The following is an 89,022-nucleotide window of genomic DNA, read 5'->3' as shown; positions in this document are numbered from 1 at the left end:
GTGAGACTGGTCGTGACTTCGGGAGCGAAGCGTGCAAGATCCGTCCACTCTTCACTCGACAGCAAAGGGTGAGGACTGGGACTGCTGGCATCAGAGACTGGGTTGTCAGCTGAAGCACCGAGAGTCGGAGCCGGACTGGCCGCAGCGAAGCCATCGCCAGTCAACGGCTCGGTAACGTCGCTGACTCCCTCGGTCTCGTTGTCATCAGCGGCTACCGAAATATCGGTGCCCACCTCACCCTGATCATCGGCAGCACCCTGACCACTCGACTCACCCTCCTGACCCTGATCAATCGGGTCATCATGGTCGCCCATAGGTACGGCTGCGAGGGATTCGAACTTCTTCGCCAGGGGGTGGCCGGTGAGGTCGAGGTCGGAGTCTTTGAGCTGGTCGAACAATGACGGCGACCCGTCTGCTGAAGACGAAGCCTCAGCCGCGCCAGATGCCGCATCGTCCCCCGCTACGGCATCACCGGTACCGGGGCGTGGGTCACGCTCTTCCGGGTTTCGTGGTGTGCGGTCGGGGGTGAGAGTCATGGTACTGAAGTCCATTCGCCAACATCGTCGTTGCTCTTCCTCTAACTATACACCCAGTTCGCCCGTTTTGACCCTTGAGTTTCGATTTTATTTCGTTTATTCTTTTATTTTCATACCTATTGATGAGCAAAAAAACACGAAAGCATCACAACACCCCAGGTCAACGATCCGAACACTAATCGCAGCATCGCTGCCTTGTGGTCACCACGCATTCTGATCTCACGTACCTGCAATAGACCATCGCCTCGAGTGCATACGTAAGACAGGAAGCAGGTGTGGCATGCGGTCCACTTGTTGTGAGGTGGCCCTATCTTTCTTGGTGTTTTGGAGAGAAGATGGAATCAAGCATTCGAGTCGGGTGTGAGGGGGCCGTCATGGATCTGCTTATTCTGTTTGTCATCGGTGTGTGTTTCACAACAATCGTGTTCTTCGTCGGACGATTTGCCTGCCCGAGACATGACCGCGTGCCCCTTATGGAAGTTGACCATGTCCTCCTGTGGACCACATTGCGTCGCGGTTGGCATGCGATGGGATCGCTCGGTCCAAGAACAGGGATCGCCGACGATCCTCCCGGGAGCCATCGGGCCTGAACCTGCACCGCCTGTAGTCCTATGACTGAATGGACGGATAGAGTGACAGGGTGCCTTCCTCGACAAACCCGAACCTAAACCAGCGCCCGTCCCGTCGACCAGGAGTCGCAGCATTGCTCTTTGCAGTGCTGTCGATTCTGGTGTTCGTCGGCTTTGCAGTGTGGCTCTGGTTCAATGCACCCGACCAGGCTCCAAGCCATTCGGGCGCGAATGGTCAACCCGATGATTGGTCGCAAAAGGGCGAAGTCATGGCGTGGCTCGTCCCACTGGGAGTGGGCATCCCAGCGCTCCTCTCGATCCGCCAAATCTACGAGAAACTGCCGATCGGTCTCGTCAACGTCCCTCACAAGGACTACTGGCTGAAACGCGGTGAGCGTGACTACCTTTTCGACTGTCTGATGGAGTTCATGCGAATCACCGCTGGTGCCTGTGCCCTGCTGTTTACTTTGTCTCTGGCACAGACGCTCAAGGTCGGAATCAGCAGATCGTGGCCGGAAGCCCTTCTGTTCCTCCCGACCGGTGTGTTCCTCGTGGTCGTCGCCATCGCGATGTGGAATCTCCTTCGCCAGCTCAAACCCGACGGCAGGGACGAACGTAATCCCAAACCGCAGACTGAACCGGAACAGTAGGCCGGCCGCAACTCGGAAAGAACCGACCCGCACTTTCGACCCATACTTCCGGCCGGTCCCGTCACCGTCGAAGGGCACTCACCGTCGAACGGCTCTCAGCTCTGCGGCACGAACACTGCAGCGTCCCAGTCCTGCATGGCATGTGCCGAGGCCCAGAAGTGGAGTTCGTACACACATGCCTGCTCGAACGTGGCACGCATTCTTGCGGCCACCTCGGCGGGGGCATCGGTGAGCTCCTGCTCAAGCAGCTGCACTGCCTGCCGGGTCGACTCATCGAATTCGGGTGAATCGTAGGTCTGGACCCAGGTGCGGTAAGGGTGATCGGCACTCATCTGACCGGCCCGTTCGACGAGGACCTTGCCCATGTGCGCGTACACCCAGAAGCACGGCAGGACTCCGGCCACGCCTTCACCGTAGGAGCGGCTGGCTGCGGTCGCGACGAGGTAGGACACGTAGCCCAATGTGGTAGGTGAGGCCTTGAAACCGGCACCACCGCTGACGAGCTCATCGTGGGCTGCGGCCAGGCGAGGATCGGCAAGCAGTTCACCGTGCATCTCCTCTTCAACACTGATGGCCTCGGCGGCGGAGCTGGCCCAGAATCGTGCTTCGTCCCGGTCATCGGCCCCGGCTGCCAGGAAGGACATCGCCTTCGCGTAGCCGGTGAGGTAGATACCGTCTTGAATGATGTAGTTCGTGAAGGCTTTCACCTCGAGGCTGCCCTCGGCCAGCTGGCCCAGAAATGGCAAACGCTCAATCTGCTCGACGATCGGGCGCACACGATCCCACAGCTGAATGGTCTGAGGTCCTGCGGAAAAATCTGTCGACATCTGTGTCTCCTGACTTCGTGGGACCCTCATCCGGGCCCCGAGGAATGTTGGTGTGTTGGGGTCAGCTCCGGACGATGTCGACCTGGTGATCGACGGGCCCATGAGCACCCTTCGGGTCTAGGCTGACCTGCCAGTTCGCGGCAGATTTCAGGGCGCGGGCCAGATAGTTCAGTGCGTTGTCGACGGCTTCGTGTAGAAGGTCCGCACTCACGTCGGCCACTGCACGTTCACGCTTGAGCACAGCCACCTCGGCGGTGATCGCGGCCGACAATGTGCACCCGGTGCCATGGGTGTTCGGGGTGTCCACCCGTGGGTGGGTGAAGTCGGTGACGGTGCCTTCGGCGGTGACGAGAACGTCGGCGACATCGCCCTCGATCGCGTGTCCGCCCTTGAGCAGCACCGCGCGAGGCCCGCGAGCGAGCAACTGTTTGGCCTGGTCCAACATCTCCTGCGGGTTCTGGGCCACGGGTTCGTCATCGCCGATCAGCAGTGCCGCCTCGGGCAGGTTCGGGGTGATGAGGTCCGAGACCGGGAGCAGGTGATCACGGACGGCAGCCACGGCATCGACCTCGAGGAGGCGGTGCCCGGAGGTTGCGACCATGACCGGGTCCACGGTGTAGAAGCCCAGCTGGCTCCCCGCCGCCCGTGCGACCACGAGTTCCACAAGTGAGCGTGAGCCGAGCATCCCCGATTTGGTGGCGTCGACGGGCATGTCATTCAATACGCTGTCGAGCTGGTCAGAGACGAAGGCATCGTCGATTCCGTAGACCTGGGAGACACCGTGGGTGTTCTGCGCGACGAGCGCGGTGATTGCAGTGGTGCCCAGCACCCCGCGAGCTGTGAAGGTCTTGAGGTCTGCGTGGATGCCGGCTCCCCCGCTGGGGTCGGTGCCGGCAATGGACAGCGCAATGGGTGGTCGGGTGGTCACTGAGTTGCCTCCGCCTGGCCATCGCCGAATTCTGCGAGAAGCTGCCTTGCCGCGGCACGTGGGTCCTGGGCACGGCAGATCGCGGAGACCACGCAGATACCGATCAGGCCCCGACCTCGCAATTCGGCAGCACGCGCGGTGCTGATCCCACCGATGGCAACAGCAGGCAACCCTGCCAGATCCACAAGCTCGCTGAGGCGGTCGGGACCGATCCCGTCGGGTGCGTCGGTCTTCGTCGTGGTGTCGTAGACGGGCCCGATTCCGACGAGGTCGACGACTCCCGATTCCCGGGCAGCAGAGAATTCGGCACCGTTGGCCGCGGAGAGCCCGATGAGGGTTTCTGGACCGACGAGTTCGCGCACTTCCTCGACAGGTGTGTCTGATTGCCCGACGTGGATGTCGACGTGCACGCCCTCGGCAAGGAGCCGTTGGGCGACGGCGACGCGGTCATTGAGGACGACGGGTACGCGACGGTTTGTATCGGCTGTTGCGCTGCCGACGGCGGCGATGACCTCGCGTGCCAGGGTGTAGAAGGCGTCATCGTCGATGTCCTTGTCCCGGACCTGAACGATCCCGACTCCCCCGGCAACTGCCTCGCGGACGGTTTCAGCGACACTGCGTCCGGCCTCCCGGCACTGAACCGAGTCGGTGACGAGGTAGAGCCGAGTGTCGATGCCCGCCAGACGGGAGTTTGCTTCGTAGCTGGCTTCGTAGTTGGCTTCGTAGCTGGCTTCGCTCATGACTGTGATCCTTCAAAGGTGTCGGCCTCGATCTGTGCGCCCGCCAGCTGCTTCGCGTCGAGCGTGTACAGCGCGTCGAGGAAGTTCACCGAATAGCTGCCGGGGCCCTTGGCACCAGTTGCAGCTCTTTCACCGGCAACCTTGAAGTGCGCATGGGCGGCGATCACAGCATCGAACCTCGCCGAGGCGGTCGTTGCTCCGACGAGGTACGCGGCGGTGACTGCGCCGAGTGAACACCCGGTGCCGATGACCAGCGGCATATAAGAGTGGCCCCCGTCGAGGCGGGCGACATGATCGACTCCGTCGATATGGGCGACGATCGCGTCCCTGGGTCCTGAGACCGCGACGATGGCTCCGGTCGACCGCGCCAGTTCGGCAGCGGCAGGAATCACAGCATCAACTTCGTCGGTGGAGTCGACGCCTCGACCGCCCACCCCGACTCCGGCCAAGGCCGCGATCTCGGAGGCGTTTCCGCGAATCGCGGTAGGTCCCGAGGCTGCGGCACGGCGGATTCGGGTGGTCCGAAAATCGACGGCTCCGATGCTCACCGGGTCAAGAACCCACGGCTTGGAGTCTTCGTTGGCTGCGTCGATGGCGGCATCGGCGGCAAGGAACTGCTGGTTCGTGGCGGTTCCGAAGTTGACCAGCAGTCCGCTGGCGATGCGCGTGAACTGTGCAGCATCGGCCTCGTGGTCGAGCATCGCCGGTGCGGCGCCGATGGCCAGAAGCACGTTGGCGCTGAATTGCTGCACGACGGTGTTCGTGATGCATTGGATAAGTGGATTGCTCGCACGCATATGCTCGTGCGCAGAACGCAGGTCGAAGTCAACCATGACGATCCCTTCGCTAGTATGGCCCAGATCAGGTTCGATGGGTGTTCTCTCAGCCGCGCTTCATGTTCACGAGGCACCCCATGTCATTGGCTTCGACTGTATCAGCACGACAGAGGCGGAGCGAGCTGGAATGCTCGCCCCGCCTCCCTGCAACTGGGTCTACCCAACGAAGACTCATCGAGCGGACCACTTAGCATTGACCGGCGACTTTGTAACGTCGCCGGTCAATGCTAAGTGGTCCGCTCGGTGCGGGTGGCATCAACCTCGTCCTACGTACCTCTGTCCGCGGCGGCTGAGGGCATCGATGACAACAGCAGCGAGAAGGACGAGTGCGGTGATGATCAGCTGGGCATCGGAGTTGAAGCCGATGAGATAGAGACCGTTGTTGATCGCACCGACGACCAGTGCACCGAGCACTGCAGCCCAGGCTGTGCCGCGTCCACCGAACAACGAGGTGCCGCCGATGACTGCCGCAGCGATCGCATTGAGCAGATCCTGCGTGGTCACCAACGTCGAACCCGCGTTCGAGTTGACACCTGCCTTGATGAAGCCGAAAAGAGCTGCGAGGGTACCGGCGGCCATGAAAACGCTGATTCTCACCCACGTCACCTGGATGCCTGCACGCCTGGCTGCCTCGACCTTGCCGCCGACAGCGTAGATCGATCTTCCGTAGCGGGTTTTGCGCAGTACTAGGTCAATGGAAATCGCAATGACCAGCATGAGCAAGAAGGGCAACACAAGGCCGAAGTCCTGGTTGACGAGGATGAGGAAGCCAAACACGATCACTGCCAGCAGCACGATGCGCACTGTCACCGAGGTCCAGCTAGGGTTGTCGAGTCCTGCCGCTTGGCGACGCAGTTTCGACGAGACGATACCTGCTCCGAAGCCGATCACCGCGACTGCGCCGAACACATAAGCCCAAATCGCCGGAAAGTAGAAGTTCGCAAAGTCAAAGGCGAATGTACCAGACATCGACAGATTCTTCTGCACACCCAGCGTCGTCAGAGTCAGTCCGGTGAAAGCCAACAATCCAGCCAGGGTGACAACGAAGGCCGGGATGCCGACCACCGCAAAGAACCACCCCTGGATCGCTCCGACAACCAGACCCAACACCAGCATGATGACGAGTGCGATCAGAGGCGGAACTCCTTGTCTGACGACAAGGACTCCCAGCAGTGACGCTGCGAGCCCACCCAACTGCGCCAATGACAGATCGATCTCGCCAAGCAACAGAATCAAGTTGATGCCCAGAGCGAGAATCGCAATGTAGGCAACCGTTGATGAGAGATTGACGAGGTTGGCGGGAGAGAGGAACTTGTCGTTCGCTGATTGGAACACGATGATGATGACGACAAGGGCAATGATCACCGGAAGCGAACCGAGTTGGCCCTCCTTGACGCGTCGTAGGAAGGTCGAGAAGAATCCCTCGTGCGAAAGCCGAGAGTCCGTGATGAATGAGTTGCGGGTCATCGGCGCTCTCCTCTTCGCGTGGCCCTTTGGGTCACGACATTGTCGCTGGCACCGGTGATCGCTGCCACAAGCACGTCCGTGCGTTCGTCACCGGGGAAGTCACCGGCATCCTTGCCCAGGCGCAGCACGTGTACACGGTCAGCCACAGCCTGAACATCAGCCATGTTGTGACTGACCAACAGCACCCCGAGGTCTCGTTCACGCAGACGCTCGATGAGATTGAGGACCTCCGCAGTCTGCGCGACGCCGAGCGCTGCCGTCGGCTCGTCCAGCATCACGATCGAAGGATCGCCGAGGAGGGACCTGGCGATCGCAACAGTCTGACGTTGTCCGCCGGAGAGCGCAGCGATGGGCACCCTCACGCTTGGTATTTTCGCCGAGAGACTGCGCAACAGCTCCCAAGATTTCGCCTCCATGGCCACCTCGTCGAGGACACCACCGCGTGTAGCCTCGTGTCCGAGGAAGAGGTTGGCCACCACGTCGAGATTTTCGCACAGGGAAAGATCCTGGAAAACCGTGGCGACACCGGCCGTTTGTGCATCCTTCGGCGACGCGAACTTCTGAGAGATCCCGTTCATGATGATCTCACCTTCGTCGCAGCCATGGACTCCGGCAATGACCTTGATAAGAGTCGACTTGCCGGCGCCGTTGTCGCCGACGAGTCCGACGACCTCGCCGCGGCCGATGGTGAGGTTGATATCGGTCAGCGCCTGGACCGCACCGAATCGTTTGTTGATCCCGCGCAGCTCGAGGACTGGATCGGCGCCGGGCTCCGGCACCCGCTGCTGCGCGGGCGCCGGATCGTTGGGTTGAGAATTCATATGTTCCTACTCGCCGATTTCTACTTGACGCCGTAGTCGCTGCAGAGCTTCTTCACGTCTCCGGTGCAGATGTCTTCAGCCTTGATCTGATCACCGACGATGTCCTTCACATTGTCTTTTGTGACGACCTTGGCCTCGACGAAGTCCGTCGGTGTGTCTTTGTAAGTCGTTGACCCTTCTGGCTTCTCGCCGCCTGCCAGCGCGACTGCTGCTTTCGCAGCGAACTCGGCCTGGGGTGGGATCGCCTTGTAGATCGTGGCGTACTGATCGCCTCTGAGGATGTTCTGCAGGCCGTCGACTTCAGCGTCCTGTCCTGTGATGACAGGCTTGACTTTGGCCTTCTTCGTGGCGGCGATGACTCCGCCGGCGGTGCCGTCGTTGGCTGAGTAGATGGCGATCGGGTCCTTGTCGGCAGTCTGCAGCTGACCTTCGACCCATTGGCGGGCGTCTCCCGGGTCCCAGTCAAGGGCATCGTGGCTTTCGGTGATGTCAGCACCGCCCTTCTTCAGGGTCTCCTCGGCGCCGGCCTTGAAGTCAGCGGCGTTCGGGTCCTTAGGATCACCGTTGACCATCCAGACCGGACCCGACTTCGGGTCCTTGTCTTCGGCCTTGAGTCCGTCGAGGACGGCTTGTCCCTGGAGGTTGCCGATCTTCTTGTTGTCGAACGAGGTGTAGTAGTCCGCGTCTTTGAAGAACCGGTCGTATGCGATTACCGGGATCTTCTTGGCTTTGGCCTTCGACAGAGCCGAAGACACGGCCGAAGCGTCGACCGGGTCGAGGACGATCGCGTCGACGCCTTCGGTCACTGCGGCTTCGAACTGCTGTTGCTGCTGGGTCGCGTCCTGGTTGGCATTGCTGTATTTGACCTTCGCATCGGGATTGGCTTCCTTGACGTACTTCTCGAAGTTCGGCTTGTCCAAGGATTCGTAGCGAGTGGTCTTGGACTCAGGGAGCAGCAGTGCGATGGTGACTTCACCGTCTCCGTTCGAGGAACCGCCTCCGCTTTCCTCATTGCCTTGGCCCTTCTGACTCCCACAGCCGCTGAGCGCAAGAGCGCCGATAGCAACCGAGGCGCCGAGGACGGCGAACTTCTTACGGGACTGCAGGTTGTGCCTCATCGTGAACCTTTCAATCTTTCTGACAACGTTGTCAGGCTGATCAATATAATTCGCCGATCGGTGCCCGGTGTCAACTGTTTCGTCGAAAAATTATGTCCTGAGCGTCCCCGGAGAGTGCCCGCAGACGACACGCGAAGTACCTCCGCGGAGTAACTCCCGACAGCCTCACTTGCCCGGAGACTCTTCGCCGCTGCCGCGGGCGATCACATGCACAGGAACCTGGATCGAACCTCGATATGGATCACTTCCAGTCTCGACGTGGGCCGAATCCTGCAGGCGCCGGACCGCCTCGGCTGCCATGGACCGCACGTCACGGTCGATGACGGTCACGTCCAACAGCCCTGCAGTCGGGAAATCGTCGATGCCAACCAGCGCCGGCCACTCATCGAGTCGCCGGCAGGCATCGATGGCCCCCTGGGTCAGGGTCGCGGACAAGGTGATAAGTCCGCTGGGGGCGCTGCGCGATCCTAACCACGCGGCGACGACGTTCTTCGCGCTGGCCAGATCGTGGGCGTCTTCCCTCATGTAGGCACGCCACCCGATATCCGAGCGTCCGGCGAAGGCCGATTGGATTCCGGCGAGCCTGGCGGTGGCGATGGGGCTGGTCGAATGGTCGCCGACGACGCCGAGACTGATGTGTCCGTGTTTGAGAAGTTGAGTGGCGGCCAGACGGCCGGCGAGCTCCTCATCACCGGCGATGAGCTCGACCCCGGGTCCAGCTGTCGAGGGGTCGAAGGACACGATCTGCATGTCAGCCGACACCGCATCGGTGTAGAACAGTGCGGCGTCAGGGTGGGATCGGATGACACAGATTCCGGTCATGTCATTGGCCAGGCACTCTTTGAGGAAGCCGCGTTCACGGTCGGCGTCGTCGGCGGTGACCGTCACGACCGGGCGCAGTCCGACCGTGCTCAGCTCGGCTTCCAATAGGGTGAAGAGACGAGCCTGGAACGGGTCATGCCCGTCGCTCATGACCACGCCGATATAGGGTGACCGGCCACCGGCGCGCAGGCGCCTGGCTGTGGAATTGAGGCGGAATCCGAGTTCGGCGGCGGCATCCTCGACCTTTTCGGCGGTGGACTTGGCCACATGCTTTTCGCCGTTGAGCACCCGAGATGCCGTTTTGATGCTGACTCCTGCACGCGAAGCGACCGTGGCCAGGGTCGGCCGATCGTTCTGCTTCGCCATGACCACACCTTTGAGTCGGGAATCCTACGGACCGCTTGCGGTCTGCGCGGAGGCGACCGATAGGAATGATGATAACCGCTGGCCGACGGAAGAACGCACAATGTTCGGCGATCAGGACTTACAGGGCAGGACGATGTCACCAACCCCGGCGTCAGGCCGAGGCGTTGGCGATGCGCACAGCGAGGCCATCGAGGATGAGTTCGAGACCATCCACGAAGTCCGGGTCAGACTCGCCACCTGAGTTGGAGTCGCTTCCCACAGCCCCAGAAGCCAACATGGCCGAGGTGTACGGGAACTGCGCTGAGGCGACGACGCGGAAGAGGGCCTGTCCGTATTCGCGCTCACTCTCAGATTGAGCCTGGCCGGGCTCCCGTCCTTCCTTCAGCTCGTCCTGGAGCAGTGCTGACTGACGGACGAAGCCGCTGAGCAGAGTGAGCGCCGCCAGCTTCTCGTTCCAATCGAGTTCAGTTGAAGCCAATTGCGCGAATCCTCGTTCGAGCCAGGCGATCTGGTGTGGTCCGGATGGTGCTTGGTAGATGGGCACGCGGGGAAGCCATGGCCGACCTCGATACAGAGACCACAGGTCACGTGCCCACAGTCGCAGACCTTCACGCCACCCTGCTGCGAGCGACTCGGGTATCCGCGGTTGGCTTGCTGCGTCCATCATGAGCTGCAGCAGCTCGTGCTTGGAGCCGATGTGTCGATACAACGACATCGCTGTCACGTTCAACTCCTCGGCGACCTTGGGCAAGGTCGCGGCCTCCAGGCCGCCATGATCGGCAAGCTGAACAGCAGTGCTGACCACCGTCTCGACATCGAGAGTGGACTTGCGCCCCCGCTGCTGAGGAACCTCCGGCAGCCTCCAGAGTCGCCGGAAGAAGTCGGGCACCGCGCCGTCAGTCATAGAATCCACCTCTCTGTCAGTAGAGCAACAGTCTGACACACCAAATAGTTTACTCCATATAGTTTCTGTGTTAAATTCTGTTGCATGAATAGACAAACGGCTGCACAAGAGCCCCCGAAGACTGGGCGAGTCCATGATGTCGATGCCCTCCGCGGGTTCGCCCTGCTGGGGATCTTCGTCGTCAACATCACGTTCATGGCCTCGGCCTATCCGGGCAACCTGGTCAATGACCCGACCTTCTCGACACCGATCGATGCAGCGGCCCGATTCCTTGTGGCCGCGCTGTTCTCAATGAAGTTCTACCTGCTCTTCTCATTCCTCTTCGGATACAGCTTCGTTCTGCAGATGGATGCGGCGAAGCGCGCAGGCGCGGCGTTCGTGCCGCGAATGCTTCGCAGAGCGGTAGGCCTCTTCGTGATCGGAGTGGGGCACATCGTCCTGCTCTACGGTGGGGACGTTCTCACGACGTACGCAGTGGTCTGCCTCGTACTCCTGGCGATGCACCAGGTACGTGATCGGACTGCGCTGCTCACGACCGGAATCATCTATGGCTTCGTGACACTCTCTCTCGTCATCAGCGCCGCGTTCCTCGATCGCTCGATGTTCATGCCCAGTCACGACGAAGCACTCCTCGGGGCCGCAGCGCAGACCCAAGCTCTGCTCGGGTCGCTGGCCGACATCGTGGGGCAGCACGTGGCCGGCCTTGACCTCCTCGTCATTCAAGCGGTCTCCCTGCAAGGACCGACCGCACTGGCGATGTTCCTCTTGGGAATGGTTGCTGCCCGGCGTCGTGTGTTTTCCGAACTGGGAAACCAGGCCACACTGCTGCAGCGGATTCAATGGGTCGGCTTCGCAGTCGGCCTCCCAGGCGGAGTGCTCTTCGCCGTTATGGGCGGAGACACCAACACCTGGGCCACCACAGTGAGCGTCGTGACGTCCCCATTCCTCACGGCCGCGTACGTTGCGACGCTGATCCGAATCATGCACGCGCCCTGGGGAGCATGGGTGCGCACAGCACTGGCACCAGTTGGGCGCATCGCGTTGACGAATTACCTGGGACAGTCGCTGGCTGGGATCGTGGTGTTCACAGGAGTTGGTCTCGGCCTTGCCGGGCAGATGTCCCCACCGGTTCTGATGATCCTCGCCGTCGCCGTCTTCGCGGTCCAGACGTTGATCAGCGCCTGGTGGCTGAAGCGCCACCGATATGGTCCTGCTGAGTACGTCCTCCGGTGTTTCACCAACTGGAGCCGACCCGGTCGTACGCTGGCCGACACAGCACGTGGCGTGGACGCTCGTCCTCAGCGGAATCCTCAAGAAGAACAGTGAAAACGGAGCATCTCCGCCGCCGAGGTGAGCACTGGGTCCCAGCGTCCACCTCGGCGAGTGTGACCTTCGTTCAGATCAGCGCGCCACAGGGTTCCTCATCGTTCCTGCGTACAGCAGCGATTCGGCCTGGTTGCCGATGTCGACCATCTGCACGGTATTGCGCAGCTGCAGCCTGTTGAGGCACGAATGGGCAAACCGTTCGGCTCTCAGATCCACATCGTCTGCGAGCCCGCGGGCGAGTTCGGGATGTTCGGTCTCGTAACGATCGAGCACCTCGGCGACCAAGGACCAGAATTTCTGCGCACCCAGCACACTATCGGAATCGAGGATCCCGCCGAGGTGGCGCAGCACCCCGTCGAACATGTCCGTGAACACGGACAGGGCCTTCTCCTCCCCCGGGACCAGCGCTCGGATCCGCTCCACATCGTCGGGCAGATCACGCTGTCCGAGCACGGCAACTTCCTCGCCGATGTCCTTCATGAACGCGCCGGTCACAACGTGATCTTCGAGGATGAGGATCAGGTTCTCACCATGGGGCATGAACACCAGATCGTGGGCGAGCAAAGCGTGGACGAGCGGCTGCAGATAGGCCCGCAGGTACGAGCGCACCCAGTCCTCGGCCGTCAGGTTCGAGGCGCGGATGAGTTCGCTGACGTAGGCTACTCCCCTGTGGTCGCGGTGCAGCAGCGCTGCCATAGTGATGACCTTCTGACCAGGGGCGACGACGGTCAGCGGGTTCTCTCGCCACAGTGCCGCAAGCATCTTGCGATGAGGGTTCGTCTCCTGAGTGCGATGGTAGACATCGCCTGTGTAGCCGAGCGCAGTGCGTTCGCGCAGAACCCGGAATCCGGCCTCGCCGAAGGTGGAATCGGAGCCGACGAGCTCAGCGATCCAGTCGTTGATGGCCGGCGTATCGCGCATGTACTTCGGGGACAGTCCACGCAGGAACCCCATGTTCTGCACGGCCAAAGCAACCTTCACATACGGGGCATCTGCGCGGGAGTGATTGAAGAAGGTGCGCAGTGACTGCTGCGGCTGATGCTCATCGAGTCCAGCACCCAACGGCAACAGGTCACCGCGGGCGATATCGGCGGCGAAGGTGATCGCGAGCCGGTGATCGGCCTGCCACGGGTGGACCGGCAGCAGGTGGAAGTCTTCTGGATTGCGTCCCGCGGAGCGAATCCGTGAGTCGAAGAGTTCGCGCTCGGCGGCACTCAATGCCCAGTCGACATGTGCGGATTCGTCGAGTCCGGCACCCACCGAGAGGTGGCTGTGTTCGCGGCTCGCCGCCACCCATTCTATGCGGGTGGTGCATCCGTTCTCCGGAGCCCATTTCCGGTAGTCGCTGAGGGAGAAGCCGATGCGGCCGTTGTTCGCGATGAACCCAGGATGGCCCTCGGTCATGGCCGCCTCTGTGGTTTGGAAGTCGGAGTTCAGGAGATCTGTGGAGTCCGGGCGGTTGCCCTTCCACGCCTCGGCGAGCTTGAAGGCGCTGCTGGCCAGGGTCGAGGCGAGTTCCTCAAGGTAGGTCGACATGAGATTCTCGGGGATGCCGAGGGCTTCCTGGAGTTCGACCACGAGTTCCTGCGCGTCGAGACCAAGCTCTGCGCCACCTCGGCGTCGGGTGATGCTGGCTTCGTCGATGACCCAGTGCTCGAGCGGCAGGACTCGGGCGGCGAACGTGTACGTGACGGCGTCAGCGTCCGTCGCTCCGGCGTCGTCGATCCGCAGCTCCCAAACGTCTGGCCCGGCATCCGGGCAGGTGGGCTGAGTTGGGGCAATGAGACGTTCGTGCGCAAACTCGGACAGAGCCTTGGTCACGAGGTGGCGTTGGGTCACTGCGAAGGTGTCTTCATTGAGGTGGGCGTACGTGGCAGGGGTGGCGGCGACCAGAGCGAGACGCTCGTCATCCGACAGGGCCTCCCCCACAGCGGTCCGCGAGTTGCGACTGCCCGCAGTATCGTTGCTGCCCGCTTTATTGAGCTTGCCCGCAGTATTGTTCCTGCCCGCAGTGTTGCGACCGTTCTCACCACGGTCGATGAGCGTCACCAGCTGACTGGCCTCGAAGTCCTCACGGGCACAGATGCTCACCAGCGCACGTTTCCTCTCCTCCCCCATCATGATGATCGCCTCGCCCACTGGCTTGAAGCCGGCGGCCCGATTCTTCTCGAGAATGGCGCTGTTGCGCACATCAGGTTCGACGATGACGCGGTGACCGCCTCGGCCACCGTTTTCGAATGGGCGCAGGCAGAAGTCGATGACCTCGGCCATGATCCGGTTGGTGAGTCCACGCGTGCCGTCGCCGTCGGGTGGGGCCACGAGCAGGTGCATTCCGATGTCGCCTGGCCCGCTGGGCACAACATCGTGTGGGATCAGCGTGGAGGGCACGTAGGTTTCGACGTAGAAGCAGTCGACGCCATCGACCGAGCCGACCCAGCCATTCTCATCGGCGGAATCCTGGATGCCGCCGAGGTAGTCGCGGACTTCGGACTCGTCGAGTTCGGTCATCTGCCAATAGTGAGCGCGCGGATGGCTCAGCCACACGTGGATGTTCTTGGCATCCCGGACCGGGTCTACGGCGCGGATGTCCACGGTGAGTGCGGAGCTGGCGGTTACGGGTGCGTCTGTCATGAGTTCGGTGGTCATACGTGTGTCATCTCCCTGTCGTCTGCGGGATGGGTATCGGAGTCAGCGTCGGAGTCGGAGAAGTCGAAGTGCGATTCGAAGTCCTCCCGCGTGCTCAGCTTTGCGGTGTCTGCCGCCGCGGTGTCCGCAGCTGCATCGTCGAGGGCCCCGCTGTCGAGCGCGCCATCGTCAAGTGCCCCGTCGTCTGGGACGCCGAAGGTCTGGAACGCGATCGTCTTTTCGACCGGGTACGGTTCGCGCCCGGTCACGTGTGAAAGCACGACCGATGCTCGCCAAGGCCCGAAGCCCAGATCCGGTGCGGTGACTCCGTGAGTGTGCTCTTCGCCGTTGAGGACGTGGATGGTGCCAGCGTCGTTGACCGTGTAGTGACGACTGACGTCGAGGCGGCCCTTGGCATCCAAGCGCACCTCCTCGCCCAGCCCGTCAAGGAAGGCTGGAACTTGAGACTTATAGCCGGTGGCAGAGACGACCGATCCGCTGCGGCGGTCGAAGGTCTTGTCCAGTGAGGTGTTGCGGAAGCGCAGTGCATAGTCGCCGTTGTTCGCATCGCGTCCAGCGAAGATCAGTTCGGATTCGGCCAGCAGATTGGTGCGCAGCTTCCTGCCCCCGCGGCTGAGTCGGTAGAGGGTGTCGTGGATGTCGTCGACGAGCTCGGCGCTGATGCCCTTGTACAGGGTTCGCTGTTCGCGGCCGAGCTGTTCACGCAGGTCATCGGGCAAGGCACGGAAGTGGTCGGTGTACTCCGGGGACGTCATCTCCAGGGTCAGCTTCGTGTATTCCATCGGGAAGAAGCGCGGCGATCGCGTCACCCAGTCGAGCCGCACGTCACGGGCTTCGGCTTCCTCGATGAGGTCGCGGTAGATCTCAGCCGCGGACTGACCGCTGCCGACGATCGTGATGGATCCGCTCTCGAGCAGCGTCTCCCTGTGGTCGAGGTACTGCGAAGTGTGGATGACCGGACCGGCACCCTCTGTCTCAAGCTCAAGAAGGGCCTCGGGCAGGACCGGTGAAGTGCCGACCCCGAGGACCAGATTATGAGCACGGTAGGTTTCGGTCCTCACCGTCTGACGGGAACCATCGACCACCTCGGCGGTCACTGTGTAGATGCCATCGTCCTTGGTCACCGAGGTGACGGTGCGGTTCCAGCGCAGCGTCTCCAACTGGGCGGCGACCCACCGGCAATACTCGTCGAATTCGGCGCGCAGCGGGTAGAAGGATTCGCGGATGTAGAAGGGGTAGAGCCTGCCGTTGTCCTTGAGGAACTGGAGGAAGGAGAAGCGGGAGGTGGGATCGGCCATGGTCACCAGGTCGGCGAGGAACGGGACCTGGACCGTGGCGCCTTCGATCATCATGCCCGGATGCCAGCGGAACTCTGCGCGCTGGTCAAGGAACACGGCGTCGACATCGGGCAGCGGGTCAGACAAAGCTGCCAGTCCTAAGCCGAAGGGTCCGATGCCGATGCCGACGATGTCATGGACGTGTGTCTCGGATGTGCTCATGCTGCGCCTCCTTCGATCGTGGTGAATGCTCGCCCCTGGTCAGGTGGCGTGGTCTCCAAGTACCGGCCGGCGAGGATGCCGTGGCCGGTGGCGCGGACGAGATCGAGCACTGCGGTGATGTCATCGACCGTGGTGTCCGGGTTGAGGAGGGTGAGTTTGAGCCAGGGTGTGCCCTCGATCGTGGTGCGCGCGATCGCTGCGCGACCGGAGCGGAAAAGGACTCGGCGGATCATCGGCACCAGTTCATCGACCGTGGCCGCGTCGGCGGTCTCGGGTGCGAAGCGGAACAGAACCGTACTCAGGTCTGAGGCTCCCCGCACCTGGAAGTCGGGCTGCGCCTCGAGGAGTTCACGGACCTCGGCGGCCAGGTCGCACACGGTGTCGAGCAGCTCACCGATCTCACCGGCACCGCGGGCACGCAGCGTCGTCCACAGTTTCAGCGCGTCGAAGCGGCGAGTGGTCTGCAGCGACTTGTCGACCTGGTTCGGTTCGGCCTCCGCGCTGTACGCCTCGGCTTCCGGGTTGAGATAGTCCGCGTGGTGCAGGGTCGGCGCGAACAGTCCGAGATCGCGCACCAGCAGTGCGCTGGAGGACACCGGCTGGAAGAAGGTCTTGTGGAAGTCGATGGTCACCGAGGTGGCCCGGCCGATTCCCTCAAGCAGATGTTTGCGTCGTGGGGCCCACAGCAGTCCCCCGCCGTAAGCGGCGTCGACGTGCATCCACACGCCAACGTTCTCGCAGACCTCGGCGATAGCCGCCAGCGGGTCGATGACGCCGAGGTCGGTGGTTCCGGCCGTGGCGACGACGGCCATGACGATGCCGCCGGTGTCGTCGATGTCGCGCATCAGCTCGGCCAGCGCATCGGCGTCCATTCGACCGGCCTCATCGGTGTCCACGCTCACGACAGCTTCTGTGTCGAGTCCGAGGATGTGGGCGGCGCGGGAGATCGAGAAGTGGGTCTGGCTCGTCGTGAGAATCCGCAGCCTGGACAGAATGCTGCGGCGTGATGTCTCGCTGTGGCCGGGCTGGGTGCGGTCGACCGCCTGCGCCTGCTGTTCGCGCACGACGTTCTCGCGCACAACATTCTCGCGTGCCAGGAACAGTGCCTGCAGGTTCGACTGGGTGCCGCCAGAGGTGAAGATTCCGTCGCCGGCGTCGAATCCGACGTGCTGGCTGGCCCACTGCACCAGTCGCCGTTCCATCAGGGTGGCGACTTCGGATTGATCGTAGGTGTCGACGGAGGTATTGATCGCGGCGAGCATCGCCTCGGCCGCGACGGCGGGAACGGCGACGGGGCAGTTGAGGTGGGCGACGTAGCTGGGGTGGTGGAACCACACGGCGTTGCGAGCGTAGAGGCCATCGGCCTCGCGCAGGGCTGCGCTGTTTCCGATGCCCTGCCCGTCGAGGTCGAAGCCTGCGACTTCGGCTTCGAGGCTGGCTCGGTCATTCGCCGAGGTGGGTGTGTCGACACTGGTGAATCGTTTCGCGAGTACGTCGACGACATCATGCATGAGCTCGGCGTAGGCTTCGGCACTGTGGGATCCCAGCAGTGCGTCACCGGTGCCTGCCGAGGCTGAGTCGGTCGGTGCCTGCGCTGCGTCGGTCGGTGCCTGCGCTGCGTCGGTCAGAGGCGCGGCCTTGATCGATGCCTGAGCGTCAGGCCCAGGGACGTCAGAAACTGGGGTGTCAGAGAGCAGTGAAGTCATAGCGGTACGGTTGCCTCCTTCGGTTCACGGTCCGGTAAGGCCGGACTACATTAGGGAAACCTACCCTAAGGACAACGAGAAGCAAGGCAAGTCGCGCTGTAGTTTACCGACTACACAAGTAACCTCACCCAGGCCCCGACGGCACCCTCGTCAGCGCTCGCGCGGCCAAGCCCAGGATTGACAACAGGCGTATACGGCCCAGAAATTCGCGCGTGGCCTTCATCACATCAGGGCAATTCGTCTGACATCCTGAGACAACGAAAACGGCCGTAGTTCCTGCCCAGGAGGCAGGAGCTACGGCCGTTCGTATGGTCGAGAACTCTTATTTCACGACGTAGTTCGGGGCTTCGACGGTCATCTGAATGTCGTGCGGGTGGCTTTCCTTGAGGCCCGCGGTGGTCAGGCGGACGAACTTGCCCTTGGCCTTGAGGTCGTCGATGGTGGGAGCGCCGACATAGAACATCGACTGACGCAGACCACCGGTGAGCTGATGCGCGACCTGCTTGAGAGGTCCACGGTAGGCGACACGGCCCTCAATCCCCTCGGGGATGAGGTCCGTGTCGGTGTCGATATCGTCCTGGAAGTAGCGGTCCTTGGAGTAGGACTTGCCCTGACGTGGAGCCATGGCGCCCAGTGATCCCATGCCGCGGTAGGCCTTGTACTGCTTACCATTGATGAAGATGAGTTCGCCCGGCGATTCGCTGCAGCCGGCCAGCAAAGAGCCGAGCATCACGGTGTCGGCACCGGCGACCATGGCCTTGGCGATGTCACCCGAGTACTGCAGCCCACCATCGGCGATGACCGGAACACCGGCTGCGCGAGCCGCCTGAGCGGCCAAGTAGACGGCCGTGACCTGGGGGACGCCGACGCCTGCGACCACACGAGTGGTGCAGATCGAACCCGGTCCGACACCGACCTTGATGGCATCGGCTCCGGCATCGATGAGGGCCTGTGCGCCCTCCTTCGTGGCAACGTTTCCGCCGATGATCTGGACCTTGTCGAACGTCGGATCAGCCTTGATCTTCTTGATCATGTCGGTCACGCCGCGAGCATGTCCGTTGGCGGTGTCGACGACGAGAACGTCGACGCCAGCCTCGGCGAGAAGTGTCGCGCGTTCATAGGCATCGCCGTGGAATCCGACGGCCGCACCCACACGCAGACGCCCCTCGTCGTCCTTCGTGGCCAGCGGGTATTCCTCGGTCTTGACGAAGTCCTTGACAGTGATGAGGCCCTTGATGACGTCGTTCTCATCGACCAGGGGCAGCTTCTCGACCTTGTGCTCGGCCAGCAGCTCGAAGGCCTTCTCTGCAGAGACGCCGTCCGGGGCCGTGATCAACGGCATCCGGGTCATGGTCTCGGCCACGGTGCGGGTCGGGAATTCGCTGCGAGTGACGAAACGCAGGTCGCGGTTGGTCACGATGCCCAGCAGCACATTGTTCTCATCGACGACGGGCAGTCCGGAGATCCGGTACTTGCCGCAGATCTCGTCGAGTTCTTCCAGCGTCTTCTCGGGGGTGATCGTCAGCGGATCGTTGATCATCCCAGATTCGGAGCGCTTGACGTAGTCGACCTGCGCCGCCTGATCTTCCATCGACAGGTTGCGGTGGATGATGCCCAGTCCGCCGATACGGGCCATGGCGATGGCCATCCGCGATTCGGTCACGGTGTCCATGGCGGCCGAGACCAGGGGGATGTTGAGCTCGATCTCTCTGGTCAGACGTGTGGTAGTGGTGGCGTCAGAGGGGATGACATCGGTGTCACCGGGCAGGAGAAGGACATCGTCATACGTGAGCCCCGTCAATGAGAACGGATCGTTTGCGGCCTGTGTTTCCTGCTCGGGAATCCCCATGGGTACAGCCTTTCGACGCGGTGAGTACGGTGGCTCAATGCTATCGAAGACATACATCGCTTATCCAGCGTTTCAAATACCGAGCACTGTGAGACTGCCGACACCGGCACTCAGGAAAGTTCGCCGAGGTGGCTGTAACGTCGCGTAACCCGATCTCTCGCCGAGGTGGCCCTACTGTTCCGTCGTCAGCGGCCTTCGCCGACCGAGCGTGCCAGGTCGAGTGTCGAGGCTTCGGAGTCATCAAGGTGGATGCGCAGAAGGCCTTCGGCTCCATGTCGGTCCCCCGAGCGCATCTTCTCCAAGATGTCCCGGTGCGGGTTCGCCCAGTGGGAGTGGTATTTTCCGGGTTCCTTCGAGCGGGCGAATGTCGTTGAGAGGCGGGCCATGAGGTTGACGTAGAACTCGTCGAGCATAGGGGAGCCGAGCAGGCCGACGATGGCCTGGTGGAATGAAGCGGAGTGTTCCTGCGCGTCGGACCAGCTCTCATTGTTCGGAGCGTTCTCGGCCTTGACGACGGATGCTTCGACACGGTTCATCGCCTCGTCGGTGGCGTCCTGTGATTCTTGGACGGCTCGGATTTCGAAGACGCGTCGGGCCTGGTAGAGGTCTTTGAGTTCGTCGAGATCGAAGGTGCGGACGAAGAAGCCGCGGTTCGTCTCCTGAGTCAGCAGTCCGGCGTGACGGAGCAGGCTCAGGGATTCGCGTGCGGTGTTGCGCGAGACGTTGAATTCCTTCGCCAGCGCACCATCCCGGACCGGGCTGCCGGCAGGGTATTCGCCGGTCGTGATTCGGGACCGGACCAGGGCGACGATCGCCTCTGAGGTACATCCGGGTGCGTGTGGACTCATATCACCAGGCTACCGTGTCCCCGCCGTTCATGGGCAAAGTCACGCCTCCCCCAAGTTCAGTCTGGATTCGAAGCGCCGCGGGCGCTTGGTCAGCGGATCCTCGAACCCGATCGAAGCGGCCAGGAGCTGCAGCGGTGAGCTGAAATCGTAGGGGTCAGGAGAATTGTCGACGGGATAGACCGGGTCGCCGAGGATGGGCAGCCCGAGCGAGTTCATATGCACGCGCAGCTGGTGGGTCTTGCCCGTCAACGGTCGAAGTTCGTACTCGCGGACAGTCCCCGACTCGAACCCGACTTCGCGCTCGCGCAGCCGGTCGCGTTCACGCAGCAGGCTGATGTGACTGATTGCGTTGGGCTCGCCCTCGACTTCGAGAACCTGTCGGCCACCGCGAGGCTTGTACAGCCGCGATTCCTTGACGATGGGAAACTCCATGTCCTCGGGAGGCATCGGCGCCAGGGCACGATAGGTCTTATCGACCAACCGGTTTTGGAATAGGCTCTGATATCGGCCACGGGTCTCGGGGCGCTTCGACAGGATGAGCAGTCCGGCGGTGACACGGTCGAGACGGTGGATGGCCACGAGTTCGGGCTGGTTGAAATCCGTGCGAGCCCGGGTCACGACGCATTCGCGCACGAAGCGCCCGTTGGGAGTGCTCGCGAGGAAGTGCGGTTTGTCGATGACGAGCAGTTCCTCGTCTTCGAACACGACGGAGATCTCGAACGGAATGCGCTCTTCCGGCGGCACCGGGCGGTGGAAGAAGTAGAAGCCACCGGGCTCCACGGGATCGTCCCAGGTCACTGGTACTCCGACGCCATTGCGCATGTCTCCTGTGGTCAACAGGCTGCGACGGGCTTCGGGGGTAGCATCGGGGAACTCTTCCCCCAGCCACTGACCGATCGTGTCCGGGACCGGCAGATGGTTCTTGTCGTGCGTCGACTTTCCGCCGGGAGCGCGCAGCGAGGTCGCCGAGATTCCTTCGCGAGGCGGAAGCGGACTGCGGGGCATCGAATCAGTCTAGCTGTCGACGCGTTGTCGCACATGACCCCGATGTCGAGCATGGCCTGCGAAGACGTTCGTGGCCAACGATTCATTACACAGCCTCGCGTCTGCGAGAAATGCCGTGCGTATGCGAGAAATGCCGTGCGTATGCGAGCAATCAGGAGCGGACAGTTCTATGGTGGGAGACATGGACAATACCGAATTGACGGAAGAGTTCCTCCTCAACAAGGTCATCGCTCCAGTCGTTCTCGGCATGTTCGCCAACGACGAATGGGACGGCTACGGAATGAATCACGACCCGGCCGACTCACGAAAGTGGATCGTCAGGGTCGTCGCCAACTGGGAGACCGTCGACATCTCCCTCGAATACTCCGAGGGCATCGATTCGGTCGACGACCTCCAGCTGAAGCTCATCACCGAACTCCAAGCCTTCATCGACCGCTCGGAGTTCGGGCAGCGCCGCGACGAGGACTGGGCGCCCGACGAACACAACATTGCTCCTCCCAGCCTCAGACGTACCCCTCGTCCGAGCTTCCACGGACCGCCGGAGTGTGCGATGCGCATCCTCAGGATCCGCTCGCGCACCCTCCGCCTCGACCGGCGCCGCTGCCGATCCGCCCACCGCCGGGGCTGAGCCGACACACCTCAGCAGCCGACCCGGCCCAACCGCTGCCCAGCTTTGATGGTTGACTCAGGTCGATGGCTGACTCAGGCACGTTCGACGAGGAAGTCGATGTCGACGTCGCTGGGCAGGGCACCGTATTCCCGGCCCCGATTGGGACCCAGCCGTGCCGACGCGAACCCGGCGGCCACCTCGGTGGGGGCGGATTCGAAGAGGATCGTGGCCTGCATGAGCAGTGCCATCTTCTCCACCAGCACTCGTCCACTGCGCTGGACGCCTGCGAGCCTGGCAGGATCTCCGCTGGTCACAGCTTCGAGTGAACTTTGGAGGGAACCGGCGAGCGCCTCAAAGGCAGCATCGAAGTCCGGATGGCGGCCAAGCCCGGTTTCGAGGAAGCCGAGGAAGGCCTTCGCCGTCCGCGGCTCACGACCCAGGGCGCGCAGCACGTCGAGAACGATGACGTTGCCGGAGCCTTCCCACACGGCCATCACCGGCTGTTCACGGTACCGGCGGGCCAGCGGGAAGGCTTCGGTATACCCGTTTCCGCCCAGGCATTCGAGCGCTTCGTAGGCGTGCTCGGGTCCGCGTTTGCAGATCCAGTACTTGCCGACGGCTGTGGCCAATCGCCGGAAATCGGCCGCCTCCACGCTGTCATCGTCGTGGACGGAGGCCAGGTGCATGGCGGTGAAGGTGGCCGCTTCGGCTTCGAGCTGCAGATCGGCGATGACGGCGCGCATCAGCGGCGCTTCGATCAGCGTCGCCCCGAACGCGGCCCGTCCTCGAGCGTGCCAGGCGGCTTCTGCCACGGACTGGCGCATGCCCGCGGTGGAGCCGAGGATGCAGTCGAGCCGAGTTTGGGACACCATCTCGATGATCGTGCGCACGCCCTTGCCCGGCTGACCCAGCAGCCACCCGGCGGTGGATTCGAATTCGATCTCGGAGGAGGCGTTGGATTTGTTGCCCAGCTTGTCCTTGAGTCTCTGTATCCGCACCGTGTTGAGCTCGCCACCGGGCAGGATGCGCGGGACGATGAAGCAGCTCAGACCCTCCTCGAGGTGGGCGAGGACGAGGAAGGCATCGGACTGCGGGGCTGAGCAGAACCATTTGTGTCCGGTGATGAGGTAGCGGTCGCCGTCCTGGACCGCGCGCGTGGTGTTCGCACGTACGTCCGAGCCGCCCTGCTTCTCGGTCATCGCCATTCCGAAGGTGACCGCGCTCTTCTCAGCCGGGTCGATGCGCCTCGGGTCGTAGTCGTTCGCCGTGGCCTTCGGGACCCAGAAATCGGCCAAGGACGGGTCGGCCTGCAGCGACGGAATGACGGCATGAGTCATCGACACCGGGCAGGCGTGGCCGGGTTCGATCTGAGAGAACAGCATGAACCTGACGGCACGGTCCGCGCTCGCACCAGGTCCGGGATGGCTCCAGGCGTGTGAGTGCGCGCCGCTGCGCAGTGCTTCGCCGATGATGCGGTGATAGGCGGGATGGAATTCGATCGCATCGATGCGGTTGCCCCACTCATCGTGGGTCTTCAGCTCCGGTCCGTGTTCGTTGGCCAAGCGCGCATCATTGATGAAGTCGGCGCTGCCGACGAGTTCACCGATGCGTTCGAGCTCGGGTGTCGACGCATGTGGGGCGTAGGCCTCCACGGCCTCGACGAGGGCCGTGTTGAGACTGTATTCGTTGATGTCCCGCCGAGGTTTCGCCTGGTTGAACACCGTGTGCGTAGTGGATGCGGCGGCTGTGGCAGATGAGCCGGCTTGAGTCGCTGGTGCGTGGGTCATTGTTCTCCTATGGCGGTGCGCGCGAATGTGGACAGTGCGGTGATGAGTGATTCGACCTCGGAGGCGCTTGGAGGAGCCCGGTCTGGATCGAGAAGGTCAACGAGGTTCTCGGAGATGGATCCGACCACGGACCTGGCCACCACCTCGGCGGGGACATCGACGGTGTACCGGTGGGTCAAGCCTTCGGCGATCACGGCTACGTACCCGCGCCGCAGTGCTCGGCGCTCGATCTGCACTGTGTCGGGGACCTCCTCGAACAGGAGCGCGTGAGCGAGGGTGCGGCCGGCAACCGCGCGGCGGACGAAGACATCGACGACCGAGCTGACAACGTCCGCAGCATTCGTCGACGCGGCGACAGCTGCCTCGATCACGGCGAGTTCGTGGCCAGCGGCTCGAGCAAACACGATCCCCAGCAGCTCGTCGCGGTTGTCGTAGTAGGTGTAGATGAGGCCGGCACTGCACTCGGCCTTGCGTGCAACAGCGGCAATGCTCGCCGAGGCGAACCCGCCCGAGGCGATGACATGGTGGGTTGCGCGTTCGACCCGGGCCCGCCGCTGTTCGGCCTTGGCACGAGTTCTGGGAGTTTCGCGATAAGCCACGGCACCCCTTCCCCAAAGAAATGAATCATGGTTCAATTGTTGAAAGTATGGCATTCGTCACAAGGAGAAGCAATGAAGCTCGGTACTATGCTCGATTCCACCGTCCTGCGCGACCCGGATCACGAAGCTCTGGTCTATGGGGATGAGAGGTACACCTATGCCGAGCTTCGACACCACGCTCTCAAGGCGGCACGTGTGCTCGAGGACAACGGCATCGTGGCTGGTGACACCGTCGGAATCATGACGTTCAACGTACCCGGGTTCGTCTTCGCTGCCTTCGGCGCCTGGTATCTGGGAGCCATCGTCGTTCCGGTCAATCACAAGCTTCAGGCTCCTGAGGTCAAGTACACGATCGAGCATTCCGGTGCGAAGCTGGGAATCGTCAGCGCCGAGCTGGCCGAAACGGCGCGTGCGGGTGCCCCGGGCATCACCTGGTTGGAGACCGAATCCGCGGCGCCGGGCAGCTTCGACTCTCAGCTGGCGGCGGCCGAACCCGGCGAACCGGGTGATTTCACAGACGAACACGTGGCGCAGATCCTCTACACCTCGGGGACCACCAGCTCACCCAAGGGGTGCGTGCATTCGCACCGCAACATGTCCCAGGTCGCGACCCTGATCAACCTCAACATGGGTTATCGCAGCGACGACCGCTATCTCATCTGCATGCCGATCTGGCATTCGGCTCCGCTGAACATCAGCCTGCTCCCCACTATCCTCACCGGCGGCACGATCGTGCTCCAACGTGCGTTCCATCCGGTGGATTCGATGACGATCATCGCCGAGGAGAAGATCACCACCTTCTTCGGTCCGACCATCGCCTATGTTGCACCGGTGATGACGGCGAAGAAGCTCGGCCTCGACTTCGCAGACTATGACTTCTCCACCATCCGGCGTTGGAACTACGGCGGGTCCCCCATCGATCGGTCGACCGCGGCCATGCTCATCGAAGCCTATGGGACCGATCAGTTCTTCAACCTGTTCGGCATGAGCGAAATGGGACCCACCGGCTGCATGCTCAGGCCGGAGGACCAGTTGCGCAAGGCCGGTTCGGTCGGCCGAACGGCGATGGTCGGCAATGCGATGCGCGTCGTCAAGGCCGACGGCACAGAGGCCGGCCCCGGAGACACGGGCGAAATCTGGTTCACTGGTGATACCCGCATGCGCGAATATCTCAACAACCCCGAGGCGACGAGGGCCGCTTTCGAAGGCGACTGGTACAAGACCGGCGATATCGCAACGCTTGACGAGGACGGCTACCTCTTCATCGTCGACCGCAGCAAGGACGTCATGATCGTCGGCGGAGAGAACGTCTACTCCCTCGAGGTGGAGGAGGCGATCATCGCTCACGAGCGGGTTGCCGATGTCGCAGTGGTGGCGAAGCCGGATGCCGAGTGGGGCGATCGAATCGTCGCATTCATCACCACCGCCGATGGCCGGCCCTTCGACGTCGAGGAGCTGCGTGACTATCTGGCCGACAAGCTCGCGCGGTACAAGCTGCCGCGCGAGGTCATCATCACCGAAGAGCTCCCCCGCAACCCTTCAGGCAAACTGCTCAAGCACAAACTGCGCGCCGAGGTTGCTGCGGGTTGAGGTCGCGCCTCACACCGCTTCGAGGGCCTCGACAGGATTGACCGATGTCGCCGCGCGTGCGGGTCTGCGGCTGGCCACGGCGACGGCGAGGATCGAGCCGACCACCACGACGATCAGCACCCACCACGACAGCGACGGTCCGAAGAAGCCGGTGAGAGGCGCGATCACGGCGAGCGCACCGATCCAGCCGTAGAAGACTCCCAGGGGCAGAGCCACCACGCACCCGGTCACGCTCAGCTGCAGGCTCTCACTGAGGACCATGGTTCTGACTTGTCGCGGAGTCTGCCCCAGCGCCATGAGCAGTCCGATCTCCTGAGTCCTATGACGCACGGACAACATGAGGGCATTCGCGACGCCGATGACGGCGATGATGACCGAGAAGACCACCATGCCGAGGAAGAACATCATGGTCTGGTCCACCACTGTCAGGACCGCATCGCCGTCGGCTTCCAGGCCGCGGTGCCCCAGCATTTCCGCATACACCTCGAGCTGAGTCCGGAAGCTCGTCATGGCTGTTGCGAACATGACGATGAGGGTCACGCCGATGACGAGGCCGATGACGGTGCGCGCGCTTCGCGTGGGGTGGCGGGCGATGGTCTTCGCCGCCAGACGCGAGGAGGCAGTGCGACCGAGCAGCCGCCCGACCAGCGACTGCAGCGGTGGCAGGATCCACGGGTTGCCGATGATGAAGCCGAGGAAGGAGACCGCACCACCGATGGTGGCGATGGGCAGTCCGAGGGGAATTTGCATCACCACTCCGGCCGCTGCACCACCGAGGAGCAGCACGAGACCGACACCGAGGAGGACGATCGCTGTCGTGAGTGATCGTTTCGATGAACGAAGGTCCTCGGGGCCGTGTTCGACGGTCTGTGACGTCGCTTCGACCGGCGAGATTCCCGAGATCCGTCGTGCTCCGAGATAGGCCGCGTACCAGGTGACGAGGAGGGTGGCGACGGCGGGCAGAAACACCTCGACGTTCAGGAGGCCGGCGTCGTATCGGATCTGATCACCGAGGAGTGCGAGCGTCAGTCCCGCCAGTGCCGTCGAGACGAGAAGTGCTGCGATGACGCTGGGGACCGCGATGATCAGCCCTTCCAGTGCTGCGGATCGTCGCAGTCTCTTCGACGAGGCTCCGATGAGCCGCAGCAGTGCGAGCTGTCTGCCGCGACCGGCGATGATGATCGAGAAGGTGTTGGCGATGACGATGCTGGAGACGAAGAGGGCGATGACGAAGAAGGTGAGGCCGACGAGCGCGATGAGGATCCGCGCGGTCCCGGACTCGTCGATCACCTCGGCGGAGGTCATCCAGGCACTGAGGATTCCGATGCCCTGCATGATGGCGGTGCCGAACAGCCCGGCGATGAAGACGACGAGGAAGCTGGGAGCGAACTGGCGCGGATTCGCACGGATCTCGCGAAGCGGGTTCACGGTACCTCACCCCGGCTGGGCGCCGCTCCCTCGGAGTCGTAGTCAGAGTCGTAGTCGTAGTCAGAGTCGTAGTCGTAGTCGACGTCGAGTTCCAGCATCGAGCGGGCGATGACCTCGGTGCTGATCCCGTGATTGAGTTCGCTGACGGGTGTCCCATCGGCGATGAAGACCACTCGATTCGCATGGGCGGCGACGACCGGGTCATGGGTGACGAGGACGATCGTCTGGCCGAGGTCCCTGACGGCCTCGGCCATGAGCCGCATGACCTCTCGGCCCGAGCGTGCGTCGAGGTTGCCGGTCGGTTCATCGGCGAAGAGGATATCGGGACGTGTCGCCAGAGCCCGCGCGATCGCCGTTCTCTGCTGCTGACCGCCCGAGATCTCGTTGGGTCTGTGGCTCATTCTGTCGGCGATCCCGAGTCGTTTGACGATGCTGTCGATCCAGGAGCGTTCGTCGGCCGTCGGCTTCCTGTCATCGAGTTCGAAGGGCAGAAGGATGTTCTCCCTGACGGTCAGCGTCGGCACGAGGTTGAATGCCTGGAACACGAAGCCGATCCGTCGCCGCCTCAACGCGGTCAGCGCCTCATCGTTCAGTGCCGTGATCTCGCGTTCGCCGATGAACACTTGGCCCGTGCTCGGTCGGTCGAGGCCGGCGAGCACGTGCATGAGGGTGGACTTGCCGGAGCCGGAGGGCCCCATCACCGCTGTCAGCGCTCCGGCATCGATGTCGAGGGTGACCCGGCCCAGAGCGGCAATCGTGGCCGTCTTCGAGTCGTAGACCTTCGACACATCGCGGAGTCGGGCGATGGGTTCAAGCGATCTCGGACTGGCATCATCGGAGGCAGTCGTCACATTTTCACCTGCCTGTCAGTTGGGAACGAGGGCCATTCACTTCAAGGGAAGGCTGTCCATTTCAGGCTACGGCGACACTGGCTCAGGGGGCATTGCGGAAATGCCCCCTGCGAGGACGAAGCTGCCCTCTCGTCTCGGACGGGAAAACCCGAACACACTGGCCGCGTGAGGGCTCACGAAGTCTCATGAAGGCGAGGCCTCACGCCGCCTCACGAAGTCGAGGGCTCGACGAAGTCGCCCTGGTGGGTCCGGCGCACCTGTGGTGCACTTGGTGCATGAGCTTCGACGCACGCCACATTTCGCAGACAGTCCGTCGGGATCCCTCCGACGTCGCGGTCTTCGCCGGCAACCCGGCCAATCTCCCGCAGTGGGCGGCCGGCCTGAGCGACGGCATCCGCAACGAGGCCGGGCGGTGGATCACTGATTCGCCGATGGGTGAGGTCGAGGTCAGCTTCCGGCCCGGCATCGAGTTCGGGATCCTCGACCACGACGTGATCTTTCCCGACGGAACATCCGTGCACAATCCGCTGCGGGTGCTTCACAACGACGACGTCAGCGAAGTCGTCTTCACCGTCTACCGCCGCTCGAATGTCAGCGACGAGGAATTCGCCCGCGACACCGCTGCCGTGCAGAAGGACCTTGAACGACTCCGTGATGTCCTCGAAGGCTGACCGATCGGAGGCCTCCCAGCAGGCTGATTCCACCATGAGGTGGGGTCACAGGTTCATCAACGCCGCCATGCGCACCCTGTACTTCGGTCGCATCCATGTCCTCGACCTCAGCGATGAGGACGCCGCAGGCAGCGCGAACCAGCGTCCGCGCCTCATCATCTCCAGTCACCGCAATGGTGCCATCGACGGCCATCAGGTGCTCGCCGCGTTCCCGCGAGCGCAGTTCCTCATCTCGATCCAGCTCCTCCGCAGCTGGTTCCTTCGTCTCTTCATCGCCGGCATCCCCGTCGTGCGCCCCAAGGACGTCGAACGCTACGACCTCGATCCCACCTCGGTGGCCAGTCCGGTCGAAGCCGGCACTGCACACCTTCGCCGAGGCGGTGACCTCGGCATCTTCCCCGAATCCAGCAGCGAATGGGGCCACCGACCCCAGCCCTACAAGTCGGGTGCCGCCCGCATCGCCTGCACCCTCATCGAGGAGAGCCTCGACCTCGAGATCATCCCGGTCGGCCTCTTCTATTCGACCCCTGACCGGTTCCGTTCCCGCGCCGAGGTGGTCCGCGGGAAATCGATCACGATTCCTGACCGCAATGGCCAGGATCGATCCGTGTGGGAGGCCCAGGTCGCCTCGGCGCTGAAAGCGGCCCTCGATGACGTCTCGGTGAACTGCCCCGATGAGGCCACCTTCGAACGGATCCAGGCGGAGGCGCTCACCACCGCCCGACACACTGCGAGCGGATCGGCCACGTTCGCGCGGGCCTTCCTCGATCTGCAGAACGAAGCTGCGACTCCCCCGACCAGCTCCGTCACCAGCACAGATACCAGCACCGTTGCGGCACATGCAGCGACCGACACACACGTGGCTGACGATGGCCGTGGGGGTGTGAGTTCTGCCGTGAAGGTCCTGCGCTGGGTCGGCCTCACACTCATGTGGCTCTTCGCTCCGATACTCGGGGCGGCTGCTTTTGCCGGATCGCGCGCGGACGGTCGCAATACTGTCACACTCTTCCGCCTCCTCGGTGGCTTCGCAGCGGTTATGGTCTGGATACCGGTACTCATCGCTGCCGCGTTCTTCTGGCCCCTGGTCATCGGAATCGGCATCGTCAGCGCGGTCTGCGGCTGGCTGCTTCTTGGTCTCCGTCGCGTCCGTCTGTGACTCGGCCGTCCCCTGTCCCTTCGATATCCGCCCTCATCTGCGACATCTCTAGGAGCTCTCGTGACTCTCACTCTCGGCTTCACCGATCCCCTCGCCACCGAACTGGCGACCAGCGGCGGCAAGGGCGCCAGCCTCGCGAGGTCCGCGCAGAACCTGCCCGTGCCCGGCGGTTTCATCGTCACCGCCGAGGCCTACACCCAGTTCGTCGCACCTCTGCAGTCCCGAGTCACCGAGCTCATGGACACCCAGCACCCCGCCGAGGCGATCGGCGATCTCATCCGCAGCACCCCTGTCCCCGATTCGTGGCTTGCCGACTTCGCTGCAGCGGCCCAGGCTGCGGGCCTGAGCGATGAGGCTGTGGCAGTCCGCTCCTCAGGCACCATGGAGGATCTGCCCGGTGCGGCCTTCGCCGGACAGCACGACACCTACCTCGGCGTGCGAGGGACTAAGGCCATCGCAGAGGCGGTGCGAGACTGCTATGCCTCCCTGTGGAATCCGCATGCCTTCCGCTACCGCCAGCAGCTTGGTGTTGACCAGCTGGATGCGAAGATGGCCGTCGTCGTCCAGCTCATGGTCGCGGTCAGCGCCGAGGAGGCTGCCGGGGTCGCGTTCTCCGTCGACCCGGTACGTGGAAACACGGGCGAAGTCCTCATCAATGCGGCGTTCGGCCTGGGCGAGACCGTCGTCGGCGGGGAGGAACCGGTCGACGAATTCCGGATCGCCCGCGCCGACGGCACCCAGATCGCGTCCGAGATCGCGGACAAGCCGAAGGCTCTCGTGATGAGCGAACCGGCCGAACCTAGCGAACCGGACGGTCACGGCCATGCGAGGACGACGGTCATCCACCTCGGCGAGGATCAGCGTACTCGTCCCGCTCTGACGCCCGAGCAGGCCCAAGCAGTGGCGCAGCTGTCTGTGCGGGCCGAGGATCATTTCGGTTTCCCTCAGGACATCGAGTGGGCCTTCAACGGTGATGACCTCTTCCTTCTGCAGTCCCGTCCGATCACCCGCGTCGCACCTCGGTGGACTAGAGATGAATCCGCGGAACGATTCCCCACCCCTGTGACGCCTCTGACCTGGGACCTCGTCGAGGCGGGGTTCCATTACTCGCTCAATCACAGCTTCGACCTCATGGGTCTGCCGCCGTTTGACGACAAATGGTTCGTGATGCGTGACTTCTACATATATGGCAATCAGACGGCCGTCGACCTCTACGCTGGCCGGCTGCCGACGAAGATGCTCTCCAGCGTCGAAACCATCACCGAATCTCTGCCGGAGATCGCCTCGCAGTTCGGCTGGGTGCAGGAACTGCCGGTGCGGTGGATGCGTGATCTCGACACGTACCTCATGGGCATCGGCAGGCTCTCCCACGAACCCTTGGAGGACAAGTCGCTGGCCCAGGTGTGGGACCATGTGATCGCCATCAGCGACCTCGGCACCGAGTATTTCCGCCCCAATATCGCGATCTCTCTGACGCAGCAGACTCTCTACGGTGCGCTCTCTCACATGCTCGAGATTGCTGTGGACAAGGAGACGGCGCAGCTCGTATTCGAGCGGCTGCTGGCCTCGACGGAGACGAAGACCTCCCAGGTCAACGCCGAGCTCTGGGAGCTTTCACGCACTGTGCGCAGCAATCCCGAGATGGTGTCGACGCTGCGCAGCAATACAGGAGAGGCGGGACTGGCGGTCCTCGATGATTTCCCTGCCTTCTTCGACGAGTTCGCGACCTTCCTGGCCAAGCACGGCCACCGTGAACTCGATTTCGACGCCTACCATCCGACCTGGGTCGAAGCCCCGCATATCGTCCTCGATCAGGTTCGCCTGCTGGCCGACCGCGAGACGAACGCCTCGGCGGACTCCGACTTGGAGCGCAAGGTCCTGCAGGCTGAGACCGAGCGGGCCGTGATCAATGCCGCCCCGGAGAAGCTGCGCTATCTGGTCCAGGAGGTCATCCGACTGGCACGTGCATACACGGCTCTGGATGATCTGGAGCATTACCAGACCACGCGGCTGACCCTGCCGATGCGCCGGGCTCTGTGCGAGCTGGGTCGAAGGCTCGTCGACCAGGGTGTTCTCACCGATCCCATGGACGCCTACTTCATCAACTTCGAGCCTCTCGACGCAGCGATCCGTGCCACGGAAGTCGGCACTGGGCGCGGTGATGGCCAGCTCTCCCCTGCCGAGGCGCTGGCGGGTCTGACTGGGATCGCCGAGAAGAACAAGGCCGGGTATCAGGAAGCGGTTGAGAGGACTCCCGAATGGGAGCACGGTCGTGCCTCCGAGGTCGGCGATGACACGGACGGTGACTTCATCAAGGGAACTGCCGGCAGCCCCGGCGAGGTCACGGGCGAAGTCTTCGTCGTCCACAGTCCCGAGGACTTCTCGTCCTTCCCGGATGGTGCGATTCTGGTCGCTCGGACCACGAACCCTGCATGGACCGCCCTGTTCTATCAGGCCAGCGGCATCATCACGGAAAGCGGCGGAGCACTCTCCCACGGCGCGGTCACGGCCCGTGAACTGGGCCTGCCCGCAGTCATGGCTATCCGGGATGCCACCAGCCGCTTCACCTCGGGCCAGACGGTGAACGTCAACGGCAGCAACGGCACGGTGACACCGAACTGAGACCCGCCTCGGCGAGCCCAGCATCACACCGCTTCGAGAGCCTCCACGGGGCTGATCGACGTTGCCGCGCGCGCCGGGGCACGACTGGCGGCGAGCACAGCCAGAAGCGAGCCGGCGACGACGGAGATGATTACCCACCAGGGCACGGACGGTGCGAAGATTCCGGTCAGCGGGGACAGCAGAGACAGCGCACCGATCCAGCCGAAGACGATGCCCAGAGGCACCGCGACCAGGCAGGCCGTCACGCTCAGCTGCATTCCTTCGGCCACAATCATGCGTCGCACCCGTCGCGGCGTCTGACCCAGCGCCATGAGCAGACCGATCTCCTGCGTGCGCTGTCGCACGGAGAGCATGAGTGCGTTGGCAACTCCGATGATGGCGATGATGACGGAGAAGAGGACCATCCCCAGGAAGAACAGCATCGTTTGGTCGATGATGGTCTTCAGCACAACTTCGAAGCCTCCCCACCCTTCGTCACCGAGCGATTCGGCGTACTCGAGCAGCTGGTCCCTGAACGTCGTCATGGCTGTGGCGAACATGACGATGAGAGTGATGCCGATGACGAGACCGATGACCGTGCGTGCATTGCGGGTGGGGTGACGAGCGATCGTAGAGGCGGCCAGGCGTGAGGTTGCGGTGCGGCCGAGCAGCCACCCGGTGAGCGCCTGCAGAGGTGGGAGGATCCAGGGGTTGCCGACGATGACGCCGACGAACGTCAGCATCGCACCGAGTGCAACGAGCAGCACCCCCGCAGCACTCACCGTGTTCCCACTGGCGGCGACGATGCCGCTGATGAGAAGGGTGATTCCCATGGACAGCAACATGAGTGCGCCCGTCAGTGCTCCCATCGATGCCCGCACGTCCTCTGGCCGGCGCTCGACCGCCTGCGAGGTGGCCTCGATCGGAGAGATGCCGGTGATGCGACGGGCCCCCAGGTACGCGGAGAACCAGGTCACGACGATGGTCGCGGCACCCGGCAGGAACATCATCGGAGTGAACAGCTTGGGCTCCTCGGTGATCCGAGCGCCGAGGTAGGCCGTCGTTGCCAGTGCGAGTGCAGTCGAGACGAGGACCGCACCGATGGCACTGGGGATCGAGACCAGCAGTCCCTCTACCGAGGCGGCTCGACGCAGCCGTGCAGAGGAGGCGCCGATGAGCCTCAGCAGCGCCAGCTGGCGGCTGCGACCGGCGATGATGATGGAGAAGGTATTGGCGATGACGATGCTCGAGACGAACAGTGCGATGAGGAAGAAGACCAGCCCCACCGTTGTGAGCAGACCTTGAGCCGTGTCCGATTCCGCGATGATCTTCGCTGAAGACATCCAGGCTGTGAGGATCTCGATGCCCTGCATGATGACAGTGCCGAAGAGGGCAGCGATGAAGACGACGAGGAAGCTGGGGGCGAACTGGCGCGGGTTGGTCCGGATCTCCCGCATCGGGTTCATCGGCGCCCTCCAGCCTCGACGGCCTCGGCCTGCGCGTCGAGATCGAGCATCGTCTGCGCGATCACTTCGGCACTGATCGTGTCATTGAGTTCGGAGACGGGCGTGCCGTCGGCGATGAACACGACGCGGTCGGCGTGGGCAGCCACAAGCGGATCATGGGTGACGAGGACAATCGACTGACCGAGCTCGCGAACGGCCTCGGACATGATGGCCATGACTTCACGCCCCGATCGGCCGTCGAGGTTGCCGGTCGGTTCGTCGGCGAAGAGGATGTCCGGTCGGGTGGCCAGAGCACGGGCGATGGCCGTGCGCTGCTGCTGTCCGCCCGAGATCTCACCGGGCCGATGCTTCAGCCTGTTGTCCAGGCCGAGTCGTTTGATGATGCTGGAGATCCAGGTACGTTCGTCGGCATTGGGCTTGCGGTCGTCGAGTTCGAAGGGCAGCAGAATGTTCTCCCTGACCGTGAGAGTCGGCACCAGGTTGAACGCTTGGAACACGAAACCGATCCGCCGCCGCCGCAAGGTGGTCAGGTCGTCCTCATGCAATCCGGTGATGTCCCGTTCGCCGATGTGCACCGTGCCCGAGCTCGGACGATCGAGTCCGGCGAGAACGTGCATGAGAGTGGATTTCCCCGAACCCGAGGGGCCCATGATGGCCGTCAGCCGGGCGGGAGCGATATCGAGAGACACCTGGTTGAGAGCGACCAGCGCCGCCCCATCGGGATCAAAGACCTTCGAGACATCACGAAGTTGAGCGATGGGCATCGGTGAAGCTGTCGTCATGGTGTCCCTACATTGTTGCGTAACACTGCCTCATCCAGACTAACGATCATCGACGGCAAGGAACATGGGTTCTGACTGACCAGTAGGTGTGAGCCGCCTGCATGCTCGGCCATCCGCGCAAGCCGCTGCCTTCGCGACCTGCGGATATGCCTAAGCGCTTCGGCGGGCTTCCAGATTGGGGTTATAGGTCAGATTGCAGGCATGAAAAACACGTGTGGCCCGGAACAAAATGTTCCGGGCCACACGTGTATCAGTTCAACGCACTCGCTGCGCGCCGATGAGAATCAGATGGGACTCAGTCCTCTTCTTCTTCCTTCTTCTCGACGACCAGTGTCTCAGTGGTGAGAACCAGTGCGGCGATCGAAGCGGCGTTGCGCAGTGCCGAGCGGGTGACCTTGACGGGGTCGATGATTCCAGCGCCGATGAGGTCGCCGTAGGAATCGGTGGCGGCGTTGTATCCCTGGCCCGACTCGAGGTCGGTCACCTTGGATACGACGACGTAGCCGTCCTGGCCAGCGTTCTCAGCGATCCAGCGCAGAGGCTGGACGACGCCGCGCTTGACGATGTCAGCACCGGTGGCTGCGTCTCCGGTCAGGCTCAGGTCGTTTCCGGCCAGAACCTTGGAGGCGTGGATCAGAGCTGATCCACCGCCGGCGACGACGCCCTCTTCGATGGCTGCACGGGTAGCCGACACTGCGTCTTCGACGCGGTGCTTGCGTTCCTTGAGCTCCACCTCGGTGGCGGCGCCGACCTTGATGACTGCGACACCACCGGAGAGCTTAGCCAAGCGCTCCTGCAGCTTCTCGCGGTCCCAATCGGAGTCGGTGTTGTCGATCTCGCTGCGGATCTGGGCAACCCGACCGTTGACGTCCTCATCGGAGCCAGCACCATCGATGATGGTGGTGTTGTCCTTGGTGACGGTGATCGTGCGGGCGTTGCCGAGCTCTTCCAGGGTGACCTGGTCGAGCTTCATGCCCATGTCCTGGGTGACGACCTGGCCACCGGTGAGGACGGCGAGGTCCTCGAGGATCGCCTTGCGGCGGTCGCCGAAGCCGGGAGCCTTGACGGCGGCAACGTTGATGATGCCGCGCAGCTTGTTGACGACCAGCGTCGACAGAGCCTCGCCTTCGATGTCCTCTGCCACGATGAACAGAGGCTTTCCGGCCTGCTGCACCTTCTCCAGCACAGGGAGGAGCTCCTGGATGTTGGAGATCTTGCCCTGGTTGATGAGGATGAGCGCGTCGGAGAGCACAGCTTCCTGGCGATCAGCATCGGTCACGAAGTGCGGCGAGAGGTAACCCTTGTCGAACTGCATTCCCTCGGTGATTTCGAGTTCAACAGATGCGGCCTGGGATTCGTCAATCGTGATGACGCCGTCCTTGCCCACCTTGTCGAAGGCATCGGCAATGAGCTTGCCGATCTCTTCGGACTGAGCGGACAGACCGGCGACGTGTGCGATCTCCGAGGAGTCGGCGACATCGCGGGCGATGGTTCCGAGTTCGGTGGAGACAGCCTCGACGGCAGCTTCGATTCCGCGCTTGAGGGCACCTGGTGCGGCGCCGGCGGCTACGTTGCGCAGACCTTCGTTGACGAAGGCCTGTGCCAGGACGGTCGCGGTGGTGGTTCCGTCACCGGCGATGTCGTTGGTCTTGGTGGCAACTTCCTTGGCCAACTGAGCGCCGAGGTTTTCGTATGGGTCGTCGACCTCGACCTCACGAGCGATGGTCACGCCATCGTTGGTGATTGTGGGTGCGCCCCACTTCTTGTCGAGAACAACGTTGCGGCCCTTGGGTCCCAGCGTCACCTTGACGGTGTCCGCGAGGATGTTCACACCCTTTTCGAGTGCACGACGGGCCTCGTCGTTGAATTCCAGATTCTTAGGCATTCGTCCTCCTGTCAGTGAAGTAGTTGTTCAGGGGATTCAGCCGATGACGGCGAGCACGTCACGAGCCGAGAGCACGAGGAACTCTTCTCCTGCGTACTTGACTTCGGTGCCGCCGAACTTGGAGTAGATGACCTTGTCGCCAATGGCCACGTCGACTGGGACGCGGTTTCCGTTGTCAGCAACGCGGCCTGGGCCCACTGCGACAACTTCGCCTTCCTGAGGCTTTTCCTTGGCGGTTTCGGGAATGACCAGACCACTGGCGGTAGTCTGCTCTGCTTCGACCTGACGGATGACAATCCGATCTTCGAGTGGCTTGATGGAGACCGACATATCGGGCCCTCTCCCTTCGCTGGGGTTCAATTCTTCTTTGAGTCAGACGGCGGCGTGTGCCATGATCCCCTCGTCGTCGCGGGTGCCGAGTGGATCGACCGTCTCATTAAAACTGGCACTCGCTGAGTGCTAGTGCTAATTCGACTTTAGAACGCTCTTAGCACTCGGTCAACTCGAGTGCCAAGGATTGTCCACGCTCTGGGCGAAACCCCAGGAAAGGTACCCGAGCACGGCTGCACTGTGGTCCACGCACTGCCCCTCCGAGGCAAGCAGACCCCAGCTCGCGGATCCGAACTCGCAGACCTCAAACGGGTGGTAAGTCCTGCTCGAAATCGGGTCAATTTTCGACCAGGAGTTACCGACCGTAGGGCCGACCGTAGGCGTCCCCGGTCTCACGGAACGGATACAAGTGCGGACCCCGGGAAGCCCCGGGGTCCGCACTTTATGTCGCTTACTTCAGATCAGCGGCTGCGCTCTGAGATCAGGCGCACTGCCACTGCCCCCAGCCTTCTTGAGCCTGCAGCTTCTTGGCACGCTGGAACTGCTCCTGCGGGCTGGCGTCCGAGGGATTGCCGCTGCCGCCCATGGAGTGCCAGGTCTGAGGCAGGAACTGGAAGAGACCGAAGTGAGTGCCGTTCGAGGCCTTCGGGTCGAAGTTCGATTCGCACTCAACGACCGAGTACCACTTCGATCCCGGCCCACCGAGCATGTCCTTGATCTCCTGGGTGCTCATGTTGCCACTGCTGGAGCCCGAGTCACCGCCGCCGGTGCTCTTGTCACCATCGTCGGAGCCGCCCGAACCGTTGTCACCGGTTCCGGCATCCGATCCGCTGCTGGAATCGTCTGGCTTCTCAGCTGGAGCTTCCTTCTTCTTGGTGCCCTGGATGACGACCTTGGTCTTGGGCTCGGAGAGGACCTTCTCGCCCTTCTTCTCCTTCTTCACCTCATCGCCATTAACGGTCTTGACCTTGTAGGAGACCTGCTTCTGGCCTTCCTTGCCTTCGTCCTCGACCTTCGTCTCACCCACGTAGAGGGAGTCCGACTTCTTGGTCTCGGTCTTGGGCTTGATGGCCTGCTTTTCCTTGACGGTGTCGTTCTTCACGCGGTTCACGGTGAGAACCTGGCCGTCGGAGACTTTGGAGCTGAGGGGGACGGACATGAAGTCGTCCTTGTCCAGCTTCAGCTTGGTTTCAGCGAGGGCTTCCTTGGCGGTGCCCGCTGCGGCCGAGACCTTGTGATCCTTGCCGTCGGCAACGATTGTGAGGTCCTTGGCGGTCGTCACATCGATGTCGTTGCCTTCATCTTTGAGCTTCTGATTCGGCTTCGCGCTGAGGTCGGCGCCCTTCGCGTCCACACCGAGGTCGGCCAATGCCTGACCAACAGTGTTCGCGTGCGTCACCTCGTCGCTCTTCTTGCCGTCGACAGACAGTGAAAGTTCCTTCGCGGTGTTGACGGTGATCGTCATATCCCGCGATATCTTCTTGTTCACGCCTGGTTTGATCTGATCGCGCTTCTCGATGTCGAGGTCGCGGCTGTCGAGGACATCCCCCACGGTGCCACCGAAGGTCCGAACTTCCTCGGACTGACCATTGACATCCAAGGTCACTGGCTTGTTCATGGTTACCACGGCGCCCGTGCCACCCACGAGTCCGGTAATCACAACCGCCTGTGCAGCAATCTGCACTTTGCGGTTCTTAAGAAAATCAATCACAAAAATATCCCTGGGGCAGAGGTCATCAACTCATCCACTGTAACCGATTCGTTACAAGTTACGCAAAACATTACAAACATGTAACGGCGAGGACCCGTAAGCTGGCCCTCTGACCAGGACTTCCCCGTGTTTCCGGGCTTCGTCACAATCGTGACATTCACCCTCCGAGGTGGCCAATCAAGCGTCAGGCTCACCCCCGCCGAGGTTGTCGTTCAGTCCCAGCAGCTGCAGTTCAGTCCCAGCTGCCGAGTGCGGTCTCTGCGTTCTTCCACACTGCGGAGCAGAGCTCGCCTTCATCCATACCGCGCACCTCGGCGAGTTTGCGTGCCGTGACTGCGGCCAAGTACGGACCGCCTGGCTTACCGCGGTGCGGGTGCGGGGTGAGGAATGGAGCATCGGTCTCGGTCAGCAGCAGTTCAAGTGGTGCTGCAGCTGCGGCACGGCGGAGTTCATCCGCGTTCTTGAACGTGAGGTTCCCGGCAAACGACATAAAGTAACCGGCAGCGGCGCATTCCCGGGCCATCGACTCGTCGCCGGAAAAGCAGTGGAAGATGGTGACCTCGGGAGCACCTTCCTCCTTGAGGATGCGCAGCACATCGGCGTGGGCCTCACGATCGTGGATCTGCAGGGCCTTGCCCGTGCGTTTGGCGATCTCGATGTGAGCGCGGAAGGAGCGCTGCTGGTCGGCGACACCCTCTTCACCGGTACGGAAGTAGTCGAGTCCGGTCTCCCCCACCACGCGCATGCGGTCGTTGGAGGTCACGAGTGACTCGATCTCGGTGAGTGCGTCGTCGAGCATTCCTCGCTCGGCCAACCTCGGCGCCTCGTTGGGGTGCAGTGCAGCACCGCCGAGCATCCACGAGCGACCATCTTGTGATTGCTGCGTGACCAGCTCGGTCGTCCACCGTGCGGCCGGGAGGTCGCAGCCGATCTGGACGATGCGCTGGACGCCCGCCGACTGGGCGGTGTCGAAGAAGAAATCGAGGCTCGGGAACTCTTCGTCCTTGTCAGGCCTGACTTCGGGCTCGGGTTCGCCCGCACCCAAGGGCAGTCGCACACCCGTGCAGATGTCGAGATGCGTGTGGGTGTCGACGACCGGGTGGGCAAGTGGTTCAGGCACCGGAGGATAGGTTCCGGCGGCGCGTGAAGCCATTATTCGGTCTCCTCCACGAACTTGGGGAACACCGGGACCGGCTTCGGCAGTGGGGTGCCAGCCTCCAGTGGGAAATCGATCGCGGCGAACGAACGAGGATCCACCTCGGCGGCATTGACACCGTTCTCGGCCGACGCCGCGGCCATCGGTGCGATTCCTGCCGCTGCGGCAGCGGCACCTGCGGCCACGCCGACTCCGGCACCTACGGTCACAGGGGCCATCGCCTCGGCGCCGGTACCGTTGTCAGTCGCCGTCGGGAGCACCTTCGCGCCGGCCTCACCAGCACCTTCTTCGACGCCGAGGAGATCGAGGATCTGGCCGGCGGAATCGGGCATGACGGGCTGGATGAGGATCGAGATGATGCGCACGACCTCGATCGTCACCCACAGCACTGTGGCCATGCGATCCGGATCGGTCTTCTTCAGCTTCCAGGGTTCCTGGGCGGAGAAGTAGCGGTTGGCCTCGGACAGGACCTTCCAGCAGGCCTCGACGTAGAGGTGAAGTGCCTGGGTGTCGACGTGGCGGCGAGCGGTCTCGGGGACGGCGCGGGCCAACGCGAGGAGCGCTTCGTCTTCTTCAGTGAGGTCACCGGGCTGTGGAACCTGTGCGTCGCAGTTCTTCGCGATCATCGACAGCGAGCGCTGGGCGAGGTTGCCGTACTCGTTGGCGAGGTCGGAGTTCTTGCGGGTGATGATCGAGTCCTTCGTGTAGGACCCGTCATTGCCGTAGGAGAACTCGCGGAAGAGGAAGAATCGCAGGGTGTCGAGGCCGAATGCGTCGACGAGGTCGATGGGATCGACGACGTTGCCAACGGACTTCGACATCTTCTCACCGGCGTTGAAGAGGAAGCCGTGGGCGTGGACGCGCCCCGGCAGCTCGATGCCGGCACTCATCAGGAACGCGGGCCAGTAGACGCTGTGGAAGCGGATGATGTCCTTGCCGATGATGTGCACGTCGGCGGGCCACCACTTGTCTAGGCGCTCCTGGTCATCGGGATATCCGGCGGCGGTGAGGTAGTTCGTCAGGGCGTCGATCCACACGTACATGACGTGCTTCTCGTTGCCGGGCACCGGCACACCCCAGTCGAAGGTGGTGCGCGAGACCGAGAGGTCCTTCAGGCCAGAGGCGACGAACGAAGCGATCTCGTTGCGGCGGGAGTCCGGGCCGAGGAATTCCGGGTGGGTCTCGTACAGGTCGAGCAGCTTGTCCTGGTACTTCGAGAGGCGGAAGAAGTAGGACTCCTCTTCCGTCCAGGTCACCTCGGTGCGGGTCTCGGTCGAGAGGCGGACGCCGTCGACGACCTCGGTCTCGTCCTGCGTGTAGAAAGCCTCGTCGCGGACGGAGTACCAGCCGGCGTAGGTGTCGAGGTAGATGTCGCCAGCCTCTTCGAGCTTGCGCCAGATCGCCTTGGACGCTTCGTAGTGGTCCTCGTCGGTGGTGCGGATGAAGCGGTCGAACGTGGAGCCGAGCGCGAGCTGGGTGTCGCGGAAGTTCTTCGCGTTGTCGTCGGCGAGCTGCTTGGGCGTGATGCCAAGCTTGTTCGCCGCCTGCAGCATCTTCAGACCATGCTCATCGGTGCCGGTTGCAAAGAACACCTCGTGATTGTCGAGGCGCTTGAACCGCGCGATCGTATCGGCCGCAATGTACTCATATGCGTGACCGATGTGGATGGCCCCATTGGGGTAAGCGATAGCTGTCGTCAAGTAATAACCCATAGGTCACACAGTCTAAGGGACGCCGCGGCGTGGGCACGCACGGGTGCTTTCGGGCCGGGGGTGCGGGTGGGGCTTGGCCGAGTCTTCGCGAATAGCCCAGTCTGCGGTGAGCGGCCCAGTCTGCGGTGAGCGGCCCATATTTGAAGGTGGGCTACTCACCTCAGACTGGGCTGAAACGGTTCGCACCCCGGCACCAATTCACGGAACCAGCGGCTGCCCGCACCGACGACGCAGTTCAGGTGCTTGAAAGAAGAGCCTCTGCCCGAAGGTCTTCGGGTCCAGAACCTCATTGAACTTGAAGCGCAACACCTTATAGCCCATCGCCAACAGCCGATTATGCTGTCGGCTCTCCTTGTTCATGACGTCGAAGCCGCCGTCAACATACTTCTGCGTCCCATCCACATAGAGAGCGACCTGGTCCTCGCGAAGGAGGAAATCCAGTCTTGTCAGAAGTCGACCGTCATCGGCAATATTCACCTGCTGCACGAAGTCATGCAGCCCCAGAAGATGCAGGTTGAATGCAGCTCTGCTCTCCGCATAGCTTTCGGACAACGGCGAAGCGAGCGCGACCAGTCTCGCAGCCACTTTGCGGCCCCGCCTCAGGCGGGCGATGGGCGCTCCGAACAGATCTGCGACTGCACCCGGCACCTCGTCCAGCAGGTGCGACGAATACCCGAGCTTGAAGATCAGATCTTCGTCATTGCCGAGAAGATGCCGTCTGATCACCTGTTCCATCGCGGCAAACGCCGCGGCACTGCCGAGCTCGGCCCGCAGATCCAAGGCAGTTCGAGCCGGAGATGTGACTCGGAGCCCCTCCACCTGGCAGACGTCTTCAGCTGAGATTATTCTGCGTCGCCTGATCAGCTCGGGTGATTTGGTGCTTGACGCGGGGTGGAACACCGACACCGGTTCATCCGGCTCGTCGAACATACCGATCCTGTGCAGCCGTGCCGCTGAGACCCCGAACACGGTGTCTTCTGCGCGGTAGTGAGGATAATGAAGGACCTGCAGACGCTTCAGATTCGCCTCGTATCTGCGCCGTTGGGAACGCTCCTTGTCGCGCTGTTCCTCGTGATACGTCATCCAAGCCGAGTCCGTGGCGAAGCGAGAGAAGTATCGGTGGGCACGGACTTCACACCGGCTGACTACCGAATAGACTCCGCGCGAGACCTTCAGCAGACAGCATCCCAATGCGCTGCGGATGTCTGCCGTGGAGGCTCCAGCATTGCGAAGATCCTTGAAATGCACGACGTTGTTCTTCATGCCGGCACACTGCCGAACCACGTTCTGATACAGCAATACTCAATTCAGTTGCTGTGGAATCAGCTCCGGCGTCCACACAGCGACAGCGCTTCAGCACGGAGTCCGTCAACAAGCGTCAGCGCTCGAGTCGAGCCGTCGTCCGCCTCCGGGAGCGCGCGCCACTCGTCCCCGGGAGCACATGAGGACAGCGTCAACCAACCATTCAACCTCGCTCATAGCCCAGTTTGAGATGAATAGCCCACCTTAAAATGTGTGCTACTCACCCAAAACTGGGCTGCCAGTTGTCCACACCCTGCTGCGCACGAGTCGCGTCACTCGCGGTGAAGCCAGGCTTCGTAGACGTCGCGCTTCGACAGGCCGAACTTCTTCGCCACCTGCCCGGCCGCATCCTTCGCACGTATCCCGGACTCGACGAGTGCGCTGACCTCGCCGAGGTGGTCCTCCGGAGCCGTCTCGACTTCGGTGGCACCGGCGAGCACGAGGGTCAGTTCCCCTCGCAGTCCCGCTGCGGCGCGTTCACGCAGCGAACCGACGGTCCCCCGCAGCGTCTCCTCGTAGGTCTTCGTCAGTTCACGGCTGATGCTCATGGGTCGATCTTCGCCGATGACCTCGGCGAAGTCATCCATCGTGTCGGCGATCCGGTGGGGGCTTTCGAAGAAGACCATCGTCCGCTTCTCCGCCTTGAGCTCCTCGAGCAGGCTCTTGCGCTGACCGGATCTGCGCGGCAAGAAGCCCTCGAAGCTGAACCGGTCGCTCGGCAGCCCGGAGACCGCCAGGGCCATCAGTACCGCGGACGGGCCCGGCGTCGACGTGATCGGCAGTCCCGCCTCGGCGCAGGCTCTGACCACGCGATATCCGGGGTCGGACACGGCCGGCATCCCCGCGTCGGAGAGCAGCACCACGGTCTGCCCCGCATTGATGAGCTCGACCAGCTCGGGGGCGCGATGGCCCTCGTTGTGGTCGAATACGCTGATGATCCGGTTCGTGTGGCTCAGCTGCAGACGCTGCGCCAGAGAGAGGAACCGGCGGGTGTCCTCGGCGGCGATGACGTCGGCGGTTTCGATGGCCTGCCGCATCCGCGGACTCGCATCGCCGAGGTTGCCGATCGGAGTCCCGACGAGGATGAGTCGCCCGCCGGTGAGGTCCGGACCCGACCTCGCTGGGACGCAACGGTCGTCGTCATCGGGGTCGGGCACCTCGGCGAGGGTGTCGTTGGGGTCGGGTGCCTCGGCGGGGGCGCCGTCGGGGTCGGGTGCCTCGGCGGGGGTGTTGTCGGGGTCGAGCTGAGGCTCAGACGTGCTGGGGTCTTCGGTCAAGATGCGGCTGCTCCGGTGGCGAAGAGCAGAGCGAACGTACCGAAGTAGAAGAGGAGGATCACGCCCCAGAAGAGGAGCCACAGTCCCGTGCCGATATAGCCGACCCACAGGGCGGCAACTGCCATGCCGTCGCCGCGCTCACCGCGTTCCTTGATCTGCTTGCGTGCGATATGGCCCATGATGACGCCGGCGATGCCGCCGATGAGGACTCCGGAGACGACGCCGAAGATCGAGGCGCACATGCCGATGATGGCCAGCACATTGTTCGGCGGCAGCGGTTGGTAGACGTACCCCGGCCCGACGGCATACTGAGCGTTTGCCGCATATCCGGGGTTCTGGCTGTATGACTGGGCACCAAGGCCGCCCGAGTTCGACAAGGGCTGCTGGTAATACATGTCCGGATTGTTCCAGTTGTTCTGGCTGCTCATGATGAGGTCTCCTTGCGTCTGCCTTCAACGGTACAGAGTCGTCGTTTCGGGCAAAAGGCGGCGCGGTTACAGGTCTGTCACAGTTGTGGACTCGAGAGTCGTGGCGTGCCGTAAACCGTCGTCACCTGGGCCCGCGGTGCAGAAGTGTGCATCCGGACCCGCGGTGCAGGAGCCGCTGGCGAACGGATCGTTCCGGTGTAAGTGCCCCGTTACATTCATTGTCAAGCAGCAACCGGGGTCCTCGCCTCGTAGAAGACCCCATGCTTGACCATCGCGAAGAGCACGTTGAGCCGGCGACGAGCCAGACACATCACCGCAGCATTATGGCGTTTCCCCTCGGCCCGTTTCCGGTCGTAATACGCCTTCGACAATGGATCATGACATGACGCCACCCACGCAGAGTGGAACAACGCGTTCTTCAACCTCTTGTTGCCCGCCCGCGATGGGAACTCGCCGCGAATCGACGTTCCCGACCGGCGCGTAACCGGAGCAATACCCGCATACGCTGCCAAATGGCCAGGAGTCCTAAAAGCGCTGAAGTCACCGGCTGCCAGGAGGATCTGGGACGCGGTCTTAACGCCGACTCCCGGCATGGACGTTAAGACCTGAAGAAGAGGGAGCGAATCCGCTAACTCTTCAGCTTCGGCCTCGATCTCTTTGCGTTCGGCCTTCAGTGCTTTGATCCGAGCCGCATGCCGCGGCACCACCGACTCCGACGCCTCACTCCCGGGCACGGTCACCGTCTGCTCAGCCAGAGCATCGAAGATCACATCAATCAGCGCCGACGGATCCTTGCGGGTATGGTTACGCGCCCACCGCTTCACCCCCGACTTCCCCGCCGCCCGCAACCCAGCTGGACCACGGTACCGAATCAACAGATCCAGCACGATGTTCCTGGTCAACACGGTGCCCTTGAACACGCGCTCCAGCGCCGGATGGATCTGCAGCAGCAAGGACCTCAGTCGGTTGATCGCTCTGGTGATGTCATGGGCCAGGTCCTCGTCGGTGCCAGCCAACACCTTGAGATTGGCCAGCACATCCGATTCCCGATCAACTGATCGTAGTGTGTGCGGCATGGTTCTGGCGGTGTCAGCAATGATAAACGCATCCCTGGCATCCGTCTTCGCCTGCCCCGGATACAGATCGGCAGCCTTCCTCATCGCCAACCCCGGCAGGTAGGCGATATCGGCTCCACAATCCCTGGCGACCGCGACGGGAAGCGCACCAATCGTGTTCGGCTGATCAACGATCACGAGCACACGACCGTGCCCGTCCTGCAGAGTCGTGATCACGTCGCGAAGTTTGCCTTCGTCTTGCGGGAGCTCGTGGTCGAAAACCCGCTCACCTGCCGGCCCCAGTCCGCAACCGTGATGGTTAGTTTTTCCGACGTCGAGACCTAACCAGACGTCATATTCGGTGTTCATGACAGTCCTCCTCGACCATCAGTTCCATGGTCGTTGGTTGTCATGACACCCGATGCTGGCACCCACGTTACGACGAGACCTCAGTACAACTGGGCCGAGCCCCTATCAGCAGTCAACGCGCGTCCTGGATTCCTGGCGGCAACACCCCGTTACCTTTTAAGTAGCCCCACAATCCGTCAGGATAGAAGGGGTCGCTGGCCTAAGATTCCCGGCATGATTCATGCCCCCAGCCATTCATGGTCCGGGGGGTGTTGTCACCGGGAGTCGAAGGCACCAGGGAAATCGCTGATAGGGGCCAGAACCACTGGCAGAACACATGCCTTGAGCCCGACCGTAACGTGGATGCCGAACCCCGGAGCCACCACAGCACCACCGGCCAGCCGAACCACTCATAACCGCAGTCACACCAGTCGAAGAAGATGAGTGACATGATCACCAACCACGACGACATCGACGTATTCATCGGCATTGACGTCGGCAAACACGACCACCACGCCGTCGCCCTGGCCCGGGACGGTACTCAACTGCTGTCGAAGGCACTGCCGCAGAATGAAGCAAAGCTTCGAGCACTCATCGACAAGCTCCGTGTGCATGGAACACTCCTCGTCATCGTCGATCAGCCCGCCACGATCGGAGCACTGCCCGTCGCTGTCGCCCAAGCTGCTGGCGTCACGGTCGCTTATCTACCAGGTCTGGCGATGCGCCGCATCGCAGACTTGCATCCTGGTGAGGCGAAGACTGATGCCAGGGATGCCGCGATCATCGCCGAAGCTGCTCGGACCATGCCGCATACTCTGCGCGGTATCAGGGTCAGCGATGAAAACGTCGCAGAGCTTTCCATGTTGTGCGGTTACGACGACGATCTCGCGAAACAGGCCACGGCAACATCGAACAGGATCCGTGGCCTGCTGACACAGATTCATCCCGGACTCGAATCCGTGATCGGTGCTCACTTGGACCATCCTGCGATGACGGCGCTGTTGGTGAAGTATCCGACTCCAAAGGCTCTACGTCGGGCCGGTAAACGCCGGGTCGAGACACTGCTGGCCAAACACGCACCCAGAGCGTGGAAACGCTGGGCGACAGCGGTCTTCACGGCCCTGGACGAGCAGACTGTCGTCGTCGCGGGCACCGATGCAGCGGGGCTTGTGCTGCCCCAACTGGCCACTTCGTTGACCCAGACACGAACGTCGCGGGCCGAGGTCTTCGACCGGATCGATCAGCTGGTGGAATCACACCCTCTTTTCGAGCTCCTGACGTCGATGCCGGCAGTCGGCGTCAGGACAGCGGCAAGAATCCTGACCGAGGTCGTGGGCAAGGACTTCGCCACCGCCGGGCACTTGGCCTCTTACGCCGGTTTGGCACCGGTGACGTGGAGATCGGGGACATCGATCCGTGGCGATCATTCGTCCCGCCGGGGCAACAAAGTGCTCAAACGGGCGCTATTCCTATCGGCATTCGCAGCGTTGAAGGACCCGTTGTCGAGGGCGTATTACGACCGGAAACGTGCCCAGGGCAAGAAGCATAACCAAGCACTCATCGCGCTGGCTCGTCGACGCTGCAACGTGTTGTTCGCGATGCTGCGGGACGGTGCCTATTTCCACGTATCGCTGGGGGCCGCCGCCGCGTAGACAGGTTCAGAAGCTCCCGAGCCCAGTCCGAGACTCCGGTCCCGGACCAATCAGTCCTGCCAAGCATCAGCAGGCGAAACTATTCGAAGAAATCCACGTCACCCCTTGACGAAAACCATAGGGGCACCCCCCGGATCATCAATGACAGGGCAAATCAGCCATACCAGGACCAGCGACCAGACCCCGTTCGGGGCCTATGAATAAATATAGGGGCACCCCCCGACGGGCAATCCGCGAGCGGGTATCCACGTCAGCTGTCCTCCGATGGCTGTGGCGGGTGTTCGAGACACCGCGTTGTCCGGTTCTCGATGACTGATGTCAACGCTATCGGGGTGCGGGTGCCCTCGACGGCGAATCGTGTTCCAGTCCTGCACTGCGGTTCGCGTAGCCGCAATTACGTCCGCCGGAATAGGGCTGATGTTCCGACTTTCCTGGCTAACTGATCAGCTGCCTCAAATGGAACTCAACATAGCGAAGAAGCCAACTCCAAAGATTCCTATAGTGATGATGGGCACCAAAATCACGAGTCCGATGCTTGTATAGCCGATGATTAAACCAGTGATGCCTTGCCCTCGACCCTCTTGACCAGTGCGTTTGATCTGGTGCAATCCGATGTGACCAAAGATGATGGCAAGAACGGGGCCGACCCCCAGGAGCATCGTGATTACACCGAACAAGATTGAAATAGGCGGAATCATCACGGCAATCAGAGCTAGAAAACCAAAGATCAGTCCGCCCCCAACGCCAATGATGCCCATCCACATCGACCACACAGCCATTCCATTCGACACGGATCGAACCATCATCGGCTGGGCGCCGTAGGTCATCGGCTGGCTGTAGGAACCCTGTTGGCCGTAGCCGTATGAGCCGGGCTGACTGTACGAACCGTAGGAACCCTGTTGGCCGTATGCATCGGGCTGGTTGTATCCGGCCGCCTGCCCGTACGCGCCGTTGGAGCCGAACTGGCTGGAACCGCCCTGGCTGTAACCACCCTCTCCGTAGCTTCCGCCCTGGCTGTAACCACCTTGGCCGTACTGCTGACCCTGCGAGTACTGCCCCTCGCCGGAACCGTACTGTTCGGCCCCGGGACCTGAGCCGTACTGCTGGCCCTGCCCCGAGCCGTACTGCCCAGCACCCGAGCCATACTGTTGTCCCTGCCCCGAACCGTACTGTGGCTGGGATCCATAGCTGTTGTTGAACTGCTGCGAGCCGACCTGAGGCGGGTCGCTCGGGCGATATTCGGGATTGTTCGACACGTTCGACACCGTTCTCCACTCAGACGCTCTTCGTTCCCTACTACCCTAGTGGTGCCGACCGCAGAAAGCCCAACAATCTCGGCACAAGGTTCTCCGGCAACGTCACATTTCGGTTCCCAGCACGCCGGCCCTGGCCCCCGGGGTCACGCTTCCAACTCCACGCACCCTCAACCACACCCTTACCTGCGGGTCGCATGAGAGTCCGACCCGGCGTGATCTCTAAACCTTGATCCACCGATCGGCCTGGACGCAGTGTTGTGAATCCGGTTCTCGCAAAATGTCGAAAAATGGGCAGGGGACATCGCCCGGGTCTCTCACCAGTCTGATTCCACTTTTCAGTTCCTGCGGGCTTCCTCCCTGGCCCCAGTCTTCACGCCCGGTTGGGCTGATCGGTCATGTCAACGCAGTCCGGGGAGGAGGCAACGCGGCCTGCCACAATCGGGCGAATTCCTCGGCCCACGGCCAGTCTCTGGGCAGATTCAGGATCAATCTCCTCGCTCGGCGGGCAATCCGGGCAGGGACGAGGATGATGCGCGTCCTCAGTGTTTGTGCACGAGCCTTGCTCATTCGGCCACCCATGACTCTTGCAGCTGCCCGCAGTAGGTTATGAGTCATCGCCGCGATCGTCACCCATGCGGCGTTGGCATCGAAGATCCCTGAGGGCATATGGGCCAGTGCACCGTTTTTCAATTCCGCATTGATCTGCTCGATAATCGCATGCTTCCGGTGGATCTGGTCCGCCAGAACAGTGTCGAAGCGATCCTTGTCGAGGGTGGTGAAGAAGGCGTGGTATCGGTACAAGTCGAACAACGGATCCTGCCCGGCAGTGCGCTTCTTCTCATTGAGCTCGGGGACTCGTCGCACGATCAACCGGCCCGGCACCTGCAGAGCCTTCTTCTTCGACGTGAACGCGGTAAAGGCGACTTCAGCGACTTCGGCGTTTGAGATCCAGGCCCCAGCTTCTTCGTCGAAGATCGCTTCCGGGTACTGGATGCCGGTCCACGCATCATCGTCGATGGTGGTGATCGCGGCTTTGACCTTCTTGTCCATGCGCACCGTCACCGACACCTCGGCCCCGGCATCGCGGGCGGCTTTGGTCATCGTCGACGAGTAGTAGGCGGAATCAGCACGCACCAGAACCGGGACCTGACCGGAATTGATGCGCCGAGCGGTGGCCAGGGCGTCAGAGACGAACTTGTCGGCACCCCGAGCTGATGAGGTGGAGCCTTTCCGGAGACGTTGACCGACGATGACCTGCCCGGAGGCGCTTGGCGATGCAGTCGCCAAGAGCGCGTTGAGCCCCCGACTGCCTTGATACCCGAACCCGGCTCCTTGTTTCCTTGCGGAATGGACGTCGATGACGGTGTCGTCGATGTCAACGAAGATCATCGACGACTGTGGTGTTGTCGCACTGGTGGTCAGCAGGCGCGTGTGCTGGTCCAAGTTGATCAGGAGACGGGTACTGATGGCATCGAGCTGTCTGACGTGGCCGAAGGTGAACGAGCGCAGAAACGATCCCAGAGTCGATGGGGCGTAAACACGGTCGAAGAGTCTGTTCATGCCGCCGTGGCGCAGGATGTTCATGTCATCGATCGAGTCGGCACCGGCGGCCATGCCCGCGATCAGGGTAGACAGTTTCGCGCCCGGGTTCGCGCCCTTATCGGCTCCGGTCGTCATCACGGTCAGACGCTGCTCGGTGAGGTCGAGCAGGCCCGCCTGGTGGGCCAGGGCCATGATCGGGACCAGGCCGGTAGGACTGACGAGGTTCGTGTCGTCGAAGGAGTAGGCCACAGTTGCGGGTGTGTGATTGAATAGCACCTGAGAGGTGCCCCTTTCTTGAACGGGAATGTTGACGTTAGACATCATCATTTTCCCAGTTCAGGAGGGGCATTTCCATTTCACACGCGGCTTTGAGCAGCCACCCGCATCGGTGGATCAAGGCTAAACTGGAAGGCGATGACACACACCGCAGACTCCCCGGCCCCCACCAGGCGCATCGCCCGCGAGCGCAGGGCCAGGCACCGCGAAAAGGTCCGCGTCGGAGCCGCAGCGATGCGCCGGAAGACCTTCCACGCCGGCATGTGGGCGACCCGCGCCCCCGTGTGGATGTGGCCGGCGCTGCTCGTCATCACCGGCATCGGCTTGGCCCTGCGTCTGTTCCGCCTCGGCTTTCCCCACCGACTGATCTTCGACGAGACCTACTACGTCAAAGACGGCTACTCGGTCTTCAACTTCGGCTACGAACGCTCGTGGCCGGAGAACGCCGACGACTCCTTCAACGCCGGCGACCCCAGCGTCATCGAACCGAGTCCCGAATACGTCGTCCACCCGCCGTTGGGCAAATGGCTCATCGGCGCAGGCATGGACATCTTCGGTGCCGACGACTCGTTCGGCTGGCGATTCGCCGTGGCGATCATCGGCACTCTGACGATCTTCCTCATGGGCGTCATCGCCTGGAAGCTGCTGCGCTCACCGTTCTTCGCCTGCGTTGCCGCCGGCCTGCTCGCCATCGACGGCGAGCACTTCGTCCACTCCCGCACGAGCCTGCTCGACATCGTGCTCATGGCCTTCGTCCTCCTCGCCTTCTTCTTCATCCTCCTCGATCGCGAATTCGTCACGAAGCGTCTGGCCATCTGGACCCAGCTCACCTCTGAGAGCGGAAGCCTCACCCTCACGCGCGCCGAACCGCACCGGCAGTCCCCCGCCGAGGCGGCCACCCCCACTGCGGACTCCCCCGGATCCGTCGCTTCCGCAGATTCCCCCGGCTCCGTCGCCCCCGTACCGGTCTCCGGCCCCACTGCCGAGGAACGAAGGCGCCACCGGAAACGGCGGGACGAGATCAATTTCGGGCCCCGCCTCGGCGTGCGTCCCTGGATTATTGCCGCGGGGATCAGCATCGGTCTGGCGATGGGCGTGAAGTGGTCGGGCCTGTACGCGGCTGCGGTGTTCGGGATTCTCCTCGTCGCGTGGGATGTGCATTCGCGGCATCGGGCCGGGGTCGTGCACCCGTGGCTGGGCGCGCTCATTCGCGACAGCATCATGTCGTTCCTCAAGTTCGTGCCGGTCGCGTTCGTCACCTATCTGGCGTGCTGGTCGGGCTGGATCCGGTCGACCGATGCGTGGGATCGGCAGTGGGCGGCCGAGAACTTCGGCTGGTGGCAGTCGCTGCCGGACTGGCTGCAGTGGTTGCCGTCGCTGGCGCACTACCACTACACGGCGTATTCGTTCCATGTCGGTCTCGACTCCGAGCACCCGTACATGTCGAACCCGTGGGGTTGGATCGTGCAATGGCGGCCGACCTCCTTCTACTACGAATCCCCGGACCAGGGAAGCATGGGCTGCGCCGTTGAGCACTGCTCCTCGGCGATCACCTCGGTCGGCAATCCGGTCATCTGGGGGCTGGCACCCATCGCCATCCTCGTCGCCTTGGTCGCCTGGATCATCCGCCGCGACGTTCGCGCCGGCGTCATCCTGGCCGGACTCGCCGCCACCTGGCTACCGTGGTTCACCTACCAGGACCGCACCATCTTCACCTTCTACACGATCGTCATGGTGCCCTTCGTCGTCCTCGCGTTCACCTACTGCCTCACCCTCATATGGGGCAGAGTCCCCACGTCCGCAACTGCGACCGCTATTTCATCGACCGCAACCTCAGCGACATCCACCCCCGACGTCTTCCCCTCCTTCGCCCCCAAACCACGTGGTTTCCTCTTCGCCGGCCGTGGCACTCGAATCCCCTGGTCGCTGTTCGGGCGCCGCATGGCCGTCGGGCTGATCCTCGTGGCCGCGATCATGGCCTTCGCCTACTTCTGGCCGGTCTACACGGGCGAGGTCATCCCGTTCGAAGCGTGGAACAACCGCATGTGGAACGTCACCTGGCGCTAGCGCCTCAGCCCCACCACGGGTGACAAACCCCGCCACAGACCACCTCGACACACACCCGCCACGAAGCCGTCGCCTCGGCGACATTGATCGTTCACCTGGGGGCCACATGCCGTCGCTAGCGTCGAATCATTGTGAATTACCAATCGACTCTGACTCCCCCAGCGCCCACCGATCGCGTGGCCACAGCGCCCGCTGATGATGAGAGCGCAGCACGGCAGCATCGGGCCGTGGCCATCATTCCCGCTCGTGGCGGATCCAAGGGAATCCCGCTGAAGAACCTGCAGAAGGTCGCCGGCGTCTCGCTTCTTGCGCGCGCGATCAATGCGGCGAAATCAACGCCGAGCATCGACCGGGTGGTCGTCTCGACCGACCATGACGGCATCGCCGCGGAGGCGATCCGGGCCGGCGCCGAGGTGTCCCACCGTCCCGCAGACATCGCCGGTGACTCCGCGACCAGTGAGTCGGCACTCATCTACACGCTGGCCAACCTCGGCGAGGAATTCGACACCACGGTCTTCATGCAGTGCACCTCCCCGTTCATCGATTCGGCCTCGATCGACAACGCGGTCGCCGCTGTTCGTGATGGTAAGGCCGACGTCGTGTTCTCCGCCGTTGAGGATCATTCGTTCCTGTGGCGCCTCGATGATGGCGAATCGGCAGTTGCCGTCGGGCACGAAGCCAGCTTCCGCCCTCGCCGTCAGGACCGGGCCAAGCACTACAACGAGACCGGCGCGTTCTACGTCATGCGCACCGACGGCCTCCTCGAGAATGAACACCGCTTCTTCGGTCGCGTCACGATCGAAGAGGTTCCGCCCGAGCACGCCCGTGAAATCGACGACATGTCTGACCTGTCACTGGTCCGCGCGATCGCCTCGACTCAGGAGACCGCGCAGGTCATCGACGTCGATGCCCTCGTCACCGACTTCGACGGAGTCCACACCGACGACGGCGCCTACGTCGACGAGGACGGCAACGAACAGGTCCGCGTCCACCGCGGCGACGGCATGGGCGTCTCACGCCTCGTGAAGTCAGGGATGCCTGTCATGATCCTGTCGAAGGAACGCAATCCAGTTGTCACCCGCAGGGCGGAGAAACTTCACGTGGATGTAACCCAGGGCGTCGACAATAAATCGAAGGTCCTGCAGTCATGGATCGATGAGCAGTGCCTCGACGCGGGCCGAGTGGCCTACGTCGGAAACGACATCAACGACCTCGAAGCCTTCGACGTCGTCGGCTGGCCCATCGCAGTCGCGGACGCCCATCCCAAGGTGCTCGCAGCGGCTCGGGTGGTCCTCGATCGGCCCGGCGGAAAGGGAGCGGTCCGCGAAGTCTGCGACCTCATCCCCGTACCCGACCAGGCGGCGCAGGACCTGCCGACGCGAGGACTGACATCGGTGCCAGGCGCCGAGCAGTTCGGCTTCGAACCACACACCGCAGACGTACACGCCACAGACGCACACCAGACCAGCACTCACCGACCATCCAACCCGCAGCAACAGCCGTTGCTCACGAATCACGCAGAAGATCTGCGTACCAATCGAAAGCAGGTTTCATGACTGATCAACTCGCCCCAGTGGCCTTCGGCAACCACCTCGTCGGCCCGAATCAGCCCGTGTACATGATCGGCGAAATCGGCATCAACCACAACGGCGACGTCGAGATCGCGAAGCAGCTCATGGATGTCGCCGTCACCGCCGGCGCCCAGGCCGTGAAGTTCCAGAAGCGCAACCCCGATGTGGCTGTGCCCGAACACCAGAAGTCGAAGATGCGCTCCACCCCGTGGGGCGAGATGACCTACCTCGACTACAAGTGGCGCGTCGAGTTCGGCCAGGAAGAATACGCCGAGATCGACCGCTACGCCAAGGAAGTCGGTCTGCAGTGGTTCGCCTCCCCCTGGGACACTGACTCCGTGGACTTCCTCGAGAACAAGTTCGACGCCGTGACCTACAAGGTCGCATCGGCATCGCTGACGGACTTCGAACTCCTCCGGGCCATCGCCGCCACCGGCAAGCCCGTCCTGTGCTCCTCGGGCATGTCCGACTGGGCGACACTCGATGCCGCCGTCGAGGTCTTCGATCGCGACAAGCTCATCCTCATGCACGCCACCTCGACCTACCCGCTGCCTCCCGAAGAGGTCAACCTCAAGGCCATCCCCGCCATGCGTGAGCGCTACGGCGTGCCCGTGGGCTACTCCGGCCACGAGCTGGGCCTCGAGATCTCCTTCGCCGCCGCAGCACTGGGTGCAGTGACCATCGAACGCCACATCACCCTGGACTCCTCGATGTGGGGCTCCGACCAGTCCGCGTCAATGGAACCACGCGAATTCACCTCACTCGTCAAGGGTGTGCGTGTCCTCGAAACCGCCTTCGGTGACGGCGAGAAGCGCGTCATGCCAGGCGAAGAGTCGAAGATCAATTCGCTGCGCAAGGTCAGCGTCTGATCTGATCTGATCGCAGGCTGAACTGATCAGCTGATCACGGCCCCATCACCTCGCCGAGGTGGTGGGGCCGTTGTCATGTTCCCTCGCCGAGGTGGTGGGAGCGTTCCGAGATCGCTGTGCCGCTCCGAGGTTACTGTGCGGCTCCGGGTGGCTTTTTACTCTTCAGCGCTTGAACGTCCGCCTGATTCTCCGAGCTCTCCACACCAGCCCCTGCGACGTCTTGACCTTCACTTCGGTTTTGGCCGTATAGTCGTTGACTGCCCCAAGCCGGATCTCGGAATCGGCGAGTTGCTTCCGCAGTCCGGCGGCAGCGAGGGCGTGGCGGTTCCTCACCGCAGTCTGAGCGGCGAGTTCTGTGGGCTGGGCATCGAGCTTCGCAGACTGTCGCTCAAGCTGACTTTCCTTGAGCTTAAGCTTCATTCGAAGGTTCTCGCGTTCCGTTTCGAGATCTGTGCGCGACTTATCGCAGCAGTCGAGTTTCTGCTTGTGCTGGCGGCGTACTTTCGTGAACTCTCGCATCTGAGCGGTACTGAACTCCTCAGCCTCGGACACTACCCAAAGGTGGAAATACTCGGCGCGGATATGTGCGCGTAGACCTTCTTGCGCCATAGTCTCCGCTGGGGCACTGACCTCGCCGCTGTCGAGATAAGCAACAAAATCCTCCTCTCAGGTCGATCAAAACACACCTCCAAAATAGCAACGCAACATGATACTCTCTACAGTGTCCCGTGTACGTATTTACGATCGCCATTGCACAATAACCCAACGAATGATGAGAACAATGAAGCTTAGGTCGCCAGGCATAGTTGCCCTCACTGCAATATCCGCATCGCTTATCGTAAGTCCAACAGGTGTCGCGCAAGCCAACGAGCTGGTCGAAGAATATTCAGTTACAGAACAGACGCAAGGACTCGAATCAACCCTGACTATCAAATTCGCTAAGCCATTACCACGACAATCTGCAAAGTCTCAGGTGGAAAGCTTAGTGGATAGTGCCGAACCAAATGTTGCGCCGACGCACGACTCGAGCAGGACGACCACACAAGCATCAAAATCGAAAATATTCAAATTAAAATGCAGCACACCATTTGGTCAAATTGATTCAAATGGTCACATTGAAATGCAGCACAAATGCGGAAGCAACAAAACGCCATGGGGATTTTGGATCAATGAAAACCTCCAGAAACGAATTACAGGGAAAGTAAAGGAACGCGGCATGGATTCTACAGTTGCTGGTAAAAGACAAGGCCGCCAATCGGATCATAAAGTGGATAAGAACTACCATTTCCATGGCACATTCACCGCGAAAGACAATCAAACAATTAATTATAGCGATAAATTCTCCTTCCCAGTCGGCCTCGACATTGGTACCATGAAAATTGCCGGAAAAGTTAAGTTCACGAGCTAGACATGGAAATCCCGGAACCAAATCAGTGGAATATAGACCGGATAGACGAGATCGTATTTCCAGCGTTGCACCGTCTACTAGAAGATGGAGAGCTTGACAGAGTCTCAATCGAGTCCGATGGCCCCAACTTACGCATGTTATGGGCACGGCTCTGCGTTCGCGGTGAGAGGATTCGAGTACTCGTTTCGGACTCGGACGTCACTGAATCGTTAGAAGAGGCCAAACAGCGGTTCTTCGAACAACTCCAATCCGAAATAGCCGAAACTTCATTCGCGTGGGGAGAGCTTCGCGAATAGCCAATCAAAGGTCCTCGACCTCAGGTGCCTCGGCAATCAGCTCTCTTCAGCGTTTGAATGCGCGCTTGATTCGCCGAGCTCTCCACGTCAGCCCATGTACCGTCTTCTCGAATAAGACCTTCGCTTCGGCGGTGGCTGTACGGTCGTTGACCGATCTGAGTTGGGCCTCGGATTCGTGGAGCTGCTTCCGCACTCCGACAACATCCTCGGCGTGGCGGTCCCTCTCCGCAGTCTGAGCGGCGAGTTCCGTGGTTCGGGCTTCAAGCTCTGCAGACTGTCGCTCGAGCTGAGTTTCCTGGTGCTTGAGCTTCGTTCGAAGGTTCTCGCGTTCCGTTTCGAGGACCTTGCTGTGCGTGGCAGCGTCTTCGAGTTTCTTCTTGTGCTCGCGACGGACTCTTGTGAGCTCTCGCGTCTGTGCGGCACTGAATTCCTCAGCCTCAGCCACTGCCGCGAGGTGGAATTCTTCGGCTCGGATGTCGGCAGAGGTGCGCAGTCTCTCGGGACCAGCTGACTGCCCCGCATCCGTTCCCGTCGCGACGGAGCTCGTCCCAGGCCGCAGCAGATCGTGGATCACTGCATGGTTGTTTCGAGTGATGTCGTGGAAGTCCTGTCGAGTCGACATCAAGTCGTCCTGCAGGGCGTTGCCCTGAGCGTAGGCCTGCTCGATCGTATCGACGATCCGCTCGGCCAGAGCGTGAGTTCGCTGAGCCACATCCCCGGCGCCGGGACCGGAGGCGTCGGCACCTATGCAGCCTGCGCCACCGACCTCCGGAGTCGCACTCTCCGATGCCATCCCCTCAGGCCCTACCGGCACCACAAATTCGGGATGCCCGATGTCCTCGGCGAAGTAGCCGAGCTTGGCATGCAGGTCCAAGGAGATCGGGATCGAACCGATGCCGAAGGGGATCATCTGTGCGTGGCCGCGACCACCGAGCACATAAGGAATGGAGGCGAACAGGTCGAAGCCGGCGAAGAAGCCGACATCGGAGCCATGCAGGCTGACTTCCTTGACCTCGGGCACCTCGGCGACCAACTGACGCGACACCTCGGCGTCATCGGGATGAAAGGGAACACTGAGGATGGTCCACCCTCTGGCTACGAGCATGCGGGCGGCATCGATCGTGGCCCGGTGGATCACCTCGGCGTCATAGCCTGCGGCCTGCTGCCGTGGGTGGACGAGCATCTGGATCGCCAAGACCTTCTGTCTCGGATCGGGGCGACGGCCGATCAACGGCTCATAGAGCAGACCCGCGATGGTCGTCGGACACGGTTGGAAGCGGATCGCATCCGAAGGAGAGATCGGCCCCACCCGGGATTCCGACGCTTGGCCCGCGGCCAGTAACTGATTCGGCAGTTGCCGATCGTCAGTGCCGTCCTCACCGAGGAACTGAGACATCGTGCGCATGCTGCCGGTGTTGCGCAGACCGAAGAACACGGACTGGTCGAGGAGCTGGCCGACATGGGAGCACATGAGTTCGTCGAACTCGGGCTGGCCGGGGAACCGATTGTCACCGAGGGCATAGATGATGAGCGGGACCTCGACGGCGGCGAGCGCCTCGGCGGAGATCTTCCACTGCCACCCCGAGAGACGATTCGGGTTCGTGTCCTGTAAAAACAATCCGCCACCGCCGATGACGACAGCATCGGCCCCTGAATTGATGCGCTGCACGAGGGCCATGTCTACTTCGCGTCGCAGGGCCGCCGCCGATGTGAAGTCCACTTCAGCACCTGACCTGCCCAAGCCGCTGCCCGACTGACCCGAGGTGGCCGAACCACCGGACCCCAGCACTCGGAAGGTGTCCCTGACCACGGGGAACAGGGCCTTGTCGCCGTAGTTTCCCCAGGTCGGGATGTCGAAGTGGAAGAGCTTCAGATCCGGCATTGCACAAGGCTATGGGCGGTGAGCGAACAGTGGGTGAACTTCACCTGTCCAGGGCGTCAACCTCGGCGCAACCTACCGTTCGCTTAGGAATTTTAGGATCAACCGAATGCAGAAGGCCCAGCCCGTAAGAGCAGAAGCCACAACCTGTAAGACAAGACCGCCCCGAAGACCGCCCCTGCGAAAGGACCCAATGACCACCCCAGTCGTCAGCGTCATCATCGCCGCGAAGAACGCCGAGGAAACGATCGGCGGGAGCCTGCAGAGCCTGGTCAGCCAGCGCTTCGGACGTGACGAATTGGAAGTCATCGTCGTCAACGACGGGTCCACCGATGACACCGCGGAAGTCATTGCCGAATTCGGCGACCGGCTCAACCTCGTGACCATCCACAACGTGGAGTCACGCGGCGTCTCCACAGCACGCAACACCGCACTGGAGGCCGCTACGGGTAGAACGATCACCTACCTCGACGGTGATGACTGGTACGCACCGGGCCATCTGCGGTCCCTGACGGACTCGATCACCGGCCTGGGCGTGGACTTCGTCAAGACCAACTACCTCATCGTCAACGGATTCAACCGCAAACTGCGCAACGCTCCCTGCTTCACCCACAACAGAGCACTCAACCCGCGGGACTTCATCCTCCCCCACGACGCTTCGGCGATGGTCGACTTCCCCGAGTGCTGGACCGGCATCTACTCCCGGTCCATGGCCCAGCGCGGCCTGCTCGAGTTCAACCCGGAACTGCGCACCTGCGAGGACCGCCCCTGGACGTGGCGCCACCACCTCGAGACCGGCAGCTTCGCCGTCGTCGACACCGCAGGCCTGTGCTATCGCAAGGGCAGCGCCACCTCGTTGACGGCGATCTTCGACGAACGCCAATTGGACTTCATCCCCGCCTTCCGCTCCGTGTTCGCAATGCTCGAGGAGAAGCCGGAGCTCCGTCGCTTCGAACGCAAGGCCGTGCGCAATTTCCTCTCCATCCTCTACTTCCAGATCCACAACCGCGGCTCCTCAATGAACCACGAGGTCAGGTCGAAGCTCAACCTCGGCGCGGTGAACACCTTGCAGGGCATCGACAACGACATCATCGACCAGGCTCTGCACAACTTCGGCGAGCACCGACTGCCCGTGATCGAGTCGATCGTCAGGAGGGCCCGCTGATGACCCAGATCATCCAGATCTCCACCCAGTACCAGCTCGCGAACATCGTGGCCCTGATCCGCGCCGGGCGCCTCGGTGAGGCCAAGGAGCGGCGGATCCTCGTCATCGCCAACAACTCCTTCGCCCCCGAGCTGACGCCGGCCGCCGATGACATGCCCGGCTCGGCCGGTCTGCTGACCCACTTCGATCTCATCATCGACTGGAACGCCACCATCTGGCCCAACCATCCGAAGGCTTTCGGCATCTCCGGCGAACGTGCCCCGCTCATGCAGCGCTCGCTGCGCTCGGGATGGGCGATCGCCGATGATGAGCCCATCGATCTCATCGTCGAGTCCCTGCCCGGTCATCCGGCCGGTGTGCTCACCCAGATCTTCACCACGGCGAGGATCTCAGTGCACTCCGATGGGCTGATGAGCTACGGTCCCATCCGCAATCCGTTGTCCCTGCCGCAGTACCAGCGGCTCTCGACGATCTACTACACGGATCTCTTGCCAGGCATCACCCCACGTCAGCTGGCAGAGCACTCCCCCGATCGAGTGGTCCTGCCTGCCGCGGATCTGAAGTCGGTCATCGATGACATGGCCGCCGAGGTGGCTCCGGAGTTGGCGGCGGCGGATCTCGCCGATCCGATCCCCGACGCCGGAATGGTCCTGGGCCAGTACCTGGCTCAGATCGATCTCATCACCCCTGAGGAAGAGCTGGAGCTGCACCTGCAGATGATCGATGAGGTCAAAGCACGCGGGCTGTCCACTGTGATCTTCAAACCGCACCCCACCTCGGCGCGGACGACTATCGAACCGTTGCGCAAGCGCAGCCATGAGCTGAGATTGGAATTCGTCCTCGCCGACGTGCCGCTGCTGGCCGAGATCGTCATCGCCACCACCCGGCCACAGCTCGTCGTGTCCTGCTATTCGACGGGGCTCGCGACCGCACGGGCACTGTTCGGGACCGCCACGGCCGCCAGCGGCACCTCGATGATGCTGGAGGTCGTGGCCCCGTACCAGAACAGCAACCGTATCCCGCTGACCATCGTCGATGCCCTGCATACGGGCGGATATGTTCTGCCCGGTGACCTCGCCGAGGTGGCTGATCCACCCGCGAACGCGTCGTCCGGCACGCTGTCCGCCGGCACGCGCCCTGCCGGCACGAAGGACCTCGGGCCTCTCATCGATGCGGTCACCTATTGCATGCAGTCCGAGACGGCCTCCTACCTGCGCGGAAACGCGATCGACTTCCTCGAATCGGCCGTCGGCGGGGAGGACATGAAGTACTTCAAACGCAAGCGACTCTCGAAGCTGGATCTGCCCGGACAGTTGGAGATCTCCCCGCCTCGCAAGGGGCTCAGCTCGGCCAAGCGACGTCTGCGCACGCAGGCAAAGCGGGCTCAGCACACTCTGAAGAGCTACGGAATCTCCATCGACGGCCCGAAGCTCGTCCCGAAGGTGAAGTCGACACTGAGTTCGAAGCTGGGTGCAAAGCTGAAGTCGGAGCCGAACCGATGATGGCTGAGAAGGAACCTGCGGCGAAGGAACCCGCTGAGAACGACTCCGTTGAGATGGACTCGACGATAGAACAATCAGACAAGAAGAAGTCAGACCCGAAGAAAGACGAGGTCACCATGACTGTCACGAAGGATGCAGAAACTCCTGAACTGCGCAATGCCCTACAGAAGACACCGAAGGTTCGGCTGGCCTCGATCGCCTTCGTCGAGTCTCCTCTGCAGTTCCTGTCCGCGCTCGAGGCCCACGACCCGGCCGAGCACCTGCGGATTCGGGCCCGTGCCAATGCTAAGGGCATGACCTCGTTCCTCGACGCCTTCGACTCCGCTTGGCTGCCGAAGAACGTCTCCCTCGAACGAGTCGGGGCCAAACCGGGAGTCCTGCGTAAGCACAACTTCGATCGCATCTACATCGGTGATGCCTGTTCCGGACAGGTCCACAAAGCGATCGCGATGGCCTACCTGGAACGTCGCATGCCCGAGGTCGTCATCCTCGATGACGGTCTGGCCACCTATTCGACCATCGACATCCTCACTGCCAAGCGCGGGCCTCTGGTACGGCCGCGGCAGAAGCTCAAGGCCTCGCGAGCAATCATGGCCGCACACGTCGCGGACCGTCTGCGCGGCCTGGCTCCGGCCGGAAAGCTGCGCTGGCACACCGCACTGCCGGTGTCGAAGACCATGCGCAAGGCCTTCCTCAAATCAGGGGCGGAGATCACCCGCCACAAGTTCGAACACCTGCAGACTCTGCCCACCGGCGGCAGCCACCCCAGAGACAACCCGGTCATCGGCTCGGCACTCGTCGCCGACGGACTCATCCACGCAGACTCCTACCGCGCCTGGCTCGAATCGCTCATGGCCGAGGGTCCCATCACCTACTACCCCCACCGCCGCGAGACCGAGGAATTCCTCGCCGAGCTCGGCCGTGACGAGCGTGTGCGCATCAAGCACGTCGGTCTCCCGATCGAGCTGCGCCTGGTCAATCTGCCCCCGAACTCCACCATCCGCAGCCTGCCCAGCACCGCAGCGATCTCCCTGGCAACCCTGAACCCGGACGTGACGATCTCCGTCACCGAGATTCCATCGGAATGGTGGACCGGTGCCTCTGCCGATAGTCTGCGTAAGTCCCTCAACGCCCAATCGGTCAAGGCAGATGTCGACTCCTGAACCATCCCCACCGCAGGCGATCCGCATCGTCTCGGTCTCCGACTCCGAGTCCTACCTCAAATGGGCGACCCAGCTGCTGACTTCCTTGCCCGGCGTCGAGGCCCACGTCTACCTCATCGACAGCCCGATCCTGCCCACCCGTGAGCAGGTCACCCACGCCATCGCCGGTACCGCCTGGGCCGGACGCAACATCCCCGTCGTGACTCGCACCGACCTGGGCCGCATCATCACCGACCATCACGCCGACATCGTGCTCGGCGCAGCCACCGGACCGGTCGTCGCCCAGCTCTTCCTCACCGCCCACCTGCACGAGCACCGCCCGGCCCTGGTCTCGGGGCTGCCGGGAATGGGTCTGCCTGCTAGCAAAAAGGGCATGAATTATCGCCGGCTGATGGATGGGTTCATCGCCCATTCCTTCGCCGAGGTGGCCCAGTACACCGAGGTCAGTGCACTCACACAGGTGCCCTGCGATATCTATCTGGCCCGCCTGCCGATGCTGCGCTCGGCCGGGATCCCCCAGCTTGCCGCCTCTGCTGCCAGCTCCGACGCCGCGGACAGCACCGAGTCCAACACACGCGCCACGCTCCCCCAGACCCTCGTCTTCGCCCCACAGGCCAAGGTGCCCGAATCGCTGGGCGATCGCGAGGCGATCGTTCGTGCCCTCGCGAGTTTTGCCTCTCGTCACAGGGAATCGAGCGTGATCATCAAAATGCGCTCACGGCCCGGTGAGCATGAGACGCATCATGAGCTGCATTCGTACTACGACATTCTCGAGTCGCTGCGCGGTCAGGAGGTTCCTGGCGCCGATCTCATCGGCCTCGGCTATGGTCCACTCGATGAGTTCCTCGTCCCCGGAGCCGCGCTGGTGACCGTGTCTTCGACGGCGGCACTCGAGGCCTTCGACCGTGGCATCCCCACCCTGCTGATCTCCGATTTCGGTTTCGACCGCGACCTGCTCAACGAGGCGTTCACCGATTCCGGTGCCACCGGCACCCTCGCCGAGGTGGCCGCCGGGTCCATCGGCTTCCCCACCTCGGCGTGGTTGGCTCAGAATTACTTCCACTCCGACGACGGCAGGTTACTTCACCATCTGGAGCTGCTGGCCACACGTGCCCGAGCCGGCCAGCTGCCGAACCGGCGCGGTGCCGTGTGGAAGCAGAAGCGTCTGCTCATCCGCGCCGAACTGCGCACCATGGCACCCGCCCCAGTTGTGCGTGCCTACAGAAAACTGCGGTACGCGCACTGAATCTTCCGCTCTGGCTGGTCCCAGCCGTTCCTGGTCAATCGGGAACACTCCGGACCGGTGTATGCGCGGGACGCCTCTTGCTTTTGCAATGTTAGTGACTAACATTAAAGAATGGATCGCTGGACACGAACACATGATGCGCTGACGCAGGCGGCCTTAGAGCTGTTCGGCGAACACGGTTACGATGCAACCGGCACAGCTGAAATTGCGAAGCGGGCGAAGGTCAGCGAGATGACCCTGTTCCGCCACTTCCCTTCCAAAGAAGCACTGCTTCTGACGGACCCTTTTGACCCGTTGATCGCAGACGCGGTGCGAGCTCGCCCTGACTGCGAACCGGCGATGCACGCTCTGGCCGAGGGAATCCGAATGACCTGGGTCGAGCTCGACTCCGCAAGCCTGCGCGCACTGCATGCCCGCCTGCGGATCATTGCCGAAGCGAGCAGCCTTCGCGGGGCAGTTGAACACAACAGCATGGAGACCATCGCGGCGCTGCAGGCCGCACTGACTGATCGCGGCTATTCCGCGACCTCGTCCTACGTGGCATCGACTGCGATGATCTCCGGGCTGAGTGTCGCACTTCTGGAATGGGCGCGTTCAGAGATGACCAGTCTCGACGATGCGTTGGGCAGCGCCTTGGACACGCTGGGAGGCCGCTGAGATGCTCGAATTCGCCGATGTCGATTTTCAGTTCCGACGCGGATCAGGTGTTTCCGATCTGTCGTTTCATGTGGATCCAGGTGAAGTCGTGGCGGTGATCGGATTGAATGGGGCAGGAAAAACCACTCTCATGCGCCTCGCGCTCGGCATGCTTCGCCCCGATGCCGGATCGGTCCGTCTCTTCGGCGCGCTGATAGCAGACGCGTCCGCCGCCTCGTGGGCGCTGGTCGGTGCCTTGATCGAGGTCCCACTTGCCTACCCTGAACTCACGGTGGAAGAGAACTTGCGGATTTCCTGCCGGCTGCACGGAGGTGACCCGGCGAGGGTCGAGGCAGCTCTCGATACATGGAAGCTCACCTCGCTCGCAGGTCGTCGGTTTCGTCGCCTGTCGTTGGGCAACAGGCAGCGAACTGGCCTCGCCGCCGCACTGCAGCACCACCCTAAGATGATCGTGCTCGATGAGCCGAGCAACGCTTTAGACCCCGCGTCTGTGATCATGTTGCGCAAAGAACTGGCGCTGCGCGCGAAGCACGGTGCTGCGATTCTAGTCAGCAGTCATCATCTCGACGAGGTGGCCCGCGTCGCCGATCGAGTGCTGCTGATGAATCGAGGCCGCCTGCTTGGCCAGCTTGACACCACCGGCGCCGACCTCGAACGTGCATTCTTCGATCGCATTGCTGAAGACGACGAACGCTACGACCACATCGGCCAAGAACCCTGATGAACTCCGCGGTCCGCGTCGAGGCGCTCAAGCTGGTCCGGTCCCTGGTCGGAAGGACTGGAACCCTCGCGCTCGTCCTGGGCGTCGTCGCTCTGTTGGGCGGGATCACTGCCGGCATCGCGGGCGGCAACAGGCAACTGATTGAGCAAGCAGGGGCCGCCTCGACCCTGGATTGGGATGGCCTGCTGGCGGAAGCCGCGCAGGTCATCTCGGTTGCTTCCCTGCTGACTTTTGGGATCGTACTTGCCTGGATGTTCGGCCGCGAATTCGCCGAAGGCACCATCGTCGGCCTGTTCGCGCTCCCGGTCAGCCGCGCTCAGATCTCGCTGGCCAAATTCATGGTCTACCTGCTGTGGATGAGCCTGGCCAGCCTCGCTCTCGCGCTGAGCATCCTCGCACTGGGTGTCATCGTCGGCTACGGTGCCCCGAGCGCCGATGTCTGGGCTGGGCTCGCCCGACTCTGGGCACTGTCGGCGCTCATGGGGTGCGTCGCCGCCCCCACCGCGTGGATCGCCACTGTCACTCGCTCCTTGCTCGCTGGAGTTGCCAGCACGATCGCTCTTGTCGTGATCGCCCAGATCGGGGCGCTGGCGGGTGCAGGCGGGTGGATGCCTCTTGCCGCACCCGCGCTATGGGCGATGAGTAACGGAACTGGCATCACCCCGGTCCAACTTGTGCTGTCGATCTGCTTCGGTGCTGTCTTTGTCGCTGCGACCGCGATGAGTTGGGCCCGGCTGCAGCTGAACCGATGATTCCCGAGGCGACGACTGCTCGCGTTCGCACCCCGGCACCTGTGGAGCTCCGAAACCACGCTGCACGCGTAGGGGTATCGAAGCTCCGGAGTCGTCTCGAAGAAGGTAGCACAGCAGCAGCCTTCCACTCCGTCGCTAGGGACACAGGCGGGCAGCAGTGAGGTGGGTCAGTCGCGGTCGTCGGGGACGGTGCTGTGCTCGTCCATCTCAACGACCACCTCGGCGTCAGGCGCTGTTTCTTTGAACACCCATGTTCGGTAGGCGTAGAAGCGGAAGATCATGGCCAGGCCGATGCCGATGATGTTCGTCGAGATGTTGTAGGTCAGCTGATCGCGCATGTCGAGGAGGTACCAGGTCACGCCCAGTGGGATGACGGTGATGATCATTCCGGCCATGTTGACGGCGATGAAGAGCGAGATGCCACGCAGGTTCGAGCCGGTGGTCCGGTCCCCGTAGGTCCAGAGCCTGTTGCCCATCCACACGACGGCCATTGAGACGATGGTGGAGACGATCTTGGCCTTGATCGGGCTGCCCTCGAGGAGCGGAGAGATCGATCCCAATCCGTAAGCGAGAAGGTTGGAGAGTCCCACGTCGACGATGTATCCCAAACCACCGACAGTGAGAAACTTGAACGCTTCGGCTGCGAGGCGCCGCATACGGGCAGATAAAGACTCTTTCATTACAGTCATCGAGTCTAAACGGCCCGGTTTCGCACTCGCTGAATGCTCCCGATCGCGGCGTGCCCGGCGATCACGGGGTCTTCCCCGGCGCCGAGGACTTCGGGACCTCAGCTGGGTCCGATACAGCCAGCTCTTCCCTCGGCGCCGAAGCCTTCGTGACTGCCGGGACTCTTCGGGTCCGCCACATCGCCAAGGCGAACAGCGACGCCGTGGTCACGGCGAGCGCTGGCCAGAACGTGTACCGGAAATGGTTCGACGGGACGATGGGGAAATACCCGAACACATAGAACAGCGCCGAGGTGGCCAGCATCGTGATCTCGGGCCAGAAGGTTCGCTTCCCGGCCGGGACCTGGGACGAGTGTGATCCTCGCTGGGACGCAAGCGTCTGTCGCAGGGGCCCTTGCGACCGTCCTCGAGCTCGGTACCCGAAGGCCAAGAGAAGGCCGGCGAGAAGGGTCCAGAACCAAGGCTTGAACAGCATCGGGAAGGTGTCGAGTGCAAAGTCTTCGACATAGGGCTGGACGATGTAGTCGGCCTTGTCATTACCCTGTTCGAGGCCGACCTTCGCCGCGTCATAGTGCCAATCGGCCGGCCAGTATTCCACGGCCGAGGTGAAGAAGTAGAAGGAGAACACCGCCGCCCGGTACTCGACATAGCGAACGGGGTGGGTGATCACTTCGCTCAGCCACAGGCTCTTCAGTTCCTCTTGGTAGGCGATCGGTGAGAACGGCTCCCCTGTGGCGCCTTTGCCGTAGCAGTTCCAGTAGGCGTCCCAGATCTCGCCCTTCTTCAGGCATTTGTCGCGGGCCGTGCCGATCTTGTGCTTGAGCTCGGCCGGGGCATCCGAGGACTGCAGCTCGCTGTTGGGTACGGAGAACATGACGTCGTCGAGGAAGATCTGCGAGACCTGACCGGTGGCCTGCACGTCCTCCTGCGATCCGATTGCCGCGTCCGTGGCTTTCAGGCCCGCGCCGAGGACAACGAGGACGAGCAGTGAGGCCACCGCTGTCGCCATCACTCGTCGCATGCCGGACGGTGCACCAAACCGTCCCGCAAACTTTGCGAAGCGGCGACTGCTGCGCACCCTCTTGACCAACAGATATCCGATATAGACAGCGATCGGCACAATGGCGAAGATGGCGTTCTTCCGCAGCCCGAACGCATAGACGAGCAGCACCAGCGCGGGAATCCAGAGCAGCCAGGTCTTCGGGACGAAGCGGGTGATGATGAGGAGGACGACGGCCAGCAGTATGGCCACGGCCATCTGCGTGTCTTTCCACGTCGTCGTCATCTGCGACACGGCCCACGGTGTGGCCATGATCGCCGGCCCGCCCATCGACACCCACCGAGGTGCACCCCACCGGTGCACGATCACGCCGAGGCTCCAACAGGCCAGAACCAGAATCGCTACTTGGAGGACGAACAGGCTGCCTGCTTCCCCGGTGAAGCCGATGAGGACGCGCCACACAGCGCTCATGATCGGTGGGTGCCAGTCGGAGAACGGGATGTCGCCCGTGGCTTGGGCATACTGGTTGCCGATGTCGACATTGGCTCGCCCAGGCAAGAACAGTGCAATGAAGAACAGTGCAGGTACGAGAGTCAGCAGCGCGAGGAAGGCATCCCAGGCGAGCGCCGAGGCGAAGAAACCTCGCGGCTTCGTTGGTTTCGTTGGTGGCGGGTGTGTCGGTGCCGTCATGAGGCGAGCGAGGTCCTCGCTGCGGGCGACTGTCGGCGAGTCTGAAGCGGCAGATCAAGTTCCGAGGTGCCGGTTGCCGGCAGGCTGACTTCCGAGGCTCCCACCTCCGAGGCACCTATTTCAGAGGCTCCCGCCTCCGGCATGCTAACTGCAGGTAACCCCAGGTAGGCCAGTCGAGAGGTTTCGCGGCGGGCTCGGCGCAGACCATCGAGCGTCAGTCCCACACTGCCCAACAGGAACGCGAGCCCCATCAGAGCTGTGGCGAGGATGGCTGTGGGGAACCTGGGCACCAGACCGGTCTGCCAGAACTCCCACACCACGGGCAGGCCGAACAGCAGGGAGGCGAGCGCCAGGATCGTAGTGATGACTCCGTAGAACAGCCTCGGCCGCTCATGCCTGACCAAAGCGGAGATGAGTCCGAGGATGCGGAACCCATCCTTGAACGTCGAGAGCTTGGACTCACTGCCATCGGGGCGGTCGCGGAAGTCGATGGGCACCTCAGTGCTGGGCAGACGCAGCGACATCATGTGCACGGTCAGCTCCGTCTCGATCTCGAAGCGCTTGCTGATCGCCGGAAACGACTTCACGAACCGGCGAGAGAAGACCCGGTACCCGGAGAGCATGTCGGAGACCTGGGATTGGAACAGCCACCCGGTGAGCCGGTTGAACATCATGTTTCCGGCTTCATGCCCGGGCCGGTACGAGGTGGACTCCTGGTTGTCCTGGCGCACACCGAGCACATGATCATAGGGTCCGGAGACCAGGGTCTCGATCATCTCGGACAGGTGTGAAGCCTCGTAGGTGTCGTCGCCGTCGATCATCACGTAGATATCGGCGTCGATATCGGCGAAGGCTCGCCTGACGACGTTGCCTTTCCCCGGGGAATTCTCCTTACGAACGATCGCGCCCGCCTCGTCGGCTCTCTGCGATGTCCGGTCGCTGGAGCAGTTGTCGTAGACGTAGACGGTGATCCCCGGGACGGCGGCCTTGAGGTCGCGGACCACCGTCGCCACCGTGATCTCCTCGTTGTGGCAGGGTACGATCGCAGCGATCCTGGTGGTGTCCTCGAGCATGCGGTGTTCCCATCGTCGTCCTCGGCCCGACGCACTGCCGAAGCAGCAAGCGGCCATGACCCTTAGCTCCTCAGTGATACGGGCGCGAAGTGACGATGAGGTTACGAGAACGCGAACTGAGCCGAACCAACTCCTCGGCTTCGGGCAGAGTTCATGTTCCCGTTACCTCCTCCTTCCATCACGGTGTCACGCGGGCAGCTCTCCGCGAGGCCCCTTCACCGCGGGTGGCGCACTGCGAGGCCTCTTTCATCGCGGGAGGTTCCGAGTTGCGGACGATTCGTGCCGATTCACCGCGGAAAAGTCGACACGAATCGTCCGCAACTCGGCACGCGCCGCAATCAACTCCCCGCCCCGCCGAGGAAGTCCCATGCCGTTAACCTGAGGTGGGTGCCCAACACAAGGCGACTGTTCGCTTTGGAAGACATGGCAGAAATAGGCACGAGAGAGATCAGGGACAGGGAGAGACCATTGATTCCCAGGGGAACGGTCGGCAGGATCTTCTATTTCATCGTGTGCGGAATTTCCATCGCATTGCTGATTGGCTGCATCCTGATGACTCTTTGGTCCAGGCAGGCACAGGACGGGTGGATCACCATCGGGGCCGTGACCATGATGTCGTGGCTATTCTGCGGGCCCTTGATAGTCGTCCCTTTGGGTTGGTCATTAGGTCTCTACGCAGCTCGGACAAAATACCTTTAGGGTCTGTCTCCGCACCCTTGATGTACGAGGGCTCCGGCCGGTTCAGCCGGACTGCTTCCCCCTAGCGCGTGTCCTTGGTCACGAAACCCTGCTTTATGCGTCTTTTTATGACGCCTGCGCCTTGGGCGCGTCCACCGCCTTGGCAAGCTGAATCGTCGGCCCTACTGAAACGTAGGTTCGAGTTGCCCATCCCCTGCTCCACCCACACGAGGAGACGCCTGTGATCGAGCTGCGCGGTCTGCGTAAGGTGTTCGGAGACACCGTCGCCCTGGAAGAGATCGATCTGTCGGTCCCTGCCGGTGAAATCCACGGCATCGTCGGCCGTTCCGGTGCCGGCAAGTCCACACTCATCCGCTGCCTGACCGGGCTCGATTCCCCCAGCTCCGGCACTGTCTCCATCGACGGAACCGACATCTCCGACCAGTCCGGCTCGGGCCTGCGCGAGGCCCGCCGCAGCATCGGCATGGTCTTCCAGCACGTGAACCTCCTCGACTCCCGCACCGCTTTGAAGAACGTGGCCCACCCCTTGGAAATCGCGGGAGTCTCCAAGAAGGAACGTCTGGCCAAGGCACGCGAACTGCTCGAGATCGTCGGCCTCGGCGACCGTGCCGACAACTACCCTGCTCAGCTCTCCGGCGGACAGAAACAGCGCGTGGGCATTGCCCGGGCACTAGCCGCCGAACCCAAGGTTCTGCTGTGTGATGAGCCCACCTCGGCGCTGGATGCCTCTACGACGGACCAGATCCTGGGCCTCATCCGCTCACTGCGCGACCGCCTGGGCATCACCGTCCTCATCATCACCCACGAGATGTCCGTCATCCGCGAGATCTGCGACTCCGTGACGCTGCTCGCCGAAGGTCGGGTGGCCAAGACCGGCAAACTCGCCGAGGTGATCTCCGAGCCCGGCTCGACCCTGGCCAAGGATCTCGTCCCCCTTCCACCCATCGGTCTCGATGATCTGGATTCCGTCAAGGGTTCCGCAGGCACGTCGGCCAACCTTGTCGAGGTTGCGTTGGCCGGAACCAGCCTGCCGAAGGTCCTGACCAGCGCCCAGTCCGTGGGAGTCGGTGCCGAAGCGATCCTCGCCGGTGCCGTCGAAACCATCGAGGGCAAACAGGTCGGACGGATCCGCTTCACGGTCCGCTCTGCTGCCGCGTCGAAGGAGCTCATCACCGCCCTGGAAGCCGACGGAATCTATGCGGAGGAGGCAGCCTGATGAACGATCCGACATGGTTCGACAACCCGGCGATCACGCAGCAGATGCTGCCCGCCACCATCGAGACCCTGCTGATGACAGCTTGGTCGACAGGCCTCGCCGTCCTCATCGGCCTGCCGCTGGGAATCTGGCTGTTCACGACCTCGAAGGGCGGACTCAAGGCGCGTCCCGTGCTCTACCGAGTGCTGTCCTTCATCGTCGACGTCACCCGCTCGATTCCATTCATCATCCTCATCATCGCCCTCATTCCCTTCGCCCGCTTCGTCGTGGGTTCGGCCCTGGGGTGGCAGGCGACCGTGGTGTCGCTGACCATCGGCGCGATCCCCTTCTATGCCCGCCTGGTCGAGAACTCGCTGCGTGAGGTCTCGGAAGGCAAGGTCGAGGCGGCATTGATGATGGGGGCCTCGCACGGGCAGGTGGTCCGGCAGGTCTACGTCCCCGAGGCCAAACCGGGCCTGATCGGAGCCGCAACCGTCACCTCGGTGACTCTGGTGTCCTACACCGCCATGGCTGGTGCTGTGGGCGGCGGCGGACTCGGTGCCCTGGCGATCTCCTACGGCTACAACCGCTACCAGGCGGACACGATGATCGCCTGCATCATCGTGCTCGTGCTCATCGTCACGCTCATCCAATTCATCGGCGACCGCATCGCCCGCGCCGTCGACCATCGCTGAGCCTCAGCCACCACAACCCTCACCGCACTGACGCACTACTGAAACCAAGGAGAACCATGAAGACCAAGCTCATCGCCATCGCCGCGAGTGCGACCCTGCTGCTCTCAGGCTGCGGCCTCGTCGGCGGCGGAACCGACTCGGTCGGCGAGAAGGACGGCGACATCACCAAGCTCACGGTCGGTGCGACCCCGGTCCCACAGGGAGACATCCTGCGCTACGTGGACGACAACCTCGCCGAGGATGCCGGCCTCGACATCGAGATCACCGAGTACACGGATTACACCCTGCCGAACAAGGCTCTGTCCGACGGTGACATCGACGCCAACTACTTCCAGCACAAGCCCTACCTCGACTCCGAGGTCGAAGGCCAGGGCTACGAGCTCACCGCCTTCGACCCGATCAACCTCGAACCCTTCGCCCTGTTCTCCAAGAACATCAAGGACGTCAAGGATCTGCCCAAGAGCGCGAAGATCGGCATCAACAACGATCCTGCGAACCAGGGCCGTGCACTGAAGATGCTCGAAGAGGCCAAGGTCATCACCCTCAAGGACGGTGTCGACGCGGTCGACGCGAAACTCTCCGATGTCGAGGGCAACCCGAAGAAGGTGAAGTTCGTCGAGGCCGACGCCGCGCAGCTGGCTCGCACCCTCCAGGATGTCGATGCCTCGGTCATCAACGGAAACAACGCTCTGGAGGCCGGACTCAATCCGGCCAAGGACGGAATCGTCCTCGAAAAGGCTGAGGACAACCCCTACGGCAACTTCCTGGCCACGCGCACCGAGAACAAAGACGACGAGAACATCAAGAAGCTCGACGAGCTCCTCCACTCCCCCGAGGTGAAGAAGTTCATCGAGAAGAAGTGGTCCGACGGATCGGTCCTGCCCAGCTTCTGAACCGACACCATCCATCTGCGATAAGAGCAGTCGCTGGAATTAACGGTTGGCGCCTTCTCTTCGAAATCTCGACGATCTTCGAAGAGAAGGCGCCAACCGTTTAGCACATTTCCGAACGGTTCGGATCTGAAATGAGCGAATACAACCGGACAGGTGACTCGATCAGTGTTCACGTGCTGGGCGCGGACTCGCACAAGGCAGAAAGACCTCATCTGAGCGCGTCGTGCAGTGCCCGAGCGGCCGCCCCAAGAGCCGCCTCCGCGGCCGGCTGCACAGCGGCCGGATTTCTCGACTCGCTGAGGACGACGACAGCGATCGTCTGCCCATTGGCGTGCTCGACAACTCCGATCTCGTGCCGAAGGTGCAGCAGAGTCCCCGTCTTCGATGACCACCGAGCCGCATCGGACATGAGGTCGGGCGCCAAGCGGTGGCGCATGACGTTGCCTGCCATGAGCTCACGCAAGCGGGATGCAACCACGGGACTGATGCGATCGGGGCGCCACAGCTGAGCAAGAAGTTCTGTCAGCACGGAGGCTGTGGCAACATTCGCCTGCGCAGAGTCGAGTTGCCAGATCCGATGGCCTGCTCCTGCCGAGAGACCAGCGTGCGCAAGCTCGAAGGCCAAGTGAGCCTCCGGAGACGGAAGACTCTCCAGCGGTGTCCTCACGAGAGCATCGAGATGGTGCCTGACCTGGATCTCGCCGAAACCCAGGTCCGCGAGTTCACGTTGGACCAGCTCGATGGGCACGAGCTGGAGCAGGGCATCGGTGGCCGTGTTGTCGCTGAAGCACACCGAGAGCATGAGCAGGTCATCAACGGCAATCCGCGCAGGATGGCGAAAGCGACTCGCGCCCGTCGAACCCGCCGGCTTGAATCGACCAGGTTCAACGAGCACCTGATGATCAGCGTCCAGCTTCCCGCTGGCGATGCGGCTGAGCACTGCGAGGGCAATCGGAACTTTCACAACGGAGGCCAGCGGCAGGGAAACGTCGGATCCTACCGAGATCTCAGCCTGTGAGTCGAGGTCCCTGACCACGATCCGGGCCCGCAATCCGGCTGCCTCGAGCTGATCACCGACCTCCCTGACGAGGTGCGCTGCTCTCGTCATCTGGCCGCTCCTGCCGCCGTCTCACCTGACGCCGGCTCAGCCTCAGACGCACGGTTCGGAGTGCCGCCCAGGCAGTCTGCGATCTCCTCACCGAATTCCCCGAGCGCCGAGGCATCTTCTGCTGAGGTGGCCGAGAGCACATATCCTCGCTCCACAACGGGGTCGACCAGCGGGGACCAAGAGAGGCCGAGCTGCCTGGCTTCATCGATATGGCAGATCAGCAGATCACCGTCGGCGAGGACTCCAGCGACAGCTGCGGGATCAGAGGGCCCGACGACCACCTGGTAGGGAAGCAGACCGGCTTCTTCGGATGCTCTGCGGATACGACCTCGCACGTGCGGGACATCATCTTCATTGAGCAGCCTCAGCCTCCGACCGGCCAGCCTGGCTCCGCTTCCTGGAATCGGCGCGCGGGATCGTCGCAGATCGGCAACGCGCACAGCAGGCAAGCTCTCGGAACGGTGGGCGCACCCCAGCTGAACCGTCCATCTCCCCTCAGCCGCGGGAACGGATCGAAGCGCTGCTCGGACTCGTCGAGCAGTGAGGTCCTCGACTCTTCGTCCCGGCGGGCCGGGATGAAAGTCGATGCGCAGCCCCCGAGCATTCGCCGAGGCGGCCAGTACAGCGAGATTTCTGGTCGAGCACAAGTCGGGCACCGCCAGAGACACCGGCCGCAGCTTCGCCCGGTCGGCATCGAGCATCATCTCGTCGGCCAGCTCGACCAGTCGAGCGGCAGAGGACAGCATGTCCCGCCCGAACGGTGTGAGACTCACTCCTCGACCGGTCCGCTCGAACAGACGGGCTCCGAATTGTCTCTCAAGTCCGGCGATACGACGACTGGCCACCGGCTGTGGAACACCATCGGCCGCGGCTCCGAGTGTCATGCTGCCGAGTTCGCTGACCGCAGTGAATGTGCGGCAGGCTTCAACTAGGTCCATCACCTCATGGTATGCGTTTCTGATATGTATAAGAGAAAACTGATCTTCGACAGCATGAGAAGAGTGCAGAAGAGTGGTTTCCACCCGGCCAGACAGGGCTGAAGAGACTGACGAGAGATTGGATCAACCCGATGAATGTACGACCGTGGAGACTGCTGACTGCAACGACGCTGACCTGCGCGCTGGTCGCAGGCTGCTCACCTGCTGATGCGAAATCGGAACTGGGTACCCAGACACCGAGTCCGGACCGAACCAGCCAACAAAAGGTCAGCGGCGAACTCGAATCCCTTGAAGAGGATTTCAAAGCACGAATCGGAGTGAGCGCCGTCGACACGGGAAACGGTACAAGCTTCGACTACAGGTCCGATGAACGTTTCGGCTTCGCCTCAACTCTCAAGGTGTTCGCAGTTGCCGAGCTGTTGGCTCGCACCACGTCCGCTGACCTTGACGAACAGGTGACATGGACCCAGGCAGACGTCGACGAGGCCGGTTGGACTCCGGTGACGGAGAAGCACGTCGATACGGGACTCCCACTGAGGGACGTCGCCGAAAGCGCGCTGCGAGTCAGTGACAATGCAGCCATGAACATCGTGCTCGACGAAATCGGTGGACCTCAGGAACTCGACGCAGCACTCGAAGACGCCGGCGATCCGACCACCGAGGTCATCGACGAGGAACCGGAGCTCAACGACGTCGACCCCGACAGCTCCGATAACACCACGACCCCCAAGGCCTACACCGCTGACTTACAGGGGCTGCTCGACCCCGATCGCCTGCCCGAAGACGACCGTGAGGTGCTCCTCGAATGGATGTCGGACAATGAGACCGGCGATCCCCTCATCCGCGCCGGCGCACCGAAGGGATGGACGGTGAAGGACAAGTCGGGCCACTCGGATGGGATCCAGAACGACATCGCCGTCGTCTACCCTCCCAACGAGGATCCGATCATCATCACCTTACTCACACAGAGCGAGGACCCCGACTCCGAGGAAGGCCCGGCCCTTGTCGCGGCAGCAGCTGAGGCCGTCTTCGACTCCTTCGCCTGAGGGCAGCCTGAGCGTGGCGCACTGGGCGCAGAGATGACATGCTGCGAGTCGGCGCCGACCTGAGAGATCGGTAGAGTTGCCGGCATGACTGAATCTCTCACATTCTCCGATTCCATCCTCGTTGCGGCCGACCCGGCAACCGTCTACGCAACCGTTTCAGACGTGACTCGAACCGGCGAATGGTCACCGATATGCAGGGAGTGCTGGTGGGACGAGGGCGACGGTCCCCGGACCGGAGCCTGGTTCACCGGACGCAACGTCACCACGGACCGCGAGTGGCAGACCCGCAGCCAGGTCATCGTCGCCGATGAGGGACGTGCGTTCGGGTGGAGCGTGGGACCGGGACGGGTTCACTGGACATACAGCATGCAGGAAGCAGAAGGCGGCACACTGCTCACCGAATCGTGGGAGTTCCTACCGGAGGGTCAAGCCTTCTTCGGCGAGAAGTACCAGGACCAAGCCGCCGAGCAGATCGCCGAACGAACCGCGGCTGCGCGGACGGGCATCCCTGAGACTCTCAACGCAATCAAGCAGGTCATCGAAGCCCGCTAGAGCTTCATCGGTTCTGGACGCAGCCGGACATGAATGCTATTGAATGGACGAGGCGAGATCTTCACACCGATCTTCTCAACGGCGTTTCCAGGAGGCAGTTCATGGGCACAGGCATCGGGATCATCGGAGTCGGCGAGATCTCCTCGGCGATAGTGCAAGGTGCGTGCTCAAGCGATGACCACCCGGATTTCTTCCTCTCCCCTCGAAATGTCCAACGTTCGGCACAACTTGCCCGCGACTTCGACCGGGTCGAGGTCTGCACGAGCAATCAGGACGTCGTCGATCGCAGCGAACACATCATCCTGGCCGTGCTGCCTGAGCAGACTGAGGCGGTACTCTCCGAGCTCAGTATTCCGGCCGACCGCACCATCGTGAGCGCAATTGCCGGGATCTCAACCGATACCCTCGCCTCGCTTCTCCCGAAGAGTCCGAGCATCGTGCGCGTCATCCCGCTGCCGCCCGTGCGCGAACGCCGCGGTGTCACCCCGGTCTATCCTGGCCACTCGGAAGTCGAGAGGTTCTTCGATACTCTCGGCGGCACCGTTGTGGCAACGACCGAAGAACTTTTCAGCACCTTGTCGGCCACAACAGCCACGATGTCGTCCTACTATGCCTTTCTTCAGGGCATTGCCGACTGGCTCGTCGAACAAGGATGGGAGAGGGCAGCTGCCGAACGCATCGTTCGCGGCCAATTCGCCGGTTTGGGCAATACCCTCGCGACTGCCGACACCCCCTTCTCTGATCTGGTCAAGGGCCATGAAACCCTTGGCGGCCTCAACGAGATGCTCCACCGGGAGTGGATGGACGCGAACAACCACGCCGCACTCGCCCGATCACTTGATCGGATCTTCGCACGTGTAAGCGGAAGCGACTGACCAGAAGCCTGCCACGGCAGAATTGGCTAAAATCTCCCCTATGTCCCACCATTCTCCGATCACTGTGTCGATCACGCGCACCGTCCTGCCCGAGCACCATCGGCGGTTCAACGCCTGGGTGCAGGCGGGGCAGGAACTGGCACGCGAAAGACCCGGGTATCTGGGGTCCGGGTGGGTGAGGACAGCACCGGATTCGGACGAGTGGCATGTGCTCTACCGGTTCGCCGATGAGAAGTCGCTGCGGGCCTGGGATGTCTCCGAAGACCGTCGCTGGTGGATCGACAGTGCGGCCGAACTCGTCGAGACCACCCGGGTTGAGCATCGGACCGGAATCGAGGGATGGTTCGAATCTCGTGGAGAGGAGACTCTGACGATCCCTGAGACGGTCGTTCCCCCTCGATGGAAACAGGCGGTGAGTATCTTCCTCCCGTTCTTCCCGCTGAGCCTACTCTCGACGTTACTCCTCATGCCTCACCTCGAGAGCTGGCCGACGGCCCTCGCCGTCTTACTCAACATCTGCATTCTCACGCCGTTGATGACATACGTATTCCTGCCGGTGAGCACCCGTCTGCTGCGACCCTGGCTGCAAAAACCTCGCCGCTAGGCCAGAACATACCGCGCGGTCAGAACAGACCGATGATGTTCCCGTCCTCGTTGACGTCGATGGTCAGGGCTGACGGTTCCTTGGGCAGACCCGGCATCGTCATGATGTCACCGGCGATGACGACGACGAAGCCGGCACCTGCAGAGAGCCGCACATCCTTGACCTCGATGATGTGATCCTTCGGCGCCCCGCGCAGAGTGGCATCCGTGCTCAGTGAGTACTGGGTCTTGGCGATGCAGATGGGGGCATCGCCGTAGCCTTCGTCCGTGAACTGTTTGAGCTTGCGCGTGACCTTCGTCGGCAGATCCACGTCGGCGGCACCATAGATCCGCTGGGCGATCGTGCGGATCTTCTCTTCCAGCGGACGGTCGAGCTCGTATGAATACTGAGCCGCCCCTCGGTCTGAACGAGTTGCGGACGATCTGTGCTGACTTTTCCCTTGAGAATCAGCACGGATCGTCCGCGACTCCTCCTCGCCGCCCTGAGACTCGGAGCTCTGAGGCCCGGAGCTCTGAGGCCCGGAGCTCTGAGGCCCGGTGTCACTGATTTCAGCGTCTCCGGCGGCAACACCGCCAACGAACACCGACCCGTCAGCAACGGCAGCACCGGCATTCCCGGCTCCACCGGCAGCCTCAACGACCGCCTCGGCGAGCGCCAGCGCACCCTTGCCACCATCGGCCCAGTGGGTCGACTCGACGGCAGCGATTCCCCGAGACCGCAGGTGCTGGATCGCGGCTGCCATCTCCTCGTCGGTGTCGGTGGGGAACCGGTTGAAGCACACGACCGGGGTGATCCCGTAGATGTTGAGAAGATTGCCGCAGTGGTGTTCGAGATTGTTCATTCCACCGATCACAGCGTCGATGTTCGGCGTCTGCACGTCTTTGACCTCGACGCCGCCGTGATACTTCAGCGCCCGCAGGGTCGCCACAACAACCACGGCAGAGGGCCAGATGCCGGCAGCGCGGCACTTGATGTCGAGGAACTTCTCGGCCCCCAGGTCGGCACCGAATCCGGCCTCGGTCACCGTCCAATCACCCAAGGTCATTGCGGCCTTCGTCGCGAGCAGGCTGTTGCAGCCGTGGGCGATGTTGGCGAAGGGTCCGCCGTGGATGAACGCCGGCGAATGTTCGAGGGACTGCACAAGGTTGGGCGCGAGCGCATTGCGCAGCAGCGCCGTCATCGCGCCTGCGCCACCGATGTCGGCGACCGTGATCGGTGTCCGTGATCGGCTGTGGGCGAGGACGATGCGTCCCAGTCGCTCCTTGAGGTCGGTCAACGAGGTGGACAGGCAGAAGACCGCCATGACCTCACTGGCGACGACGATGTCGAAGGCATCCTCGCGGGGCACTCCCCCGTTGATGCCGCCGAGTCCCACGACGACGCCGCGCAGCTCCCGGTCGTTGAGGTCGACGACGCGGCGAATGTGGACCCGCCTGACGTCGACATCGAGTTCGTTGCCGTGATGGATGTGGTTATCCAGCATGGTCACGGCGAGGTTGTTCGCCGCAGCAATGGCCGCGAAGTCACCGGTGAAATGGAGGTTGATGTCCTCCATCGGCACGACCTGGGCGTATCCGCCGCCGGCAGCGCCGCCCTTCATCCCGAAGACCGGACCCATGCTGGGCTCGCGCAGGGCCAGGATGGCTTTGCCGACTTCCGGCTTCGAGCGTGCCAGCTCATTGAGCCCGTCGGCCAGACCGATGCTCGTAGTGGTCTTACCTTCGCCCGCTGGGGTCGGGCTCATGGCCGTGACGAGGATGAGCTTGCCGTCGGTGTTGGATTCGGCGGCCCGGTTGAGAACGTCGATGGGGACCTTGGCTGTGGTCCATCCGTGGGGGATGATTTCCTCTTGAGCCAGGCCCAGTCCAGCGGCGACATCGACGATGGGATCGAGCTCGGCGTTGAGCGCAATATCGAGATCTATGGTCATAGTGCCATCATGCCGCTTCTGCGCTGGTTTGTGACCACCTCAACGAGAATGAATTCGCACGAGGTGCACCCAGTTCCGCTCACTGCAACAAACTGTTTTCGCGAAATGTAACGCATTCATCTACCGGGGCAGCTCAACGTGAACCACGTTTCTGACATAGGGTCGTTTGATTCAGCTTTGGCTAAGGGCCTAACAGCGAAAAAGGGATGACTGCCACACCGTCGCGTCGCAGGTAGGCTTCTTCGCCAGTCGTGATCACAACTCTCCCGGCCAGACGCTCGCCGATCTGGCCCTTGAGCCAATTGAGGTGGCGCACATCTTTGTCGCCGACGGTTGCAGCAAGTTTCACTTCAATCGCGACAACTTGCCGGTCCTCACCTTCGACGATGAGGTCGATCTCGCGCTGTGTATCGCGTGTGCGCAGATGCCCAACTTGAGCGTCAGCAGCGCTCGCATAAACTCTCACACTCTGTGTAACCAGTGATTCGAAGAGTGAACCGAGCCACGTACCTGTCGACGCAGATACCATTTGACCTTCTCCGTTAAGGAGTCCGTCGTTGCCGACCCCAACAAGTCGAGCCGCAATCGCTGGATCGACGAGTTGGTACTTGGGAGTCTTAGTCAATCGTTTCAAAGGATTGAATGTCGGGATCCAGGCAGGCAGCGGGTCAAGAACGAATAGCCTCTGCAGATGATCTCGATATGAGTTGACCGTAGTTCGCGAAGGCTTATCCGGTTCTCCGGCAGTGGCCGCATTCAATATTTCTGTGTAATTGGCGTCGTTCGACGTGGCCGCCCCGTATGCTGCCATCCAGGCGCGTAGAGTTTCTGGGCGTCTGACCTGCATCCCGTTCTCCGGAAGTTCTTCCTCAACGATTCTCGATACATAGCTATCAAGCTGAATTCGTCGCGCTCGCTCAGGCAACGCCCGAATTCCTGGAAACCCAGACTTGAGAATTTCGTCGGTATATTGCGCTAATCTGACGGATGAATGCCCCTTGATGTCTGGTTCTTTCCCACGCAGCAGCTTCGCCAATGAGACCGTGGGTGCACAAATTTCTCGCTCATAGAACGACAACGGTCGCATAGTCATACTGACGATCCGACCCGCACCAGAGTGCATCCGCAGTCCGGGAGCCACCTCTGCAGAACCAGCGAGGAGGAATCTCCCTCCATGCGGGTCATTGTCGACTGCTGTTCGGACACGTTCCCAGGCTTCGGGGACCAGCTGCCATTCATCGATGAGCACTGGCTCTGGGACTTCCGTGACACGGTCATGATCTGCCATAACCGATTCCCGCTGCGACGTCCTGTTCAGAGAGAGGACATAGTTTGAATGTACCTTCAGACCAATAGCCAATTGTTCATTTCGCGAGGTTTCAACTGGTCAAATCGCGGTAATCCCGCGCCCCGCTACTTGCCCTCCGGCAGCATCCCCGCGGCCTCAACCGCACTGCGCACGATCTCATCGAGATCGAATTCGGCCTTCCAGCTCAGCAGTGCACCTATGCGGGAGACGTCGGCGACGAGTGCGGGCGGGTCACCGGCGCGACGCTCGCCCATTTCGGGCACGATCTCACGTCCGGTCGCCTCGGCGATGGCGTCGATGACTTCCTTCACCGAGGCTCCGGTTCCGGTGCCCACGTTGAACACCGTCTCCGAGGTGGCACCGGACTTCATGTAGTCCAGCGCGGCAATGTGCGCCTCGGCGAGGTCCTTGACGTGGACGTAGTCGCGGATGCATGTGCCGTCGGCGGTGTCGTAGTCATCGCCGAATATGATGGGGGCCTTGCCGGCGGCGATGCGCCCGAGCACGATCGGGATGAGGTTCATGACGGCGGTGTCGGCGAGCTCGGGCCAGCCGGCTCCGGCGACGTTGAAGTAGCGCAGCTTCACAGCGTTGAACTTCTTACCCTGCATGTTCGCCGAGGTGATCGCATTGTCGATCATCCATTCGCCGATGAGCTTCGTCTGGCCATACGGGTTGATCGGTCTGCAGTCGAGGTCCTCACCGACCATCTCGACATCGGGCATTCCATAGGTGGCGGCCGAGGAGGAGAAGACAAGGGAATCGATGCCGGTGCGACCTGCAGCGGCGAGGACATTGGTCAGTCCGCCGATGTTCTGGCGGTAGTACATAACGGGCTCTTCAACCGACTCCCCTACCTGCTTCTTCGCGGCGAAGTGGATGATCGAATCCACCGAGTGCTCTTCGATTGCGGCGACGAGCCGGTCCTCGGCATCGGCGGCGGCCAGGTCGAGGCTGACGATCGGCAGGCCGGTGACTCGGCTTTCAATCCCGGTGGAGAGGTCGTCGACGACGAGGACGTCATCGCCGCGCTCGGACAGCAGCCGCACTACGTGGGAGCCGATGTATCCTGCCCCTCCGGTTACCAGAACACTCATCTGCCGGTCTCTCTTTCACTAGCTCTCTGACAGCGATCGATGCGCTGCGTCGTATCCACTTCAGCATGGTTGGCCCACGCATGGTTTAGCCACCTCAGAATACGTGACCGGCAAGGTTTCGGCAGACATCAAACCGCACTGAGTGACCAGTGTGGACTTGCCCCGAAGTCAAGACAGGCGGGCCCCAACCCTCTGTTCAAAAACCACCATCACTGCGAGAGTGAGAATGTCGGCGATCCACCCGCCCCCTGACCCGTGGAGGACACCATGGACGAAAGCACCTGTTGCGATGCACCTTCTCCTCATCTCTGACCCCGGCCCGCCGAGCCGTCGGGTCGCGGCGATCAAGGACGAGCTCGAAGAGCTGCTGGCGCAGAACTTCGACGCAGACGTCCACGTCGACACGTGTTCGCAGTTCATCAAGGTGCAGGCAGACCATCAGTTGGAGATGTCGACCATCGACTCGGTCGTGAGCGAGTATCCCAGTGCTGACTTAGTCATCATGCTCACAGACATTCCCCGGCACACCCAGGACAAGCCGCTCATCGCCGAGGTTCTGCCGGACAGAAAGGTCGCTGTGGTCTCGTGCCCGACCCTTGGCGCAGTGACGTCCAAACGCCGCCTGCTCAAGATCTTCATGAGCTGCGTCAATCAGCTGCTGCCCGACGGCCATACAGCTCCGAGGCACAGCCTGCCGAGGTGGGGGCAGTGGTCGAGTCGAACCGATTCTGGTCGCCGCACCCTGCATGCTCACACCTTCACCGGCGGCCCCCGGCTCGTCCTCGGCATGACGATGACCAACGAACCCCTGCGCATGGCGCGCAAACTCTCCCGCGCCCTGGCTGCAGCCTCGGCGACCGGTGCCTTCGGCATCTTCTACAGTTCGATCTGGCAGATGTCGCATCACCTGTCGACCCTCCGGCTGATTTCCATCGGCCTCATCGCGATCGCTGTGATGGTCGGCTGGCTGCTGACCGTCAACGGCCTCTGGGACAGACCGGTCAGGGGTCGTCGAGCTCAGGTCGTCTTCTACTACAACCTGTCCACCGTCCTGACCCTGATCATCTGTGTGGGTGCGCTCTACGTTCTGCTGGTTGCGGGCATTCTGGTGGGCAGTCTCATCGTCATCGACCCCGACTTCATGGCCCAGATCATCGATCGCCCGGAGGCGAAGTTCACCAACTATCTGGACATCGCCTGGCTCAGTGCCGCGATGGGCGTCGTCGCCGGCGCGCTCGGATCGACCTTCGACAGTGATGTCGACGTGAAGAACATGACCCATGCTCAGCGCCTGCGCTCACGCGTCTACGTAGCGGAGGAAGGCTGACAGAGTCAGTCGGCTAGCGCAGTGGCAGCGTCATAGCGCAGGATCGCCGCTATTCCGTCTGCAACGTCTCCGTCGATGAGGCCGACGTCTGCTGAGGAGAGAACAGCGTCAGCCAGAATCGCTCCCTCACCGTCAGCACCGACATCGTAGTTGAGGAGCACGGTCGCCACGGCCCCGCGCTGGGCGGCCTGAGAGACCTTGTCCGCTCCTTCCACCGCAAGGTCATGCGCCTTGCTGTAGGAGAGGTTCTCTGTGTGCTCGGTCTGTTTCGCCTGGACCCGGTCAGAGGCCAGCGATTTCAGGGCGTCGTAGAGCGCTTCTTCAGCAGCGTCATCATCCGTGCCTCCCTGATCGGTTTCCTCGAGGAGTTCGGTGACTCGGGTCGACAGCTCGGCCTTCACTGCGGTGCGGCCCTGGACTTCGCCGGCCACGACCACAAGGTCAGGTTCACGGGCGCGAACAATCTCATCGACGTGGTCAGCGACTGCGCGAGCGTTGTCTTTGACGATTTCATCGGCCCGCCGTCGAATCTGGTTGTGCGACAACGCGCCCTGACGTGGTGCGTGAATGTCCTCATCGTTGTCGCCGCTGATGAGTGACTCATCCTGCTGCTTCGCCTCATGCTGAGGGGATGCTCGCAGCTCACGGATGGTCGCACCCTCCTGATTGGCGATGACGAGGACCATGTCGACCAGGCGGCATCCTTCACGGACAAAGGCACCCAGCTCGGGAACCTCCCCGTAATGTGCAGCGTCACCGGTGCCGAGCGCAACATCCCAGTGTTCGTCGAGGACGACTCCGGCTGCATTCGCAACGACGGTTCGTCCATCGGTCTGAACTTCAGTGATGTCTTCGACGATCAATGTGCCATCGAGGTGTCTGAGGATCTCATCTGCCGCGCCGGCGTTCGCGAGGTTCTCACGGAGTTCGTCCCACCTCAGCCGCACCTGCTTCTCAGCATCGGCAGCCGGAGAACGTCCTTCCAGATACACGGTGGCAAAGGGACCCTGATTGTCATATACGGTGCGTAGATTTTCGAGGTTCATCATCAGCTCCTCATCTGTTCTCGTCGACGTCTGCCGACGATCGCGGGAAGTGCTCGTGGGAAGTTCAAAGACGACCGGGTGCTCGGCGAGCATACGCGACGGTCACTCCAGCCGACTCACGGTGACTCAATCAGCTCCATTCGCCGTCGGTGCCACGTATTCGTGCGATCAACCCCAGACTTACACCTATCCCAGTGCTTGTAAACACCCTCGTGGCGGCTGACCCCTCTTATGGGAACCTGCCTTCTGCGTTATTGTCGAATAAGAACAAGGGAAGCGATCAGCATCCGCCGGAAGCACCTTGGCTACGTCCCCCGCTGCGCAGTCTGAGATGGGTCGATCATTTCCTTGCCTCTCTCCAGGACTGCGGTTTCTCGGATTCAGCTGCCGTCGATGTGCACAAGGCATTCACGAGCTTCCTCCTCGGCACACTTCTGCTTCGAGTCGCTGCCTTAGGAGCGGCCATCAGCCCTGAGGACGCACCGACGGTCGAGGAGACCTCGCTCGACAAGTATCCAACCCTCCAAAGGCTGCGGAATGAACCTGCCGAAGACCACCCTCAACGCGAATTCGACGATGGTATTGACAGTCTGATCGAACGAATACGCACCACCCTGCAGTCTTAGGTCGAAGTCTCCTCTGACACGGTGGTCCGACTGCCCGGCGGCAGATTCATAGCGGGATCATCGAGGAATTTCAGCGCAATAGGGCATGTGACAGTCACCTTCATATGGCGATTGCGCACATCCGTCAGCGATCTGGTCATGAGTTCCTTGCAGTGATGTGCTGTGTCAGGGTCTCTATAGCTTCGCAATAGATGAACATGACCTCCTTCTCGTCGATCGTATAGTGCAGCGATGCCACAAGTTTTCCCGGAAGATTGAGATCGAACTTCGAGGCTTGGTCGGCCTAGGGATTTCGGACAGTGTGCCCTCTTGAACTGAGGGCATTTCTCAAAGAGAGATCCGGGAATATGACCGCAGCACGACGACGGTTCAGTCAAGAGTTCAAGGACGAGTTGTGTCAGGAGGTGATCTCGACCTCGAAGCCGATTAAGAGCGTCGCAGAGACCCAAGGTGTCTGCGCGGAGGCTGCCGCGGACATATAACCTACATTCACACCTGGCAGGGCTTCGTCTATCTCGCCACTGTCATCGACTGCTCGCCTAGATATACGTTCCTCGTTGGGCAGGACCGCCGTGTGCTGGGACAGTGCGATGGCTGAATCGTTCTTCTCAGCGTTGAAGAACGAACGCGTCTACCGCACTGTTTACGTTGCCAAGAAGCAGGCACGACATGACGTCATCGCCTACATTGAGGGGTTCTGCAACAGCCGCCGCCGGCACTCCGGCCTCGATTACCAGCGCCCCAACGACGTCCACGATAGTTACCAGCAGCCAGCCTTGACAGCATAGAGAAAACTATCAATCCGCTGTCCGAAATCCCCGAAGCGGCCCACACTGAGAAACGCAAAATTGCCGCGCAGAGCATAGGCGGTCAGAGCCCATCGAACTCTATTCGCCTATTCGTACGTTTCCTTCAGTGCCTGTCCACCTCTTACGTCGGAGAAGATCAGTGCAGCACGAGGCAGAACGGGCGTCCGATCGGGTCGGAATAGACGCGGAAATCAGGGTGCTCGTCGGAATCATCAATCAACTTACCGCCTGCGAGGAGGACAGTGGGCTCGGCGTCTTCAAAAGATTCCACCCGGATGTCGATGTGCACCTGCAAAGGAACGGTGTTGTCCGGCCAGGTCGAAGCGACATAGTTGTCTGCTCGCTGGAACGATAGAACCTGTCTCCCTGACGGCTCGAACAGGTTCACCCAATCGGTGTCTTCCATCGGGGAGATATAACCGCCCAGAAGCGTCTGATAGAACTTGGCGTTCTCCAGAGGAGCCGGACAATCCAAGGCCGTTGTGTTCAATGTGCCGATCATCGTTGATCCTTCTTCCAATTGGTTGTGTCCTGCCATTGCCCATCCTGGTCTGAGACGCCCTCACAGAGCCAGCTCAGTCTGGTGGCTCTGCAGAAGTGTCCTCTTCCTCCTTGGTGTCTCCACCGCGAAGGTCACGCGCTTTGTCGGAGGAGGAGGCTTCGGCTTCAGCCTGTGCTTCTTTCGGGTCCTTCTCTATAGGAACGTCATGCTCTGCGGCAATACGCTCGAGTTTCTCCTCGGGACTCTGCGAAGTTCCCTCTGCTTCCGTCTCGGCGCTCACTCCGACGCCAGCAGCCTCAATGTCCTGCTCAGCGCCGTGTTCCTGTCCTGCTGCACCGTCTGGCAGGTTCTTCTTCTCGTCGCTCATGGGCTTCTGCTCCTATCTGAGTTCAACGCAATCAAGCCACTCGATGATTGGACGGGTGCCCGCCGAATGGGCATCACGATTCGTGTTCTCGACGCTAGACCCCCCGTGGCTTGGGATCAAGGCACGGTCACGATAAGGCGCGGCATTCCTTTCTCCCTAAGCGTATCCCTAGTGTTTTCGATGCGATTCGCAATCAACTATTCGTCCCACGCTCGTTGAGAGTCCACCCTGGGTACAACACCATGAGATGTGGGGCCGTCGCAGGCTCTTTACGTGCGCCTTTGGGGCCTGTTGCTCAGCGCTATCCCATGTGAGAATGATCGAACAGCGGCCATGCATCGTCTGGAAGGGAATGTTCATGAACAGAAACACGAACGACGAGTCGACCACCGAGTCGAAAGCGCGCGATATTGCACAGAAGTTGGATGAGGCGACCGAGCCCCTGGGCGGCACCTCACAAGTGGAGTCGCGTGCGAAGGTCGGGTACACCGAGGAAGACGTCGAGAGCCGCGCTCAAGACACCGCAACAGAACAGGGAGTGAGTCTGCATCGCAATCCCGACGGATCGCATACAGCGGTCGATGAGTCCCAATCGCAATCAGGCAAAGCACGGCATCATTTGGATGGAGCCGCTGCGGCCGGCAATCCCGACAGCGGAAAGTTCGATGAGACGAAGCCGGAGGCTGAGTCCGCGACCGACGACCTCAGGCAGGCCGATGTCGTCAAAATCCTGCGCGGCGCGGATTCCGTGATGCTCGCGACAGCGCTCAGTGACGGCACGATCCTCACCCATCCGATGGCACCCCAGGAGATCACGGATGACGCCGACGTATGGTTCTTCCTCGATCTCGGCGGCGCTCAGACAGATGCACTGAAAACCAACCCTGCAGTCAATATCAGCATCGCCGAGGCGGGCAACTGGCTTTCCGTAGCCGGTCACATCGACTTCGTCGACGACCGCACTAAAATCAAAGAACTCTGGTCCAAATCTGCCTCGGCCTGGTTTGCAGACAGCAATGACCCGAACCTCGGCCTCGTCAAGGTCACTACCGAGTCTGCTCAGCACTGGGGCCTGCCCGGCGGCAAACTCTCCGGCCTAGTGAGAATCGTCAAGGCCAAAGTCAGCGGTGATCGCAGCCCAGGAGGTACGGCGACCACGGAACTCTGAGCCAAACCTGTCACACTTTTTCGGCGAGGTGGTCGCACGGTCTCGTACCGTGCGACCACCTCGCCGAGTCGTTGCTGAGGCTAAGACTACGCGCACGAGGAAGATTGATGATCCCAGGAAGCATGCACGTTCTGTCGCTCCATGATCGAATGATTCTCGACCTGGACAAGATGTCGCCAAGTTCGCGCCAACGAGACGATCTCTGTGTACGGATCGACTTAGCCCCTGATCGTTTCGAGACAGTTCTCGAAGGGCTGGCCAATACGGATGCCACCTACACTTATGCTCCCGAGGTGGTTCGGGTGATCCGGCATAGACGAGCCGAGAAATTTAAGTTTGAAAAACGACACGGGCGGTGGAAGACGAAGAATGGTGCCCCCCAGACGAGAGCCCAGCTGTAGCCATCAGCGACCTCGAGGTAGGTACCAAACTACTTGCACCGGAAGCTCCTGTTACAGGCCTCGGTACCGTCCGTCACGAACAGACGCTCCGGCGGAAGACTACAGCATGTCTCCTTTAATGGCGGAGCCATGTCAGGATCGCGCTGATCACGACTG

General features: G+C 62.1%; 74 protein-coding genes, 3 pseudogenes and 1 riboswitch. Of the genes and pseudogenes, 31 read left to right on the top strand and 46 right to left on the bottom strand.

Going from position 1 to position 89,022, the window contains the following annotated elements; all coding sequences use genetic code 11:
- Positions 1–536: pseudogene (locus INT40_RS15320) on the bottom strand (HNH endonuclease); the annotation flags it as partial.
- A gap of 703 nt (positions 537–1,239) precedes the next feature.
- Between INT40_RS15320 and INT40_RS15315 the strand changes: the two are divergent.
- Positions 1,240–1,755: a DUF1648 domain-containing protein gene (locus tag INT40_RS15315; RefSeq protein WP_193096443.1), complete on the top strand. Its 516-nt coding sequence runs from the start codon at positions 1,240–1,242 to the stop codon at positions 1,753–1,755.
- Between the two features lie 95 nt (positions 1,756–1,850).
- Here INT40_RS15315 and INT40_RS15310 read toward each other — a convergent pair whose 3' ends face one another.
- The 9 genes from INT40_RS15310 to INT40_RS15270 all read right to left on the bottom strand — a co-directional run bounded on the left by INT40_RS15310 (position 1,851) and on the right by INT40_RS15270 (position 10,584).
- Positions 1,851–2,582, bottom strand: a complete 732-nt coding sequence (locus INT40_RS15310) for a TenA family protein (protein ID WP_193096442.1) — start codon at positions 2,580–2,582, stop codon at positions 1,851–1,853.
- Positions 2,583–2,643: 61 nt separating this feature from the next.
- Positions 2,644–3,510 carry a bifunctional hydroxymethylpyrimidine kinase/phosphomethylpyrimidine kinase gene (thiD, locus tag INT40_RS15305; protein WP_193096441.1) on the bottom strand — a complete coding sequence of 289 codons (867 nt, stop codon included), beginning with the start codon at positions 3,508–3,510 and terminating at the stop codon, positions 2,644–2,646.
- Positions 3,507–4,250 (bottom strand): thiamine phosphate synthase, encoded by a 744-nt coding sequence (thiE, locus tag INT40_RS15300; RefSeq protein ID WP_193096440.1) that lies wholly within the window; start codon positions 4,248–4,250, stop codon positions 3,507–3,509. Before thiE ends, thiD begins: the two co-directional genes overlap by 4 nt.
- The gene (thiM, locus tag INT40_RS15295; RefSeq protein ID WP_101574159.1) at positions 4,247–5,083 is read right to left on the bottom strand and encodes a hydroxyethylthiazole kinase; all 837 of its coding nucleotides are present in this window, start codon (positions 5,081–5,083) and stop codon (positions 4,247–4,249) included. Before thiM ends, thiE begins: the two co-directional genes overlap by 4 nt.
- Positions 5,071–5,174: riboswitch (TPP riboswitch) on the bottom strand. Its footprint overlaps the gene before it by 13 nt.
- Positions 5,175–5,341: 167 nt before the next feature.
- Complete coding sequence (locus INT40_RS15290; protein ID WP_101574160.1) at positions 5,342–6,553, bottom strand: sugar ABC transporter permease; 1,212 nt, start codon at positions 6,551–6,553, stop codon at positions 5,342–5,344.
- Positions 6,550–7,374, bottom strand: a complete 825-nt coding sequence (locus INT40_RS15285) for an ATP-binding cassette domain-containing protein (protein WP_193096439.1) — start codon at positions 7,372–7,374, stop codon at positions 6,550–6,552. The genes INT40_RS15290 and INT40_RS15285 overlap by 4 nt, the downstream gene beginning before the upstream one ends.
- Positions 7,375–7,394: 20 nt before the next feature.
- A complete protein-coding gene (locus INT40_RS15280) occupies positions 7,395–8,492 on the bottom strand; it encodes a substrate-binding domain-containing protein (protein ID WP_193096438.1) in 1,098 nt (365 codons plus the stop codon).
- 165 nt (positions 8,493–8,657) lie between these two features.
- Positions 8,658–9,680: a LacI family DNA-binding transcriptional regulator gene (locus INT40_RS15275; protein WP_193096437.1), complete on the bottom strand. Its 1,023-nt coding sequence runs from the start codon at positions 9,678–9,680 to the stop codon at positions 8,658–8,660.
- A 151-nt stretch (positions 9,681–9,831) separates the two neighbouring features.
- Entirely contained in the window at positions 9,832–10,584 is a 753-nt protein-coding gene (locus tag INT40_RS15270; RefSeq protein ID WP_193073008.1) for a TetR/AcrR family transcriptional regulator, read from the bottom strand.
- A gap of 84 nt (positions 10,585–10,668) precedes the next feature.
- Between INT40_RS15270 and INT40_RS15265 the strand changes: the two genes are divergently transcribed.
- Positions 10,669–11,910, top strand: a complete 1,242-nt coding sequence (locus tag INT40_RS15265; protein WP_193096436.1) for a DUF418 domain-containing protein — start codon at positions 10,669–10,671, stop codon at positions 11,908–11,910.
- Between the two features lie 75 nt (positions 11,911–11,985).
- Here INT40_RS15265 and INT40_RS15260 read toward each other — a convergent pair whose 3' ends face one another.
- The 6 genes from INT40_RS15260 to INT40_RS15235 form a co-directional block, all read right to left on the bottom strand.
- Positions 11,986–14,556, bottom strand: coding sequence for a GNAT family N-acetyltransferase (locus INT40_RS15260; RefSeq protein ID WP_193096435.1), 2,571 nt, complete (start codon positions 14,554–14,556; stop codon positions 11,986–11,988).
- A complete protein-coding gene (locus INT40_RS15255) occupies positions 14,553–16,055 on the bottom strand; it encodes a lysine N(6)-hydroxylase/L-ornithine N(5)-oxygenase family protein (protein ID WP_193096434.1) in 1,503 nt (500 codons plus the stop codon). Before INT40_RS15255 ends, INT40_RS15260 begins: the two co-directional genes overlap by 4 nt.
- On the bottom strand, positions 16,052–17,761 hold the full coding sequence (locus tag INT40_RS15250; protein WP_193072999.1) for a pyridoxal phosphate-dependent decarboxylase family protein: 1,710 nt from the start codon (positions 17,759–17,761) through the stop codon (positions 16,052–16,054). Before INT40_RS15250 ends, INT40_RS15255 begins: the two co-directional genes overlap by 4 nt.
- A 322-nt stretch (positions 17,762–18,083) precedes the next feature.
- On the bottom strand, positions 18,084–19,610 hold the full coding sequence (guaB, locus tag INT40_RS15245) for an IMP dehydrogenase (protein ID WP_101574169.1): 1,527 nt from the start codon (positions 19,608–19,610) through the stop codon (positions 18,084–18,086).
- A gap of 185 nt (positions 19,611–19,795) precedes the next feature.
- Positions 19,796–20,458 carry a GntR family transcriptional regulator gene (locus INT40_RS15240; protein WP_101574170.1) on the bottom strand — a complete coding sequence of 221 codons (663 nt, stop codon included), beginning with the start codon at positions 20,456–20,458 and terminating at the stop codon, positions 19,796–19,798.
- A gap of 39 nt (positions 20,459–20,497) precedes the next feature.
- Positions 20,498–21,463 (bottom strand): pseudouridine synthase, encoded by a 966-nt coding sequence (locus INT40_RS15235; RefSeq protein WP_193072997.1) that lies wholly within the window; start codon positions 21,461–21,463, stop codon positions 20,498–20,500.
- 181 nt (positions 21,464–21,644) lie between these two features.
- Here INT40_RS15235 and INT40_RS15230 point away from each other — a divergent pair, with 181 nt between their 5' ends.
- Positions 21,645–22,091, top strand: coding sequence for a hypothetical protein (locus INT40_RS15230; RefSeq protein WP_193072995.1), 447 nt, complete (start codon positions 21,645–21,647; stop codon positions 22,089–22,091).
- 74 nt (positions 22,092–22,165) lie between these two features.
- Here INT40_RS15230 and INT40_RS15225 read toward each other — a convergent pair whose 3' ends face one another.
- Both INT40_RS15225 and INT40_RS15220 read right to left on the bottom strand, forming a co-directional pair.
- Positions 22,166–23,860: an acyl-CoA dehydrogenase family protein gene (locus tag INT40_RS15225; protein WP_193096433.1), complete on the bottom strand. Its 1,695-nt coding sequence runs from the start codon at positions 23,858–23,860 to the stop codon at positions 22,166–22,168.
- Positions 23,857–24,459, bottom strand: coding sequence for a TetR family transcriptional regulator (locus INT40_RS15220; protein ID WP_193096432.1), 603 nt, complete (start codon positions 24,457–24,459; stop codon positions 23,857–23,859). The genes INT40_RS15225 and INT40_RS15220 overlap by 4 nt, the downstream gene beginning before the upstream one ends.
- A 72-nt stretch (positions 24,460–24,531) precedes the next feature.
- On the opposite strand from INT40_RS15220, the gene INT40_RS15215 reads away from it, so the two are divergent.
- Entirely contained in the window at positions 24,532–26,049 is a 1,518-nt protein-coding gene (locus INT40_RS15215; RefSeq protein WP_193096431.1) for a class I adenylate-forming enzyme family protein, read from the top strand.
- Positions 26,050–26,058: 9 nt separating this feature from the next.
- On the opposite strand, the gene INT40_RS15210 is transcribed toward INT40_RS15215, so the two are convergent.
- Positions 26,059–27,477, bottom strand: coding sequence for an ABC transporter permease (locus tag INT40_RS15210; RefSeq protein ID WP_193096430.1), 1,419 nt, complete (start codon positions 27,475–27,477; stop codon positions 26,059–26,061).
- Entirely contained in the window at positions 27,474–28,328 is an 855-nt protein-coding gene (locus INT40_RS15205; protein WP_193096429.1) for an ABC transporter ATP-binding protein, read from the bottom strand. The genes INT40_RS15210 and INT40_RS15205 overlap by 4 nt, the downstream gene beginning before the upstream one ends.
- Before the next feature lie 275 nt (positions 28,329–28,603).
- Between INT40_RS15205 and INT40_RS15200 the strand changes: the two genes are divergently transcribed.
- The 3 genes from INT40_RS15200 to INT40_RS15190 are packed head-to-tail and all read left to right on the top strand — an operon-like array spanning position 28,604 to position 32,777.
- Positions 28,604–28,999, top strand: a complete 396-nt coding sequence (locus INT40_RS15200) for an SRPBCC family protein (protein ID WP_193096428.1) — start codon at positions 28,604–28,606, stop codon at positions 28,997–28,999.
- Positions 28,968–30,155, top strand: a complete 1,188-nt coding sequence (locus INT40_RS15195) for a hypothetical protein (protein WP_193096427.1) — start codon at positions 28,968–28,970, stop codon at positions 30,153–30,155. The genes INT40_RS15200 and INT40_RS15195 overlap by 32 nt, the downstream gene beginning before the upstream one ends.
- Positions 30,156–30,215: 60 nt before the next feature.
- Entirely contained in the window at positions 30,216–32,777 is a 2,562-nt protein-coding gene (locus INT40_RS15190) for a PEP/pyruvate-binding domain-containing protein (protein WP_193096426.1), read from the top strand.
- A 23-nt stretch (positions 32,778–32,800) separates the two neighbouring features.
- Here INT40_RS15190 and INT40_RS15185 read toward each other — a convergent pair whose 3' ends face one another.
- The 11 genes from INT40_RS15185 to INT40_RS15135 all read right to left on the bottom strand — a co-directional run bounded on the left by INT40_RS15185 (position 32,801) and on the right by INT40_RS15135 (position 46,229).
- On the bottom strand, positions 32,801–34,222 hold the full coding sequence (locus INT40_RS15185) for an FtsX-like permease family protein (RefSeq protein WP_193072984.1): 1,422 nt from the start codon (positions 34,220–34,222) through the stop codon (positions 32,801–32,803).
- Entirely contained in the window at positions 34,219–35,004 is a 786-nt protein-coding gene (locus tag INT40_RS15180) for an ABC transporter ATP-binding protein (RefSeq protein ID WP_193096425.1), read from the bottom strand. The genes INT40_RS15185 and INT40_RS15180 overlap by 4 nt, the downstream gene beginning before the upstream one ends.
- A gap of 295 nt (positions 35,005–35,299) precedes the next feature.
- The gene (gene groL / locus INT40_RS15175; RefSeq protein WP_193096424.1) at positions 35,300–36,889 is read right to left on the bottom strand and encodes a chaperonin GroEL; all 1,590 of its coding nucleotides are present in this window, start codon (positions 36,887–36,889) and stop codon (positions 35,300–35,302) included.
- 36 nt (positions 36,890–36,925) lie between these two features.
- The gene (gene groES / locus INT40_RS15170; protein ID WP_009883265.1) at positions 36,926–37,219 is read right to left on the bottom strand and encodes a co-chaperone GroES; all 294 of its coding nucleotides are present in this window, start codon (positions 37,217–37,219) and stop codon (positions 36,926–36,928) included.
- A gap of 481 nt (positions 37,220–37,700) precedes the next feature.
- Positions 37,701–38,837 (bottom strand): resuscitation-promoting factor, encoded by a 1,137-nt coding sequence (locus tag INT40_RS15165; protein WP_226831444.1) that lies wholly within the window; start codon positions 38,835–38,837, stop codon positions 37,701–37,703.
- Between the two features lie 325 nt (positions 38,838–39,162).
- Positions 39,163–40,083 carry a TatD family hydrolase gene (locus tag INT40_RS15160; protein WP_193096422.1) on the bottom strand — a complete coding sequence of 307 codons (921 nt, stop codon included), beginning with the start codon at positions 40,081–40,083 and terminating at the stop codon, positions 39,163–39,165.
- Positions 40,083–41,798 (bottom strand): methionine--tRNA ligase, encoded by a 1,716-nt coding sequence (gene metG, locus INT40_RS15155; RefSeq protein ID WP_193096421.1) that lies wholly within the window; start codon positions 41,796–41,798, stop codon positions 40,083–40,085. The genes INT40_RS15160 and metG overlap by 1 nt, the downstream gene beginning before the upstream one ends.
- 198 nt (positions 41,799–41,996) lie before the next feature.
- A complete protein-coding gene (locus INT40_RS15150) occupies positions 41,997–43,061 on the bottom strand; it encodes a hypothetical protein (protein ID WP_193096420.1) in 1,065 nt (354 codons plus the stop codon).
- 311 nt (positions 43,062–43,372) lie between these two features.
- On the bottom strand, positions 43,373–44,257 hold the full coding sequence (gene rsmI / locus INT40_RS15145) for a 16S rRNA (cytidine(1402)-2'-O)-methyltransferase (protein WP_193096446.1): 885 nt from the start codon (positions 44,255–44,257) through the stop codon (positions 43,373–43,375).
- 116 nt (positions 44,258–44,373) lie between these two features.
- Complete coding sequence (locus INT40_RS15140) at positions 44,374–44,805, bottom strand: DUF4190 domain-containing protein (RefSeq protein WP_193096419.1); 432 nt, start codon at positions 44,803–44,805, stop codon at positions 44,374–44,376.
- Positions 44,806–45,026: 221 nt separating this feature from the next.
- Positions 45,027–46,229 (bottom strand): IS110 family transposase, encoded by a 1,203-nt coding sequence (locus INT40_RS15135; protein ID WP_193096418.1) that lies wholly within the window; start codon positions 46,227–46,229, stop codon positions 45,027–45,029.
- Positions 46,230–46,657: 428 nt separating this feature from the next.
- On the opposite strand from INT40_RS15135, the gene INT40_RS15130 reads away from it, so the two are divergent.
- Positions 46,658–47,860, top strand: coding sequence for an IS110 family transposase (locus tag INT40_RS15130; protein WP_193096417.1), 1,203 nt, complete (start codon positions 46,658–46,660; stop codon positions 47,858–47,860).
- A gap of 452 nt (positions 47,861–48,312) precedes the next feature.
- On the opposite strand, the gene INT40_RS21240 is transcribed toward INT40_RS15130, so the two are convergent.
- Both INT40_RS21240 and INT40_RS15120 read right to left on the bottom strand, forming a co-directional pair.
- Complete coding sequence (locus INT40_RS21240; RefSeq protein ID WP_319022007.1) at positions 48,313–49,116, bottom strand: DUF4190 domain-containing protein; 804 nt, start codon at positions 49,114–49,116, stop codon at positions 48,313–48,315.
- A 393-nt stretch (positions 49,117–49,509) separates the two neighbouring features.
- Positions 49,510–50,934: an IS1380 family transposase gene (locus tag INT40_RS15120; protein ID WP_193096415.1), complete on the bottom strand. Its 1,425-nt coding sequence runs from the start codon at positions 50,932–50,934 to the stop codon at positions 49,510–49,512.
- A gap of 138 nt (positions 50,935–51,072) precedes the next feature.
- Here INT40_RS15120 and INT40_RS20700 point away from each other — a divergent pair, with 138 nt between their 5' ends.
- The 3 genes from INT40_RS20700 (at position 51,073) to INT40_RS15100 (ending at position 55,441) form a co-directional block, all read left to right on the top strand.
- A complete protein-coding gene (locus tag INT40_RS20700; protein ID WP_226831440.1) occupies positions 51,073–53,001 on the top strand; it encodes a dolichyl-phosphate-mannose--protein mannosyltransferase in 1,929 nt (642 codons plus the stop codon).
- 131 nt (positions 53,002–53,132) lie between these two features.
- Complete coding sequence (locus tag INT40_RS15105) at positions 53,133–54,557, top strand: acylneuraminate cytidylyltransferase (protein ID WP_319022006.1); 1,425 nt, start codon at positions 53,133–53,135, stop codon at positions 54,555–54,557.
- Positions 54,554–55,441: an N-acetylneuraminate synthase family protein gene (locus tag INT40_RS15100; protein ID WP_193096414.1), complete on the top strand. Its 888-nt coding sequence runs from the start codon at positions 54,554–54,556 to the stop codon at positions 55,439–55,441. Before INT40_RS15105 ends, INT40_RS15100 begins: the two co-directional genes overlap by 4 nt.
- 162 nt (positions 55,442–55,603) lie before the next feature.
- Here the strand turns inward: INT40_RS15100 and INT40_RS15095 are convergent, their stop codons facing one another.
- Positions 55,604–56,050 carry a hypothetical protein gene (locus tag INT40_RS15095; RefSeq protein WP_193096413.1) on the bottom strand — a complete coding sequence of 149 codons (447 nt, stop codon included), beginning with the start codon at positions 56,048–56,050 and terminating at the stop codon, positions 55,604–55,606.
- A gap of 160 nt (positions 56,051–56,210) precedes the next feature.
- Here INT40_RS15095 and INT40_RS15090 point away from each other — a divergent pair, with 160 nt between their 5' ends.
- Positions 56,211–56,849 carry a hypothetical protein gene (locus INT40_RS15090; protein WP_193096412.1) on the top strand — a complete coding sequence of 213 codons (639 nt, stop codon included), beginning with the start codon at positions 56,211–56,213 and terminating at the stop codon, positions 56,847–56,849.
- Positions 56,850–57,191: 342 nt separating this feature from the next.
- Here INT40_RS15090 and INT40_RS15085 read toward each other — a convergent pair whose 3' ends face one another.
- The gene (locus INT40_RS15085; protein WP_193096411.1) at positions 57,192–59,027 is read right to left on the bottom strand and encodes a hypothetical protein; all 1,836 of its coding nucleotides are present in this window, start codon (positions 59,025–59,027) and stop codon (positions 57,192–57,194) included.
- A gap of 190 nt (positions 59,028–59,217) precedes the next feature.
- Here INT40_RS15085 and INT40_RS15080 point away from each other — a divergent pair, with 190 nt between their 5' ends.
- The 7 genes from INT40_RS15080 to INT40_RS15050 all read left to right on the top strand — a co-directional run bounded on the left by INT40_RS15080 (position 59,218) and on the right by INT40_RS15050 (position 66,230).
- Positions 59,218–60,189: a glycosyltransferase family 2 protein gene (locus INT40_RS15080; protein WP_193096410.1), complete on the top strand. Its 972-nt coding sequence runs from the start codon at positions 59,218–59,220 to the stop codon at positions 60,187–60,189.
- On the top strand, positions 60,189–61,691 hold the full coding sequence (locus INT40_RS15075) for a polysialyltransferase family glycosyltransferase (protein ID WP_193096409.1): 1,503 nt from the start codon (positions 60,189–60,191) through the stop codon (positions 61,689–61,691). Before INT40_RS15080 ends, INT40_RS15075 begins: the two co-directional genes overlap by 1 nt.
- A complete protein-coding gene (locus tag INT40_RS15070; protein ID WP_226831438.1) occupies positions 61,688–62,854 on the top strand; it encodes a hypothetical protein in 1,167 nt (388 codons plus the stop codon). Before INT40_RS15075 ends, INT40_RS15070 begins: the two co-directional genes overlap by 4 nt.
- Positions 62,841–64,100, top strand: a complete 1,260-nt coding sequence (locus INT40_RS15065; RefSeq protein ID WP_226831436.1) for a DUF6716 putative glycosyltransferase — start codon at positions 62,841–62,843, stop codon at positions 64,098–64,100. The genes INT40_RS15070 and INT40_RS15065 overlap by 14 nt, the downstream gene beginning before the upstream one ends.
- A 111-nt stretch (positions 64,101–64,211) precedes the next feature.
- Complete coding sequence (locus INT40_RS15060; RefSeq protein WP_193073033.1) at positions 64,212–64,757, top strand: TetR/AcrR family transcriptional regulator; 546 nt, start codon at positions 64,212–64,214, stop codon at positions 64,755–64,757.
- Complete coding sequence (locus INT40_RS15055; RefSeq protein ID WP_226831434.1) at positions 64,717–65,478, top strand: ABC transporter ATP-binding protein; 762 nt, start codon at positions 64,717–64,719, stop codon at positions 65,476–65,478. The genes INT40_RS15060 and INT40_RS15055 overlap by 41 nt, the downstream gene beginning before the upstream one ends.
- Entirely contained in the window at positions 65,478–66,230 is a 753-nt protein-coding gene (locus tag INT40_RS15050; RefSeq protein WP_193073038.1) for an ABC transporter permease, read from the top strand. Before INT40_RS15055 ends, INT40_RS15050 begins: the two co-directional genes overlap by 1 nt.
- A 167-nt stretch (positions 66,231–66,397) precedes the next feature.
- Here the strand turns inward: INT40_RS15050 and INT40_RS15045 are convergent, their stop codons facing one another.
- A complete protein-coding gene (locus INT40_RS15045; protein WP_226831432.1) occupies positions 66,398–66,910 on the bottom strand; it encodes a GtrA family protein in 513 nt (170 codons plus the stop codon).
- 70 nt (positions 66,911–66,980) lie between these two features.
- A complete protein-coding gene (locus INT40_RS15040; protein ID WP_193096408.1) occupies positions 66,981–68,606 on the bottom strand; it encodes a hypothetical protein in 1,626 nt (541 codons plus the stop codon).
- A 29-nt stretch (positions 68,607–68,635) separates the two neighbouring features.
- On the opposite strand from INT40_RS15040, the gene INT40_RS21385 reads away from it, so the two are divergent.
- On the top strand, positions 68,636–68,764 hold the full coding sequence (locus tag INT40_RS21385; protein WP_193096444.1) for a pentapeptide repeat-containing protein: 129 nt from the start codon (positions 68,636–68,638) through the stop codon (positions 68,762–68,764).
- Between the two features lie 438 nt (positions 68,765–69,202).
- Here the strand turns inward: INT40_RS21385 and INT40_RS21380 are convergent.
- Positions 69,203–69,679: pseudogene (locus tag INT40_RS21380) on the bottom strand (glycosyltransferase family 2 protein); the annotation flags it as partial.
- Positions 69,680–70,598: 919 nt separating this feature from the next.
- On the opposite strand from INT40_RS21380, the gene INT40_RS15025 reads away from it, so the two are divergent.
- Genes INT40_RS15025 through INT40_RS15015 form a run of 3 tightly spaced genes read left to right on the top strand, consistent with a single transcriptional unit; the run spans position 70,599 to position 73,161 of the window.
- Positions 70,599–71,594 carry a methionine ABC transporter ATP-binding protein gene (locus INT40_RS15025; RefSeq protein WP_096147150.1) on the top strand — a complete coding sequence of 332 codons (996 nt, stop codon included), beginning with the start codon at positions 70,599–70,601 and terminating at the stop codon, positions 71,592–71,594.
- Positions 71,594–72,268: a methionine ABC transporter permease gene (locus tag INT40_RS15020; RefSeq protein WP_096147151.1), complete on the top strand. Its 675-nt coding sequence runs from the start codon at positions 71,594–71,596 to the stop codon at positions 72,266–72,268. The genes INT40_RS15025 and INT40_RS15020 overlap by 1 nt, the downstream gene beginning before the upstream one ends.
- A gap of 56 nt (positions 72,269–72,324) precedes the next feature.
- Positions 72,325–73,161 (top strand): MetQ/NlpA family ABC transporter substrate-binding protein, encoded by an 837-nt coding sequence (locus INT40_RS15015; RefSeq protein ID WP_193096407.1) that lies wholly within the window; start codon positions 72,325–72,327, stop codon positions 73,159–73,161.
- A 208-nt stretch (positions 73,162–73,369) separates the two neighbouring features.
- Here the strand turns inward: INT40_RS15015 and INT40_RS15010 are convergent, their stop codons facing one another.
- Together INT40_RS15010 and INT40_RS15005 are read right to left on the bottom strand one after the other, a co-directional pair.
- Positions 73,370–74,269 carry a serine hydrolase gene (locus INT40_RS15010; RefSeq protein ID WP_193096406.1) on the bottom strand — a complete coding sequence of 300 codons (900 nt, stop codon included), beginning with the start codon at positions 74,267–74,269 and terminating at the stop codon, positions 73,370–73,372.
- Positions 74,266–75,207 carry a LysR family transcriptional regulator gene (locus INT40_RS15005; RefSeq protein ID WP_193096405.1) on the bottom strand — a complete coding sequence of 314 codons (942 nt, stop codon included), beginning with the start codon at positions 75,205–75,207 and terminating at the stop codon, positions 74,266–74,268. Before INT40_RS15005 ends, INT40_RS15010 begins: the two co-directional genes overlap by 4 nt.
- 131 nt (positions 75,208–75,338) lie before the next feature.
- Between INT40_RS15005 and bla the strand changes: the two genes are divergently transcribed.
- The 4 genes from bla (at position 75,339) to INT40_RS14985 (ending at position 78,284) form a co-directional block, all read left to right on the top strand.
- A complete protein-coding gene (gene bla / locus INT40_RS15000; RefSeq protein ID WP_193096404.1) occupies positions 75,339–76,253 on the top strand; it encodes a class A beta-lactamase in 915 nt (304 codons plus the stop codon).
- Positions 76,254–76,337: 84 nt separating this feature from the next.
- Positions 76,338–76,805, top strand: a complete 468-nt coding sequence (locus tag INT40_RS14995; protein ID WP_193096403.1) for an SRPBCC family protein — start codon at positions 76,338–76,340, stop codon at positions 76,803–76,805.
- A gap of 101 nt (positions 76,806–76,906) precedes the next feature.
- Positions 76,907–77,680: an NAD(P)-binding domain-containing protein gene (locus tag INT40_RS14990; RefSeq protein WP_193096402.1), complete on the top strand. Its 774-nt coding sequence runs from the start codon at positions 76,907–76,909 to the stop codon at positions 77,678–77,680.
- A gap of 40 nt (positions 77,681–77,720) precedes the next feature.
- Complete coding sequence (locus tag INT40_RS14985; RefSeq protein ID WP_096147146.1) at positions 77,721–78,284, top strand: antibiotic biosynthesis monooxygenase; 564 nt, start codon at positions 77,721–77,723, stop codon at positions 78,282–78,284.
- A 19-nt stretch (positions 78,285–78,303) separates the two neighbouring features.
- Here INT40_RS14985 and INT40_RS14980 read toward each other — a convergent pair whose 3' ends face one another.
- The 3 genes from INT40_RS14980 to galE all read right to left on the bottom strand — a co-directional run bounded on the left by INT40_RS14980 (position 78,304) and on the right by galE (position 82,620).
- Positions 78,304–80,214, bottom strand: a complete 1,911-nt coding sequence (locus INT40_RS14980) for a formate--tetrahydrofolate ligase (protein WP_193096401.1) — start codon at positions 80,212–80,214, stop codon at positions 78,304–78,306.
- Between the two features lie 181 nt (positions 80,215–80,395).
- Positions 80,396–81,502 carry an ATP-binding protein gene (locus INT40_RS14975; RefSeq protein WP_193096400.1) on the bottom strand — a complete coding sequence of 369 codons (1,107 nt, stop codon included), beginning with the start codon at positions 81,500–81,502 and terminating at the stop codon, positions 80,396–80,398.
- A gap of 125 nt (positions 81,503–81,627) precedes the next feature.
- On the bottom strand, positions 81,628–82,620 hold the full coding sequence (gene galE, locus INT40_RS14970; RefSeq protein WP_193096399.1) for a UDP-glucose 4-epimerase GalE: 993 nt from the start codon (positions 82,618–82,620) through the stop codon (positions 81,628–81,630).
- Between the two features lie 289 nt (positions 82,621–82,909).
- Between galE and INT40_RS14965 the strand changes: the two genes are divergently transcribed.
- Positions 82,910–83,947, top strand: coding sequence for a hypothetical protein (locus tag INT40_RS14965; RefSeq protein WP_193096398.1), 1,038 nt, complete (start codon positions 82,910–82,912; stop codon positions 83,945–83,947).
- 5 nt (positions 83,948–83,952) lie between these two features.
- On the opposite strand, the gene INT40_RS14960 is transcribed toward INT40_RS14965, so the two are convergent.
- Complete coding sequence (locus INT40_RS14960) at positions 83,953–84,996, bottom strand: Vms1/Ankzf1 family peptidyl-tRNA hydrolase (protein WP_193096397.1); 1,044 nt, start codon at positions 84,994–84,996, stop codon at positions 83,953–83,955.
- A gap of 251 nt (positions 84,997–85,247) precedes the next feature.
- Here INT40_RS14960 and INT40_RS14955 point away from each other — a divergent pair, with 251 nt between their 5' ends.
- Together INT40_RS14955 and INT40_RS20690 are read left to right on the top strand one after the other, a co-directional pair.
- The gene (locus INT40_RS14955; protein WP_226831430.1) at positions 85,248–85,619 is read left to right on the top strand and encodes a TetR/AcrR family transcriptional regulator C-terminal domain-containing protein; all 372 of its coding nucleotides are present in this window, start codon (positions 85,248–85,250) and stop codon (positions 85,617–85,619) included.
- A gap of 436 nt (positions 85,620–86,055) precedes the next feature.
- Positions 86,056–86,407 (top strand): annotated as a pseudogene (locus tag INT40_RS20690) (integrase core domain-containing protein); the annotation flags it as partial.
- 157 nt (positions 86,408–86,564) lie between these two features.
- Here the strand turns inward: INT40_RS20690 and INT40_RS14940 are convergent.
- Positions 86,565–86,966: a VOC family protein gene (locus tag INT40_RS14940; RefSeq protein ID WP_226831428.1), complete on the bottom strand. Its 402-nt coding sequence runs from the start codon at positions 86,964–86,966 to the stop codon at positions 86,565–86,567.
- Positions 86,967–87,003: 37 nt separating this feature from the next.
- Positions 87,004–87,297, bottom strand: coding sequence for a hypothetical protein (locus tag INT40_RS14935; RefSeq protein ID WP_193096393.1), 294 nt, complete (start codon positions 87,295–87,297; stop codon positions 87,004–87,006).
- A gap of 358 nt (positions 87,298–87,655) precedes the next feature.
- Here INT40_RS14935 and INT40_RS21030 point away from each other — a divergent pair, with 358 nt between their 5' ends.
- Positions 87,656–88,465: a pyridoxamine 5'-phosphate oxidase family protein gene (locus tag INT40_RS21030; RefSeq protein WP_193073060.1), complete on the top strand. Its 810-nt coding sequence runs from the start codon at positions 87,656–87,658 to the stop codon at positions 88,463–88,465.
- Positions 88,466–89,022 lie beyond the last annotated feature (557 nt).

The sequence above is a fragment of the Brevibacterium sp. FME17 genome (assembly GCF_014897515.1).
In the GTDB taxonomy this organism is placed as follows: domain Bacteria; phylum Actinomycetota; class Actinomycetes; order Actinomycetales; family Brevibacteriaceae; genus Brevibacterium.
Note: the sequence above shows the minus strand (reverse complement) of the source record. Positions and strands in the feature narration are given on the sequence as shown.

Bases quoted from the DNA above. Each gene is read 5' to 3' on its own strand.
- INT40_RS15310 (WP_193096442.1), bottom strand. From the start codon at position 2,582: ATGTCGACAGATTTTTCCGCAGGACCTCAGACCATTCAGCTGTGGGAT.
- thiE (WP_193096440.1), bottom strand. From the start codon at position 4,250: ATGAGCGAAGCCAGCTACGAAGCCAACTACGAAGCCAGCTACGAAGCA.
- thiM (WP_101574159.1), bottom strand. From the start codon at position 5,083: ATGGTTGACTTCGACCTGCGTTCTGCGCACGAGCATATGCGTGCGAGC.
- INT40_RS15290 (WP_101574160.1), bottom strand. From the start codon at position 6,553: ATGACCCGCAACTCATTCATCACGGACTCTCGGCTTTCGCACGAGGGA.
- INT40_RS15285 (WP_193096439.1), bottom strand. From the start codon at position 7,374: ATGAATTCTCAACCCAACGATCCGGCGCCCGCGCAGCAGCGGGTGCCG.
- INT40_RS15280 (WP_193096438.1), bottom strand. From the start codon at position 8,492: ATGAGGCACAACCTGCAGTCCCGTAAGAAGTTCGCCGTCCTCGGCGCC.
- INT40_RS15275 (WP_193096437.1), bottom strand. From the start codon at position 9,680: ATGGCGAAGCAGAACGATCGGCCGACCCTGGCCACGGTCGCTTCGCGT.
- INT40_RS15270 (WP_193073008.1), bottom strand. From the start codon at position 10,584: ATGACTGACGGCGCGGTGCCCGACTTCTTCCGGCGACTCTGGAGGCTG.
- INT40_RS15265 (WP_193096436.1), top strand. From the start codon at position 10,669: ATGAATAGACAAACGGCTGCACAAGAGCCCCCGAAGACTGGGCGAGTC.
- INT40_RS15260 (WP_193096435.1), bottom strand. From the start codon at position 14,556: ATGACCACCGAACTCATGACAGACGCACCCGTAACCGCCAGCTCCGCA.
- INT40_RS15255 (WP_193096434.1), bottom strand. From the start codon at position 16,055: ATGAGCACATCCGAGACACACGTCCATGACATCGTCGGCATCGGCATC.
- INT40_RS15250 (WP_193072999.1), bottom strand. From the start codon at position 17,761: ATGACTTCACTGCTCTCTGACACCCCAGTTTCTGACGTCCCTGGGCCT.
- guaB (WP_101574169.1), bottom strand. From the start codon at position 19,610: ATGGGGATTCCCGAGCAGGAAACACAGGCCGCAAACGATCCGTTCTCA.
- INT40_RS15240 (WP_101574170.1), bottom strand. From the start codon at position 20,458: ATGAGTCCACACGCACCCGGATGTACCTCAGAGGCGATCGTCGCCCTG.
- INT40_RS15235 (WP_193072997.1), bottom strand. From the start codon at position 21,463: ATGCCCCGCAGTCCGCTTCCGCCTCGCGAAGGAATCTCGGCGACCTCG.
- INT40_RS15230 (WP_193072995.1), top strand. From the start codon at position 21,645: ATGGACAATACCGAATTGACGGAAGAGTTCCTCCTCAACAAGGTCATC.
- INT40_RS15225 (WP_193096433.1), bottom strand. From the start codon at position 23,860: ATGACCCACGCACCAGCGACTCAAGCCGGCTCATCTGCCACAGCCGCC.
- INT40_RS15215 (WP_193096431.1), top strand. From the start codon at position 24,532: ATGAAGCTCGGTACTATGCTCGATTCCACCGTCCTGCGCGACCCGGAT.
- INT40_RS15200 (WP_193096428.1), top strand. From the start codon at position 28,604: ATGAGCTTCGACGCACGCCACATTTCGCAGACAGTCCGTCGGGATCCC.
- INT40_RS15185 (WP_193072984.1), bottom strand. From the start codon at position 34,222: ATGAACCCGATGCGGGAGATCCGGACCAACCCGCGCCAGTTCGCCCCC.
- INT40_RS15180 (WP_193096425.1), bottom strand. From the start codon at position 35,004: ATGACGACAGCTTCACCGATGCCCATCGCTCAACTTCGTGATGTCTCG.
- groL (WP_193096424.1), bottom strand. From the start codon at position 36,889: ATGCCTAAGAATCTGGAATTCAACGACGAGGCCCGTCGTGCACTCGAA.
- groES (WP_009883265.1), bottom strand. From the start codon at position 37,219: ATGTCGGTCTCCATCAAGCCACTCGAAGATCGGATTGTCATCCGTCAG.
- INT40_RS15165 (WP_226831444.1), bottom strand. From the start codon at position 38,837: ATGAACAAGCCAGTGACCTTGGATGTCAATGGTCAGTCCGAGGAAGTT.
- INT40_RS15160 (WP_193096422.1), bottom strand. From the start codon at position 40,083: ATGGCTTCACGCGCCGCCGGAACCTATCCTCCGGTGCCTGAACCACTT.
- metG (WP_193096421.1), bottom strand. From the start codon at position 41,798: ATGGGTTATTACTTGACGACAGCTATCGCTTACCCCAATGGGGCCATC.
- INT40_RS15150 (WP_193096420.1), bottom strand. From the start codon at position 43,061: ATGAAGAACAACGTCGTGCATTTCAAGGATCTTCGCAATGCTGGAGCC.
- INT40_RS15140 (WP_193096419.1), bottom strand. From the start codon at position 44,805: ATGAGCAGCCAGAACAACTGGAACAATCCGGACATGTATTACCAGCAG.
- INT40_RS15135 (WP_193096418.1), bottom strand. From the start codon at position 46,229: ATGAACACCGAATATGACGTCTGGTTAGGTCTCGACGTCGGAAAAACT.
- INT40_RS15130 (WP_193096417.1), top strand. From the start codon at position 46,658: ATGATCACCAACCACGACGACATCGACGTATTCATCGGCATTGACGTC.
- INT40_RS20700 (WP_226831440.1), top strand. From the start codon at position 51,073: ATGACACACACCGCAGACTCCCCGGCCCCCACCAGGCGCATCGCCCGC.
- INT40_RS15100 (WP_193096414.1), top strand. From the start codon at position 54,554: ATGACTGATCAACTCGCCCCAGTGGCCTTCGGCAACCACCTCGTCGGC.
- INT40_RS15095 (WP_193096413.1), bottom strand. From the start codon at position 56,050: ATGGCGCAAGAAGGTCTACGCGCACATATCCGCGCCGAGTATTTCCAC.
- INT40_RS15090 (WP_193096412.1), top strand. From the start codon at position 56,211: ATGATGAGAACAATGAAGCTTAGGTCGCCAGGCATAGTTGCCCTCACT.
- INT40_RS15085 (WP_193096411.1), bottom strand. From the start codon at position 59,027: ATGCCGGATCTGAAGCTCTTCCACTTCGACATCCCGACCTGGGGAAAC.
- INT40_RS15080 (WP_193096410.1), top strand. From the start codon at position 59,218: ATGACCACCCCAGTCGTCAGCGTCATCATCGCCGCGAAGAACGCCGAG.
- INT40_RS15075 (WP_193096409.1), top strand. From the start codon at position 60,189: ATGACCCAGATCATCCAGATCTCCACCCAGTACCAGCTCGCGAACATC.
- INT40_RS15070 (WP_226831438.1), top strand. From the start codon at position 61,688: ATGATGGCTGAGAAGGAACCTGCGGCGAAGGAACCCGCTGAGAACGAC.
- INT40_RS15065 (WP_226831436.1), top strand. From the start codon at position 62,841: ATGTCGACTCCTGAACCATCCCCACCGCAGGCGATCCGCATCGTCTCG.
- INT40_RS15060 (WP_193073033.1), top strand. From the start codon at position 64,212: ATGGATCGCTGGACACGAACACATGATGCGCTGACGCAGGCGGCCTTA.
- INT40_RS15055 (WP_226831434.1), top strand. From the start codon at position 64,717: ATGCGTTGGGCAGCGCCTTGGACACGCTGGGAGGCCGCTGAGATGCTC.
- INT40_RS15050 (WP_193073038.1), top strand. From the start codon at position 65,478: ATGAACTCCGCGGTCCGCGTCGAGGCGCTCAAGCTGGTCCGGTCCCTG.
- INT40_RS15045 (WP_226831432.1), bottom strand. From the start codon at position 66,910: ATGAAAGAGTCTTTATCTGCCCGTATGCGGCGCCTCGCAGCCGAAGCG.
- INT40_RS15040 (WP_193096408.1), bottom strand. From the start codon at position 68,606: ATGACGGCACCGACACACCCGCCACCAACGAAACCAACGAAGCCGCGA.
- INT40_RS15020 (WP_096147151.1), top strand. From the start codon at position 71,594: ATGAACGATCCGACATGGTTCGACAACCCGGCGATCACGCAGCAGATG.
- INT40_RS15015 (WP_193096407.1), top strand. From the start codon at position 72,325: ATGAAGACCAAGCTCATCGCCATCGCCGCGAGTGCGACCCTGCTGCTC.
- INT40_RS15010 (WP_193096406.1), bottom strand. From the start codon at position 74,269: ATGACGAGAGCAGCGCACCTCGTCAGGGAGGTCGGTGATCAGCTCGAG.
- INT40_RS15005 (WP_193096405.1), bottom strand. From the start codon at position 75,207: ATGGACCTAGTTGAAGCCTGCCGCACATTCACTGCGGTCAGCGAACTC.
- bla (WP_193096404.1), top strand. From the start codon at position 75,339: ATGAATGTACGACCGTGGAGACTGCTGACTGCAACGACGCTGACCTGC.
- INT40_RS14995 (WP_193096403.1), top strand. From the start codon at position 76,338: ATGACTGAATCTCTCACATTCTCCGATTCCATCCTCGTTGCGGCCGAC.
- INT40_RS14990 (WP_193096402.1), top strand. From the start codon at position 76,907: ATGGGCACAGGCATCGGGATCATCGGAGTCGGCGAGATCTCCTCGGCG.
- INT40_RS14985 (WP_096147146.1), top strand. From the start codon at position 77,721: ATGTCCCACCATTCTCCGATCACTGTGTCGATCACGCGCACCGTCCTG.
- INT40_RS14980 (WP_193096401.1), bottom strand. From the start codon at position 80,214: ATGACCATAGATCTCGATATTGCGCTCAACGCCGAGCTCGATCCCATC.
- INT40_RS14975 (WP_193096400.1), bottom strand. From the start codon at position 81,502: ATGGCAGATCATGACCGTGTCACGGAAGTCCCAGAGCCAGTGCTCATC.
- galE (WP_193096399.1), bottom strand. From the start codon at position 82,620: ATGAGTGTTCTGGTAACCGGAGGGGCAGGATACATCGGCTCCCACGTA.
- INT40_RS14965 (WP_193096398.1), top strand. From the start codon at position 82,910: ATGCACCTTCTCCTCATCTCTGACCCCGGCCCGCCGAGCCGTCGGGTC.
- INT40_RS14960 (WP_193096397.1), bottom strand. From the start codon at position 84,996: ATGATGAACCTCGAAAATCTACGCACCGTATATGACAATCAGGGTCCC.
- INT40_RS14940 (WP_226831428.1), bottom strand. From the start codon at position 86,966: ATGGCAGGACACAACCAATTGGAAGAAGGATCAACGATGATCGGCACA.
- INT40_RS14935 (WP_193096393.1), bottom strand. From the start codon at position 87,297: ATGAGCGACGAGAAGAAGAACCTGCCAGACGGTGCAGCAGGACAGGAA.
- INT40_RS21030 (WP_193073060.1), top strand. From the start codon at position 87,656: ATGAACAGAAACACGAACGACGAGTCGACCACCGAGTCGAAAGCGCGC.